Source organism: Sphingomonas sp. R86520, from assembly GCF_042466285.1.
GTDB lineage: Bacteria > Pseudomonadota > Alphaproteobacteria > Sphingomonadales > Sphingomonadaceae > Sphingomonas.
The window spans coordinates 1,874,388-1,987,197 of record NZ_JAXHBZ010000001.1; the positions used below are offsets into that span (position 1 = coordinate 1,874,388).

The 112,810-nt window shown below is 65.3% G+C and carries 112 protein-coding genes, 1 tRNA gene and 3 pseudogenes (2 of these 116 only partly in view); 65 read left to right on the forward strand and 51 right to left on the reverse strand.

All coding sequences use genetic code 11. The features are described 5' to 3' along the window. Positions 1-894, reverse strand: the 5' portion of a protein-coding gene (locus SJY41_RS08480; protein ID WP_380780790.1) for a short-chain fatty acyl-CoA regulator family protein. The gene continues 504 nt to the left of window position 1, outside the view; only the first 894 of its 1,398 coding nucleotides appear in the window; it begins with the start codon at positions 892-894; the stop codon falls past the left edge of the window. Between the two features lie 186 nt (positions 895-1,080). Here SJY41_RS08480 and SJY41_RS08485 point away from each other — a divergent pair, with 186 nt between their 5' ends. From SJY41_RS08485 to SJY41_RS08495, 3 genes are all read left to right on the forward strand, one after another. Further along, entirely contained in the window at positions 1,081-1,245 is a 165-nt protein-coding gene (locus SJY41_RS08485; protein WP_380780792.1) for a hypothetical protein, read from the forward strand. Between the two features lie 161 nt (positions 1,246-1,406). After that, positions 1,407-2,393, forward strand: coding sequence for a cation diffusion facilitator family transporter (locus SJY41_RS08490; RefSeq protein ID WP_380780793.1), 987 nt, complete (start codon positions 1,407-1,409; stop codon positions 2,391-2,393). Positions 2,394-2,449: 56 nt separating this feature from the next. Beyond that, the gene (locus SJY41_RS08495; protein ID WP_380780795.1) at positions 2,450-3,091 is read left to right on the forward strand and encodes a hypothetical protein; all 642 of its coding nucleotides are present in this window, start codon (positions 2,450-2,452) and stop codon (positions 3,089-3,091) included. Between the two features lie 22 nt (positions 3,092-3,113). On the opposite strand, the gene SJY41_RS08500 is transcribed toward SJY41_RS08495, so the two are convergent. Both SJY41_RS08500 and SJY41_RS08505 read right to left on the reverse strand, forming a co-directional pair. Continuing rightward, positions 3,114-3,851, reverse strand: coding sequence for a DUF4893 domain-containing protein (locus tag SJY41_RS08500; RefSeq protein WP_380780797.1), 738 nt, complete (start codon positions 3,849-3,851; stop codon positions 3,114-3,116). Continuing rightward, positions 3,848-4,633 carry a 3-hydroxybutyrate dehydrogenase gene (locus SJY41_RS08505; protein ID WP_380780799.1) on the reverse strand — a complete coding sequence of 262 codons (786 nt, stop codon included), beginning with the start codon at positions 4,631-4,633 and terminating at the stop codon, positions 3,848-3,850. The genes SJY41_RS08500 and SJY41_RS08505 overlap by 4 nt, the downstream gene beginning before the upstream one ends. A gap of 111 nt (positions 4,634-4,744) precedes the next feature. On the opposite strand from SJY41_RS08505, the gene SJY41_RS08510 reads away from it, so the two are divergent. Continuing rightward, positions 4,745-5,659, forward strand: a complete 915-nt coding sequence (locus SJY41_RS08510; protein WP_380780800.1) for a neutral zinc metallopeptidase — start codon at positions 4,745-4,747, stop codon at positions 5,657-5,659. A gap of 173 nt (positions 5,660-5,832) precedes the next feature. Here the strand turns inward: SJY41_RS08510 and SJY41_RS08515 are convergent, their stop codons facing one another. Together SJY41_RS08515 and SJY41_RS08520 are read right to left on the reverse strand one after the other, a co-directional pair. Next, positions 5,833-6,114 carry a DUF427 domain-containing protein gene (locus SJY41_RS08515; RefSeq protein WP_380780802.1) on the reverse strand — a complete coding sequence of 94 codons (282 nt, stop codon included), beginning with the start codon at positions 6,112-6,114 and terminating at the stop codon, positions 5,833-5,835. Positions 6,115-6,125: 11 nt separating this feature from the next. Next, positions 6,126-6,482 (reverse strand): ArsC family reductase, encoded by a 357-nt coding sequence (locus SJY41_RS08520; RefSeq protein ID WP_380780804.1) that lies wholly within the window; start codon positions 6,480-6,482, stop codon positions 6,126-6,128. Positions 6,483-6,562: 80 nt separating this feature from the next. Between SJY41_RS08520 and SJY41_RS08525 the strand changes: the two genes are divergently transcribed. The 4 genes from SJY41_RS08525 to SJY41_RS08540 are packed head-to-tail and all read left to right on the forward strand — an operon-like array spanning position 6,563 to position 11,363. Then, a complete protein-coding gene (locus SJY41_RS08525) occupies positions 6,563-8,614 on the forward strand; it encodes an NAD(+) synthase (RefSeq protein WP_380780806.1) in 2,052 nt (683 codons plus the stop codon). 48 nt (positions 8,615-8,662) lie between these two features. After that, positions 8,663-9,523 carry a CDP-alcohol phosphatidyltransferase family protein gene (locus tag SJY41_RS08530; RefSeq protein ID WP_380780808.1) on the forward strand — a complete coding sequence of 287 codons (861 nt, stop codon included), beginning with the start codon at positions 8,663-8,665 and terminating at the stop codon, positions 9,521-9,523. Positions 9,524-9,538: 15 nt separating this feature from the next. Beyond that, on the forward strand, positions 9,539-10,630 hold the full coding sequence (locus SJY41_RS08535; RefSeq protein ID WP_056050788.1) for an inositol-3-phosphate synthase: 1,092 nt from the start codon (positions 9,539-9,541) through the stop codon (positions 10,628-10,630). Position 10,631: 1 nt separating this feature from the next. Next, on the forward strand, positions 10,632-11,363 hold the full coding sequence (locus SJY41_RS08540; protein WP_380780810.1) for an NTP transferase domain-containing protein: 732 nt from the start codon (positions 10,632-10,634) through the stop codon (positions 11,361-11,363). 101 nt (positions 11,364-11,464) lie between these two features. Here SJY41_RS08540 and SJY41_RS08545 read toward each other — a convergent pair whose 3' ends face one another. Beyond that, complete coding sequence (locus SJY41_RS08545) at positions 11,465-12,652, reverse strand: sensor histidine kinase (protein WP_380780812.1); 1,188 nt, start codon at positions 12,650-12,652, stop codon at positions 11,465-11,467. A gap of 194 nt (positions 12,653-12,846) precedes the next feature. After that, positions 12,847-14,526 carry an energy-dependent translational throttle protein EttA gene (gene ettA / locus SJY41_RS08550; protein WP_093399227.1) on the reverse strand — a complete coding sequence of 560 codons (1,680 nt, stop codon included), beginning with the start codon at positions 14,524-14,526 and terminating at the stop codon, positions 12,847-12,849. Positions 14,527-14,630: 104 nt separating this feature from the next. Between ettA and SJY41_RS08555 the strand changes: the two genes are divergently transcribed. From SJY41_RS08555 to SJY41_RS08565, 3 genes are all read left to right on the forward strand, one after another. Next, positions 14,631-16,034 carry a M20/M25/M40 family metallo-hydrolase gene (locus SJY41_RS08555; RefSeq protein ID WP_380780814.1) on the forward strand — a complete coding sequence of 468 codons (1,404 nt, stop codon included), beginning with the start codon at positions 14,631-14,633 and terminating at the stop codon, positions 16,032-16,034. A 154-nt stretch (positions 16,035-16,188) separates the two neighbouring features. Further along, complete coding sequence (locus SJY41_RS08560; protein ID WP_380780816.1) at positions 16,189-16,455, forward strand: hypothetical protein; 267 nt, start codon at positions 16,189-16,191, stop codon at positions 16,453-16,455. Positions 16,456-16,575: 120 nt separating this feature from the next. Beyond that, positions 16,576-16,651: transfer RNA gene (locus tag SJY41_RS08565), tRNA-Ile, on the forward strand. An 83-nt stretch (positions 16,652-16,734) separates the two neighbouring features. Here the strand turns inward: SJY41_RS08565 and SJY41_RS08570 are convergent. After that, positions 16,735-16,884 (reverse strand): cupin domain-containing protein, encoded by a 150-nt coding sequence (locus tag SJY41_RS08570; RefSeq protein WP_380780818.1) that lies wholly within the window; start codon positions 16,882-16,884, stop codon positions 16,735-16,737. A gap of 156 nt (positions 16,885-17,040) precedes the next feature. On the opposite strand from SJY41_RS08570, the gene SJY41_RS08575 reads away from it, so the two are divergent. The 4 genes and pseudogenes from SJY41_RS08575 (at position 17,041) to SJY41_RS08590 (ending at position 19,643) form a co-directional block, all read left to right on the forward strand. Then, a complete protein-coding gene (locus SJY41_RS08575) occupies positions 17,041-17,418 on the forward strand; it encodes a hypothetical protein (protein WP_380780820.1) in 378 nt (125 codons plus the stop codon). An 18-nt stretch (positions 17,419-17,436) separates the two neighbouring features. Next, on the forward strand, positions 17,437-17,793 hold the full coding sequence (locus SJY41_RS08580; protein ID WP_380780822.1) for a hypothetical protein: 357 nt from the start codon (positions 17,437-17,439) through the stop codon (positions 17,791-17,793). Positions 17,794-17,797: 4 nt separating this feature from the next. Further along, positions 17,798-18,440: pseudogene (locus SJY41_RS08585) on the forward strand (NAD(P)-dependent oxidoreductase). A gap of 165 nt (positions 18,441-18,605) precedes the next feature. Beyond that, positions 18,606-19,643, forward strand: a complete 1,038-nt coding sequence (locus SJY41_RS08590) for an alpha/beta fold hydrolase (protein WP_380780824.1) — start codon at positions 18,606-18,608, stop codon at positions 19,641-19,643. A 232-nt stretch (positions 19,644-19,875) separates the two neighbouring features. Here the strand turns inward: SJY41_RS08590 and SJY41_RS08595 are convergent, their stop codons facing one another. Both SJY41_RS08595 and SJY41_RS08600 read right to left on the reverse strand, forming a co-directional pair. Beyond that, complete coding sequence (locus SJY41_RS08595) at positions 19,876-20,280, reverse strand: Crp/Fnr family transcriptional regulator (RefSeq protein ID WP_380780826.1); 405 nt, start codon at positions 20,278-20,280, stop codon at positions 19,876-19,878. A 79-nt stretch (positions 20,281-20,359) separates the two neighbouring features. Next, on the reverse strand, positions 20,360-20,641 hold the full coding sequence (locus tag SJY41_RS08600) for a hypothetical protein (protein WP_380780828.1): 282 nt from the start codon (positions 20,639-20,641) through the stop codon (positions 20,360-20,362). A gap of 155 nt (positions 20,642-20,796) precedes the next feature. Between SJY41_RS08600 and SJY41_RS08605 the strand changes: the two genes are divergently transcribed. The 3 genes from SJY41_RS08605 to SJY41_RS08615 all read left to right on the forward strand — a co-directional run bounded on the left by SJY41_RS08605 (position 20,797) and on the right by SJY41_RS08615 (position 25,311). Then, positions 20,797-22,176 carry an MFS transporter gene (locus SJY41_RS08605; protein WP_380780830.1) on the forward strand — a complete coding sequence of 460 codons (1,380 nt, stop codon included), beginning with the start codon at positions 20,797-20,799 and terminating at the stop codon, positions 22,174-22,176. Between the two features lie 14 nt (positions 22,177-22,190). Beyond that, a complete protein-coding gene (locus tag SJY41_RS08610) occupies positions 22,191-22,949 on the forward strand; it encodes an SDR family NAD(P)-dependent oxidoreductase (protein ID WP_380780831.1) in 759 nt (252 codons plus the stop codon). A gap of 175 nt (positions 22,950-23,124) precedes the next feature. Next, on the forward strand, positions 23,125-25,311 hold the full coding sequence (locus SJY41_RS08615) for a TonB-dependent receptor (RefSeq protein WP_380780833.1): 2,187 nt from the start codon (positions 23,125-23,127) through the stop codon (positions 25,309-25,311). An 868-nt stretch (positions 25,312-26,179) separates the two neighbouring features. On the opposite strand, the gene SJY41_RS08620 is transcribed toward SJY41_RS08615, so the two are convergent. Continuing rightward, positions 26,180-27,133, reverse strand: a complete 954-nt coding sequence (locus SJY41_RS08620) for a LysR family transcriptional regulator (RefSeq protein ID WP_380780835.1) — start codon at positions 27,131-27,133, stop codon at positions 26,180-26,182. A gap of 107 nt (positions 27,134-27,240) precedes the next feature. Here SJY41_RS08620 and SJY41_RS08625 point away from each other — a divergent pair, with 107 nt between their 5' ends. The 5 genes from SJY41_RS08625 (at position 27,241) to SJY41_RS08645 (ending at position 30,855) form a co-directional block, all read left to right on the forward strand. Then, positions 27,241-28,062, forward strand: a complete 822-nt coding sequence (locus SJY41_RS08625; RefSeq protein ID WP_380780837.1) for an SDR family NAD(P)-dependent oxidoreductase — start codon at positions 27,241-27,243, stop codon at positions 28,060-28,062. After that, positions 28,059-28,568: a nuclear transport factor 2 family protein gene (locus SJY41_RS08630; protein WP_380780838.1), complete on the forward strand. Its 510-nt coding sequence runs from the start codon at positions 28,059-28,061 to the stop codon at positions 28,566-28,568. Before SJY41_RS08625 ends, SJY41_RS08630 begins: the two co-directional genes overlap by 4 nt. Then, the gene (locus SJY41_RS08635) at positions 28,565-29,599 is read left to right on the forward strand and encodes a zinc-binding dehydrogenase (RefSeq protein WP_380780840.1); all 1,035 of its coding nucleotides are present in this window, start codon (positions 28,565-28,567) and stop codon (positions 29,597-29,599) included. The genes SJY41_RS08630 and SJY41_RS08635 overlap by 4 nt, the downstream gene beginning before the upstream one ends. A gap of 111 nt (positions 29,600-29,710) precedes the next feature. Next, entirely contained in the window at positions 29,711-30,202 is a 492-nt protein-coding gene (locus SJY41_RS08640) for a Gfo/Idh/MocA family protein (protein WP_380780842.1), read from the forward strand. 206 nt (positions 30,203-30,408) lie between these two features. Beyond that, positions 30,409-30,855: a hypothetical protein gene (locus SJY41_RS08645; RefSeq protein ID WP_380780844.1), complete on the forward strand. Its 447-nt coding sequence runs from the start codon at positions 30,409-30,411 to the stop codon at positions 30,853-30,855. A gap of 6 nt (positions 30,856-30,861) precedes the next feature. Here the strand turns inward: SJY41_RS08645 and SJY41_RS08650 are convergent. The 4 genes and pseudogenes from SJY41_RS08650 to SJY41_RS08665 form a co-directional block, all read right to left on the reverse strand. Beyond that, a pseudogene (locus SJY41_RS08650) lies at positions 30,862-31,208 on the reverse strand (IS5/IS1182 family transposase); the annotation flags it as partial. Positions 31,209-31,601: 393 nt separating this feature from the next. Continuing rightward, a complete protein-coding gene (locus SJY41_RS08655; RefSeq protein ID WP_380780846.1) occupies positions 31,602-31,844 on the reverse strand; it encodes a hypothetical protein in 243 nt (80 codons plus the stop codon). A 44-nt stretch (positions 31,845-31,888) separates the two neighbouring features. Then, positions 31,889-32,421, reverse strand: a pseudogene (locus SJY41_RS08660) (OB-fold nucleic acid binding domain-containing protein); the annotation flags it as partial. Between the two features lie 258 nt (positions 32,422-32,679). Beyond that, complete coding sequence (locus SJY41_RS08665; protein WP_380780847.1) at positions 32,680-32,865, reverse strand: hypothetical protein; 186 nt, start codon at positions 32,863-32,865, stop codon at positions 32,680-32,682. A 355-nt stretch (positions 32,866-33,220) separates the two neighbouring features. On the opposite strand from SJY41_RS08665, the gene SJY41_RS08670 reads away from it, so the two are divergent. The 7 genes from SJY41_RS08670 to SJY41_RS08700 all read left to right on the forward strand — a co-directional run bounded on the left by SJY41_RS08670 (position 33,221) and on the right by SJY41_RS08700 (position 38,956). Then, complete coding sequence (locus SJY41_RS08670) at positions 33,221-34,444, forward strand: NAD(P)/FAD-dependent oxidoreductase (RefSeq protein WP_380784088.1); 1,224 nt, start codon at positions 33,221-33,223, stop codon at positions 34,442-34,444. Between the two features lie 338 nt (positions 34,445-34,782). After that, entirely contained in the window at positions 34,783-34,992 is a 210-nt protein-coding gene (locus SJY41_RS08675) for a DUF3313 family protein (protein ID WP_380780850.1), read from the forward strand. A gap of 29 nt (positions 34,993-35,021) precedes the next feature. Continuing rightward, entirely contained in the window at positions 35,022-35,555 is a 534-nt protein-coding gene (locus SJY41_RS08680) for a DUF3313 family protein (RefSeq protein WP_380784089.1), read from the forward strand. Between the two features lie 201 nt (positions 35,556-35,756). Next, positions 35,757-36,104, forward strand: coding sequence for a hypothetical protein (locus tag SJY41_RS08685; RefSeq protein WP_380780852.1), 348 nt, complete (start codon positions 35,757-35,759; stop codon positions 36,102-36,104). An 18-nt stretch (positions 36,105-36,122) separates the two neighbouring features. Next, complete coding sequence (locus tag SJY41_RS08690) at positions 36,123-37,688, forward strand: TonB-dependent receptor plug domain-containing protein (protein WP_380780853.1); 1,566 nt, start codon at positions 36,123-36,125, stop codon at positions 37,686-37,688. A 175-nt stretch (positions 37,689-37,863) separates the two neighbouring features. Continuing rightward, positions 37,864-38,475, forward strand: a complete 612-nt coding sequence (locus SJY41_RS08695; RefSeq protein ID WP_380780855.1) for a hypothetical protein — start codon at positions 37,864-37,866, stop codon at positions 38,473-38,475. An 82-nt stretch (positions 38,476-38,557) separates the two neighbouring features. After that, a complete protein-coding gene (locus tag SJY41_RS08700) occupies positions 38,558-38,956 on the forward strand; it encodes a hypothetical protein (RefSeq protein ID WP_380780856.1) in 399 nt (132 codons plus the stop codon). Between the two features lie 60 nt (positions 38,957-39,016). Here SJY41_RS08700 and SJY41_RS08705 read toward each other — a convergent pair whose 3' ends face one another. Next, on the reverse strand, positions 39,017-39,658 hold the full coding sequence (locus SJY41_RS08705; RefSeq protein WP_380780858.1) for a TetR/AcrR family transcriptional regulator: 642 nt from the start codon (positions 39,656-39,658) through the stop codon (positions 39,017-39,019). A 76-nt stretch (positions 39,659-39,734) separates the two neighbouring features. On the opposite strand from SJY41_RS08705, the gene SJY41_RS08710 reads away from it, so the two are divergent. From SJY41_RS08710 to SJY41_RS08735, 6 genes are all read left to right on the forward strand, one after another. Continuing rightward, positions 39,735-40,859, forward strand: coding sequence for an acyl-CoA dehydrogenase family protein (locus tag SJY41_RS08710; protein ID WP_380784090.1), 1,125 nt, complete (start codon positions 39,735-39,737; stop codon positions 40,857-40,859). A gap of 19 nt (positions 40,860-40,878) precedes the next feature. After that, complete coding sequence (locus tag SJY41_RS08715) at positions 40,879-42,069, forward strand: acetyl-CoA C-acyltransferase (RefSeq protein ID WP_380780860.1); 1,191 nt, start codon at positions 40,879-40,881, stop codon at positions 42,067-42,069. A 115-nt stretch (positions 42,070-42,184) separates the two neighbouring features. Beyond that, the gene (locus SJY41_RS08720; protein ID WP_380780862.1) at positions 42,185-42,985 is read left to right on the forward strand and encodes an enoyl-CoA hydratase/isomerase family protein; all 801 of its coding nucleotides are present in this window, start codon (positions 42,185-42,187) and stop codon (positions 42,983-42,985) included. After that, a complete protein-coding gene (locus SJY41_RS08725) occupies positions 42,985-44,139 on the forward strand; it encodes an acetyl-CoA C-acetyltransferase (RefSeq protein WP_380780864.1) in 1,155 nt (384 codons plus the stop codon). Before SJY41_RS08720 ends, SJY41_RS08725 begins: the two co-directional genes overlap by 1 nt. Continuing rightward, on the forward strand, positions 44,136-45,197 hold the full coding sequence (locus SJY41_RS08730) for a CaiB/BaiF CoA transferase family protein (RefSeq protein ID WP_380780867.1): 1,062 nt from the start codon (positions 44,136-44,138) through the stop codon (positions 45,195-45,197). The genes SJY41_RS08725 and SJY41_RS08730 overlap by 4 nt, the downstream gene beginning before the upstream one ends. Before the next feature lie 106 nt (positions 45,198-45,303). Beyond that, positions 45,304-46,062 carry a 2-oxo acid dehydrogenase subunit E2 gene (locus tag SJY41_RS08735; protein WP_380780869.1) on the forward strand — a complete coding sequence of 253 codons (759 nt, stop codon included), beginning with the start codon at positions 45,304-45,306 and terminating at the stop codon, positions 46,060-46,062. On the opposite strand, the gene SJY41_RS08740 is transcribed toward SJY41_RS08735, so the two are convergent. Then, positions 46,059-47,684, reverse strand: a complete 1,626-nt coding sequence (locus SJY41_RS08740; RefSeq protein ID WP_380780871.1) for a GMC family oxidoreductase — start codon at positions 47,682-47,684, stop codon at positions 46,059-46,061. The two genes, SJY41_RS08735 and SJY41_RS08740, sit on opposite strands and share 4 nt — an antisense overlap. Before the next feature lie 30 nt (positions 47,685-47,714). Beyond that, positions 47,715-48,596, reverse strand: coding sequence for a LysR family transcriptional regulator (locus SJY41_RS08745; protein ID WP_380780873.1), 882 nt, complete (start codon positions 48,594-48,596; stop codon positions 47,715-47,717). A gap of 97 nt (positions 48,597-48,693) precedes the next feature. On the opposite strand from SJY41_RS08745, the gene SJY41_RS08750 reads away from it, so the two are divergent. The 5 genes from SJY41_RS08750 (at position 48,694) to SJY41_RS08770 (ending at position 54,848) form a co-directional block, all read left to right on the forward strand. Next, on the forward strand, positions 48,694-50,205 hold the full coding sequence (locus SJY41_RS08750) for a CoA-acylating methylmalonate-semialdehyde dehydrogenase (protein WP_380780875.1): 1,512 nt from the start codon (positions 48,694-48,696) through the stop codon (positions 50,203-50,205). Between the two features lie 275 nt (positions 50,206-50,480). Next, positions 50,481-50,774, forward strand: coding sequence for a hypothetical protein (locus SJY41_RS08755; protein ID WP_380780877.1), 294 nt, complete (start codon positions 50,481-50,483; stop codon positions 50,772-50,774). Positions 50,775-50,783: 9 nt separating this feature from the next. Next, complete coding sequence (locus SJY41_RS08760; RefSeq protein ID WP_380780879.1) at positions 50,784-52,277, forward strand: class I adenylate-forming enzyme family protein; 1,494 nt, start codon at positions 50,784-50,786, stop codon at positions 52,275-52,277. Position 52,278: 1 nt separating this feature from the next. Further along, positions 52,279-53,448: a CoA transferase gene (locus tag SJY41_RS08765; protein WP_380780880.1), complete on the forward strand. Its 1,170-nt coding sequence runs from the start codon at positions 52,279-52,281 to the stop codon at positions 53,446-53,448. Further along, positions 53,442-54,848 carry an amidohydrolase family protein gene (locus SJY41_RS08770; protein WP_380780882.1) on the forward strand — a complete coding sequence of 469 codons (1,407 nt, stop codon included), beginning with the start codon at positions 53,442-53,444 and terminating at the stop codon, positions 54,846-54,848. Before SJY41_RS08765 ends, SJY41_RS08770 begins: the two co-directional genes overlap by 7 nt. Here SJY41_RS08770 and SJY41_RS08775 read toward each other — a convergent pair. Beyond that, on the reverse strand, positions 54,777-55,760 hold the full coding sequence (locus SJY41_RS08775; RefSeq protein ID WP_380780884.1) for an enoyl-CoA hydratase/isomerase family protein: 984 nt from the start codon (positions 55,758-55,760) through the stop codon (positions 54,777-54,779). The genes SJY41_RS08770 and SJY41_RS08775 overlap by 72 nt on opposite strands. Positions 55,761-55,840: 80 nt before the next feature. Between SJY41_RS08775 and SJY41_RS08780 the strand changes: the two genes are divergently transcribed. Next, positions 55,841-57,319, forward strand: a complete 1,479-nt coding sequence (locus SJY41_RS08780; RefSeq protein WP_380780886.1) for a class I adenylate-forming enzyme family protein — start codon at positions 55,841-55,843, stop codon at positions 57,317-57,319. A gap of 79 nt (positions 57,320-57,398) precedes the next feature. Next, entirely contained in the window at positions 57,399-59,039 is a 1,641-nt protein-coding gene (locus SJY41_RS08785) for an AMP-binding protein (RefSeq protein ID WP_380780887.1), read from the forward strand. A 200-nt stretch (positions 59,040-59,239) separates the two neighbouring features. Here SJY41_RS08785 and SJY41_RS08790 read toward each other — a convergent pair whose 3' ends face one another. Next, the gene (locus SJY41_RS08790; RefSeq protein WP_380780889.1) at positions 59,240-60,172 is read right to left on the reverse strand and encodes an SDR family NAD(P)-dependent oxidoreductase; all 933 of its coding nucleotides are present in this window, start codon (positions 60,170-60,172) and stop codon (positions 59,240-59,242) included. A 227-nt stretch (positions 60,173-60,399) separates the two neighbouring features. Between SJY41_RS08790 and SJY41_RS08795 the strand changes: the two genes are divergently transcribed. The 5 genes from SJY41_RS08795 to SJY41_RS08815 all read left to right on the forward strand — a co-directional run bounded on the left by SJY41_RS08795 (position 60,400) and on the right by SJY41_RS08815 (position 63,951). Further along, positions 60,400-61,176, forward strand: a complete 777-nt coding sequence (locus tag SJY41_RS08795; protein ID WP_380780891.1) for an SDR family NAD(P)-dependent oxidoreductase — start codon at positions 60,400-60,402, stop codon at positions 61,174-61,176. A gap of 109 nt (positions 61,177-61,285) precedes the next feature. Continuing rightward, complete coding sequence (locus SJY41_RS08800; protein ID WP_380780893.1) at positions 61,286-62,038, forward strand: SDR family NAD(P)-dependent oxidoreductase; 753 nt, start codon at positions 61,286-61,288, stop codon at positions 62,036-62,038. A gap of 5 nt (positions 62,039-62,043) precedes the next feature. Further along, entirely contained in the window at positions 62,044-62,733 is a 690-nt protein-coding gene (locus SJY41_RS08805) for a TetR/AcrR family transcriptional regulator (RefSeq protein WP_380780895.1), read from the forward strand. Positions 62,734-62,776: 43 nt separating this feature from the next. After that, positions 62,777-63,634, forward strand: a complete 858-nt coding sequence (locus SJY41_RS08810) for a TauD/TfdA dioxygenase family protein (RefSeq protein ID WP_380780897.1) — start codon at positions 62,777-62,779, stop codon at positions 63,632-63,634. A 110-nt stretch (positions 63,635-63,744) separates the two neighbouring features. Then, positions 63,745-63,951: a hypothetical protein gene (locus SJY41_RS08815; protein ID WP_380780899.1), complete on the forward strand. Its 207-nt coding sequence runs from the start codon at positions 63,745-63,747 to the stop codon at positions 63,949-63,951. A 491-nt stretch (positions 63,952-64,442) separates the two neighbouring features. Here SJY41_RS08815 and SJY41_RS08820 read toward each other — a convergent pair whose 3' ends face one another. The 6 genes from SJY41_RS08820 to SJY41_RS08845 all read right to left on the reverse strand — a co-directional run bounded on the left by SJY41_RS08820 (position 64,443) and on the right by SJY41_RS08845 (position 71,269). Further along, positions 64,443-65,705 (reverse strand): MFS transporter, encoded by a 1,263-nt coding sequence (locus SJY41_RS08820; protein WP_380780901.1) that lies wholly within the window; start codon positions 65,703-65,705, stop codon positions 64,443-64,445. Next, a complete protein-coding gene (locus SJY41_RS08825; protein WP_380780903.1) occupies positions 65,702-67,060 on the reverse strand; it encodes an SRPBCC family protein in 1,359 nt (452 codons plus the stop codon). The genes SJY41_RS08820 and SJY41_RS08825 overlap by 4 nt, the downstream gene beginning before the upstream one ends. A gap of 59 nt (positions 67,061-67,119) precedes the next feature. After that, positions 67,120-67,887 carry an enoyl-CoA hydratase/isomerase family protein gene (locus SJY41_RS08830; protein ID WP_380780905.1) on the reverse strand — a complete coding sequence of 256 codons (768 nt, stop codon included), beginning with the start codon at positions 67,885-67,887 and terminating at the stop codon, positions 67,120-67,122. After that, positions 67,887-69,137, reverse strand: a complete 1,251-nt coding sequence (locus SJY41_RS08835) for an acetyl-CoA hydrolase/transferase family protein (protein ID WP_380780908.1) — start codon at positions 69,135-69,137, stop codon at positions 67,887-67,889. Before SJY41_RS08835 ends, SJY41_RS08830 begins: the two co-directional genes overlap by 1 nt. Further along, positions 69,134-70,018, reverse strand: a complete 885-nt coding sequence (locus tag SJY41_RS08840; protein ID WP_380780910.1) for an HpcH/HpaI aldolase/citrate lyase family protein — start codon at positions 70,016-70,018, stop codon at positions 69,134-69,136. Before SJY41_RS08840 ends, SJY41_RS08835 begins: the two co-directional genes overlap by 4 nt. Before the next feature lie 84 nt (positions 70,019-70,102). After that, positions 70,103-71,269 (reverse strand): acyl-CoA dehydrogenase family protein, encoded by a 1,167-nt coding sequence (locus SJY41_RS08845; protein ID WP_380780912.1) that lies wholly within the window; start codon positions 71,267-71,269, stop codon positions 70,103-70,105. A gap of 161 nt (positions 71,270-71,430) precedes the next feature. Here SJY41_RS08845 and SJY41_RS08850 point away from each other — a divergent pair, with 161 nt between their 5' ends. From SJY41_RS08850 to SJY41_RS08860, 3 genes are read left to right on the forward strand one after another with little or no spacing between them, the layout of a single operon-like run. Further along, positions 71,431-72,597 (forward strand): CaiB/BaiF CoA transferase family protein, encoded by a 1,167-nt coding sequence (locus SJY41_RS08850; protein WP_380780914.1) that lies wholly within the window; start codon positions 71,431-71,433, stop codon positions 72,595-72,597. After that, the gene (locus SJY41_RS08855; RefSeq protein ID WP_380780916.1) at positions 72,590-73,465 is read left to right on the forward strand and encodes an SDR family NAD(P)-dependent oxidoreductase; all 876 of its coding nucleotides are present in this window, start codon (positions 72,590-72,592) and stop codon (positions 73,463-73,465) included. The genes SJY41_RS08850 and SJY41_RS08855 overlap by 8 nt, the downstream gene beginning before the upstream one ends. After that, a complete protein-coding gene (locus tag SJY41_RS08860; protein WP_380780918.1) occupies positions 73,462-74,007 on the forward strand; it encodes a nuclear transport factor 2 family protein in 546 nt (181 codons plus the stop codon). The genes SJY41_RS08855 and SJY41_RS08860 overlap by 4 nt, the downstream gene beginning before the upstream one ends. A 132-nt stretch (positions 74,008-74,139) precedes the next feature. On the opposite strand, the gene SJY41_RS08865 is transcribed toward SJY41_RS08860, so the two are convergent. After that, the gene (locus tag SJY41_RS08865) at positions 74,140-74,664 is read right to left on the reverse strand and encodes a nuclear transport factor 2 family protein (RefSeq protein WP_380780920.1); all 525 of its coding nucleotides are present in this window, start codon (positions 74,662-74,664) and stop codon (positions 74,140-74,142) included. Positions 74,665-74,821: 157 nt separating this feature from the next. Here SJY41_RS08865 and SJY41_RS08870 point away from each other — a divergent pair, with 157 nt between their 5' ends. Beyond that, the gene (locus SJY41_RS08870) at positions 74,822-76,234 is read left to right on the forward strand and encodes an SRPBCC family protein (protein ID WP_380780922.1); all 1,413 of its coding nucleotides are present in this window, start codon (positions 74,822-74,824) and stop codon (positions 76,232-76,234) included. Between the two features lie 302 nt (positions 76,235-76,536). On the opposite strand, the gene SJY41_RS08875 is transcribed toward SJY41_RS08870, so the two are convergent. Further along, on the reverse strand, positions 76,537-77,055 hold the full coding sequence (locus SJY41_RS08875; RefSeq protein WP_380780924.1) for an FMN reductase: 519 nt from the start codon (positions 77,053-77,055) through the stop codon (positions 76,537-76,539). A gap of 278 nt (positions 77,056-77,333) precedes the next feature. Between SJY41_RS08875 and SJY41_RS08880 the strand changes: the two genes are divergently transcribed. Together SJY41_RS08880 and SJY41_RS08885 are read left to right on the forward strand one after the other, a co-directional pair. Continuing rightward, positions 77,334-78,329 (forward strand): thiamine pyrophosphate-dependent dehydrogenase E1 component subunit alpha, encoded by a 996-nt coding sequence (locus tag SJY41_RS08880; protein ID WP_380780926.1) that lies wholly within the window; start codon positions 77,334-77,336, stop codon positions 78,327-78,329. Continuing rightward, positions 78,326-79,321 carry an alpha-ketoacid dehydrogenase subunit beta gene (locus SJY41_RS08885; RefSeq protein ID WP_380780928.1) on the forward strand — a complete coding sequence of 332 codons (996 nt, stop codon included), beginning with the start codon at positions 78,326-78,328 and terminating at the stop codon, positions 79,319-79,321. The genes SJY41_RS08880 and SJY41_RS08885 overlap by 4 nt, the downstream gene beginning before the upstream one ends. A 351-nt stretch (positions 79,322-79,672) precedes the next feature. On the opposite strand, the gene SJY41_RS08890 is transcribed toward SJY41_RS08885, so the two are convergent. The 3 genes from SJY41_RS08890 to SJY41_RS08900 all read right to left on the reverse strand — a co-directional run bounded on the left by SJY41_RS08890 (position 79,673) and on the right by SJY41_RS08900 (position 82,280). Continuing rightward, complete coding sequence (locus SJY41_RS08890; RefSeq protein WP_380780930.1) at positions 79,673-80,635, reverse strand: acyl-CoA dehydrogenase family protein; 963 nt, start codon at positions 80,633-80,635, stop codon at positions 79,673-79,675. A 2-nt stretch (positions 80,636-80,637) separates the two neighbouring features. Beyond that, a complete protein-coding gene (locus SJY41_RS08895) occupies positions 80,638-81,840 on the reverse strand; it encodes an acyl-CoA dehydrogenase family protein (protein WP_380780932.1) in 1,203 nt (400 codons plus the stop codon). Positions 81,841-81,953: 113 nt separating this feature from the next. Continuing rightward, positions 81,954-82,280 (reverse strand): Rieske (2Fe-2S) protein, encoded by a 327-nt coding sequence (locus SJY41_RS08900; protein WP_380780934.1) that lies wholly within the window; start codon positions 82,278-82,280, stop codon positions 81,954-81,956. A gap of 139 nt (positions 82,281-82,419) precedes the next feature. Between SJY41_RS08900 and SJY41_RS08905 the strand changes: the two genes are divergently transcribed. After that, positions 82,420-83,565 carry an acyl-CoA dehydrogenase family protein gene (locus SJY41_RS08905; RefSeq protein ID WP_380780935.1) on the forward strand — a complete coding sequence of 382 codons (1,146 nt, stop codon included), beginning with the start codon at positions 82,420-82,422 and terminating at the stop codon, positions 83,563-83,565. Between the two features lie 28 nt (positions 83,566-83,593). Beyond that, complete coding sequence (locus SJY41_RS08910) at positions 83,594-84,511, forward strand: acyl-CoA dehydrogenase family protein (protein WP_380780937.1); 918 nt, start codon at positions 83,594-83,596, stop codon at positions 84,509-84,511. A 35-nt stretch (positions 84,512-84,546) separates the two neighbouring features. Here the strand turns inward: SJY41_RS08910 and SJY41_RS08915 are convergent, their stop codons facing one another. After that, positions 84,547-85,002, reverse strand: a complete 456-nt coding sequence (locus SJY41_RS08915) for a PaaI family thioesterase (RefSeq protein ID WP_380780938.1) — start codon at positions 85,000-85,002, stop codon at positions 84,547-84,549. 10 nt (positions 85,003-85,012) lie between these two features. Then, positions 85,013-86,686: an FAD-dependent oxidoreductase gene (locus tag SJY41_RS08920; protein WP_380780940.1), complete on the reverse strand. Its 1,674-nt coding sequence runs from the start codon at positions 86,684-86,686 to the stop codon at positions 85,013-85,015. A gap of 122 nt (positions 86,687-86,808) precedes the next feature. Here SJY41_RS08920 and SJY41_RS08925 point away from each other — a divergent pair, with 122 nt between their 5' ends. Continuing rightward, a complete protein-coding gene (locus SJY41_RS08925; RefSeq protein ID WP_380784091.1) occupies positions 86,809-87,609 on the forward strand; it encodes an enoyl-CoA hydratase/isomerase family protein in 801 nt (266 codons plus the stop codon). On the opposite strand, the gene SJY41_RS08930 is transcribed toward SJY41_RS08925, so the two are convergent. The 8 genes from SJY41_RS08930 to SJY41_RS08965 form a co-directional block, all read right to left on the reverse strand. Continuing rightward, the gene (locus SJY41_RS08930) at positions 87,596-88,537 is read right to left on the reverse strand and encodes an alpha/beta hydrolase (RefSeq protein WP_380780943.1); all 942 of its coding nucleotides are present in this window, start codon (positions 88,535-88,537) and stop codon (positions 87,596-87,598) included. The two genes, SJY41_RS08925 and SJY41_RS08930, sit on opposite strands and share 14 nt — an antisense overlap. Before the next feature lie 12 nt (positions 88,538-88,549). After that, a complete protein-coding gene (locus SJY41_RS08935; protein ID WP_380780945.1) occupies positions 88,550-89,653 on the reverse strand; it encodes a Gfo/Idh/MocA family protein in 1,104 nt (367 codons plus the stop codon). Further along, positions 89,650-89,880, reverse strand: a complete 231-nt coding sequence (locus tag SJY41_RS08940) for a biotin/lipoyl-containing protein (protein WP_380780947.1) — start codon at positions 89,878-89,880, stop codon at positions 89,650-89,652. The genes SJY41_RS08935 and SJY41_RS08940 overlap by 4 nt, the downstream gene beginning before the upstream one ends. A gap of 146 nt (positions 89,881-90,026) precedes the next feature. Beyond that, complete coding sequence (locus SJY41_RS08945) at positions 90,027-90,692, reverse strand: carboxymuconolactone decarboxylase family protein (RefSeq protein ID WP_380780949.1); 666 nt, start codon at positions 90,690-90,692, stop codon at positions 90,027-90,029. Positions 90,693-90,750: 58 nt separating this feature from the next. Beyond that, positions 90,751-91,062 carry a DUF1330 domain-containing protein gene (locus SJY41_RS08950; RefSeq protein ID WP_380780951.1) on the reverse strand — a complete coding sequence of 104 codons (312 nt, stop codon included), beginning with the start codon at positions 91,060-91,062 and terminating at the stop codon, positions 90,751-90,753. Between the two features lie 14 nt (positions 91,063-91,076). Then, positions 91,077-92,441, reverse strand: coding sequence for a spinster family MFS transporter (locus SJY41_RS08955; protein WP_380780953.1), 1,365 nt, complete (start codon positions 92,439-92,441; stop codon positions 91,077-91,079). A gap of 54 nt (positions 92,442-92,495) precedes the next feature. Next, the gene (locus tag SJY41_RS08960) at positions 92,496-93,251 is read right to left on the reverse strand and encodes an SDR family oxidoreductase (RefSeq protein WP_380780955.1); all 756 of its coding nucleotides are present in this window, start codon (positions 93,249-93,251) and stop codon (positions 92,496-92,498) included. Positions 93,252-93,275: 24 nt separating this feature from the next. Further along, on the reverse strand, positions 93,276-94,802 hold the full coding sequence (locus SJY41_RS08965; protein WP_380780957.1) for an MFS transporter: 1,527 nt from the start codon (positions 94,800-94,802) through the stop codon (positions 93,276-93,278). A 333-nt stretch (positions 94,803-95,135) separates the two neighbouring features. Between SJY41_RS08965 and SJY41_RS08970 the strand changes: the two genes are divergently transcribed. After that, positions 95,136-96,407 carry an acetyl-CoA C-acetyltransferase gene (locus SJY41_RS08970; RefSeq protein WP_380780959.1) on the forward strand — a complete coding sequence of 424 codons (1,272 nt, stop codon included), beginning with the start codon at positions 95,136-95,138 and terminating at the stop codon, positions 96,405-96,407. Between the two features lie 4 nt (positions 96,408-96,411). Further along, positions 96,412-96,882, forward strand: coding sequence for a MarR family winged helix-turn-helix transcriptional regulator (locus tag SJY41_RS08975; protein ID WP_380780961.1), 471 nt, complete (start codon positions 96,412-96,414; stop codon positions 96,880-96,882). A gap of 534 nt (positions 96,883-97,416) precedes the next feature. On the opposite strand, the gene SJY41_RS08980 is transcribed toward SJY41_RS08975, so the two are convergent. Next, the gene (locus SJY41_RS08980) at positions 97,417-97,713 is read right to left on the reverse strand and encodes a hypothetical protein (protein WP_380780963.1); all 297 of its coding nucleotides are present in this window, start codon (positions 97,711-97,713) and stop codon (positions 97,417-97,419) included. A 158-nt stretch (positions 97,714-97,871) separates the two neighbouring features. Beyond that, on the reverse strand, positions 97,872-98,660 hold the full coding sequence (locus tag SJY41_RS08985; protein ID WP_380780965.1) for an SDR family oxidoreductase: 789 nt from the start codon (positions 98,658-98,660) through the stop codon (positions 97,872-97,874). A 232-nt stretch (positions 98,661-98,892) separates the two neighbouring features. Between SJY41_RS08985 and SJY41_RS08990 the strand changes: the two genes are divergently transcribed. Further along, complete coding sequence (locus tag SJY41_RS08990; RefSeq protein ID WP_380780967.1) at positions 98,893-100,119, forward strand: CaiB/BaiF CoA transferase family protein; 1,227 nt, start codon at positions 98,893-98,895, stop codon at positions 100,117-100,119. 367 nt (positions 100,120-100,486) lie between these two features. Next, positions 100,487-101,386 (forward strand): helix-turn-helix domain-containing protein, encoded by a 900-nt coding sequence (locus SJY41_RS08995; protein ID WP_380780969.1) that lies wholly within the window; start codon positions 100,487-100,489, stop codon positions 101,384-101,386. A gap of 125 nt (positions 101,387-101,511) precedes the next feature. On the opposite strand, the gene SJY41_RS09000 is transcribed toward SJY41_RS08995, so the two are convergent. The 4 genes from SJY41_RS09000 to SJY41_RS09015 are packed head-to-tail and all read right to left on the reverse strand — an operon-like array spanning position 101,512 to position 105,019. Then, positions 101,512-102,198, reverse strand: a complete 687-nt coding sequence (locus tag SJY41_RS09000; RefSeq protein WP_380780971.1) for a DUF2889 domain-containing protein — start codon at positions 102,196-102,198, stop codon at positions 101,512-101,514. Between the two features lie 4 nt (positions 102,199-102,202). Continuing rightward, positions 102,203-103,330 carry a thiolase family protein gene (locus tag SJY41_RS09005; RefSeq protein ID WP_380784092.1) on the reverse strand — a complete coding sequence of 376 codons (1,128 nt, stop codon included), beginning with the start codon at positions 103,328-103,330 and terminating at the stop codon, positions 102,203-102,205. A 29-nt stretch (positions 103,331-103,359) separates the two neighbouring features. Beyond that, complete coding sequence (locus SJY41_RS09010; protein WP_380780973.1) at positions 103,360-103,764, reverse strand: Zn-ribbon domain-containing OB-fold protein; 405 nt, start codon at positions 103,762-103,764, stop codon at positions 103,360-103,362. A gap of 1 nt (position 103,765) precedes the next feature. Then, positions 103,766-105,019 (reverse strand): cytochrome P450, encoded by a 1,254-nt coding sequence (locus SJY41_RS09015; RefSeq protein WP_380780975.1) that lies wholly within the window; start codon positions 105,017-105,019, stop codon positions 103,766-103,768. Between the two features lie 242 nt (positions 105,020-105,261). Between SJY41_RS09015 and SJY41_RS09020 the strand changes: the two genes are divergently transcribed. The 4 genes from SJY41_RS09020 to SJY41_RS09035 are packed head-to-tail and all read left to right on the forward strand — an operon-like array spanning position 105,262 to position 109,402. Then, a complete protein-coding gene (locus SJY41_RS09020) occupies positions 105,262-105,492 on the forward strand; it encodes a ferredoxin (protein WP_380780977.1) in 231 nt (76 codons plus the stop codon). Positions 105,493-105,516: 24 nt separating this feature from the next. Next, on the forward strand, positions 105,517-106,350 hold the full coding sequence (locus SJY41_RS09025; RefSeq protein WP_380780979.1) for a coniferyl-alcohol dehydrogenase: 834 nt from the start codon (positions 105,517-105,519) through the stop codon (positions 106,348-106,350). Positions 106,351-106,365: 15 nt separating this feature from the next. Next, positions 106,366-108,582 (forward strand): acyl-CoA dehydrogenase family protein, encoded by a 2,217-nt coding sequence (locus tag SJY41_RS09030; protein WP_380780981.1) that lies wholly within the window; start codon positions 106,366-106,368, stop codon positions 108,580-108,582. A 10-nt stretch (positions 108,583-108,592) separates the two neighbouring features. Continuing rightward, entirely contained in the window at positions 108,593-109,402 is an 810-nt protein-coding gene (locus SJY41_RS09035) for an enoyl-CoA hydratase/isomerase family protein (protein WP_380780984.1), read from the forward strand. A gap of 312 nt (positions 109,403-109,714) precedes the next feature. Here the strand turns inward: SJY41_RS09035 and SJY41_RS09040 are convergent, their stop codons facing one another. From SJY41_RS09040 to SJY41_RS09055, 4 genes are all read right to left on the reverse strand, one after another. Beyond that, positions 109,715-110,431 carry a TetR/AcrR family transcriptional regulator gene (locus SJY41_RS09040; protein WP_380780985.1) on the reverse strand — a complete coding sequence of 239 codons (717 nt, stop codon included), beginning with the start codon at positions 110,429-110,431 and terminating at the stop codon, positions 109,715-109,717. A 29-nt stretch (positions 110,432-110,460) separates the two neighbouring features. Further along, a complete protein-coding gene (locus SJY41_RS09045) occupies positions 110,461-111,930 on the reverse strand; it encodes an aldehyde dehydrogenase family protein (protein WP_380780987.1) in 1,470 nt (489 codons plus the stop codon). A gap of 31 nt (positions 111,931-111,961) precedes the next feature. Then, entirely contained in the window at positions 111,962-112,699 is a 738-nt protein-coding gene (locus tag SJY41_RS09050; protein ID WP_380780989.1) for an SDR family oxidoreductase, read from the reverse strand. 92 nt (positions 112,700-112,791) lie between these two features. Continuing rightward, positions 112,792-112,810 carry the end of a hypothetical protein gene (locus tag SJY41_RS09055; protein ID WP_380780991.1) on the reverse strand. It continues 764 nt past the right edge of the window, so only the last 19 of its 783 coding nucleotides appear in the window; its start codon lies off the right edge, out of view — the gene reads right to left on this strand; it ends in the stop codon at positions 112,792-112,794.

Consider the following 112,810-nt stretch of genomic DNA (forward strand, 5'->3'; position numbering starts at 1 on the left):
GTGTTCGAAGCCGGCACCGAACCTGCGTTGCAACAGCTCGATGTCATACCCCGTGGTTTCGCAACCGCGTAGAAACCGTGCATAGGGCATCATCAAGGCCGCCGCGAAATAGCCAAGCAGGTGACGGCGATACAGCCGCTCGGCCGCCCGGTCGGCGAAGCCTGCGCCATTGGCCCCTGCCCCCTTCACCAACGCGTCGATCTCGGCTTTCGCTTCGATCTGACCGAGCTGGAACGCCACCGCGAACGTCCGCGATGCCGGGTCGAGCACTTCGCTCAACTGCAACTGCCGGGCATGGAGGTCGAGCCGGCGCAACGTATCGGGCAAGACATCGGCAGGCAGGACGCGGATCGTCAGACCGTGCTTGGCGCGCAGGCGTTCGGCGATCGCACCGTACAGGTCGCCGGCGCCCAGCCGAAGCTCGTCCGCCAGCGATTCGGCGGCGGCATCCAGGTCTGCGAAATGGTTGCGCCACCGCTCGATCTCGCGACGAACCAGCGTGACGGGATCGTCGCCCGCCTCGACCGCTCCGCCGTCCCCGATCCGGTCGAAGACGCGCGCGAAGGCCGCCGCACCACCCGGCGCGCTGGCCAACCACTCCTCTACTTCGGTCCGGTCGATCTCTAGGTCGGCGAACATCGGATCCGCCAGCCGACGCCGGATCGCGTCGGCGCCACCGCCCGGTTCTCCCGCCGCCAGCGCACGCGGATCGAAGTCGAAGCTTTCCGCGAGCTTGATGAGCAACGTCGCCGAAATGGGTCGCTGATTGCGCTCGACCAGGTTCAGATAGCTCGGGCTGATCGTGAGCATCTCGGCCATCGCCGCCTGTGTCAGGCCGGCACTGCGCCGCAATCGCCGTATCGCATGCCCGGCCAACAGTTTCCGTTCCGCCATCGGTGCGCCCTCCTGTCACGATCTTTACATAAGGACATCATCCATACAAGGATCGCCGACAGCGACACGTTGCTAGAACGGCTTTCCTAGTCAGCGCATAAGATAAGATCCGCTATCTCCTGGGCATCGCCTCTCCTCGCAATGTGAAAGTTGTAAAGGAGGGGCCGGCAACGAAGGAGGCAAGCCATGACGACGACGACCGAACCCACCCGCGCCCGCGCCGTCTTCTCGACCGACGACTTCGCGCTGATGAAGGAGGCGCTTGGCGAACTCATCAGCAAGGTGTCGGTCGACGACAGCCGCCTGACCCGTCTCAGCGCACTCTATCACAGGCTCGGCCGACTGGGCTGAAGCGCGACCAGTTTCCTGGGGAGGAAAGGTATCCGTCGGTGGTTCGTCCACCGGCGGATATTCGCAATCGGGCAAATCACGCCCGTTGATCCAGCACAGGCTTTCCCCAAGCACCTGCGATCCCGCCCTTTCCATGCGAGTGGCCTCGTGTAGGACGGGGCATGGCAGATGGACTAACAGCTCGGATCAAGGACGACATCGTCCTGTATGGCGCACTCGCCGCCAATTTGGGGATCGGCGTGGCGAAGTTCGTCGCCGCCGCACTCACCGGCTCTTCGTCGATGCTGACCGAAGGGTTTCACTCGGTCGTGGACAGTGGCAATCAGGTGCTGTTGCTGTACGGCCAGCGCCGGGCCAAGCAACCCGCCGATGAAGCGCACCCGTTCGGCTATGGCCGCGAACTGTACTTCTGGGCGTTCGTCGTCGCCATCCTGATCTTCGCGATCGGTGCCGGGGTGTCGATCTATGAGGGGTGGCGCCACATCCAGCATCCCGAACCGCTGACCAGTCCCACGATCAACTACGTCGTGCTCGCCATCTCGTTCGCGCTCGAAGGGTCGAGCTGGACGATCGCCGTGCGAGAATTCTCGAAGGCCAAGGGCGACGTGCCCTGGTGGCGCGCAATCCGGCGTTCGAAAGATCCGGCCGGGTTCATCGTGCTGTTCGAGGATTCCGCGGCGCTGGCGGGACTCGTCATTGCCGGGATCGGCATCTGGGGCAGCCACGCGTTCAACGATCCTCGTATCGACGGCGCCGCCTCGATCGTGATCGGGGCCATCCTGGCGCTTGTCGCGGTCCTGCTCGCGCGGGAATCGAAGGGCCTGCTGATCGGCGAGCGCGCCGACCCCGAGGTGATCGCCACGATCCGGCGTATCGTCGACAACTATCCCGCGATCGTGTCGGTCAACCATGTGCGTACGATCCACACCGCGCCAGACAGCATCTTTGCGGCGATCAGCGCGGACTTCGACGACGCGACGACGATGGGCGAAGGCGAGACGTTGATCGAAGCGATCGAGACCGAACTTCGCGCCGCCGTGCCGATGCTGTCGTCGATCTACATTCGCCCGGAAAAGCGCGAGAATGCGACGCTGGTCATCGAACCCGGCCACAAGGAACCAGCGCGGGACGCCAGCGCGCAAAGCTGATCTGCGTTGATGCCATACCGCTGGAAAGGCCCGTAATTCCGCGATATTAGCGTGGTATGAAATCGCTGGTTCGGCTCTTTGCCTTGCTCGTCTTTTGCGTCGGCTGCAGTGCTCCGGCACAGGCTTCCGTTACGATCACGTTCTGGAGCCACGAACTCGGGAACAGCTTCCCGCACGCGTTCTTCACGCTGCGCGGTATTCCCGACGCCGGCGGACCGCCGGTCGACGTGAATTACGGCTTCACCGCGAAGGCATTGAGCCCGGCGCTTTTGTTCGGTCCGGTTGCGGGCAAACTGGATATCGCAAGGCCCACCTACATGAACGGCAGCGATGCCCAGTTCTCGACCGTGATGACCGACGCGCAATATGGTGCCGTGCTGCGGCTGGTCGACGCGTGGAGCGAAGGCAGGCCGGATAGCGTCTACCGCCTGGCCGATCATAATTGCGTGACCTTCGTTCGGGAAGCGGCGCGCCTCGTGGGGCTGAAGGGGGTCGACCAACCAAGGCTGATGAAGAAACCGCGATCCTACCTCAAGGCCGTGCTGGCCGAGAACGGCGACCGGGTTACCGTCATCGACCTCAGCGGCAAGAAGTATCTGGCCAGCCTGCCGATCCTGCCGGCTACCGGCGCTCCAGTCGAGAACACCGTGCCGAGAGTGGCTTCGGTCGGGGATACCATGCCTGCTAGCGTACCGTAGCGACCTTGGCCGACTCGTATCGTCAGGGTGCGGGTACCAGTTCGACGACGTCGAGAATGGATTCGAACCGCGGATAGGGCAGCACCAACCGCCAGCGCTTCGGTCCGATCCGCTCCATTACGCCGGCCATGTCGCGGTTCGTATCGCGACCATAGGACATCGACCGGGTCTCGTCGCCGAGTTGCATCGTACCCAGAAAGACCCCGCGAGCGTCGGTATCCGGATAAACGGTGCCCACCGGGCGCTGCGACCCGTTGAGCTTGGACAAGGTGATCGTCTCGCCGCCCGCGTTCTGCACGATCCGACATGCGAACCAGGCATAGCCGACGAAGCTCAGTCCGGTGCCGCTACGCGCGCCGAGCTTGAAGGTGCGGCACCGATAGGCACCGGGCGGCGGCAATGGCTGATCGAGCGCATGGTCCGGATCGAACAAGGCTCGTTCGCGCGCGACCTCCCGGGCATCGGCCTGCGCCAGCGCGTTGACCCAGGCGCCACGCCAGCTCCGCAACCGTCCTCGATCCGCAGGCGTGGCGAGACGTCGCCAATCGGACGCCTTGGCGCTGTCTGCCGAGGCCGTGGCTTCGGGAGCGATGCTTCCCGCGGAGACGACCGCGTCGTCATGGCCACCGCATGCCGTCAGCAGCGCGCAGGCGGCTGTTCCAACCCAGGCCCGCAGCAGCGAGATCCTGTCCTTGTCCACCGCGGTACTGGGGGTTCGCTTGGGACGATGATCGCTTACCGCCTGCCTGACCCGGGTCATGCCGCGGTCCACCCACCGTCCATCGACAGGTTCGCGCCGGTGATCGCCTTCGCCTCGTCGCGACACAGGAACAGCGCAAACGCCGCGACCTGCTCGGGCGTGACGAACTCCTTGGTCGGTTGCGCGGCCAGCAGTACGTCGCTCATCACCTGATCGCGCGTTAGACCACGCGCGGCCATCGTGTCGGGGATCTGGTTCTCGACCAGCGGCGTCCAGACATAGCCGGGCGAGATGCAGTTTACGGTGATGCCGTCGGTCGCGGTCTCCAGTGCGATCGTCTTGGTCAGGCCGGCGATCGCGTGCTTGGCCATCACGTAGGCGGACTTGTTCGGGCTCGCGACCAGCGAGTGCGCCGAGGCTGTCGAGATGATCCGCCCCCAGCCCTTCGCGCGCATATGCGGTACCGCGGCGCGCATCATGTGCCACGCCGACGACAGGTTGATCGCGATGATCGCGTTGAACTTGTCGACCGGGAAGTCAACAATACCGGCCACGTGCTGGATGCCGGCATTGTTGACGACGATGTCGACGCTGCCGGTTTCCGCCGCCGCCCGCGCGACCATCGCGGCGATCTCGTCGGGCTTCGTCATGTCGGCGGGATCGTACAGCGCGACCGCGCCGCTGGCCTGCGCCAATGCCGCACGCTCGCGCTCGATCGCGTCCACGTCGCCGAAGCCGTTGAGGATAATCGCCGCACCTTCGGCTGCGAACGCCTTGGCGTAGGCGAGCCCGATTCCGGATGTCGATCCGGTGATTACCGCGGTCTTGCCCTTCAGGAACATGCGCACTCCATTTCATCCGTCGTCGCTATCGCACCATCAATCCGGCGCACTTGCAACTCTACCGCCACCTTGCGCATTTCGTTCCCAAGCAGAAACGAAAAGGGGCATTCCATGCGGCTCGACGATTACGATCCGAACATCAACGTCGAGGACCAGCGCGGCTCTGGCGGTGGCGGCGGCTTTGGCGGCGGCGGCGGTGGTCTGCTCATGGGATTGCTGCCGATGATCGGCAGTCGTTTCGGGTGCGGCGGGATCGTCGTCGTGCTGATCCTGATGGCTGTGTTCGGTGGCATGGGCGGGCTCGGCGGCCTGCTCGGCGGCGGTCAGTCCTCCGCACCGACCAGCCAGGTGGGCGCTCCCCGTTCCGGCACCAACACGACCTCCAGTTGCAACCTGACGCCCGAGAGCAAGGCCGCCTGCAACGCGTTCAGCTCGGCGGATAATACGTGGGAAGCGATTTTCCAGAAGAGCGGCGAGAAGTTCGTCGCGCCGAAGCTCGTCTTCTTCGACGGCAATGGCCGCTCGGGCTGTGGCGCGGCGCAGTCGGCGATGGGGCCGTTCTACTGCCCGACCGATCAGGGCATCTATCTCGACACGAGCTTTTTCAACGAGCTGTCGACACGGTTCAAGGCGGACGGTGACTTTGCACAGGACTACGTGATCGCGCATGAGTTTGGCCATCACATCCAGAAGCTGCTCGGCACCAACGAGCAGGTTCAGCGCGCGCAACGCCAGGGCAGCGAGACCGAAGGCAACGCCATGTCGGTGCGCTTGGAACTGCAGGCAGATTGCTATGCGGGCGTGTGGGCGGCGGCGAACCGCTCGCGGCTCGAGGCCGGCGATATCCAGGAGGGCATGACCGCCGCACAGGCGATCGGCGACGACACGCTGCAGAAGGAGTCGCAGGGCCGTGTCGTGCCCGACAGCTTCACCCACGGGACGTCGGCACAGCGGCAGGCTTGGCTGAAGCGCGGGCTCGACAGTGGCGATCCCGCACAGTGCGACACGTTCTCCGGCGCGATCTGAGGTAAATCTGAAGATCCTCCCCCGCTGACGGGAGGGCTTCAGTATGCCACGCGCTTTCCCCGGAACCGTCACCCCAGCGAAAGCTGGGGTATCTCTCGTGGGTCGCGACGCCTGCCATACGGGAAGATCTTAGCTTTCGCTGGGATGACGGCAGGTTGGAAGCGCCAACCCTGCTACCCGACCGTCACGCCCTTCCAGAACGCATACCGATCCTTGATCTCGGCGGCGGCAGATTTCGGATTCGGGTAATACCACACCGCATCGACGTTACGCTTCCCGTCGACAACCAGCGTCTTGTAGCTCGCCTCGCCCTTCCACGGGCAGTGGGAGTGCGTGGCGCTATCCTCCAGCAATGCCGGATCGACGCTGTCGGCGGGAAAGTAATGGTTGCCTTCGACGACGACGGTCTCGTCGGACCGCGCGATCTCCTGGCCGTTCCACATAGCGACAGGCATGCAATTCTCCTTCAAGCGGTCCCCAGCCCCGCCGCCTCATACCGCTCAGGCTTGAACCCGACCAGCAACGTCTCGCCGGTATCGAGCACCGGACGCTTGATCATCGACGGCTGTGCGACCATCAGCGCGAGCGCCTTGTCCATGTCGAGATCCAATCGGTCCGCCTCGGGCAGCTTGCGGAACGTGGTGCCCGCGCGATTGAGCAACACTTCCCAGCCGACACGGCCGATCCAGTCGCGGAGGTGCGCAGGCTCGATCCCGGCAGTTTTGTAGTCGTGGAACGCGTACGTCGTGCCGTGCGCGTCGAGCCACGTCCGCGCCTTCTTGATCGTGTCGCAGTTCTTGATACCGAACATCGTGATCATCAAAATGGCCTCCCGAGTGGCGTAGGACGCCCCCGTCACGCAAGGCGGTGGCGCCGCGAAGCAGGGACGTTTATCGATGCCCCATGACGCATCCATTCTACGCGATCCATAGTCATGGGCTGATCCGGGTTGCCGCCGCGACGCCGCGTGCTTCGGTAGGCGATACCACTGCCAACGCCGAGGCGACGATCGCCCTGGCCCGTGATGCCGATGCGAAGGGCGTCGACCTGGTCGTGTTTCCCGAACTGAACCTGACATCTTATGCGATCGACGACCTTCACCTTCAGACCGCGCAACAACGGGTAACGCTGGCAGCGATCGAGGCCGTCGTCGACGCAAGCGCGACGTTGCGGCCGGTGCTGCTGGTAGGCGCAGCGCTGGTACGAAACGGTCGGTTGTACAACTGCGCGCTGGCGATCGCGCGCGGGCGGGTACTCGGCGTGGTGCCCAAGACGTTCCTGCCCAATTACCGCGAGTTCTACGAGAAGCGCTGGTTCGCGAGTGGCGCGGGTCTGACCGGGCTGACGATCGAACTCTGCGGCGGAGAGATGCCGTTCGGGACGGACTTGATCTTCGCGGCGCACGACCTGCCGGGCTTCGTGTTCCACGCGGAGATTTGCGAGGATTACTGGGCCCCGACCCCGCCATCGACGATGGGCGCGCTTGCCGGGGCGCTGATCTGCTGCAATTTGTCCGCGTCGAACATCGTCATCGGCAAGGCGCGCGAGCGGGCCATGCTGGCGTCGTCGCAGTCCGCACGTGCGATGTGTGCCTATATCTATTCCGCCGCGGGACCGGGGGAAAGTACGACCGAGGTCGCCTGGGATGGCCAGGGGCTCATTCACGAACTCGGCGAGCAGATCGCAGAATCGCGCCGGTTTGCCACCGAACCCGAGATCGTGATCGCGGACATAGATATCGAACGCATCACCCAGGAACGCGTGCGCGACGGGACGTTCAACGACGCGGCGATATTTGCAGGTCATCCCGAAGGTCATTTCCGCCGGATCGCGTTCGATCATGCGCCCGTGCTCGAAGACACCGGCCTCGAGCGCTCCATTCGCCGCTTCCCGTTCGTACCGAACGATCCGGCGCGGCGCGACGACGATTGCTACGAGGCGTTCAACATTCAGGTGGAGGCGCTGTCGAAGCGGCTCGTTGCCGCGCATGCTGAGACGATCGTGATCGGCGTATCAGGCGGCCTCGACTCGACCCATGCGCTGATCGTCGCGGCGAAGGCGATGGACCGTCTGGGGCGGCCTCGCACGAACATCCTGGGGTTCACCATGCCCGGCTTCGCGACCGGCGAAGGGACCAAGGCGAACGCCTGGGCGTTGATGCGTGCGCTTGGGATCTCCGCCGAAGAGATCGACATCCGCCCAGCCGCGCGACGGATGCTGGAGGACATGGGTCACCCGTTCGGCGAGGGCGAACCGGTGTACGACATCACCTTCGAGAACGTACAGGCGGGACTGCGGACCGACTATCTGTTCCGTCTCGCCAACCAGCGGCGCGGCATCGTGCTCGGCACCGGCGACCTCAGCGAGATGGCGCTAGGATGGTGCACCTACGGCGTCGGCGACCAGATGAGCCACTACGCGGTCAACGCGGGCGTGCCCAAGACGCTGATCCAGTTCCTGATACGCTGGTGCATCCGCACCGACCAGTATGATGCCGATACCGACGCGATTTTGGCGACGATCCTCGCGCAGGAGATTTCGCCCGAACTGGTACCGGCGGGCGCGGATGGCGCCCTGCAGAGCACGGAGTCGATGATCGGGCCGTATGCGCTGAACGACTTCTTCGCGCACTACGTGATCCGCCATGGCCTTGCGCCTTCGAAGATCGCGTTTCTCGCATGGCATGCGTGGCGCGACGCGCGTTCCGGCGCATGGCCGCAAGACCTGCCGGAGGATGCGCGCGTCGCCTACGACCTGCCTACGATCCGGCACTGGCTGGAGAAATTCCTGTTTCGGTTCTTCACGACCAGCCAGTTCAAGCGGTCGGCGATGCCCAACGGGCCAAAGGTGTCAGCTGGCGGTTCGCTATCGCCGCGGGGCGATTGGCGTGCGCCTTCGGACGGAATTGCAACTGCTTGGATCGAAGAATTGCGGTCAAGCGTTCCACAGGGTTAGCCGGGCCATCTTGCATAAACCGCGGGTCGGGCGCATTATGAAAATCCTATGACAGTGGCTCCACCGGATGGATCGCGCGATCGCCGGATCGAGATCCCATCAAATCTTTGGCTGATTCACCCGGCGGGTCGCGCACTGCTTCCGCTCGCGTTGGCGCGTGGAATCTCCGCGAATTCGGTGTCGGTGGCTGGGCTTTGCCTCGGCGGAGCAGCGGCGCTTGCCTACGCGCAATGGGGTAATTGGGCGCTGTCGCTGGTCGGACTGCTGCTGTCGATGGGCTGGCTGATCGCGGATGGGCTCGATGGGATGGTCGCCCGCGCGACCAAGACCGCGAGTCCGCTCGGTCGGATGCTCGATGGTCTGTGCGACCACGGCGTCTTCGCGCTGATCTACGTCTCGCTCGCCTTGACGATCGACACGTCCGAGGCCTGGATCCTGGCGTTTGCCGCCGGTGCCGCTCACGCAGTGCAATCGAACATGTACGAGGGGGAGCGCGCCCGCTTCCATCGTCGGATCAAGGGCGTCGCGCTCGAAGCGCTGCCTGTGCCGACCGGCAACGCGCTTGTCCGCTTCTACGACGGCGTCGCGAGCAGTATCGACCGCATCGCGATGCCGTTCGAGCGCACGCTCGGTCAGTCGTCGGATCCGGTTGCGCTCGGTGCCCGTTACGGTGCACGTGCGGTCGCGCCGTTGCGCTTGCTGGCCTTGCTTGCCGCGAATGTCCGGGTATGGGCGATCTTCGTCGCCTGTTTTGCAGGCAACCCACGCATCTTCTGGTGGTTCGAGATCGTCCCTTTGACACTCGTCGCCATCGTCGGGCTCGTCTGGCACCGTCGTGTCGAACGGGCTTTCGTTCGTAATACTTCCGCAACGCGACCAAAGACCGCGTCGCGCATGCATCTTTCGTAGGGAACAGGGTCAATAATGAATAGCATTCGGATCGCCGTGGTCGGCATCGGCAACTGCGCGAGCTCGCTCGTCCAGGGTCTCGAGCATTACCGTGAGGGCGCCAACGACCAGGTCGGCCTGATGCATTTCGACATGGGCGGATACAAGCCGAGCGACATCAAGGTCGTCGCGGCCTGGGACGTCGATCGTCGCAAGGTCGGCAAGGACGTCGCCGAGGCGATCTTCGCCAAGCCGAACTGCACCGCGGTGTTCGCTCCCAATGTCGGCAACACCGGCACGATCGTGAAGATGGGCAAGAAGCTGGACGGCGTCGCCGACCACATGGCCGACTTCAAGGACGACCGCACGTTCCTGGTCTCCGACGCCGCCGAGCCGACCCGTGAAGAGGTCATCGCCGAGCTGAAGGCGTCGGGCGCCGACGTTCTCATGAATTACCTGCCGGTCGGTTCGCAGGAAGCGACAGAATTCTACGCCGAATGCGCGATCGAAGCCGGCGTGGCGTTCGTCAACAACATCCCCGTGTTCATCGCCTCGAACCCGGTCTGGGCGAAGAAGTTCGAGGACGCCGGCGTCGCGATCATCGGCGACGACATCAAGGCTCAGCTCGGCGCGACGATCGTCCACCGCGTGCTGACCGACCTGTTCGCCAAGCGCGGCGTGAAGCTGGATCGCACCTACCAGCTCAACACCGGCGGCAACACCGACTTCCTCAACATGTCGAACCATCGTCGGCTCGAGTCGAAGAAGATCTCGAAGACCGAAGCGGTCCAGTCGGTCGCGGCCGAGCGGATGGACGACGACAACGTCCATATCGGCCCGTCAGACTATGTCCCCTGGCAGAACGACAACAAGGTCTGCTTCCTGCGCATGGAAGGCCAGCTGTTCGGCGGCGTGCCGATGAACATCGAGCTGCGCCTCTCGGTCGAGGACAGCCCCAACTCGGCAGGCGTCGCGATCGACATGATCCGTTGCGCCAAGATCGCCAAGGATCGCGGCATCGCCGGCGTGATCGACCCTGCATCGGCCTATTTCTGCAAGCACCCGCGCACGCAGATGACCGACGATCTCGCGCAGATCGAAGTCGAGCGGTTCATCAAGGCCGCCTGACATGATCGAGACGCCCCGGATTCAAACGGCGATCATCCTCGCCGCCGGGGAAGGCAGCCGCCTTCGCAGCTCCGCCCCGTACAAGCCGCTGTGCGCGGTCGCGGGGCGGCCGTTGATCGCCCACGCGCTCGAAGGGCTGGCCGAGGCCGGTTTCGCGCGCGCGATCGTGACGGTCAGCTATGGGCGTGAAGCGATCGAAGCGTATCTCGCGAGCCGCCGTTGGCCGCTGAAGGTCGAGACGGTCCTGGCCGATCACCGCGAACCCAACGGCGTTTCGGTACTGGCGGCGCGCGATGCGCTTGCCGGTAGCGAGGCGATCCTCGCCATGTGCGACCACCTCGTCAGCCCCGAACTCTATGCCCGGATGGCGCGAGCCGGTGCCGGCGGCGGGCTACGGCTCGGCATCGACCGACGCCTCGGCCACGACTGGGTCGACCCTGAGGACGTGACCTGCGTCGCGACCGAAGGCGACCGCATCGTCGCGATCGGCAAGGGCCTCCAACCGCACGACTGCTACGACACCGGCGTCTTCGCGATTGGCCCGGCGCTGTCGAATGCGCTGGCCACCTTGGCGAGCCCTTCGCTCACCGAAGGCGTGCGCCTGCTAGCCGCGCAGGGTCTTGCCCGGGTCGTGGATTGCAGCGACATCGACTGGATCGACGTCGACGACGCCGCCGCGCTCGCCAAGGCCGAGGCCTGGATGGCGACCAAAGCGGACGCCGTAGCAGCGTAAACCACCGTTCTCCTGCGAACGCAGGAGCCCAGGACACCAACGCGCAGCGATCGTGACCGTGCGTTCCTGCGTTCACAGGTGAACACCGTGGGGTGCTCGGCCTAGACCGACGCCTCGACCCGCGGATCGGCCACTTCCAGCGTTGCACAGGTCCCGACGACGGCGTTCTCGATCGTCACCGTCCCGCGCAACTGACGTGCGAGGCTGCCGATCATCCGCATTCCGAGGCTCTTGCGCGACTCCGCCTTGAGGTCGAAGTCCGCCGGCAGCCCGCCACCTTCGTCGGACACCGTCAACACGATCCGCCCGTCCGCGCTGCGCACCGTGATCAAAATCACGCCGCCCGCATCGTCATAGGCGTATTTGATCGCGTTGGTGACAAGTTCGGTAACCAGCAGTCCGATCGGAATCGCGGTGTCGGCGCTGATCAGGATCGCCTCGATATCGCACGCGATCCGGTGATTGGGGGACTGGTCGCCGAGACCTGTCGCGATCCCGCAAACCAGATCGTCGAGCGCAACGATGCCGACCTTCTCGCCGCGCCAGAGCTGATCGTGCGTCTGCGCGATGGCGGTGATCCGCGCCTGCGCATCGCCGAGCAACCGCCGGATTCGCGGATCGTCGTCTTCTTGCATCTGCAGATTGAGCATCGCCGAGACGAGCGCGAGACTGTTCTTGACCCGGTGGCTTGCCTCCCGCGTGAGCAGTTCCTGATGCTCCATCGCCTCGCTCAACCGTTGTTCGGCCTGTTGCCGCTCGATCGCGACGCCGATGAGGTTGGCAAAGCCCTGCATGAACGCGAAGTCGGCCGGCTCGAACTTGCCTTCGTCCGGGCTGTCGACCTCGAGGACGCCGAAACGCTTGCCCGACGTCTCGACCAGGACGTTGATCGCACGGCGAATGTTGTGCCGTGCCATGAATTCGGGCGTTCGAAAGCGCTGCTCGTTCTCGAGGTGGTTCGAGATCACCGGCTCGCCGGTTTCGAGCGCAAACCCGGCGGGCGATCCGAGATCGGTCCGCATCTCCGTCGATCCGACCACCCCCGGTGCCCAGCCGGTGCCCGCGCGCACGAGCAAGGTGTCGCGCTCGGGACGATATTCGAGAAACTTGCAGTATTTCGATCGCATCCCCTCGCCGCAAAGCTCGGTCGCACGCTGCAGCATCGGATCGAGATCCCGTGCGCGCAACGCTTCGATCCCGAAATCGGCGAGGATCGACTGCTGGCGGAGGCGGTATTCGAGTTCGCCCGCGCCGGCGGGTGCATCACCGCCCGGGGATGTTTCGATCACTGACACGCGTGTTCTATTCCTTACTGCCGGACCGCCCTGCAGACGGGGCTATAGGATCAACATGGCTCTCGCATGGCAGCCCACGATACCTCGCGAACGTTAACGGAAGCGCGATGTGTACGTATCCCCGCTCGAATGAGATCCATCTGAGGACTGAGAGGCCGCCGCACGCTTAAGTTGGGCGGCCTCGTTCTTCAGCGCGTAAGCTTCTTGTACGCCAGACGCGTAGGCCGATCCGCCGCATCACCCATCCGGCGACGCTTGTCCTCTTCGTACGAAGCGTAGTTGCCCTCGAACCACTCGACGTGGCTGTCACCCTCGAACGCGAGGATGTGCGTCGCGAGGCGATCGAGGAAGAAGCGGTCATGGCTGATCACCACCGCGCAACCCGCGAACGTCTCCAGCGCTTCCTCGAGCGCACGCAGCGTCTCGACGTCGAGATCGTTGGTCGGCTCATCGAGCAGGAGGACGTTGCCACCTTCCTTGAGCATCTTGGCCATGTGAACGCGGTTGCGCTCACCGCCCGACAGCTGGCCGACCTTCTTCTGCTGGTCCGGCCCGCGGAAGTTGAAAGCGCCGACATACGCCCGCGTGCCCATCTCTTGCTTGCCGAAGCGGAAGATCTCGAGCTCGTCGGAGATTTCCTGCCAGACGTTCTTGTTCGGATCGAGATCGTCGCGGCTCTGGTCGACATAGCCGAGCTTGACGGTCGAACCGACTTCGATCGTGCCCTCGTCCGGCGTTTCCTGGCCGGTGATCAGCTTGAACAAGGTCGACTTGCCCGCGCCGTTCGGGCCGATCACGCCGACGATGCCGCCCGGCGGCAGCGTGAAGTCGAGACCGTCGAACAGCAGCTTGTCGCCGTACGACTTGGTCAGGCCCTTGGCCTCGATCACCTTGCCGCCGAGACGGGCTGGCAGCTGGATCAGGATCGCGGCCTTGCCGGCGACGCGGTTCTCCTGCTTCTCCATCAGCTCGTCGAACGCGCGGATACGCGCCTTCGACTTGGTCTGGCGCGCCTTGGGGGTCTGGCGCATCCACGCCAGCTCGTCGGCGATCGCCTTCTGCTTGCCGGCCTCTTCGCGCTCTTCCTGGCTGAGGCGCTGTGCCTTCTTTTCCAGATAGCCCGAATAGTTGCTCTCGTAGGTGTAATAGCGCCCGCGATCGAGCTCCAGCACCCAGTTGACGACGTTGTCGAGGAAGTAGCGGTCATGCGTCACGAGGATGACGTTGCCGGTGTATTCCTTCAGGTAGTTCTCCAGCCACGACACGCTTTCGGCGTCGAGATGGTTAGTAGGCTCATCGAGCAGCAGGATCTGCGGCTTCTCCAGGAGCAGCTTGCAGAGCGCGACGCGACGCTTCTCACCACCCGACAGGTTGGTGACGTCGGCATCGCCCGGCGGGCAGCGCAGTGCCTCCATCGCCTGTTCGAGCTGGCTGTCGAGCGCCCAGCCGTCGACCGCGTCGATCTTGGCCTGAAGCTCGCCCATCTCCTCCATCAGCGCGTCGAAGTCTGTGTCGTCCTGCGGATCGCCCATCTCGGCCGAAATCGCGTTGAACCGGTCGACTAGGTCCGCGACGGGCCGCACGCCGTCCTTGACGTTGCCCATCACGTCCTTGGTCGGATCGAGCTGCGGCTCCTGCGCGAGATAGCCGACGTTGACGCCCTCGGCCGCCCAGGCCTCGCCGGTGAAATCTGGGTCCATGCCGGCCATGATCTTCATCAGCGTCGACTTGCCCGAACCGTTCGGGCCGATGATCGCGATCTTCGCCGACGGAATGAACTGCAGGTGGATGTTGTTGAGGACGGGCTTGTTGGCACCCGGGAAGGTCTTCGACAGACCCTTCATGACGTAGGTATACTGAACGGCCATGTGGGTGCCGAGCTCCATGCTAGAAATATGGCGGGATTTGACGTGCGCAGATAGCGATGCGGCGGGCCGTTGGCAAACGGGGAGCGCCGACATACGCTGCCCCGATGATGAAACGCACCCTGCTCGCGGCGCTGGCCGCTTCCGCCCTGACCTCTCCTCTTGCGGCGCAGCGTACCGCCGCCCCGGCAACCACGGCCGACGCCAAGGTCGCAGCGCTGCGCGACAAGGCGCTGACCGACGACACCGCGTACAAGATCGTCGAGGGGATCACGACCGAGGTCGGCCCGCGGATGACCGGTACCGAGGCGGCACCGCGCGCGCGCGCCTGGTCGGTGGCGAAGCTCAAGACGCTCGGGTTCAAGAACGTGCGGATCGAGACCTACCAGCTTCCGGTCTGGTCGCGCGGCACGGAGAGCGGGGAGCTGGTCGCCCCCTATGCGCAGAAGCTCCATCTGGTCGGCCTCGGCAATTCGGGCGCGACGCCGCCCGGCGGTCTGACCCTGCCGATCGTTTACTTCCCGACATACAACGATCTGGCGCTTGCCGCCGACGGCAGCCTGAAGGGCAAGATCGCGTTCGTGTCGAATGCGATGCAGCCGACCCAGGACGGATCGAGCTATGGATCGCAGGGCACCGCCCGCTTCGTCGGACCGAACGTCGCCGCCGAGAAGGGCGCGGCGGCGATCGTGATCCGGTCGATCGGCACCGATCACGGCCGCGGGCCGCACGCGGGCAACACCAATTTCGACGCGGGCGTGACGCCGATCCCTGCCGCTGCGCTGTCGGTCGCGGACGCCGAGCATGTCGAGCGGCTCGTGAAGCTCGGCAAGCCGGTCACGTTGAAGCTGGTGCTCGACGACAAGCAGGTCGGAATGCGGGAATCGGGCAACGTCGTCGCCGAAGTCCCCGGCACCGATCCCAAGGCGGGGATCGTCCTTGTCGGCGGCCATCTCGACAGCTGGGATCTCGGGACCGGCGCGATCGACGACGGCGCGGGGATCGCGATCACCGCCGCCGCTGCCAAGATCGTGATGGACGGCGGCCAGCGTCCGCGTCGGACGATCCGCGTCGTCTGGTTCGGCGACGAGGAGAGCGGCGGGTTCGGCGGGCTCGCCTACGCCAAGGCGCATGCGGGCGAACGTCACGCAACCGCTGCCGAATCGGATTTCGGTGCCGATCGCGTCTGGCGGTTCGAAAGCAGCCTGCCGGACGCCGCCAAGCCAGTCGTCGACCGCTTGGCGGTAGCGCTCGCCCCGCTCGGGATCATCCGCGGTACGGATACGCCGCACGGCGGCACCGACGTCGGCCCGACGATCGCGACCGGTGTCGCTGGAATCGACCTCAACCAGTCGGGGCTGCGCTACTTCGACTATCACCACACGCCGGAGGATACGCTCGATCGGATCGACCCCGAACAGCTTCGTCAGAACGTCGCGGCATGGACCGCAATGATCGCCACGGTGGCCAATGCGCCCGAGGAAATCGGGCCAATTGTGCCCCAGAAGTGACGAGTTGCAGCAACCAATCCGTCATCGTTCTGCCGCAAACCTTGCGGACAGATGAATTTAGCGGATTGACCGCCCGCCGGGGGCCGCTATTTGACGGGACTTCGCGACGGCAATCGGGTCGGCCGCGAGTGAAACTATGCTTGGGAGCATTCGAATGAAGAAGATCGTTCTGATCGCTGCTGCCGCCGGCCTGATGTCCGTCGCAGCCTGCAGCAAGTCGCCAGAAGCCGCCGCCGTTGAGAACAACGCGGACATGCTGGCTGACAACATGGAAATGCAGGCTGACAACATGGACGCAATGGCGGACAACACCTCGAACGCAGTCGCTACCGACGTGCTTGAGAATGCTGCCGACAACATGAACGCAGCTGCCGACAACGTCCGTGACGCTGCCGACGCAAAGACCGACAACATGAACTAAAATCTGTTGAGCGTTCGCGCTCGATAGGATTTAGTGTCGGAAAGGGCGTTCCTTCGGGAGCGCCCTTTTTCTTTGTGGGGTTTTGCTTTGCAAAAGCTTGCGCTAACGCAGGCGCCGGTGGGGCCTGTAGCTCAACGGTTAGAGCTGGCCGCTCATAACGGCTAGGTTGCGGGTTCGATTCCTGCCGGGCCCACCAATCTTGCTGTCCGCTTGCAACATAGCTGCTCCTTTCGAGCGTTAGAATGCGCCGCCGCCGCCCGGCTATGGGCGCTACCTGACTCAACCGCACGACCCAGCCTGCACGGCATGGCGCATGACATCCTGGGCGGGGAGGTGCATCGACCAATCGCCGCCACCGTCGAGCCCCCGGAATCCATATGCCCTTGGCGTGACCCGGTGCAGGATGTCGGAAAGGGGATCGGCAGTCATGTTGGACGAGCGCTACAGCCTTCTGGATCGTGGAAGATAGTCCGTCCGGCGCTGACATCCTAATTCGCTGCCTGACAACATCGGGCAATTGCAATAAACTTTGATCACATACGGCAAATCGACCCAGCGGAGACGCTGCTGGCAATCGGGCTCGTCATGCTGGCGCTGGTGCCGACGGGAGTGCTTTGCGCGGTGCTCGATGCCCGCCGGGTCGGGCGCGAGCGGGCGAGCATCAAGCCGACGAAGTTCGCGCTCTCGATCGCAGTCTATCTGCTCACCGTGTCATGGATGCTGAGCTATGCTCGTCCCGAGCGGATGTCATCCTCGCTCGTGCAGGTGTCGACGTGGGGACTGCTGATCGGTGCCACGGTGGAGCTTGTCTGCATCACCGTGCAAGCGGCGCGCGGGCGACGCTCCCATGTCAACACGGCAACACGCAACGACGCGGCGATCGCCGGCACGATGGCCGTCCTGGCAGTCCTGTTCATCGGCATGTTGTTGCTCTTGGCGTGGGAAATTGGGCAGCGACCTTAGCCCGGTGCGCCAGCGTTGATGATCGCCGGGATCGTCGGTCGTCCCTGGCTGACGTTCGTGCTGGGCGGTCTGACGGGATCGGGCATGAGCCGAGTTGCCGTGTTAGCGTCCGCTTCCGGCACTCGGCCGCCGTCGCCGCCATCGCAGCGCCGGTCCCGCAGGCAGATGCAACTGGCACACTTCCTCGCCATCCATGCGATGCAGGCCCTGCCAATTATGGCATGGGCAGCGCCGGCGATGGGCCGGCAGGCGGTCGTGGCTCTGCTGATCGCCGGTGCGATTTTCTACGCGGCTGCCACCTTGCTCCTGCTGTATCGCCCTGCCCTCCTTCCGGTATGGCCCATGACTGTCTTACCCTTGACGAGCCGGAGCTAGTTTCATGCAGTTGACCACCGTGCTCGGGGCCACCGGCGGAACCGGCAGGCATTTCACCGCCAGGGCGTTGGCGGATGGGCACCGGGTACGCGGCTTGGTGCGCACGCCAAGGCACGCTCGGCTCCCACGACAGGCTCGACGTCCGGCAAGGCTCGATCACAGATCCGATCGACGTCGACACGCTCCTGACCGGCGTGGATCAGGTGGTGGCCATGCTGCGCGAGAAGCAGGCGCAGCAGCAGGCGACGATCAACGCGGCGTTCGTCCGGGGCCTGGTGCCCGCCATGCGCCGACATGGCGTCAAACGCTTCCTTTATCAGGCTGAAGGATTGAGCCGACCCTATGGCGGTCACCTCACCCTGCCCCTCTGGATCATCCGCAACACGCTTGCGCGTTCAGTTATTGCGCAGCACCGCGACAACGAGGCTGTAATGGAGTATTTGGCGACCGAAGCCAGCGACCTCGACTGGATCGTGCACCGAGCGGGCATCTTCTCTGATGGGCCCTCGAAGGGCGTTCTCCAGCGGTCGGCGACCAAGTTCAGCGTCGCGACCTTCTGCGACTGCGCGGACTACAACTACCGACTAATCGACGATGCCACAGCGGTTCATACGGCCGACCTCAGCGCGTATAATCAATCAAGCTAGGTGACCCATATGCGGCCGCCAAACTTATCTGCGCCGCGCCCACCTCCGACCGTTCGTCATGCCGGTTCGAACGCTTACGTCGGACGTTGGCGCTGGTGATCCTCTCGGCAGCTGGCGTTCGTTTGCGGCCATTTCCTTCGGGCTGAATCCCTCTATGCTCGCCCGATGCGTCTGGCCTTCTTGATCGCTCTCACTGCGATCCCTTTCTCGGGGGCGGAACCCGCTCCGCAACGTCGTCCGAGCTTCGTCGCGACCACATACGGTCGCCCTCGAACGCTTGTCGCCGTCCAAGGCGCGCGTCGGCTGAATCTAGCTTGCGTTGGAAGCGGCAGAACCACCGTCCTTTTCCTGTCCGGATTGGGCGGCGGAACGTTCGACTGGCGTAAGGTTCAGCCCGTCATCGGCCGCGTCACCAGAGCGTGCGCGTATGACCGCGCCGGGTATGGATTTAGCGACCCCGCTACTGCACCGTCCGATGTCACAAGCACCATCGATGACCTGCACGCGCTGCTTCATAGCAAGGCCATCACGGCGCCGGTCATTCTGGTCGGGCACTCGCTCGGTGGCCTGTATGCCACAACCTACGCGCTACGCTACCCGCGCGATGTCGCCGGCATGGTCCTGGTTGAGCCTGCCTTCAGCGGCCAGACGACTCAGATCGCCAAGGCGGTTGGACCGGCAGCAGCAGGGCGAATGGAGAGCGCCAACAAGCAGACGATCGTGGCATTGGATCGCTGCATAGCGCTCGCCACGACCGGACAGCTGTCCCAGCCCGCCGAGCAGGCGTCGGACTGCCTGGACAACCCGGCCGATTCCGATCCCGACGTTCACAAGGAAAGAAACCGCGAGGCGAAAAGCCTCGCATTCGAACGCGCGCTTCGCTCCGAGTATGAGATGGCCAACATCGCCGGTGCGGATGGACAGACGGTGGATGATCATCAAACCAAGCGCTCAGGCGAAACGTTGGGCTCAATACCGCTCGCCGTCCTCACCAGGGGAGAGAGCGAGACGTTGCCCGGATTGTCTGCTGATGAAGTTGCCAAAGCCGACGCGGCATGGCGAACGGGCCACGACAAACTCGCCGCCTTGTCTTCCGTTGGCACTAACACGATCGTGCCGCACTCACGGCACTTTGTTCAGCTAGACCAGCCCGACGCGGTCACCAGGCAGATTGTGCGAGTCCTGAGCCAAATGCAGCGTTGAAAAGTCGACATTGCCTGTGCTGACCCACAAAGCGACATTCGCACACCCCGCCGGACTTCCCATCTTCCGCCATTCGTTCAGCTTCACTATTTGCCTCGGAACGGCAGTAAGGTGACCGACCAGTTGTGGGCCAAGCGGTCTGATACAGCCTTTCCGCGTTCCGAGACGTGCGACAGCATCCCGATCGCGGTGTCGTCGCTTCGGGTTTGAAGCTGATGTCGTCGTGACGGCATCACCCTATTAGGCGATGATATTCTGCCTCGGCAAACCCATCGGTATCGCCGGCGAACGCCTCCAGCGCTGCTCGGTCCCGCACGATGATCCGCCCGCGATAGCCACTGATCGTGTTCTCGCCTTCAAGGACATGGAGCACGCTGGTGATGCTGGCCCGCCGGACCCCCAGCACGTTTCCCAACTCCTCATGCGTCATGGTGATCTCGTCGCGCTCGACGCGATCGTGATACAGCAGTATCCGGCGGGCCGTGCGTCGCCCGACCGAATGGATCAAGTTGGATATGATCGTCCGACCCATCTGCGCCGCGAAAATTCCTGCAAAGCGTAGCAGCAGCGTGTTCAGACGCGGGCTGACCGCTGTGGCGGCAATCAGGGCCGCGATCGGGATGCGCTGGCATCGCATGTCGCGCGCTCCTCAACGTCGTACGGCCAGCGGTCATTGCCCATCAGCGCCGTTCAGCTGACCACCCCTTCCCGACCGATCACGCCGATGACCAACCGCTGACCATCGCCGAGAACATCAACAAATCCGCGAGGCCGCCGTTGAGAAAGCAGATCGTGTCGATGGGCTCGCCCGCACGCGCTAGAGGGGTGCCGATCGCCAGTGACACGTGCTCGAACTGAGGACGCAACAGTTCGTAATCGTCGTCCGCCATATGATTGAGCAGCATATTCCGCGTCTCGCGCGCGGCGGCGCGAGTAAACGGTACGGTTGGGCGGTGAAGCGTATCTGCGCTTGGCGCAGCGGCAGCTAGGTCGATCATCCGGGCCAGCCGGCGCGATTGTCAGCGATATGTAGGCCTGGGGCTGGATCCCCGCACAGCGGTCAGCCCAGCGAAGGAGGGTCGGAAGTTTCGGATCATCGAACATCATGGCCACACGGTCGACCTTCGTTCGGCGCAGTGAGGGACTCACCAACATGAAAGAACCGCTGGCGCGAGTCCGAACGAGCACTCTGCTGGGATATGGCACGGGGCAACTCGGGGCGCAGATCTTTCGGGACACGCCGGCAGTGCTATTGCCGATTTTCATGACCACCATGCTCGGCGTTCCAGCGTGGCTATCCGGGATCGTGATTTTGATTCCCAAACTGTGGCTGATCGCCTGCGATCCCTTGGTCGGCGCCTATTCCGACCGTCAGAAGCGAGCCCGCGGCCGTACGCCGTTCCTTCTCGTGGGCGCGATCCTCACCAGCCTGAGCTTCCTCGCCCTGTTCGCGATCACGGATTATGGCGATCCGCGGATAGCGGCCGCGGCAATTTGCTTGTTGTTCTTTATCGGATCGACGGCGTTCAGCATCTTCTCCGTCCCCTATCTCGCGATCGCCTCGGAGCTTTCGCTCGACCCGCATGAGCGGACGCGTATCCTGGTCTATCGCATGCTCTTCACCACGGTCGGCGTATTGATCGGGGTCGGCGTCGCGCAACCGCTGGTCTTCGCGCTGGGCGGCGGGGCCTATGGCTGGCATGTCATGGCGATCAGCCTGGCGCTGATCTGCCTTGTCACAATGTTGGTGCCGGCGATCACGCTTCGCCGCGTTGCGATGCTGCCGGGCGGCGCCACGCCAGAGCGCTTTCTTGCGCAGTTGAAGCCTGTGCTGGCGAACACGCCGTACATGGTGCTGCTCGCCACCTGTTTCGTGCAGGGCATTGGCCAAGCCTCTGGCTATACGGTCCTCGGCTTCGTCTTCCTCTACGCGCTACAGGCGATCTGGCTGGTACCGGCGTTCATCGTCGTGATGGTGGTGTTCAGCGGAATCAGCCAGCCGATTTGGCTCGCGCTGTCGCGTCGCTGGGGCAAACCGCGCACTTACGTGGTCTCTTCGGTACTGTGGATGGCAGTGACCATCAGTTGGTTTTTCGCCAAGCCAGGCAGCGATGTGCTCGTCACGCTGCCGCTGTTCGGTCCGCTCGCGACTCAGCATATCCTAATCCTGCTGCGCGCGGCGATCATCGGGCTGACCAATTCGGGGTTCCTGTTGCTGTCGCTGTCGCTGTTGACCGACACCGTCGATTATCAGCGGTCGCGCTACGGCGTCGCGCATGAGGGTGTGTTCTCGGGGCTGTTCTCGGCCGCCGAAAAGCTCGCCTTTGCAATAGGGCCGCTGATCGCCGGGGTTGTGCTGAGCGTGTATGGCTTCACGTCCTCCACAGGCGGTGCCGCGACGCAGAGCCCGCGCGCCATCGGCGGCATCCTGCTGCTCTACTCGCTGGTGCCGGCAGGGACGCAGGCGCTGAGCCTGCTGATCTTCTCACGCTTCGCGATCGAGAAGCACGAGCCGGCGAGCGATGCCGCCTGAACAGGGATAAAGACATGCGCTTCCGGAACCAGACCGTCGTCGTCACGGGCGCGGGCGGTGGGATCGGTCAGGCGATCTGCCGGGCCTTTCATTCCGAGGGCGCGCGGGTCGGGATCGCCGATCTGCCGGGCTCGGCGGGGGAAGCGTTCGCGCGGTCGCTGGGCGACCGGGCACTATTCGTGGCGCTCGACGTAACGCAGGAAGCGGACTGGGTCGATGCGCTCGATGCGGTGGAGGCGGCGTTCGGTAGCATCGATGTGGTCGTCAACAATGCCGGCTACTTCCAGCCTAACATCGCGTTCGAGGAGATGCCGCTCGACGTGTGGCAGCGGCATTACGCCGTCAATGTCGACGGTACATTCCTAGGGTGTAAGCACGGGATACGCCGCATGATGGCACGGCGGCGCGGCGCGATCGTCAACATCGGATCGGGCATGTCGATCAAGGCGAACCCGATGGCCAGCGCCTATTGCGGCGCGAAGGCGGCGGTGCTTATGACGACCCGGACCGCCGCCGCCAGCGCCGGCGCGTACAACATCCGCGTCAACGCGGTGCTGCCGGGCGCGGTGGACACCGCGATGCTGATGGGCAATCTGGTGGAGGGCGAAGTGCCCGCCGCCTATCTCGACCGGATGGCAAAACATTCGGTGCTCGGGCGGCTCGCTACGCCGGAGGATATCGCGCACGGGGTGCTCATGCTCGCCGACCCGGCCAGCAGCGCAATCACCGGCGTTTTTCTGCCCGTCGACGGGGGCAATCTGCCGGGGGCGTGAGCCTTGCAGGCAGCTCGATAGCGGCCGATTTGATCGCCTGACGGCAACTGCATTCGCAATTGCAGCAATTCTGATCGCTGGACGGCGAAACCGTGCGAAACGTTCCCCAAAGTATCGGCGAACGGGAACCTTGATGCGTCGGCGGCGAACGGTCGCGACAGCACAAGGGGCCGTCATGATGCGCATCGAGATCGTTAAGCACACCGCTCTTGGAACCACGGCGCTGGCAGGATGCCTCTTCCTGACGCCCCCCGCCGCAGCGCAGGACACGTCCGTCCCCGCTACCGGCACCGCCGCCGCACCGCCGGACGGACTTGGTGACATCGTCGTGACCGCGACCCGAACGGAACAGTCATTGCAACGGGTGCCGGTGGCGGTAACCGCGTTTTCCGAAGAAGCGCTGACCCGTCTGCAAGTCCGGTCCGTCAAGGATCTGAGCCAGATCGCCCCGAACGTCTCGATCACCCAAGTAACCGGCGGCTCGGCCGGAGTCGCCCCCTATGTGCGCGGAGGCGGCGTGACAGATGGCGCAAACATCACGTCCGAGCCGGAAGTCGGCTTCTATATCGACGATGTCTATCAGCCGCGCTCGGCAGCGTCGTTCATCGAAGCGCTCGATATCGAACGGATCGAAGTGCTGCGCGGGCCGCAGGGCACGCTCTATGGGCGCAACAGTTCGTCCGGTGCGATAAAGATCATCACCCGGAAACCCGGCACTGTGCTTGCGGCCAAAGCCGAAGTCGGACTAGGCACCTGGGGCGATCGCTACGCTAAAGGCTCGATCAGCGGGCCGGTCAGTTCGGACGACAGATGGCGGCTCGGCTTCTCCGGCCTGGTCCGCGATCGCGACGGGGGGCGGCAGACCAATACGACGCTGGGCAAGAAGGTCGGGGCCGAGCAGTATCGCGGTTTCCAGAGCGAACTCTATTATGCCGGAGATCGCGTTCAAGCACGCCTCAAAGGCTTCTATTCCAATTACAAGAGCGACGGTCTCTATCCGGTCGCGCTTGATCCCAATACTGCGACGACCGACTATCGCGCGATCCAGCCCGCGAGCGGATCATACCGTATCGTGACCTCCCCGAACCCGTCATTCACGCGCGACAAGCAATATGGCACGAGCCTGAACGTAACCGCCGACCTGACCGACACGCTCGTGCTCTCGTCGGTGACCGGCTGGTCGCATCTGACCGACGATTGGGCGCTTGATTTCAGCGGCGGCGTGCCGCTCGCAGCGATCGGCATTCCTGCGCCGGGCTATGCCGCCCTGTTCGACCGCCGGTCCGAAAGCCACCAGACGTCATTCAGCCAGGAACTGCAGCTGCGGGGTTCGGCGTTCGGCTCGTTTGTCACCTATGTCGGCGGGCTATATTATTTCCGGGAATCAGGTGCACAAGCCGTAGACACCAGCATCTTCTTTACCCCGGCCTCGGTTCGGTTCGGCGTGACCACCGACAGCTACGCCGCATTCGGGCAAGTCGGTTTCCACCTGACCCCCAAGCTGACCCTCACGCTAGGCGGCCGTTACACCGAGGATCACAAGAAACTCGACGCGGTGGTCAATGGGACGCCGGTCGTGCGCGGCGACACGTTCAAGGATTTCCTGCCCAAGGCCGACGTCAATTACCAGCTACTGCCGTCGGTGCTCGCTTATGCGAGTTATAGCGAAGGCTTCAAGGCTGGCGGATATAACGGGCTCGCCGATACCGCGGTCGCGCTCAACTCGCCCTTCGCACCGCAAAAGGTGAAGGCGTACGAGATCGGCGTAAAAAGCGACTTCTTCGACCACCGCGCGCGCGTCAACCTGTCGGCGTTCATCAACGACTATACCGATCTGCAGCAGCAGCTGGTCACCGATACCGGCGCGTTCCTGACGCAGAACTACAATGCGCGGCACAAGGGCATCGAAGCCGAACTGAGCGTACGGCCGGTGCGGCCGCTGACACTGTGGACCAACGGGGTCTACAATGACGGCAAATATCGCGACTCCGGTTCAGGGGCCGGCGCGCTGACCGGAACGTACGTCGGCAACACCATGACCAACGTATTCAAATACCAGTTGACGACCGGCGCGGACCTTTCGCTAAAGGTCGGGCGTGGCGCCTTCGTCCTCGGCGGCAATTACGGATATCGGTCGAATTATTTCGCGACGCCGGACAATTCGTTCTTTGGTCATGTGCCGAGCACGCAATTGGTCGATGGCTATGTCGGCTATACGCTGGACCGGGTGACAGTGCGACTTGCAGGCAAGAATTTGACCGACGAACGCTACTGGACGACCGGCTTCGGCTTTAGCGTGATCCGCCCGCGCTTTCTCGCCGACCCTCGAACATTGCGACTGTCCTTCGCTTACAAGCTTTAGTTTTCGGGGGTGTGGGACCACACCCCCGTCACAGCTCAAACTGCCCCCCCCTGTCAGGTCGAGCTTGATGTCACCCGCAAGGACGGTGTTGGTCGCCATACTCGTCTAAGCCGCAGCAAGGCGTCCGTCGGCCATATCACTAGACCTGCCGAGTCTGGGGATTGTCATTCCTGACTGGGCGAGCGGCGGTGCCAATCGTTATCCCGAGGGCGGCGATCCGCTGCTCAAGGTTGCGATAGACAGCGGCACCCCGCTCCTTCGTAGACGCATGCGAGTCGAACGGATCATGGGGTTCGAACAAAGGGCAGGTAGCGAGAACGCTGCCCTTGTTCTCACAACCGGCCTGTTCGGCCCCTGATCGCCTGCCAATCACCTCGGTTTGCCTTGCTGCTTCTAAGCATCGCGGTTGGTCTCGCGGCAAAATGATAGTGTCCTAATGCCTACACTTGGCTGGCAGTGGCACGCGTGCCGCCGGTTCGGCCGCGCAAGACCCATAAGTCGCCGTTCAGAGCCCTCCCCGCTTTCCCAACTTCAAACGCTCATTAATCTCAGCCAGACGGTCGTTTGACCAGTCACCAAAGCCGGCCTCGGAGGGCAAGAACTGGAACGAAGCGGTCTTTCCAGAGGGTTACTGTGAACGTCTGGTTTCGGACGGACCGGCCATTCGCGGGGCCGCGGGAGTCGGCACAGCAGCGAGCAATCCTGGCCGGTAGTAAATTGTACGATTCTGAAGAGGTCGTGCCGAGATTGCGGTCGTTGTTCCCTGACGAAAAAACCATGCCTTCGGGGTTGTCGCACACTTTCCCAATCCGACAGGGTTTGTCGGACACTCGAGCCAATGTAGAGATCCCGCTATGCCGCTCTCACCTCAATCATCGTGAATTTGCGGGTGGTGCTGCATCGACAAACATGTGTTTGGCGTCACCCTCAAAGCGTCCGCAGCCATTCGCGCTATGAATTCGACAACGCTTGCGAACTGCCATCCCGCGCGTTCGCTGGCCTTGCGCGACGCGAAGAGGATATCGAGTGCCAACACGGGCCCGCTGATGGCCCAGCCCCGTAAATCACCGTTGTCGACCGCTTCCATCACATATCGTTCCGGCAAGAGCGCGTAGCCGACGCCCGACTGTACCAATTCCTGGATGAGCCTCGTCGAGTCAGCCTCCATCTGAATGTCCAGCCTCACGCCGCTCCGGTGTGCTGCGTCGTTGATCGCGGCCCTGACCCCCAGGTGATGGGATGGCACGATCAAGGGCAATGCCAACGCCTTTTCGATATCGACGGAGGAGCCGGACGGCGTCTTGGTGCCAGGTGGGCCGACAAGCATGAAAGGCAGGGACAGGAGTTTCTGTTCGTTAAGAAGATCGTTGCGGGAAACCTCCTCGAGAACCGCGAAGTCGATCATGCCCCGTGCTAGCCAGTCGCCCAACCCGCCGGTCGGCCCCTCGATCAGCCTGAAGCGGATATTGGGAAAGGCCGAGCGCAGTTGAAGCGCCAGCGAATGACCCGTCAGTTCGGCGACGCTGGATGGCAGGCCCAAGGCGAGATGCGCAACCCCGCGCGAAGCCCCCGAACGTATTCCCTGAATTGCCAATTCCAGTTCGCGCAACGGCGCGGCCACAGAAGAATGAAGTCTTTCGCCATCGCCGGTGAGGCGCATTCCCCGAGCCGTGCGCTCGAACAGAGTGACGCCTAATTCCTCCTCCAGCAAACGCATTTGTCGACTGAGCGCGGACTGGGCCACCCGTATCATGCCCGCCGCGCGCGTCAACGAACCATCCTCGGCAATCCGCACGAAGTAGCTGAGCCGTCTGATTTCCATGAGCTACCCTTCAAGCTATCTAATCTTGATATGCAAGCGCGCGTAAATTGAAATAGCGGCATAGCCGGTATTTGTGCATCCCGGCGTCAGCACACGAAGATGTGAAGATGCAGGAGCAGGATATGGGCTTTTCCGAAAAGTACGGGCCGTGGGCTTTGATCGCGGGAGCGTCTGAGGGAACCGGTGCGGCTTTTGCCCATCATCTGGCGTCCGAGGGACTCAAGCTGATCCTGATCGCCCGGCGCGAGCAACCGCTGGCAACGCTGGCGGCCCAGTTGCAGGCCGCTTACGGTACCGAGTCTATCACTGCCTCCATCGATCTCGCTGCTCCGGACGCCATCGACAAGATTGCGGCCGTCACCGAGGGCCGTGAAGTGGGCTTGTACATCAGCAACGCGGGCGGCGATCCCAATGGCACCGCCTTCTTCAAGACTGATATCAGGGCGTGGACCGATCTGGTTGCGCGCAATGTAGTCGCGGTGATGCAGGCGTCTCACCTGCTCGGCGCCAAGATGCGCGAACGCAAGCGTGGCGGGATCATCTTGGTCGGATCGCGCGCGTGCTATGGCGGCGCGTCGGGGCTCGGCGTCTATTCGGGCAGCAAGGCGTTCGACCTCTGCTTTGGCGAAGGACTTTGGGCCGAATTGCGCGGCCATGGCGTAGATGTTCTGAACCTGATCCTGGGCCGCACCGATACGCCGGAATTCCGCCGCTGGCTCGAAAGTCGTGGAGCGCCGATGCCCAGCGATGTCGCGACTGCAGAAGACGTGGCCCGTGTCGGCCTGGAGCGCCTGCCTTATGGACCCGTGCACAACTGGGGCCTTGAGGATGACGACGCAGGGCGCATGCCCCAGTCGGCTGTCGCTCGCCGAAATCGCATCCTCGCCATGGAGGCGGCAATGCAAGACTTGAACCGCGCGCAGGCATGACCCGCTCGCTTCAGGACGACAGGCAAGCCATCACGGACCTGATCCACGTCTACTGCCGTTCCGTGGACAGGCTGGACGTCCCGCTGGGCCACAGCATTTGGAACGAAAGCGCGACCGCCGATTACGGCGAAAGCTTCCATCAGGGGCCGGGCAAGGCCGTGATCGACAAGATCTGCGCCTCCCATCGCAGGCTGCTCGCCCATTCCCACCAGATCGGCAACATCCTGATTACGCTCGACGGCGACCGCGCCGGGAGCGAAGCCTATTGCACCGCGACGCTGCGTTTGCAGCGTGGCGACACGCTGATGCAGATGAGCGTGTGGACCCGCTATGTGGATCGCTGGTCGTATCGGGCCGGACGCTGGGGGCTCGACCACCGCATCGCCATCCGCGACTTCGATGAGATACGCGCGGTGACCGCCCTGAGCCAGCAATACTTGGGTAGTCGCGACCACGCCGATCCTTCCTATGCAGCGCTTCACTTACAACCACAGGACAGGCTATGAAAGCAGCGTACATCCAGAACGGCGCCGTCCATGTCGGCGAGATGCCGGATCCGATTCCCGGAATGGGTCAGGCGCTCGTGCGTACCCACAGCTGCGGCATGTGCGCGTCCGAAGCGCACTTCCTCCATTCCGGCGAGACGATCATCGGTTTGTCGAAGATCCATGGCGGACCCTATGCCGGTCTCGACTTCAGCCGTCCCTTCGTTCCCGGGCATGAATATGTCGGCGAGATCATCGACTATGGTCCGGGCAGCAAGCGAACGGTAAAGCCGGGCCGCAAGGTCACCTCCATCCCGATCATGCGCCAGTCGGGTGCCCACGCGATCGTTGGATTCAGCCATGACTGCCCCGGCGGTTTTGGCGAATACATGCTGCTCGACGAGGACATGATGCTCGAGGTGCCCGCCGATCTCGAGGACGATCTGGCCGCGATGACGGAGCCGCTTGCTGTCGGCCTAGAGCATGCGCGGCGGGGGCGGCCGGACAAGGATGACGTCGTCTTGGTCATGGGCTGCGGGGCCACCGGTCTCGGCGTTATTGCCGGTCTTAAGCTGATGGGCATCGCGCCGATCATTGCGGCTGATTTGCACGAAGGGCGGCGTGCGCTGGCCATTGCGATGGGCGCGGATATCGTCGTCGATCCGCGCGGGCTATCCCCCTATGGCCCACTTCCCGATCTTGGCGAGCGGCGGGCGAACCTCATCTATGAGTGCGTCGGCCTGCCGGGGCTTCTTCAACAGGTCATCGCCGGCGCCGGCTTCGGGGCTCGGATCGTGATGGGCGGCTATTGCATGGAGCCGGAGCAGCTGCTCGTCTTCGCGGCCCAGAACAAGCGCCTCAACATTCAGTTCGCGGGGGGCGAAGAACCGCAGGATATGGAGCTTGCCTTGCACGCGATCGCAGACGGACGGGTAGACGTCCGTCCTTGGCTGGGAACGCGCATCGGGTTGAACGGCGTTGCCGCCGCGATGGGCGACATGTCCAATCCGATTGCGCCGATCCGCACAGTGGTCGATCCGCGCGGGCTGTAGAGCACGCGAGTTATTAAACCTCCCCCGGTGGCATTGGCATGGCCGGCTCGCAAAAGCACGGCGTGCCAGGACACGGGGGGCGCCGAGAGAGATAACGGCCAATGATCAGGGTTGGAATCATCAGCGCGAACTGGGGCCTACGCCCACAGGCCCGCATGGGAATCGATCGATGGGGTCGAGGTCACCGCCATTTGCACCTCGCGCCGTGAAACTGCCGAAGCCGCCAGCGCGCGCCTGAATATCCCGCGCGCGTTCTGGAATGCCGAGGAGATGGCGGCGGACCCCGACCTCGACATCATCGACATCGGCACGCGGCCCGATCTACGCCACGCGATGGTGCTGGCGGCGCTGCGCAACGGCAAGCACGTCTACAATGGCATCCCGATGGCCAAGGACATCGACGATGCCCGCGACATGCATCGCGCGTGGCAGACTGCTGGCACCGTCTGCGTGGCAGACTGCTGGCACCGTCGCAGTGGTGGACGCGTTTTCGCAGTGGATTCCCGCGCTCGCCAAGAGCAGGGAAATGCTCGATGCCGGCTATATTGGCAAGCCGTTGGGCGGAAGCTGCCGGTTCAACATGGCGCTGTTCAATCGCCCTGACCCCGGATTTCCCTACAACTGGTTCTCGCAGGCCGGCCTCGGTGTGTCCTCGATACGCAACAACGCGAGCCACCTGATGCATTATCTGATCCATCTACTCGGCCCGGCCCGGTCGATGAACTTGTCGCCGACGACAGTTTGGTGCCGAAGGAATGGGTGCTTGCCAATGGCGACAAGCTGAGCCCGCAAACAATGATTGTGCCAACGTGCTGCTGCGGTTCGCGTCCGGCATGGTTATGCCCATTCAGGTGTGCTGGACAGCGGCTCAGGCGGAAGGCTGGGCTGTCGGTCTATGGGGAACCGTTGGCCGAATCCTATCGACCTCACCGATCTTTCCGAGCAGCAAGGACTGCAAGCTATTTGGTGGCAGGCTCGACGGAAATGGCGAGGCTGCACTTCACACTGGCCATTTGAAACCCATTGAACTTGGCAAAAACCTCATGCGCGATCCGGCGGTGAAGATCGACGCAGACCATCCCGTGCCACCCGCCTATCCTATGGCCCTGTCGATGAACGCGATGGTACAGGCGATCAGGGGGCACGGCTCAGCCAAGCCCGATTTTAAGCAGGCCTGGCAGGTCGAGCGGATGCAGGAAGCCATCCGGCGATCAAGCGCCGAACGCCGCTGGGTTGGCTTGGCTGAAATCACCTAGGGGCTGTTATGGATTTGTGGCGAGCGCAACGGCCTGTTTCTTCAGAAGACAGGCGAAGGCGACGACGTGAAGTTCTGCGAGTGTTTCAGCATAGCGCTCGTAGTCTTTGATGAGGCGCCGGAAGTGGGTCGCCCACGCGAATGAGCGCCCGACATCCAGCCTCGGGCAGAAGGACAAAGCCGCGTTTGGCTTCTGGCAGTTTAACGACCCCGAGTGCGACGCCGTGCTTGGCTGCGGCATTGGCGGCAGCCAGTATAACCGTAATCGACCCAGGCGAGTTCGACGGTGTCGTTGGTGACGGCCTGTACGGTACGCGCGAGCCGTTCCACTTCGCCGCGGTCCTGGGCGCTGGCTGTCTCCGAACCGCCAGAATAGAGTTTTCCGCGTGTGGGGACCTGCACGAACGAGTCTCCAGCACTCGCCGGTCGGCCGCTCGACGATCCGGCGAATGTACGCGGCATCGACATGATGGGTCTCGGCAGGAAGCCGGTGGACCAGTTCGTTGTGCCAACTGCCGCCTAGATCCAGGTGGAACACCTCTTCGACATAGCCGCCATCGAGGATCTCGGTGTCGAAACTCCAGGGGCGATCATGCGGGGTCGCATGCGGCTCTTCCATTCTGAACCGGTGTAGCGCGCGTCCGTCATCCAGATGATATTTGGTAAAGGCCCGCGACATGCGCTCGACGCTGACGATCCGCGTGCCGTCGGGAACGTGGGCAGTGGCTGCTCGCGGTAGTGGCATACTCACGGTTCGGTCACCTCTTCATAACAGCCGGCGCGCCGCAGCTGGCGGACGATCCCGTAGAACGCCGCGGTCACACCCTGTGCCCTGCCGATCTCGTTCTCCTGCCGGGCGGCATCCCAGTAGAGCTCGAGGGGCCAGCGTTCCGGGCAGTGCGGGAGCAGGCAGCGTAGCGCCAACCGGATCTCGACGACATCGACGCGAGCGTCCGAGCAGCGCGCAACGCCTCCCCGCACGATATGCATCGATAGCGCGATGACAACGCGCCGATGACGGACGAGTTTGGCCACTAGTGGAAGTCGTGAGATTTGAACTTCACGACGGCTTCCGGGTCCATGCCGTCCGCATGGGGCGGCCAGTAAGAGTTGCGCGGGTTCGGGCTCCAGCCCTGTCGCCACGGTCGGGGGAGCCAGCATGTTTCGCACCGTCACCACGGCCGGTGCAGTGCGGGAACGACATCTCGCCGACGCGGTGCAGAAGATCGCCATGGTCAATGATCCGGTCGCAAATGACGTGGATGACCTTGCCCTCCTTCTGCACCCTGCCCTTCATGCCGATCATCGAGGCGGACATGACGGTTCGGCGCTGGCGCTCGAACCGATCGGGCCACAGGATGCCGGCGGCGATTCCGGTTTCGTCTTCGACCGTAATGAACAGCACGCCCTTGGCAGATCCTGGCTTCTGGCGAACGAGGATGATACCGGCGACCTCGACATGGCGTCGGTCGCGGATAGTCGCCAGGTCCGCGCATTTGGTAACGCCCCGTCTGGCCAATTCGTCACGGACGAAGGTCAGCGGATGCGCGCGCAGCGAGAGTTGCAGTGCGGCGCCGACTGCGAACGGTCATCCCGGAGCGCGACCACCGGAACCGTTCCGATCGCGTTCGCTTTCGGGGAGGACGGAGCCGGTGCGGAAAGGGCCGCAGTGCTCACGATCAAGGCCGTGATCAACATGGGAATCCGTCCTGCTAGACTGCCTGTGTGAAGGTGCGCGTGTGCCCCTTGCCGACGACGCTTGGTCGCCATCGGCAAGGAACAAGAGTTCAGCGCTGCGCAGACGACGCCTCAAAGAAGACGGCGCTCAGAAGATGTGGCGGATACCGAGCATGCCCGAGATGGTGCGCAACTTTGGCTCGTAACTGGTCGCGACACCTGCATCCTGGCCTTCGAACGCCAGCTTGTTCGTCTGCGAATAGCGGCCGCCAATTTCGAGCGTTGTCTTGGGCGCGACGTTGATACCGAGGCCGGCATCGGCGTGCCACGTCATGCCCCAATCCTTGCCTGAATAGCTGCTGCTCGCGCCGCTGGTACCGACCGCGACAGGTTCGCGTCGACCCGCTTCGATGGAGCCGCTGGCGACCTCGCAAGATCGATTAGGGCAAAATCGACCCGGGCATCGCCGCCGCGGATTATCGGGTGCGATCGGGCGCGGGGACGCACTCGATGCCTCCGTGCGATTGAGATGCGTACGCTTTGGTCTTAGGTGGGACGGGAGACGGGATCGCTGGAGCATGACCGGACTGGTGATGCCGCGGACCGATAAACCAGGGCGAGGTATTGTATTGACCGACCTGTCGCAGCGCGAGACGCGGACGGCCGACGCCGGTCCAGCGGATGGCCGGATGCTGACCGCGGATGTTGTGATCGTGGGCGGAGGACACGGCGGCGCGGCCTGCGCTATCGCATTGCGCAAGAACAGGTTCTCAGGATCGATCCTGATCGTTGGCAAGGAGAGTGAGCTCCCTTACGAACGCCCTCCCCTCTCGAAGGAATATCTTTCGGGCGAGAAGGTCTTCACGCGGATCCTGATCCGGCCAGAGAGTTTCTGGGTCGATCAGCGGATCGATTTCCGTTGCGGATCACGCGTCGTCTCAGTCGATCCGGCCGAGCATCGCATCCAGACCGAGGACGGCACGACGATCGGTTACGGTCGGCTGATATGGGGAACCGGCGGAACGCCGCGCAGGCTGAGCTGTGCCGGACACCATCTGAAGGGCGTGCATACCGTCCGCGACCGGGCCGATGCCGACCGGATGATCGACGAGTTGCCGAACGTGCGAACGGCAGTCGTGATCGGCGGCGGCTATATCGGGCTCGAAGCGGCTGCCGCGCTGACCAAGTTCGGCAAGTCGGTGGTGCTGCTCGAAGCGCTCGACCGAGTGCTTGCGCGCGTGGCCGGCGAGGACCTGTCCCGGTTCTTCGAGGCTGAGCACCGCGCGCACAGTGTCGACATCCGGCTGGGACAGGTGGTCGACTGCATCCTCGGCGACGACCGCGTGACCGGCGTGCGATTGGCGGACGGCGCGGTGATCGATGCGGACATGGTCATTGTCGGCATCGGCATCATCCCCGAAGTCGCGCCATTGATCGAAGCCGGTGCAAATGGCGGCAACGGCGTCGCGATCGATACGGCATGCCGCACCAGCCTGCCCGACATCTATGCGATCGGCGACTGTGCGCTCCACGCCAACCGCTACGCCAACGGTGCCGCGATCCGTGTCGAATCGGTGCAGAACGCTAACGATCAGGCGACCGTGGTTGCAAAGGACATAGTCGGCCAGATCGCCGACTATGATGCGATCCCGTGGTTCTGGTCGAACCAGTATGACCTGAAGCTTCAGACCGTCGGCCTGTCGATCGGCTACGACGCGACGGTGTTGCGCGGCGATCCGGCGACACGCAAATTCTCCGTGGTGTACCTGCGTGCCGGCCATGTGATCGCGCTCGACTGTGTCGGTACGGTCAAGGATTACGTCCAGGGGCGCAAACTGGTTGAAAGCGCGGCGGTGATCGCGCCGGAGATGCTGGCGGATACCAACATGGCGCTCAAGGACATGGTTGGCTGACCAAGCCGGGGACAAGATCTCGCGCTTGCCCACCCCTTCACCATATCTCCATTGAACCTGCCCTATCCGTTCATCGCACTCGACCATCTCTCCGTCGGACGCCGAGCTGCTCGGCACCCTCGTCTGCGGAGAGCCCCCATGACGAACATATTCGCACCGATCGTGTCCCCGCTGGCAGGTGGCCTGGAGAAGCCGTTCGGCTTTTTCGCCGCGCGGCTGCGCCCGTCGCAAAGCGTCATGGCGCCGTGCCTGATGGGGTTCACCGTGACCTGCCTGTTGCTGTCCGGTTGTGCGGGCACCAAGCCGCTCGCCTATTCCGGGATCGCTTCCGCGCCGCAATGCGCGCCGACGCCGGATCCGATCGGCTTCCCTATACCTGCGCCACGCCGATCAACTGGCAAGACTATAGTCGCATCCTGATCGAGCCGGTGGTCGCGTATTACGGGCCGGATGCACAGTTCGGCAAAATTCCGGAGCAAGGCAAGCTCGCGCTTGCGCGCTGCATGGAAGAACAGTTCACCGAAAACTGTCGCCGCCGTTCGAACTGACCGAAACCGCCAAGGCGCGCACGCTGCGTCTGCGCCTGACGTTGACCGGGGCCAAGCCGACGATGCCAGTGGCGGGCAGCTTCTCGAGGATAGACATCGCGGGCGGTCCCTACAACATGGTCCAGGCGATCCGCAGCAAGGAAGGATCGCTGACCGGATCGGTGTTCTATGCCGTGGAGATCTACGACGCGTCGACCAACCGGCTGCTTGCCGCGCGCATCGTCAAGCAATACCCGGCTGCCCTCAACATGAAGGCGACGTTCGGGGCGCTGACGGCCGCCAAGACCGGCATCCGCAAGGGTGCCGAGGAACTGGCCAAGGAATTGAACGGACAAGCGCCGAGCCAAGCCTTTGTAGGCGGGAACGCGGATGCCGCCGAAAACGACGAGGCACCCGAGGCGATCTACGATCCGCAATCGCTGCCCCAGCCCGGGCGTCAGCCTCGGCGTGGCGCGCGTGATGCGGCGGCCGATCCTTCCGATGCCGATGGCGGGCGACCGACGGTCTATCCAATCTTCAAGAAAGGCGAATATGATCACTGCCGCCAGCGCGGCGGCAAATGATCCGCCGGGGCGGGTCAGTCCGCTCCGATGTTTCGCGTCGGCTCTCTCCAGACCCGAAATCGTACATTGATTCAATCCGCCGGCCGGCCTCCATCATATCTCCATCGAACCGGCGGTACACTTCGATTCGCCCCTTGCACCACGGGGAATCGCGACCGCATCTGCAAGATCGGCCAGGTCCGAAGGCTATAATGACCTACCATGATCCCCGTTCTGTCTACGTTCGTTACGGCAACCATCGCGCGCCGCGCCGATGGGCGTCGTGCAGCGCAGGCAGACCAGGATCTGCTGCGCTGCACCGCTATCATGAGCGTCAGCACGATGGACGATATTCAGACGCAGGCGCTGCTCGCCGCCGATCTCGCGCGTGCGCTGGGCGCCCGAATCACGGTCGAACCGGGCATTGCGACGCGACCGTTCTCGGGCGCGATCACGCTCGACGGCAGGGATCCCCGCCAGTTGCTTCGCCTGACGCCGGCGCTCGACGCCACGATCCGACGTACGCCTGACGGCTGGACGATGTCGGCCGGCGGTCGTGCGACTCCGTAATCGCGTCGCGGTCGCGTGATGGCGGGGTTCGGTCGGGGCTTCGGCGCGATCGCAACCGGCGCTACCGCGCAGGCCGCATCCGCGCAGCGGTTCGACGTCCCCGCCAGCAGCATCGGCCGGGTCGCATCGACGCTCGCAGTGCAGGGTCGGGTGACGATCACGGTGACCGATCCCGGGGTCGCGGCGCTGCGCTCGCCGGGCGTCAGCGGCAGTTTCGACATCAGGGCGGCGATCACGCGTGCCCTGCGCGGCACGAACGCGACCGCGGTGTTCTACGACGCACGGACGATCGCGATCGTCCGGCGGGCCGGTTCCGCCCGGCCGAAACCACGAAGGACGCCGAACGAGAAACCTTTGCCGACTGTGGAGCCCGACCACGACAACATCGTCGTGATGGCGAGCAAGCAGCGTTCTACGCTCGATCGGTTTCCGGGCTCGGTAAAGCTGATCGAACTCGACCGTAGCTGGGTCGCGCGGCATGCCGCGGACGGCTCCGCGGCACTGACCGACATGCTGCCCGCAGTGGGCTCGACCAATCTCGGGCCGGCGCGCAACAAGCTGTTCATCCGCGGTATCGCCGACAGCAGCTTCAACGGCCCCAGCCAGGCGACGGTCGGGCAGTATCTCGGCGACGTCCGCCTCAACTACAACGCGCCTGATCCCAATCTCAATCTCTACGACCTCGAACGGATCGGGGTGCTGATCGGGCCGCAGGGTACGCTCTACGGCGCGAGTTCGCTTGGCGGCGTAATCCGGCTGATGCCGAACGCGCCCGACGCGGACGCGGTGGCGGGATCGGTGTCGGTCGGCGGATCGGCAACGCAGGACGGCAGCCTCGGCGGCGACTTCGCGGCGATGGTCAACGTGCCGGTCATCCCGGGCAAGCTCGCGGTCCGCTTGGTCGGCTTCGTGACCCAGGGCGGCGGGTATATCGACTCGCCGGCGCGCGGTCGCCGGGATATCAACTCGACGTTCAGCGTCGGCCAGCGCCTCGTCGTGCGGTTCACGCCTGATTCCGGCTGGACCTTCGATGCCGGGCTAGTCATTCAGAATAGCAAGAATCGCGACGGCCGATACACGCTGCGCACCGATCCGCCGCTGACCCGCGACAACGGCTTCGCGCAGCCGTTCCACAATGACTACTACCTCACCCATTTTACCGCGGCCGGTCCGATCGACGACCTCGAACTGCTGACCACGACATCGGTTGCCAGCCATCAACTCACCTCGATATTCGATGCGACCGGCGCGGTTGGAACGGCGACGCGAACCCGCCCGCGGGAGGGCAATTATATCCTCCTGACGACGCATGAAACGAGGGTCACCGGCGGCACCGCGGCGGCACCCTGGGTTGCCGGAATTTCGAGTATCTACAGCCTGAGCGCATTGCTACGCACGTTCGGTCCGACCGACGTCAGGCCGGTGACGAACGGCGTGCTCAACGAACGGCTCGAAGCCGCAGTCTTCGGTCAGGTATCGCGGCCGTTATTCCAACCATCACCGGAACGATCGGCGGGCGCTTCACGCTCGCGCACAGTTCCGGATTGCCGGTCGACGAGACCGGACTCGGTACCGACCGCGTGAGCCGCAATGCGCAACGGCTTTCTACCACGCTGGCGCTATCGTGGCAGCCGACCCCGTCGTTCACCGGCTTCTTCCATTTCCAGCAGGGCTACCGCGCCAGCGGCCTTACCCTGTCGCCGACCGGCTCGACCCGGACCGCGCAGCGCTTCGCCTCCGACAATCTCGCGATGAACAATTGGGGTTCAGGCTCGGCAAGGAAGGCCGCGACCGCTTTTCGCTGCGCGCCGCGGTGTTCGCCGCCAACTGGAACGACATCCAGGCCGATCTCGTCGACAGCGCCGGGCTGCCCTATACCGCCAATATCGGTCGCGGGCAAATTTATGGCCTCAACACCGACCTGACCTGGCATCCGCACCCTGCGCTGACGATCACCGCCGCCGCCTTCATCAATGCCAGCGACGTCACGAAGCCGGCACCCGGCTTTGGCGGCCTCGGCACCAACCCGTTTCCCAACATCGCCTCGAACGGCGAGCGTGTCTCGGTCGCCTGGCACAAGACGGTGGGTAACGACATCGAGGCCAGCGCCACGGGTTCGGTCCGCTATGTCGGCAAGTCGCGGCTTGGCATCGCTCCGCTGCTAGACCTTTCGCAAGGTGGCTATGCGGTGGGTTCGGTGGGCGGACGACTGGATATCGACCGGTACGGCATCGCCCTCGACGTCGACAACGTCGCCAACGTCAGCGCCAACAGCTTCGCATTCGGCAACCCGTTCGGAGTCGCCGCCGGTAATCAGATCACCCCCGTCCGTCCGCGCACGATCCGGCTGGGCATCGACGCGGCGTTCTGATCCCCCTCCACGAAAGGTCCATCGAGCCGCGCTACGCCTCGACCCGAGGAAAGGTCTCCTCGCTGATTTCGAGGGAATATTTATGCGATCGATGCTCATGCTCGGCGTAATGGCCCCCGCCTTGCTCCTGTCGGCTCCGACCGCGGCACAGGCCAATGCACAGGCTGGCGGCAAGTGGCGTGTATCCGGCAACATCAGCGGCAAGGCCTTCGTCGTCGATTGCGCGTTCAACGAGCGTGGTCCCAGACTGGGCGGTGTCTGCATCGATGTCGCGACCGGCGAAAGCAAGGCGAAGCCCGGCAAGAGCCACGCCCTGACGGCGGGCGAGGTCCGCGGCCAGAACGTCCGCTGGACCTATCAGACAAAGGTGATGTTCATGTCGATCGACATCGTCTTCGCGGGCAAGCTCGACGGTATGCGGATGAACGGCACGGTCAGTGCGAAGGGCCGCGAAGGGACGTTCTCCGCGATCCGTTCCTGAGTTCGGCACGGTCGGGCGACGATCCGGGCACGGTCCTGACCCGGGCCGCCGTCCAGACACTCATCGGTTTGGGCTGAGGCCCGAACACAGGAGTTCGACGATGTCGTGCGCGACCTGTTGCGCCGACATCGGCCCCTCGGGGCGAAACCAGCGCGCCGGCCAGTTCAGCGCGCCGGCCAGCGTGAACGCGGTCAGGCGGACGTCCTTGACCGCCGCCGAACCATCGGCGACCGCCTCTTCGATCATCTCGCGCATCGTCGCATCGATTTCGGTCTTGAGCGCGCGGAACTGCGTGCGCGCACCCGGCGACAGGACTTCGTCGGGCGTGCGGATGACGCAGCGACCGAAATCGTCCATCGTCACCTCGGCGTATAAACGCAGGAACGCCTTCAACCGGTCGAGGCCGCTGCCACCGACCTGCTGCGAGCGTTCGGCCGCACCGCGAAGCTGGCTGAGCCCCATGCGGACGCACTCGAACAGCACCTGATCCTTGTTGCCGAGATAGTTATAGATAACCGGCTTGGTGACCCCGAGGCTTGCCGCCACGTCGTCGAGCGACGTGGCATGAAACCCGCGCTCGTTAAACATTCCGACCGCCGCACGAAGAAGTGCATCGCGCTTCTCGATGCGCAACGCCTCGCGCGATTCCGGCGACTGGAACGGCGACGATATCGCAGGCTGGATAGCAGGACGTGCTGGCATGCGCTCATCTTGACACAAGGGCAGCACCGGGCGCAACTACTCTCCAGTAGCTGCCATACCGGATCGTACGTCTATGATGCTCACCGACACCCAGACCGCGGTCAAGGACGCGATCCGCTCGTTCTCGCAGGAGCGTATCCGCCCGCACAGCGTCGCGTTCGAGGCGAACCAGGGCTTTCCGCCCGAGCTGTTCGTCGAGATGGCCGATCTCGGGCTGATGGGCATGACCGCACCCGAAGACGCTGGCGGTGGCGGCGCGGACTATGTGTCCTATGCGCTCGCGTTGATCGAGCTGGCGGCGGCGGACGGCGCGCTGTCGACAGTGGTCTCCATCCAGAACAGCCTGCTCGTGTCCGGTATCCTGAAATACGGCACCGATGCGCACCGTGCGCGATTCCTGCCCGACCTGATCGGCGGCCGGATGATCGGCGCGTTCGCGCTGACCGAGACCGATGCCGGCTCCGACGCTTCGGCGATGCGGACGCGCGCGACGCGAGTCGAGGGCGGCTGGCGGCTCAATGGTGCCAAGCAGTTCATTACTTCCGGTAAAATTGCCGGTGTGACGATGGTATTCGCGGTCACCGATCCGGCGGCGGGCAAGCGTGGCATTTCGGGCTTTCTCGTGCCGACCGACAGCCCCGGCTATTCGGTCGACAAGGTCGAGCACAAGCTCGGCCAGGCCGCGTCGGATACGGCGGCGATCCGGTTCGACGACCTGTTCCTCGACGAGTCGCTGCTGTTCGGCGAGGAGGGCGGCGGCTATCGCCTCGCGCTGTCGAACCTCGAGGCCGGTCGCATCGGTATCGCCGCGCAGTGCGTCGGCATGGCGCAGGCCGCGCTCGAGATCGCGATCGCCTATGCCAAGGATCGCAAGTCGATGGGTCAGGCGATCATCGAACACCAGGCGGTCGGCTTCCGCCTTGCCGATCTCGCGTCGAAGCTGGAGGCAAGTCGTCAGCTGGTGCTCCACGCCGCCGCGCTGAAGGATGCCGGCCAGCCCTGCCTGACCGAGGCGTCGATGGCCAAGCTGTTCGCGTCCGAAGCGGCCGAGACGATCTGTTCGGGCGCGATCCAGACGCTGGGCGGGTACGGCTATCTCGAGGAATACGGGCTTGCGAAGATCTACCGCGATGTCCGCGTCTGCCAGATTTACGAGGGTACGTCCGATATCCAGCGGATGGTCATCGCCCGCGCGCTCTAGACTTCACGAAGGAAGAACCATGTCCACCGATCCCGTCATCATCTCCAGCTATGCCCGCACGCCGATGGGTGGCTTCCAGGGGGCGTTGTCCGGCGTCACAGCGGTCGAGCTCGGCGCCACCGCGGTGCGCGCCGCGGTCGAGCGCGCTAAGGTCGATCCGGCGATCATCGATCGCATCTACATGGGCTGCGTATTGCCCGCCGGGCTCGGCCAGGCGCCTGCGCGTCAGGCGGCGCTCGGTGCCGGCCTGCCCGATTCGGTCGAGGCGACCACCGTCAACAAGATGTGCGGCTCGGGCATGCAGGCGACGATCATGGCGACCGAGGCGCTGATGGCTGGGACTGTCGACGTCGTGATCGCGGGCGGCATGGAGAGCATGACCAACGCACCGTTCCTGCTCGCCAAGCACCGTTCGGGCGCGCGGATCGGCCATGACGTCGTCTCCGATTCGATGATGATGGACGGGCTCGAGGATGCCTATGAAAAGGGCAAGCCGATGGGCGCCTTCGCCGAGGATACCGCGGGCGAATACCAGTTCACGCGCGAGGACCAGGACGCGTTCGCGATCGAGAGCCTGACGCGCGCCAGCGCCGCGGTCACCGGCGGCGGCTTCACGGACGAGGTCGTGCCGGTCACGGTCAAGACGCGCAGTGGCGACGTGATCGTCAGCGAGGACGAGCAGCCGGGCAAGGCCAAGCCCGAGAAGATCCCGGGCCTGCGTCCCGCTTTCGCCAAGGACGGCACGATCACGGCCGCCACCTCGGCGTCGATCTCCGATGGCGCGGCGGCGCTGGTGCTGACGCGGGCGAGCGTCGCGGAGAAGTTCGGGCTATCGCAGGAGGCGCGGATCGTCGCTACCGCGGCGCACGCACATGCCCCGGCGCTGTTCACGACCGCGCCCGTCTCGGCGATCCGCAAAGTACTCGATCGCGCGGGCTGGAGCGTCGAGGACGTCGACCTGTTCGAGGTGAACGAGGCGTTCGCGACGGTTGCGATGATCGCGATGCGCGAACTCGGCATCCCGCGCGACAAGCTGAACGTCAACGGTGGCGCGACCGCGCTCGGTCATCCGATCGGCGCGAGCGGTGCGCGGATCATCGCCACGCTGGTCGCCGCGCTGAAACTGCGTGGACTGAACAAGGGCGTGGCGGCGCTCTGCATCGGCGGCGGCGAGGCGACGGCGGTCGCGGTCGAACTGATCCAAGCATGACCAACGCCCCTTCCGTTTTCCTGCGCACGCAGGAATCCAGGGTTACGGTAGACGACCCTCATAATCTTGGGCTCCTGCGTCCGCAGGAGAACGGGGCGACCGGAATGGTAGCACGATGACCGGGCTCCGGGTCGACCGCGACGGCGCGGTCGTGACTCTGACGCTCGATCGCCCGGAATCCGCCAACGCGATCGACATCCCGATGGCGCGCGCGCTGATGGAGGCGGCGATCGCCTGCGACGAGGATCCGGGCGTGCGCTGCGTCCTGCTTACCGGCAACGGACGGTTCTTCTGTGCGGGCGGCGATATTGCGTCGTTCGGCGACGCGGGCGAACGCTTGCCGGCATTGCTGAAGGAGATTACCGCCTATCTCCATGCCGCCGTTGCGCGGCTTGCGCGGATGGACAAGCCGCTGGTCACCGCGATCAACGGACCGGCTGCGGGTGCAGGCATCGGCTTAGCGTTGCTCGGCGATATCGCGCTCGCCGACCCGTCAGCGCATTTCACGCTCGCCTATACCGCGATCGGCATGTCGCCTGACGGCGGTACGAGCTGGCTGTTGCCGCGGATGATCGGGTTGCGCCGCGCGCAGGAACTCTGCCTGCGCAATACGCGCGTCAAGGCCGACGAGGCTGCGGCGATCGGCATGGTCACGCGCGTGACTGGCGAGGGTGCACTGGCGACCGAGGCGTTGACGCTCGCGCACGAACTGGCCGCGTCGGCGACGTCGGCGATCGGCGCGACCCGCCGGCTACTGCTCGACGCACAGGTCACGCCGTTCGAAACGCATCTCGACGCCGAAGCACGCAGCATTGCCGGGCAGGCGCGCAAACCCGAAGGGCGCGAGGGGATCGCCGCCTATCTCGGCAAGCGCAAGCCCGATTTTCCCGGATCCGATTCCCCAGGAGCAGTCTGATGGCCCATGCCTATATCGTCGACGCGTTGCGTACCCCCGGCGGCCGTCGCAAGGGCGCGCTGGCAAGCGTCCACGCAGCCGATCTCGGCGCGATCGTGCTTGATGCGCTGGTAGCGCGGAGCGGGATCGATCCGGCGGTCATCGAGGACGTGATCGTAGGTTGCGTCAGCCAGGCGGGCGAGCAGGCGTTCGCGTTCGGGCGCAACATGGTGTTGGCCTCGTCGCTGCCCGACAGCATCCCCGCGGTGACGATCGATCGCCAATGCGGGTCGTCGCAGCAGGCGCTGCACTTTGCCGCGCAGGCGATCATGTCGGGCACGCAGGACGTCGTGATCGCCGCCGGTGCCGAGAGCATGACGCGCGTGCCGATGGGCTCGAACTTTCGCCTTCATGCAGATGCCGGGATCGGCGAAGGCCCGTGGAGCAAGGCGATCCTCGACCGCTACGCGGTCGCCGAGTTCAGCCAGTTCACCGGCGCGCAGATGGTCGCCGACAAATACGGCCTCACCCGCGAGGCGATGGATGCCTACGCCTTGCAGAGCCACCAGCGCGCTGCTGCTGCGACGGCACGTGGCGCATTCGCCGACGAGATCGTCCCCGTCGGCACGCATGCGCACGACGAAGGCATCCGCGCGGACGCGTCTCTGGAAGGCATCGGCAGCGTCAAGACGATCGCCGAGGGCGGCACGATCACCGCCGCCAACGCCAGCCAGATCACCGACGGCGCTTCCGCCACGCTGATCGTCAGCGAAGCCGCGCTCAAGACCTACGGCCTGACGCCGCTCGCGCGGATCCATTCACTGACCGTGTCCGCCGGCGATCCGGTCATTATGCTTGAGGAGCCGATCCCGGCCACCGCTAAGGCGCTCAAGCGCGCCGGGCTGTCGATCGACGACATCGACTTGTTCGAGGTCAACGAAGCCTTCGCCGCGATCCCGATGGCGTGGCTGAAGGCAACCGGAGTCGATCCGGCGCGGCTCAACGTCAACGGCGGCGCGATCGCGCTCGGCCATCCGCTGGGCGCCAGCGGTACGAAGCTGATGGCGACCCTGGTCCATGCGCTGAAGGCGCGCGGCGGGCGCTACGGCTTGCAGACGATGTGCGAGGGCGGCGGGATGGCGAACGTGACGATCGTCGAGATGCTGAACCGGTGACCGCGCTCGCCGGCCTGCGCGTCGTCGAGTTCGCCAGCATCGGGCCTGGCCCGCATGCGGCGATGCTGCTCTCCGATCTCGGCGCCGAGGTGCTGCGGATCGAGCGCGTCGGGGGCAATGGCTGGCCGAACCCGGTGATGGACCGCGGTCGTGCGCTGTTGCCGCTCGACATTCGTACGCCGGAAGGCCGCGACCGGGCGCTGGCGATCACCGACCGCGCGGATGTCGTGATCGAGGGGTTGCGGCCGGGCGTCATGGAGCGACTCGGGCTCGGGCCGACCACGATGCTCGAACGCAATCCGCGGCTCGTCTACGGACGGATGACCGGCTGGGGGCAGACCGGGCCGCTGGCGCAGGTTGCCGGCCACGATCTCAACTATATCGCCGTCAGCGGCGCCCTGGCGGCGATCGGTCCTCCCAGCGCCCCGCCCCCGCCTCCCCTCAACCTCATCGGCGATTTCGGCGGCGGATCGATGTTTCTGGTGACGGGGATTCTCGCCGCGCTGCTCGAACGCGCGCGGTCTGGACGCGGGCAGGTGGTCGACGCGGCGATCGTCGACGGTGTCAACTCGATGATGGCGATGTTCGCGGGGCTGGTTCCCGCCGGCCACGTATCGATGGACCGCGACCGCAACATGCTCGGCGGCGCGGCGCCTTTCTACCACTGCTACACCTGCGCCGACGGCCGCTACGTCTCGGTCGGCGCGATCGAGCCGAAATTCTATGCCGAACTGCTCGACCGGCTGGGGCTCCCTCCCGCACTGGCCGCCAGTCAGATGGATGCGGCGCGCTGGCCGGAAACCGCTCGCCTCTTCGCTTCGGTATTCGTGACCAGGTCCCGCGACGAATGGTGCGCGCTGCTGGAGGGGACCGACACCTGCTTCGCGCCGGTGCTCGACCTCGACGAGGTTCCCGCGCATGTGCACATGGGGGACCGTGGCGAGATGGTGGACGGCTTCTGGCACGCCGCCCCCGCCCCGCGGCTGTCTCGTACGCCCGGGCGGGTTGCGCCGACCACCGAAGGCGCATCGCGGCTCGCGGACTGGGGTATCGGCTAACCCGGCATCGCCCCGGCGCTAGCTTGGCGACGCCCGGTCACACCCGGTCACGATGCACGATTCCTTGGTAGGCTGGCGCAACGCCATTGCACAGGAACGCGCATCCATGACCGACATGCTCACGCATCTTTCCGGGCTCGCCCCCTTTCCCGACTATGATTTCAGCGAATTTGGCGAGACCGAGACGGTGGCACTGTCGCGCATCCAGAAACTGACCGGCGCGCATCTCGGCCGCAACTGGGTCGCGGTCCCGCATGTGACGCATCACGACGAGGTCGACGTGACGCAGCTTGAGGCGGATCGAAAGGCCTGGAACGACGCGCGTCCGGAGGCGAAGCTGACCCCGGTCATCCTGCTCGTTCGCGCGCTTGCCCAAACCCTCGCGCAGTTCCCGACGTTCAACGCGTCGCTCAGTTCGGACGGCAAGTCGCTGGTGCTCAAGAAATACGTCAACATCGGCGTGGCGGTCGATACGCCCAAGGGCCTCGTCGTGCCGGTATTGCGCGATGCGGCGACACGGCCGATCGCCGATCTTGCCGCCGAGCTCGTGCAACTGGCGGACAAGGCGAAGGCGAAGGGCCTGTCGATGGCCGACATGGCGGGTGGATCGATGACCGTTTCGTCGCTCGGGCATATCGGCGGGACCGCGTTCACGCCGCTGATCAACGTGCCCGAAATCGCAATCCTCGGCGCCACCGCGATCCAACTGCGGCCGTATCCGGACGGCGATGGTGCCATCAAATGGTGCAAGATGCTGCCGCTGTCGCTGAGCTATGATCACCGCGTGATCAACGGCGCGGACGCGGCGCGGTTCGTGCGCGCGATCGGCGCGGCGCTGCTGGCCGGCGACCTCGTCCCGGCCTAATCCCGGCGCGCTGAGAGGGCGTCGTCGAGGATCATCGCAGCGCCCTTTTCCGCAAGCATGATCGTCGGCGAATTGGTGTTGCCCGATACGATCCGCGGCATCGCCGAGGCGTCGACGACGCGCAATCCGGCGATCCCGCGCACCCGCAACCGCGCGTCGAGCACCGCCTGGGGATCGCTGTCGGGGCCCATCGCCGCGGTGCCGACCGGGTGGAAGATCGTCGTCCCGAGCGCCGCCGCGGCAGCCAGCAACGCGGCATCGGTCTGCACGTCGGCACCCGGCCGAAACTCGACCGGACGGAACCGTGCGAGCGGCGCCTGCCCGACGATCCGCCGCGTCAGCCTGAGCGAATCGACCGCGACCCGGCGGTCCTCGTCGGTCGACAGATAGCCGGGCGCGATCCGCGGCGGCGCGTGCGGATCGGGGCTTGCGAGCCGCACGCTGCCGCGACTGCTCGGCCGCAGGTTGCAGACGCTGGCGGTGAACGCGCCGAACCGGTGCATTCCGTCACCCCATTTGTCGAGCGACAGCGGCTGGAAATGAAATTGCAGATTGGCCGTCGCATAGTCGTCGGACGATTTCGCGAACATGCCGAGTTGCGACGGCGCCATCGTTAGCGGCCCGCGTTTGCGAACGACGTAATCGAGCCCCATGACCGCCCGCCTGAACAGGTTGGCATAATCGGTGTTGAGCGTGCGGACCCCGCTCACCTGATAGACCGGGCGGATCTGAAGATGATCCTGGAGATTGCCGCCGACGCCGGGCAGCGGATGCAACACCGGCACACCGGCCGCCGCCACTGCCGCAGGGTCGCCGATCCCCGAGAGTTGGAGGATTTTCGGCGTGCCGATCGCGCCGGCCGACAGGATGATCTCGCGGGCTGCCGGCACCGTCCACCGATCGTTGCCGCGTCGAAAGACGATACCGGTCGCCCGCCCACCGTCCAGCACGATCCGCTCTACCTCGACGCCGGTTTCGAGCCGCAGGTTCGGCCGTTTCAACGCGGGCTTCAGGAACGCGCCCGCCGCGCTGACCCGCCGTCCGGCGCGTTGGTTGATCTGGAAATAGGACGAGCCCGCATTGTCGCCGCGGTTGAAGTCGTCGATCGGCGCGATGCCGGCTTCGGCGCCCGCCGCGCGGATCGCGTCGAGGATGTCCCAGCGGACCCGCGGATGCTCGACCCGCCATTCGCCACCCGCGCGGTGGTGCACGCCGTCCGCTGCGATATGATCCTCATGCCGCAGGAAATACGGCAGCACGTCATCCCATCCCCAGCCGGCTAGGCCCCGGTCGCGCCATCCGTCGTAATCCGCCGCCTGGCCGCGCATGTAGATCATCGCGTTGATCGACGACGACCCGCCGATCACCTTGCCGCGCGGATAGGCGAGACTGCGCCCGCCAAGGCCCGCTTCGGCCACCGTCTCGAACATCCAGTCGGCACGGGGATTGCCGATCGCGAACAGATAGCCCGCGGGGACGTGAAACCAGATCCAGTCGTCCTTGCCGCCGGCTTCGAGCAGCAGCACGCGGTTCGCCGGGTCGGCGGACAAACGGTTGGCGAGCAGGCAGCCGGCCGACCCCGCGCCGACGATCACATAGTCGTACGTGCCGAACTCCGTCATCCCGCCCCTCTCCTCTTTTATCGGCCCGTATCAGAAACTTCCCGCTTCCGCGCGGACGCGCTCCGCGACGAAATCGGCGACCGCGCGAATGCGGGGCACGCGCGCGAGATCGGCGTGGAGCACCATCCAGTAGCTCCGGACGACTTCGACCGCGTCGGGCAGCACCCGCACCAGCCGCATGTGCGGGCCGACCGCGAAACAGTGGAGCAAGCCGAAACCGAGCCCCGACGCGACCGCCTCCATCTGCGCCGCCACCGAACTGGAGCGGAACACGCACCGCTTGGCCAGCGAGCGATCGAGGTTTCGCAGTTCGGGCAGGTCGATCATCTCCTCGATATACGAGATGAACGGCTGCGAGCGCAGCGCCGCCAGTGTCTCGAGCGGTCCGACGCGTGCGAGCAGGTCTTCGGACGCGTACAGGCCGATCCGGTAATCGACGAGGCGCGCCGCCTGCAACCGTCCCTGGTCGGGCCGGTGCAGGCTGATCGCGATGTCCGCCTCGCGCTTCGACAGGTTCACGGTACGCGATTCGGGCGCGAGTTCGAGTTCGACCTGCGGATGTGCCGCGTTGAGCAAATGCGCGCGCGGGGCGATGAAATATGTGCCGAACGCTTCCGGCGTCGACAGCCGCACGACGCCGGAGACCGCACCGTCCTGCCCCTCAATACGGCGACCCGCGGCCAGCACCTCGTCCTCGATCCGCTCGGCATGCTCGATCAGGTCGAGCCCCGCCTTGGTCGGCTGGACGCCGCGCGGGGAGCGATCGAACAGCCGCGTGCCGATCGAGCTTTCGAGCGCGGTCAGGCGACGCGCGAGCGTGGTGTGGTTCAGTCCGAGCGCGCGGCCGCTTGCGACGAAGCTGCCGCTACGCGCGACGGCGAGGAAGATGCGCAGATCATCCCAGTCCAGCACCTACAAAAACGCACAACGACTTCGCATCCTACCCGTATATCTGCGCAAAATCGCAGATGCTATCCCATCCTCATAAACAAAGGATGAGGAATCCCCGATGCGCACGATCCACCACTTCATCGACGGCACGGCTTCGACCGCGACGCCCACCCGGCTCGGCGACGTCTACGATCCCGCGCTCGGCGAAGTGCAGGCGAAGGTCGCGCTGGGCGATGCCGCGCTGCTCGACGAGGCGGTCGCGAATGCGAAGGCGGCACAACCGGCCTGGGCCGCGACCAACCCGCAGCGCCGCGCCCGCGTGATGTTCCGGTTCAAGGAACTGATCGAGACGCACATGGACGAACTCGCCGAACTTTTGTCGCGCGAACACGGCAAGGTGATCGCCGATTCGAAGGGCGACATCCAGCGCGGGCTCGAAGTGGTCGAGTTCGTCTGCGGCATCCCGCATCTGCTCAAGGGCGAATACACCGAAGGCGCCGGCCCCGGCATCGACGTCTATTCGATGCGCCAGCCGATCGGCATCGCCGCCGGCATCACGCCGTTCAACTTCCCGGCGATGATCCCGCTCTGGATGTGCGCGCCCGCGATCGCCTGCGGCAATGCGTTCATCATCAAGCCGTCCGAGCGCGATCCATCGGTGCCGGTGCGGCTCGCCGAACTGGCGATCGAGGCGGGCCTGCCCAAGGGTATCCTGAACGTCGTCCACGGCGACAAGGAGATGGTCGACGCGATCCTCGACCATGCCGACATCAAGGCGATCAGCTTCGTCGGATCGTCCGACATCGCGCAATATGTCTACGGCCGCGGTGCCGCGAACGGCAAGCGCGTGCAGTGCATGGGCGGCGCGAAGAACCACGGCATCATCCTGCCGGACGCCGACATGGACCAGGCGGTCGCCGACATCATCGGCGCTGCGTACGGCTCGGCAGGCGAGCGCTGCATGGCGCTGCCGGTGGTGGTGCCGGTCGGCGAGGAAACCGCAGAACGGCTGCGCGGGAAACTGATCGCGGCGATCGCCGATCTGCGCGTCGGCGTGCCAACCGATCCTGACGCGCATTACGGGCCGGTGATCGGTGCGGCGCACAAGGCGCGGGTCGAGGCCTATATCCAGATGGCGATCGACGAAGGCGCGGAGCTGGTTGTCGACGGGCGCGGGCTGACGTTGCAGGGCTACGAGAACGGCTATTTCATGGGGCCGACGTTGCTCGATCGCGTGACGCCCGAGATGCAGAGCTATCAGGAGGAGATTTTCGGGCCGGTGCTCCAGATCATGCGCGCCAGGACGTTCGAGGAGGCGGTGTCGTATCCGACCAACCATCAATACGGCAACGGCGTCGCGATTTTCACGCGCAACGGCGACTTCGCGCGCAAGTTCGCCAGCAGCGTCGAGATCGGCATGGTCGGCATCAACGTGCCGATCCCGGTGCCGGTCGCGTATCACAGCTTCGGCGGGTGGAAGCGTTCGGGCTTCGGCGACCTCGACCAGTACGGCATGGACGGGATCCGCTTCTACACGCGCACGAAGAAGGTGACGCAGCGCTGGCCGGCGGCGGACGTCACCGCGGGATCGGTGGTGGATCAGAGCTTCGTCATTCCGACGATGGGGTAAGGGGCGGCAGCGCATTCGTCCTGCACCACCCCCGCGGAGGCCGAGCTGGGCGATCGCAGCCTAAAACTGTTTCCCCGCAAAGGCGGGGACGCAGACCCGGCTCCCGCCTTTGCGGGAGAACAGGTAGGCGGGAGATAGCCGCCGAACTTCTCCCGCCGCCACGCGTCCCCCAATCTCATCGTCGGCACGATGCCGGGAGGGTTGACGCTCGGACCCCCGCCCCCTCTACAATCGGGAAAGCGAGCGAACAGGCACGCGGTACATTCGAGGACGCCATGAAGCCCGGAACGAAGCTCAAATCCGTCGTCTGCGACACCGAAGTCATGGTCATCCGCGGCGGTAGCGACGGCGTGGTGGCATGCGGCGGCGCGCCGATGGCGGACGAGCGCCCCGCCGAGCGCGGCGCAATCGATCCCGCGTTCGCCGACGGTACGCGGATAGGCAAGCGCTATGTCGATGCAGGCGGCACGGTCGAGCTGCTGTGCGTCAAGCAGGGGGCTGGATCGCTGTCGCTCGACGGTGTCGCGCTCGTCACGAAGGACGCCAAGCCCCTGCCCGCGTCCGACTGACGCCCGACCATGAACATCTCGCTCTTTCTCCAGATGGCGGCGGATACCGACGCCGACCGGATCGCGTTGGTCTGCGACGGCCGACGCTGGTCCTACGGTGCCCTCTACCGCGCCGCTCAGGGGGCCGCGCGAAGCATCCGAGACACCAATGCGACCCATGTCGCGCTGCTCGACGAAAGCAGCGAGGCTTCCGCAATCGCGCTGTTCGGCGCAGCGATCGCGGGGGTCCCGTACGTGCCGCTCAACTACCGGCTCGCGGATGCCGACCTCGGCGCGCTGCTCGCTAGGATCGCGCCCGCCTATGTCATCGGGAATGTCGAGCGGCTCGGCAAGCTGAGCACGGAGGTTGGCCATAGCGCGTGGTCGCGCGCCGATTTCGTCCGCGAGGCCGAAGCGCACGCGGACGGCCCCGAGCTCGACGAAACCGACGAGACGATCGCGATTCAGCTGTTCACCAGCGGAACCACCGCGGCGCCCAAGGCCGCGGTGCTGCGCCATTCGAACCTGCTGTCGTATATCCTCGGCACCGTCGAATTCGGGTCGGCACCCGAGGACGACGCCGCGCTGGTCTGCGTCCCGCCTTATCATATCGCGGGAATCGCGGCGGTGCTCAGCTCGGTCTATGCGATGCGGCGCATCCTGATGCTGCCCGCGTTCGATCCCGAGGCCTGGCTGGCGCTGGTCGCAGCCGAGCGCGCGACCAACGCCTTCGTCGTGCCGACGATGCTGTCGCGGATCGTGACCGCGATGGATACGAAGGCGCCCGGCGACATCGCGTCGTTGCGCGCGATCGCCTATGGCGGCGGTCGCATGCCGGCCGAACTGATCGACCGCGCGCTCGACCTGTTCCCGGATACCGGCTTCACCAACGCCTACGGCCTGACCGAGACGAGCTCGACGGTCGCGCTGCTTGGCCCTGAGGACCACCGCGCCGCGCACCGTGCGGATGACGCGGAAATCCGCGCGCGGCTGTCGTCGGTCGGCCGGCCGCTGCCAACGATCGAACTCGAGATCCGCGACGAAGGCGGCAAGGTGCTTCCCGCCGGTGAACGCGGTGAGATCTACGTCCGCGGCGACCAGGTATCGGGCGAATACAAGGAACGTAGCGCACTCGATGCGCAGGGCTGGTTCCCGACGCGCGACGCCGGCTGGATCGACGCGGACGGGTATCTCTTCCTCGCTGGCCGCGCGGACGATGTGATCGTGCGCGGCGGCGAGAACATCTCGCCGGGCGAGGTCGAGGACGTGCTGCTGACGCACGCCGCGATCGCCGACGCGGCCGCGGTCGCGGTCGCATCGGCGGAATGGGGCGAGGCGGTCGGCGTCGCGCTCGCCTGCCGCCCCGAACATGCCCGCCCCGACGAAGCGGAGTTGCGTACGCTGATCCGGGACCGGCTGCGCTCGTCGCGCGTGCCGGAGCGGATCGTGTTCGTCGACACGCTGCCCTATAACGAGATGGGCAAGTTGCTCAGGCGTGAGGTCCGCAAGCTGTTCGAGGGCTGACATGACAGTCGCCATGCCGCTTGCCGATGTTGCCGAAACCTGGGTGCGCGATTTCGAACACTTGACCGGGCAAAGGCTCGCGGCGGTCGATGGCGCGACCCTGCTGGGCGAGCGCGCGATGCTCGGCGGCTTCCGTATTCCAAGCCGGGTATCGGCGGGCGGCGGATGCCGGATTTTCGATACGCGGACCGGGGGCGTGGCGCTGAACCTCGCGCGACCGGACGACTGGACGCTGCTGCCGGCGCTGTTCGAGACTGACGCCGACTATCGCGACGTTGCAGCCGTTGCAGCCGGCATGGTCATGCAGGATGGCGACGATCTTGTCGCGCGCGGCCGCGTGCTGGGGCTGGCGATCGCCGCCGCGAACGGAACGCCTGATATTGTACGTGCCTGCACGGTGATCATGCGGGCAGCTGGAAGTTCGCCACCGGGCAGGCGGGCGCCGCGGGTGCTCGATCTGTCCGCCTTGTGGGCTGGGCCATTGGCGGCACACCTTCTGTGGCTGGCCGGGGCCGACGTCACGAAGATCGAGAGCCGGACGCGGCCCGATGCGATGCGGCGCGGTGACGCAGCTTTTTTCGCATTGCTCAACCAAGGCAAGGCAAGCGTCGCGCTTGATCTTACCGTCGCCGCCGAGCGCGAGGCACTCCTGGCGCTGATCGCACGATCGGACATCGTGATCGAAGCCGCGCGGCCGCGCGCACTCGAGCATCTCGGCATCCGCGCGAACGAACTGGTCCGCGGACAACCGGGACTGACCTGGATCACGATCACCGGGCACGGCGCGCAAGGCGATGCTGCGAACTGGGTCGGCTTCGGCGACGATTGCGCTATGTCGGCGGGGCTCGGTGCAGCGCTGCACGACGTCGCCGGACGAACCGGTTTCGTCGGCGACGCAGTCGCCGATCCACTTACCGGGATCCGTGCGGCCGGCGTCGCGTGGCAGGCCTGGAAGTCGGGTCAAGGCGGTCGGTACGGGCTCGCCATGAGCGGCGTCGTTGCGGAGGCGATGGCGATCGCCCGGCGGTCAGGCGATTTCGACGCCTTGCTCATCGCATGGGCTGCGGCCGAGGGAATGCCGTTTCCGACCGTGCAATCGCGCACCACAGGTCCGGTAGCGGCACTGGGCGCCGATACGCGAACGGCGCTGGCCGAGCTGCTTCTATGCTGATCCGCGGAGCCGAGTTGGAGGGGGGGCGCCTGGCCGATCTCCGCATCGAAAACGGCCGTGTCGTCGCGATCGGACAGCTATCCTCGGCCGCGGGAGAAGCGTCGATCGACGCGCGTGGCGGATTGCTGCTGCCCGGCCTGCACGACCACCATATCCACGTCGCCGCGCTCGCCGCCGCCGCGGCGTCGGTGCAATGCGGCCCGCCGCATGTCGCCAGCCTGGACGCGTTGATCGCAGCGCTGACCGCGGCGTTGCGCATTTCCGGCACGGGCTGGCTGCGCGGAATCGGGTATCACCAAAGCGTCGCGGGGATGCTCGACGCCGGGATGCTCGATACGATCGCGGCGGACCGGCCGATCCGGATCCAGCACCGGGGCGGGCGGATGTGGTTTCTGAACTCGATGGCGCTCGATCTGCTGCTCGCCGGTCGATCCGCACCGCAGGGGTTGGAGCGGGTCGATGGACGCTTCACCGGGCGACTGTTCGAGGGGGATGTATGGCTGAAGACCGCGCTCGCCGGTCGGCTGCCGTCCTTCGCAAAGATCGGCACTATGCTCGCCGCGCGCGGCGTGACCGGCCTTACGGAGATATCGCCCGCGAACGACTCCGTGATCGCCCGACATTTCGCTGCCGAACGCGCAAACGGAAACCTGCCCCAGACGGTCATGCTGGCCGGGCGCAGTGCGCTGTGCCGGGATGACATGGCGGACGGTATGACGCTTGGCCCGGTCAAGCTGCACCTGCACGAAGCCGCGCTGCCGGCGTTCGACGATATCGTGCATTCGATCCGGGAGGCGCACGACCGGGGCCGCACCGTCGCAGTTCACTGCGTGACCGAGGTCGAACTGGTGTTCACGCTGGCCGCGATCGACGAGGCGGGTGCGATGCGGGGCGACCGTATCGAACATGCCTCGATCGCGCCCGACACCGCCGTTACGGAGATCGCGCGGCTCGGTCTCGCGGTCGTCAGCCAGCCGCACTTCATCGCCGAGCGCGGCGACGCGTACCGCGACAGCGTAGCGCCTGAGGAGCAACTGCTGCTGTATCGCCTGCGGGCGTTCCTCGACGCGGGTGTGACGCTGGCGGGCGGCAGCGATGCACCGTTCGGCGGCGCGGACCCTTGGATGTCGATGGCCGCCGCGGTCTCGCGCCAGACTCACTCGGGGACAACGATCGGTGCGGGCGAAGCGCTTACCCCCGAACAAGCGCTGGACCTGTACCTCGCCGCCCCCGATGACTTGCGCCGGCGGCGGCATGTCGAGATCGGCGCACCCGCCGATCTCTGCCTGCTCGATCGGAGATGGGCGCGCGCGCGCGACGACCTGGCCTCAGTCGGAGTGCAGGGCACCTGGATCGACGGCCGGCGCGTCCACGATCGCATCGACCAGCCCCCAGCGTAGCGCCGTCGCGGCGTCGATCCGCTTGCCCGACAGGATCATCAGCGCCGTTCGCTGCCGGCCGATCCGACGCGGGATCGAGACGCAGCCGCCTGCCCCCGGCAGGATACCCATCGCCAGTTCGGGAAGCTGGAACCATGCAGAAGGCGCTGCCGTGATCCGTCCTGCAAACGCCGCCATCTCCAGCGCGGAGCCGATACAGGCGCCCTGCACGTGCACGTCGACGATGGGGCCACAGCGAGACAACGGATGCGCCGGCAGCGTCACGGCCCGGATCCCATGCGCGGTCGCGGGATCGCGCGTGGTTCCGAACTCGGCCAGATCGGCACCCACGCTGAACGCCGGCCCGACCGAGCGCAGTTCGACGCGCGCGATGTCCGGGTCGAGCGCGGCGATCGTGAACGCCTCGAACAGCGCATCGCGGAGTGCCCAATCGACCGCGTTGCGCGCGCCGGGCCGATCGATCACGATCCGCAAGCAGGTGTCGTCGCGGCTCAGCACAATCCGGCCAGGCGGCGCAGGGTCGGTCCGTGGCTGTGCAACGATCCAGTCCGTGTGCTCGACGCTCCCTTGCAGCATCGCGTAGGTTATCGATTCCAGCGTCAGCGCGGCGCGCGCGCGCATGCCTTCGGTACACCGCAACAGCTGCACCGATGCCGCCGCCGCGTAAGGATGACGGGTCACCTGCTCGACGATACGCTCGGCCGTCGCCGGCGCTTCGACGATCGTATCGAGGTGCCGTGATCGTGGATGCGACGGATCGCCAAGACCTATTATCGGAAACGGCGGCAGGTGCATTTCGCCGAAATCGTCGGCCAGTCGATCGACCTCGACGAACGCGAGAGGCATCCGGTCGCCGGCCCAGTTCGACGCCAGGAGCGCGGGATCGATCATGTAGGGATCGACGCTCGTCACTTTAGTCCTTCGCGAGTCCGGCCCGATTGACCGCCCCTACGATGTGCCCGCGCTTGCCGGTCCGGTAAAGCGACTTAGACATGGTGGCGATGAAACCGCTGACCGAACTCTGCGCCGAAACGCTGACGATCGACCCGTTCCGTCCAGCGATAGAGTTCGAGGGAGTCTGGCATGACTGGGGCGCGGTCCAGGGGCTGGCGGCCGAGTTGCGGGCGCTGCTCGCTGCGCTCGGCCCCGGCGTCGGGACGGTCAGCTTCGTCCCGCGCAATCGTCCATCCGCGCTCGCCGCTTTTCTTGCGATGCTGGTCGATGGCCGCAGTGTCCGCACGATTTACGCGTTCCAGTCTGCGCCCGCGGTCGCGGCCGCGATCGAACGCGCGGGGTCGGCGGTCGTCGTCATGGCGGAGGAGGATTTCACGCCCGAAATATGCGAGGTGCTGGCCTGCTCCAGCATGGCCGGAATCGCGCTGTCGGGCATGAGCGCGCAGTTCGTCACCGGCTTCGACCGGGCCGAACCGCGACCGGATGACGGTCCGCCCCGCGTCGAAATCCTGACCAGCGGTACGACCGGGCCACCCAAGCCGTTCGCGATCCCGCATGCGGTGATCGCGCAGTTCGTCCTCGCGCAGGGCATGTCGCTGATCGACGATCCGGCCGAGCCGCCGTTCCTGATGTCGTTCCCGATCGGCAACATCTCGGGCGTCTACAGCGTCGCCGCCTCGCTGCTGCGCGGCAAGCGGATCGTCCTGCTCGACCGCTTCTCGGTCGAGGCTTGGCGCGCGTTCGTCGTTCGCTATCGTCCCAGGACGGGAGGCGCGCCACCCGCCGCGGTCGCGATGATCCTCGATGCGGAGGTACCGGCCGCGGACCTGTCCTCGCTCCGCGTCTTCAGCACCGGTGCAGCGCCGCTCGACCGGGACGTGCACAGCCGTTTCGAAGCACGCTACGGCATCCCGGTCCTGCTCTCCTACGGCGCCACCGAGTTCGGCGGACCGGTGGCGGCGATGACCCCGCAGCTTCACGACGCATGGGGCGACGCCAAGTTCGGCAGCGTCGGTCGGGCGATGCCCGGCGTGGCGCTGCGCGTGCGCCATCCGGACACCGGCGAGATCCTCGGTCCGGGCTTGGAAGGGATATTGGAGGTCGTCTCGCCGCGAATGGGACCGGACTGGATCCGCACCTCGGACATCGCCGTCATCGATACGGACGGGTTCCTGTTCCACCGCGGCCGGGCCGACGGCGCGATCATGCGCGGCGGTTTCAAGATCCTGCCGGAGACGATCGAGGCGGTCCTGCTGCTGCATCCGGCGGTATCGGCTGCGGCGGTGGTCGGCGTGCCGGACGCGCGCGTGACCGAAGTGCCCGGCGCAGTGATCGTGGTGAAATCCGGCGCTCCTGCACCGGCGATCACCGCGCTCGAGACGCATATTCGCCAGCACCTGCCGGCGACGCATTGTCCGCTCCATTGGCGGTTCGTCGATGTGCTGCCGAAGAACCCGTCGTTCAAGATCGACCGCCCCGCGCTGACGCGGATGTTTACGAGCGACGATCCCGCGTGATCGCCCCGACGCTCGATTGCTCGCGACGCTTGCCCCGCTCGCCCGCCGCCGCATAAACCCGGCGGAGGGGATCGAAGGTTTGAACAACACATCGCAGCGGGCACCCGTACCAGGCGAAACACGCGTCACGCCGCTGGGGTGGCGCATTCGCTGGGATGCCGAGCGTGCCGACCGCGCCTATGCCGATGGCTGGTGGCGGAGCAACACGATCGGCGATGCCCTGCGCCAGGAGGCGGACACCGCGCCCGACCGCATCCTGATCGTCGATCGCGACACGCGGCTCAGCGCTCTCGACCTCCACGATCGCGCCACCCGTCTCGCACGCGCACTGCTGTCGCGATTTGCCCCCGGCAGCGTCGTCTCCTTCATGCTGCCCAACTGGCACGAAGCGGCGGTGATCTACATGGCGACGACGCTGGCGGGGATGGTCGCGCACCCGATCCTGCCGTCGCTGCGCGATCACGACCTGCGCTTCATGCTGGCCGATATCGGCAGCCGCATGATCTTCGTGCCCGCAACGTTCCGCGGGCATGATTATGCCGCGATGCTGGCACGCGTCGGCGCTGCGCTGGAGGCGCCGCTGGAGATCGTCGTGGTGCGCGGCGCGGCGGGACCGCACACCGCCTATGACAGCCTGTTCGACGCTATCCCCGATATAGCGTTGCCGTCGCTCGATGCCGATGAGGTCCGGATGGTGATGTATACCAGCGGAACGACCGGCCGTGCGAAAGGCGTGATGCACACGCACAACTCGATCAACGCGCTGATCCGGCAGATCGGCGCGCACTGGCTGATCGAACCCGGCGACCGGTTCCTCGTACCCTCTCCGATCAGCCATATCGGCGGCTCGATCTACGCGTTCGAGACGCCGTTGTTGTTCGGCACGACAGCGATTCTGATAGAGAGCTGGGACCCCGACGCCGCGATCGAGATCATGGTGCGCGAACGCTGCACGCACATGGCCGGCGCCACACCGTTTCTCCAGCATCTGCTGGCGTCGGCGCGCAAGGCCGGTACGCGCCTGCCCGATCTCAAGCTGTTCATCTGTGGTGGGGCCTCGGTACCGGCCGCGCTGATCCGCGACGCTGCCGGGTATTTCGCGAACGCCGTGGTAAGCCGCGTCTATGGCTCGACCGAAGTCCCGGTGACCACCGTTGGCATGATCGACCGCGACGATATCGACCACGCCGCCGAGACCGATGGCCGCGCCGGCATCGCCGTGCTCAAGATCGCAGATGACGGCGAAATCCGCGCGAAGGGACCGCAGATGCTGGTCGGCTACGTCCATGCCGAGGACGAGGCGAGCGCGTTCGACGACGAGGGCTATTACCGCACCGGCGACCAGGGCGTGCTGGTGGACGGCGACCATCTGGTCGTCACCGGCCGGATCAAGGACCTGATCATTCGGAACGGCGAGAACATCTCGCCCAAGGAGATCGAGGACCTGCTCGCTGAGCATCCCGCGATCGCCGAGATCGCGATCGTCGGCGTTCCCCATGCGCGGACCGGCGAACGTGCGGTGGCGGTCATCGTCGCACGCGGCGACGCTGCGGTCGACGTCGAGATGCTCGCGACGTTCCTGGCGGGCTTCGGCATGGCGCGGTTCAAATATCCCGAGGCGGTCGCGTCGTGGGATGCGCTACCGCGCAACGACGCCGGCAAGGTCCTGAAGCAACAGATCCGCGCGACGTTGGTCGAGCGGGCTGGGAGTGCCATCTGACGGGTACCGTTCGCAAAACACCCCGTCACCCCGGAACACCCTGTCACCCCGGACCGGTTCCGGGGTCCACTCCACGGCGAGGAGAGCGGTCTGAGCCTCCAGCCTTATCCTTGCGGAACCGTGGACCCCGGAACCAGTCCGGGGTGACGGTGTAGCTCTGGCAATTTCACCTTCTCAGGTTTCTGGGGAAACCACGAAACCTACCCGCGGTTGCGCGCCATCTCGAAGCTTGCGCCGAGATGCTTGAGGAAGCCGTGCGGCCCCCCGGGTTCGGTCGGGACTACAGGGAACACGAACGAGCCTGCGCGATCCGCGATGTCCACCTCCCGCGCGCCGACATCGGCCATCGTCCAGGCCGACTGCCACGCGCCCCTGGTCTCCGCGAGATAGGCGGTGGCGATGCGCCCCCCGAGCGCGACCAGCGTCTCGCCCGATATGCTGCAGCTTTCATGCGCGAGCCAACCCACCGCGGGCGCCACGAATTCGGGCCCGAGCGGCGGGAACTGGGTGACGTCGATGCCTTCGGACATCCGCGTCACCGCGCTGGGCGCGATGCAGTTCGATTTGACGTTGTGTGGCGCGCCTTCGATCGCGGCGGTGTGCGACAGCCCGATCAACCCCGCTTTCGCCGCCGAATAATTGGCGACCTCGTGATTGCCGTAGAGACCACCGATCGAGGTGGTCATCACGATCCGCCCATAGCCTGCCTTGCACATCGCCGCGAACGCGGGCTGGAGGACGTTGAAGCCGCCGACCAGATGGACATCGAGCACCGAGCGGAAGATTTCCTCGCTCATCTCCGCAAGTGGCGCGCGGCGCACGTTGCCCGCATTGTGGATCAGCACGTCGATCCGACCATAGGTGTCGAGCGCCTGTCCGATGATCGCGCTGCCGCCGGCCGAGGTCGCGACCGTATCGCGGTTGGCGACTGCCTGGCCGCCGGCTGCCTCGATCGCCGCGACTACATCGCCCGCCGGATCTTCGCGCGTGCCGTCGCCCGCCATGCTGACGCCGAGATCGTTGACCACCACCCTCGCGCCCTGCGCACCGAGCAGTTCTGCGTACGCGCGTCCGAGCCCGCGCCCGCCACCGGTAATGACGACGACGCGGTCATCGAATCTCAGTTCAGTCATGCGATAATCCCTTCGGCATCGGTCTGCGTATCGATCCCCAATCCATCGGCGTATCGATCCGCATGATGCCGGGTATCATGCGTCCGCGAGACCAGAAACCGCCGCCCGCGCGCACCGTCGACAATCCGGCCCGGCGATGAATCCCGCCGCCGGATTGACAAGCCATGGCCCGATGCTGCCCGGATCCTGGGCAGCATCGCCAGAAACATCACCGAAAGGGACCGTCAATGCAGGTAGCCATCGTCACCGGCGCAGGAAGCGGGATCGGGCTCGGCACCGCCAAGATGCTGTACGACGCCGGCATGGCGATCGTCGGCATCGGACGTGATCCCGCCAAGCTGACGACGCTGAAGGCAACCATCGGCGATCCCGACCGGCTCGCCACCTTGTCCGTGGACGTGACCGCCGAGGACGCGCCGCAGCGGATCGTCGGCCTCGCGATCGAACGCTTCGGCCGGCTCGACTTCCTGATCAACAACGCCGGTGCAGGCAGTCCGAAACCGCTCCACGAGACCGATGACGCGATGCTCGACGGGTTCCTCGACGTGATGCTGCGCGCGCCGTTCCGGCTGTGTCGCGAGGCGATCGGGCATATGGCCGACGGCTGCGGCATCGTGAACGTCACCTCGACCTACGCGGTGATCGGCGGGCGACGCGGCGGCGCATACTCCGCGGCGAAGGGAGGCCTGACCTCGCTGACCGAGCATATGGCCTGCGAATACGGACCGCGCGGCATCCGTTCCAATTGCGTCGCACCGGGCGTGACGATGACCGACATGGTCCGCCACCGGTTCGACGACGAGATGTTCAAGCGCGTCAACGTCGAGACGACGCCTTTCCCGCGCCTCGGCGAGGTGTCTGACATCGCCAGCACCATCGCATTCCTGTGTTCGCCGGGTGCGGGGTTCATCAACGGCCAGACGATCGTCGTCGACGGCGGCTGGACCACGACCAAGTACATGTCCGACCGCGCGCTCCGGACGAACTGGGTGGAGCCGTCATAGCATCGGCGGGAGTTCGCCGGGGCGATGAGGCGGGCCGATGCTTGCCTCGGTCGGTACCGGCGTGCTCTTTCGCCACCAAGGTCCAGAACGACCGCGGAGAGGAATTGCGATGACGAGGTCCCTTAACGGCAAGGTCGCGGTGGTGACGGGCGCCGGCTCCGGCATCGGTCGTGCCATCGCCATCCGTCTCGCCGAGGATACCGCCCAGGTCGCCATCTGGGACATCAACGCCGCCGGCGCCGCCGACACCGTGAAGATGGTCGAGGACGCAGGCGGTACGGCGATCGCCATAGAGGCGGATTGTTCGGACAAGGCGGCGATCAAGGTCGCCGCCGACCGCACCCGCGCCGAACTCGGGCCGATCTCGATCCTGGTCAACAACGCCGGGATCGCGCCGTTCACGCCGTTCCTGGATATCGACGACGACCTGTTCGACAAGGTCATCCGCATCAACCTGCGCGGCCCCTATCTGCTGATGAAGGAAGTCGTCCCCGACATGCTCGCCGGCGGCTGGGGGCGGATCATCAACATCACCTCCTCGTCGGTGCAGACCGGATCGCCCGCGCAGGGCCATTACGTCGCGTCGAAGGGCGGCCTGATGGGCATGACCAAGGCGCTCGCGCTGGAATTCGCGGCGAGTGGCATCACCGTCAACATGGTGCCGCCCGGCTTCATCGATACGCCGATGCTCCGCGCGGCGCCGATCGACGCCGATGCGTTCGCCAAGACGCTGCCGATGAAGCGGATCGGCCAGCCCGAGGATATCGCGGCGGCATGCGCCTACCTCGCATCGGAAGAGGCGAGCTACATCACCGGCCAGACGATCAGCACCAATGGCGGCCGCTACATGGGCTCGCACTGACCGCCATGCCGCAGACCGGTCTTGCGCGGGCGCCGCAGCTCGACTCGGTGCGCGCCGATCCGGTTTGCACGCCTTCGCTCGCCCCTTATGCTCGGGCGATGACCACGAAACGCCGGATCGGCCCCGATACCTCCGAAACCTACACCCTGATCCTCGACGCCGCCGAACAGGTGATCCGCGACGAAGGCTATGCCGCCGCCAGCAGCCGGCGGATCGCCACGCAGGCGGGACTGAAACCCTCGCTCGTCCATTATTACTTTCCGACGACGGACGATGTTTTCCTGGCAGTGTTCAAGCGCGGCGCTGCGCAGAGCGACGCGATGATCGAGCGTGCGCTGACCAGCGACGACCCGCTCCGCGCGCTTTGGCGATTTTTCGCGGATACCAGCCGCAATGCGCTCGCGCTCGAATTCGTCGCGCTCGCCAATCACCGCAAGGCGATCGGCGCGGAGATCGTGGTGCACAGCGACGCGATGCGTCGGCGCCAGGCCGCGATGATCGAACGGCTGCTCGGCGAACGACTCGGAACCGACGGCGCGACGCCGATGGGCTTCAGCTTCGTGCTTGCGGGCATCGGCCGTGCGCTGGCGATGGAAAGCGAACTGGGCATCACGTCCGGCCACGCCGACGCGCGCGCCTTCGTCGAAGCCTGGCTCGACCGACTCCTGCCCGCAAAGCTTGACGCGATCGATTAAAAGTGCTGAACACATGTTCAGCGACATTTGGAGAGGAACAGACATGGCCACTGCTGCACTGGACCGTCCGCTGAGCATCGTCAGCGAAGAGATCAAGCCGTCGATCGGCACGCGCATCCTGAACACCAAGGAAGAACTGCTTGATGGCCAACTCGGGCCGGAGCTTAAGGAGTTGCTGCAGGAGCGCGGCATCCTCATCTTCCCGCAGATCAATTTCACCGACCAGGAACAGATCGCCTTCACCAAGACGATGGGAACGTTCGCGTCCGAAGTGCGCGACGGCGAAGAGGAAGTGATCCACAAGATCACGCTCGACGAGAAGGAAAATCCGCAGAGCGCGGCGTTTCTGCGCGGCTCGCTTTACTGGCATATCGACGGCACGATGAACAAGGTGCCGATCCTCGCCTCGTTGCTGTCGTGCAAGAAGCCTTCGCCCAAGGGCACCGGTAACACCGGCTTCGCGAACACCTATGCGGCCTATGAGGCGCTGCCCGAGGCGCGCAAGGCGGAGATCGACGACCTTCGCGTGAACCACGGCGCTTGGGCGTCGCTGTTCTATTACAGCCCCGAGCCGAGCATGAAGATGCTCGATATCATGCAGGGCATCGGCGAGCAGGAACTGCCGCTGGTTTGGACTCACCAGTCGGGCCGCAAGTCGCTCGTCCTCGGCAATACCGCGATCAACGTCGTCGGCATGTCGCCCAAGGAGAGCCAGCGCACGCTGCACGGCCTGCGCGAATGGGCAACCGGCGAGGAGTTCACGCACAGCCACGAATGGACCGCCGGCGATCTCGTGATCTGGGACAATACCGGCACGATGCACCGCGCCGAGCCGTACGATGCGACCTGCGGCCGGATGATGCATCGCACCAAGCTGCAGGGCGAAGAGCCGTTCGAATAAGTATCGATCGAATAATATCGCCAGCGTGATGTACGCGGCCTCCGTCGTTTCCGTGGATACACGGACGGCGGGGGCCGTTTTCGTTCTACACGACAAGCGGGAGACGGATGATGGGGCGGTTTCGCATTGAACTGGTCGACGACGCGAAAAGCGGCATGGTCCTGGCCGAAGCGTTCGGCCCCGATGGCGCGATGATCGCCAATTCGCAGCCGATCTACCACAATCGCGCCGAAGCCGAAGACGCTATCGTCGCAACCATCAAGCAGGCGTGGCCGGATCGGTCCCCCGACGCGGTGGACCCCACGCTCGGGGTCTGAGGCAACGGATCACCCCCAATGCCGACGAGCGCGCGCGGAGGGATAGGACGGTGATGTTTGGGGCACACGCCGAGTGTGCGTGTGTCGGCGATCCGAGTAAAAGCTGGTGAGGCCGGGGTGCGGGTTCGGTTCGATGATTTTCTTCCGACCTGCCAATGCCATTCCATTGGGTCCTGCTTCGCCCGACCGCCGGTGGCGTCTCGGCCTTCGCCCGCCGGCAAGTGCTGTAGGTGACCGAGGCGACTAAACGAAACAGAGGTGGCCTGGATGTCGCCTCCTTGCTGGGGCGAAGCATTTTACTCGCGTTGTTGGGCAAAGCTTGGCGGACGAAGATCGTACGGCCTTAAAGAGAATCATCCGAGGCACCGTCCCCGGCGGACGCGGAGGTCCAGGCGAGGACGGATGCCACCGAAGCATTCCGGCGGTTGTTGAGGTCTTTCCCTTTGGAGCCCGACCTTCGCACAGGGGGTGTGACGCCCCGTTATGCCCGATTATGCAGCGCTCTTTGGTGCAGGCAGGCTCAACAACGCGATGCTGCTCCCGATCATGAATGCGATCGTCAGCCAGAGGAACGGCGCATAGCTGCCATATCGGTCGAAGATCGCCGCCGCCCCTAGTGGCCCGGTGGCAGTGCCGATCGATAGCGCAGTCAGCAACCCGCCATAGAGTCCGCCGAAGCTCTTCAACCCGAAATGCCTGGTCGTCAGATAGACGACGACGTCGACCTCTGCGCCGAGGGTCAGCCCGACGACCGCCGCCGCAACCATCTGGCCAAACACCGTGCTGCCGACCGTTAACAGCAACAGGCATCCGACCACCGGCAGCATGAACACGACCGCACCGACATAGGATGCGCGGAAGCGGTCGAGCAGCAGACCCGTCGCCAATCGCCCGCCGATCGAGAAGAGCCCGACCAGCGAGACGATGCCGGCCGCGCGAAGCGGGGTCGCGCCGCGGTCGGTGAGGATCGGCACGAAATGCACCACCAGCGCGATGATCGTGAAGGTGAACAACAGGCTGGCGATCAGCAACCGCAGATAGATGCTGGATCGCAGGCCCTCCGCCAGCGCGACTCCGTCAAGCACTGGTCGATCGGCTTTACTGGTAGCCGCTACGCCGCGCGACGCATCGTGCGCGCCGCGGAAGAACAGGAATATCACCGGGAACGCGATTGCCGCCCAGACCCCGCTTTGGATCACGACCGCGGTTTGCCAACCATATCGCGCGATCAGCCATGTCCCGAGCAACGGGAAGACTGCGACGGCAACCGATGCGCCGCACAGCGTGATCGCGAACGCCAGTCCGCGCGACGCCTCGAACCGCGTTGCCACCGCGCTGGTCCAGACCGTCGCCTGCACCGGCAACGTCGCGAGTGCGATGATGCCCCACAGGCCATACCAGTTCGATGCCGTGCCACTGGCCGTACCGAGCAACGCGAATGCACCGCATGTCAGCAGGATACCGACAAGCCCGAACCGCCGCGGGCCATAGCGATCGACCAGCAGTCCGATCGGCAGCGCGAACACAGCCTGCACCAGCGTCGACAACGTCAGCCCGAACGTCACCTGCGTGCGCGACCATCCGAACGTCTCGCTGATCGGTGCGATATACGGCCCGAGCCCGTAGATATGGATGACGCTGGTCGCATAGCCGAGCGCCGCGGCGATCGGCAGCATCGGATGCGCGCGCCATTCCGCCCGCGCGCTCGTTGCCGTCGCGGTCCTCGTCGAGAGGGTCTCCCGGTCTCCGTTCACGACGTCGATCGCGGCGCACCCACACCCATGAACTTCGCGAGATTATAGTGGAGGCTCGCCACCGATCGCTCCATGTATGGATTGGGCTGCGTGCCGCGGAAGCCGATACTCTTCATGCCCTGCTGGACCGCGGCCATGTTGGCGAAATCCTGCTGGAGCACGGGCGGCCAGTCCTCGGCCGCGGTATATTCCCAGTTCGTCTCGGGCGCTTCGCCCTCCGGGTACAGTTCGTACACCGCCGCTTCGAAGATGCATTTGTCGGGGTCGTCGCCGAACGGCTTGGCGCTGTAGCAGAGCATGTTGTTGACCGCCTGACCGATCTGGAAGTTCGGGAATACCTGCCACGCGGTACCAGCCTTCGCCGTATGCGACGGTTCCACGGTGGGCCAGATCACGCCACGCGCCGCATCCGTGGCGCGTGCCGACTGGATCCAGTGACGCGAGACGTCCATCGCCGGCGTATCCTCGGGCAATTCGTCGATCAGCCTGTTGGCCGCCTCGACCAGCGTCCGCGTGGTGTTCGTATTGGCGTTGGCCCAGGTGAAGTTCTGCAATTCCGCCGTCGTCACGCGCGCATCGCCGGTGCCGACGCGGAGCTTGCCCGAGTCCTCCTCCATGCCCTTGGGCGCTTCGTAGCCGATGTTGGTATGGAGTCCGTGGTTGTGCGCCCAGCCGCGGAACTGGCCGAAATCGTTGAATTCGGGGTGAGTACTGAACACGTGGTAGGTCTCGGCGAAAGCCTCCATCGCGACCTTCCAGTTGCAATCGAACACGATCCACTTGCGCCACCGCGGCCGCATGTTCTGCAACCCGTACGGATCGAGCATTGCTGGCACCGGATCGAGGAACTCGGCGAGCGGCGCCGCCGTCGGGTCCAGATTGATCCAGATCCAGCCTCCCCAGCGGTCCACCTGCACCTTGCCAAGGCTGGTCCGTTCCTCGGTCAGTGCACCCTGCCAGTCATCCTGATGCTGGATATACGTGCATCGCCCCTGAAGGTTGAATGTCCATGCATGATAGCCGCAGATGAAGTTTGCCGTCTTGCCGCGGGCGTTATGCTGGCCTGCGGGCACGTCGATGAGACGGCGACCACGATGCGGGCAGACGTTGTGATAGGCGCGGAGTTCGGTTTCGCTGGTGCGAACGATGATAACGCCGTCGCCGCGGATATCGTAGGTGATGAAGTTGCCGACCTCGGGGATATCCTCGAGGCGACCAGCCTGGAGCCAGGTACGGCGCCACAGGCGGTCCTGCTCGGCGACCGAATAGTCCTTCGACACATAGGCATCCACCGGCACGGTCACCGGCGCGAGAAGATCGTCCGCGGTCTCGACGATCCTGGTCATCTCGTTCATCGCGCGCCCTCGCTATCTTAAAGGCGCACTGTAACAAGGTCATCGTGCAACCCGTATCGCTACCGCGATTTCCAGTCGGGCGTGCGCTTTTCCGCAAACGCCCGCGGCCCCTCCTGCGCATCCTCGCTGCGGTAGGTGGATTCCGACGCCGCGCGCGCCGCCTGCAACGCCGCCGCGCGCCCCATTTCGGTCGCGAGCATGACCGTATCGCGCCCCGCCTTCACCGACAGCGGCGCGCCGTCGAGGATTTCTCCGGCCAGTTCGAGCGCCTTGGCCATCAGATCCTCGGGTTCGGCGAGGCGATTGACCAGCCCGATCTCGTACGCGCGCTGGGCGGTGATCGGTTTGCCGGTAAGGATGATCTCCATCATGATCCGCTGCGGAATCATATGGATCAGCGGTGCCGCCCAAGGCGAACTGCGGCCGACCTTGACCTCGGTGATCGCGAACCGTGCCGCGGTGCTGGCGACGCACAGGTCGCACGCCTGCGCGATCATCCACCCACCGGCGAACGCGACGCCGTTGACCGCGGCGATGGTCGGCTTCGACAGCTCGATATTGTCGCCGGGGACGGGGGACATGTCGCGCGGCGGCACCTGGAGCCCGCGCTCGACCATCTCCTTCAGGTCGCCGCCCGCGCAGAATGCTTTCTCCCCTGCCCCGGTCAGGATCGCGACGCGGAGTGCTGGATCATGCTCGAACCGATCCCACGCCGCGAACAGCCCCTCGCGGATGTCCTTGCCGAGCGCATTACGTTGGTCGGGCCGATTAAGCGTGATGATCGCGATGCCATCGGCGCGCGCTTCGAAAAGAACTGCGTCGGTCATTAGAAACCTCGCTGCTGGATGACATGCGCCGCTTGGCTAAGCGTCTCGCGAAAGTCCGGATGGGCGATCGCGATCAGGCGGCGGGTGCGTTCGGCGAGCGTCTGGCCCTTCAGTTCGGCGGCGCCATATTCGGTGACGATCACGTCGACGTCGCTGCGCGCTGTCGTCACCGGCCCCGACAGTGTCGCCACGATCTTGCTGAGCGCCCCACCCTTCGCGCTGGACGAGAGCGCGATGATCGAGCGGCCGCCGGGCGAACGGGCGCCGGCGCGGACGAAATCGACCTGCCCACCCGTGCCGCCCATATACGCCGAGCCCGATTGCTCGGCATTGACCTGCCCGGTCAAATCGACCTCCAATGCCGAATTGATTGTGACCAGACGCGACAGGCGACCGAGCACCGCCGCGTCATGCGTGTAGCCGGTCGGCGTCATGCGGATCGCCGCGTTGCGGTGCGCCCAGTCGTAGAGCCGCCGCGTGCCGATCAACGCGCCGTTGATCGACACGCCCGCGTCGATCTCCTTGCGCGCATTGGTGATGACCCCGGCCTCGACCAGTTCGACCAGCCCGTCGCCGAGCATCCCCGAATGCACCCCTAGATCCTTGCGATCGCCGAGCAGCCGCAGGATCGCATCGGGCACCGCGCCGACGCCCGTCTGGATGACCGCGCCGTCGCCGATATAGGCCGCGCAGGCGCGCGCGATCGCCTCGTCGGTTTTCGTGACCCTGCCGCCGGCGACCTCCACCGGTGCACGCGACACCTGCACGACAACGTCGATCGCCGACGCGGGAATCGTTTCGCCGGGACTGTACGGCACCCGGTCGTTGACCTCGGCGATCACCACCCGTGCCTTGTCGACCGCGGCACGGACATAGTCGCCGATCAGCCCGCAACTGTGATTGCCGTCGGCGTCCGCCGGGCTCACCTGGATCATCGCGATGTCGCAGCCGATCACCCCGCCTGCGATCAGCGGACCGACCTGGCTGACATGGACCGGGATCACCTGGAGCTTGCCCGCCTTGGTCATGCTCCTGAGTGCGCCGATCGCTCCCATGCTCGACAGCGTGAACGCGTCCGCCGTCTCGGGCGTGAACAGCCCGGAAAAACTCGTCGCGATGAACGCCGACAGATCGCCGATCTCGGCGCCCTGCGCGATCAGCGCCTCGACCAGCGTGGTCGGCTCCCCGCAGGCCTGCCCGAACACGATCCGGTCGCCTCGACGCAAATACCGGGAGAGATCGATTGTCACGCGCGACCGACCTGCCTGAGCAGATGCTCCGCACGCGACAGATACGGCCGGTCGAGCATCCCGCCCTTGTAGCCGATCGCGCCGATGCCGGGGTTGGCCGCGAAAACGTCGACGATCGCCTGCGCCTCGGCGATCTCGTCCTCGGTCGGCGTGAAGGCCGCGTTGATCACGTCGACCTGCGCCGGGTGTATCGCGAGCATCCCGCGATAGCCGTCGCGGCGGACCTTCTCGGCCCGCGCCTTCAGCGTTTCGAGATCGCGAAAATCGCCCTGGATCGTCTCGATCGCGGTCACCCCCGCGGTCGCCGCGCCGAGCAGGCACATCGAGCGCGCGAGTTCATAGGTGAAGCCGTAGCTGCCATCGGGATTGCAGTTCGAACTCGCGCCGATCGAGTCCGCCAGATCCTCCGCCCCCCAGGTCAGTGCGACCACGCGCGGCGCGCCCTTGTAATCGCCGGTGTGGAACATCGCCTCGGCAGTCTCGGTGACCAGCACGATCACCGGCGTCGATCCGACGTCGATGCCGTCCGCGGCCTCGAACGCGGAGAGATAATGGTCGAGCCGATCGACATCCTGCCGGCCATGGACCTTGGGCAGCATGATCCCGCCGGGATGCGCGGGCATGACCGCGGCGAGATCGGGTAGCGTGTACGGTCCGTCAAGCGGATTGACGCGCACCCAGATGCGGACGCGCTCAGGATTGTCTTTCACGAAATCATGCACGATCCGGCGCGCAAGCGGCTTGTTCTCCGCAGTTACAGCATCTTCCAGATCGAGCAGCACGATGTCAGCGCTGCCCTCGACCGCCTTGGTCATCTTGCGCTCGCTATCACCCGGCGCGAACAGCCAGGAACGCATCTTGAGCGGCGGTGCGTCGGACATCGACATTCTCTCCTGCCTCATCGATTTTCCGTCATCCCGGAGCCGGTCCGGGGTGACGGCAGGGCGTTCGTTCCATGCCCCTTGTCAGTAGCTCTTGGGCAACCCCAGCACCTTTTCGGCGATGAAGTTCAGGATCATGTGCGGGCTCACCGGCGCAGTCCGCGGGATCAGCACCTCGCGCAGCAGCCGTTCGACATGATATTCCTGCGCATAGCCCATCCCGCCCAGCGTCAGCATCGCGGTGTGGCACGCCTCGAACGCGAACTCCGCCGCCAGATACTTGCCGGCATTTGCCTCGACCCCGCAGTCCTCGCCCTTGTCGAACTTGGTCGCCGCCTGCAACACCATCAGGTTCGCCGCCTCCAATTGCGCCCAGCATTTGGCGAGGGGATGCTGAATCCCCTGGTTCATGCCGATCGGCCGATCGAACACGATCCGCTCGCGAGCATAACGCGCGGCGCGCTGGATCGCGTTGCGGCCGATCCCGATCGCCTCCGCGCCGAGCAGGATCCGCTCGGGGTTGAGCCCCTTCAGGATGATCCGGAACCCCTGCCCCTCCGCGCCGATCCGATCCTCCTCGGGAATGAAGAGGTCGTTGATGAACAGCATGTTCGATCCGACCGCGTGGCGCCCCATCTTGGGTATCAGCCGGTGCTCGATCTTGCTGCGATCGAGCGTGGTGTAGAACAGCGTGAGCCCGTGCGTCTTGTTCTCGACCTCGTCGATCGGCGTGGTGCGCGCGAGCAACATCATCTTGTCGGCGATGTGCGCGTTGGTGATCCAGATCTTCTCGCCGTTGACGCGGTAGCCGCCCTCGACCCGCTCGGCGCGCGTCGTGAGCTTGGTGGTATCGAGCCCGGTATTGGGCTCCGTCACGGCAAAGCACATCTTCTCCGCGCCCGACAGGATCGGCGGGATCATCCGCTGCTTCTGCTCCTCGGTGCCGAACAGGTCGATCGGTTCGAGGCTGAACACCGGGCCGTGGATGGTCGAGGCCGCGGTCATTCCGCCGCCCGCCTCGGCGACCGCCTGCATCATGATCGCCGCCTCGGTGATGCCGAGCCCGGCGCCGCCATACGCCTCGGGCATCGCCACGCCGAGCCAGCCCGCTTCCGCCATCGATGTGTGGAAGTCGTGCGGATAGACGCCCTCATGGTCGCGTTCGAGCCAGTAATCGTCCGAGAACAGCGCGCATTGCTTCAGTACCGCGTCGCGGATGTTCTGCTGGTCCTGGGTAAAGGCGAAATCCACGGGCGATCGACCTTGTCTGGCGAGATGAGGAAGCCCGGCGGCTAGCAGTCGCCCCGCGGTGCGACAACGCGAGCCCAGGCGCGGCCAGCGACATATCGCTCCGGCGAATGGATTCGGTCAGCGCCTTGGCCTAGCCGGTATGCCATCAACGGGAGCGTTTCATGGAGTGTAAGGCGGGTCACGGCCCCCTGTCCGGCATCAAGGTCGTCGACCTGACGAGCATCGTCTTCGGACCCTATGCCACGCAGATCATGGCCGACATGGGTGCCGACGTGATCAAGGTCGAACCGCCTGCCGGCGACGATGCGCGCTATATCTCGGTCGGGCCGGAGCACGGGCTTGCGGGCGTGTTCGTCAACGTCAACCGCGGCAAGCGCAGCATCGTGCTCGATCTGCGCAGCGACGAGGGCAAGGCGGCACTCCGCGGCCTGATCGCACGCGCAGACGTGTTCATCCATTCGATGCGCGCCAAGGCGATCGCCAAGCTCGGCTTCGACTATGCGGCGGTCGCGGCGGTCAACCCGAACATCGTCTACACCAATTGCTATGGCTATGGCCGCGACGGTCCCGAGCGCGACCAGCCCGCCTATGACGACACGATCCAAGGCGAATGCGGGCTTGCCGCCGTGCAGCAGATGCTGACCGGCGAAGCGAGCTATGTCGGGACGATCGTCGCCGACAAGGTCGCCGGGCTGACCGCGCTGTATGCGACGACGATGGCGCTGTTCCACCGCGAACGCACCGGCGAGGGGCAGGAGGTCGAGGTCGGGATGTTCGAGACGATGGCCTCGTTCATGCTGGTCGAGCATGCCAACGGCGCGATGTTCAGCCCGAAGCTGGGTCCGGCGGTATATCCGCGCGTCGTCGCGCCGGGGCGCCGGCCGTACAAGACGCGCGACGGCTATATCTCGGCTTTGGTCTATAACGATCGCCACTGGAACGCCTTCGTCGGTGCGGTGAAGCCGGCCTGGGCGGGCCCCGACATGGCGACGCTCGGCCAGCGTGCCAAACAGATCGACCGGATGTACGGCCTGCTCGGCGATACATTTCTCGAGCGGACGACGCAGGAATGGCTCGACCTGCTCCGCGCGATCGGCGTGCCGGCGACCCCGCTCGGGACACCAGACGACCTGTTCGACAACGCGCACCTGAAGGCGGTCGGCTTTTTCGAGACGGTCGACTCGCCGAACGGACCGATTACCTTTCCGGGCGTGCCGGCAAGCTTTTCGAAGACTCCGGGCAAGGTCACCGGGCCGGCGCCGACGCTGGGTGCGGACACCGATGCGATACTGGCCGAACTACAGACGGGAGAGCAGCGACATGGGTAAACTGACCGGCAAGGTTGCCGTCGTGACGGGTGCCAGCCGCGGCATCGGCAAGGGCATCGCGCTTGCCCTCGCCGAGGAGGGCGCGACGGTCTACGTTACCGGCCGGTCGGTCGCGGCGGGCGATCACGCGCTGCCCGGCACCGTCGGCCAGACCGCGGCGGAGTGCGACGCGCGCGGCGGCAGGGGAATCGCGGTTCACGTCGACCACGCCGACGACGATCAGGTCGCGGCGCTGTTCGAACAGGTCGCAGGCGAGCAGGGCCGTCTCGACATCCTAGTCAACAATGCGTTCGCGATCCCCGAGGATCTGACCGAGCCGGGGATGTTCTGGGAAAAGCCGCTGTCCAACTGGCAGATGGTCGATGTCGGCGTGAAGTCGAACTTCGTCGCGGCGTGGCATGCGGCCAAGATCATGGCGCCGCAGAAATCGGGGTTGATCGTCGCGATCTCGGGTTATGTCGGCGTCACCTACACCTACGGCGTCGTGTTCGGCACCTGCAAGTCCGCGGTCGACCGGATGGCGCGCGACATGGCAATCGATCTGCAACCACACGACGTGACGTCGATCTCGCTGTGGCAGGGACTGACCTTTACCGAGCGCGCCAATCGCAACATCGAGAACAACCCGGCGATGAAGGCGAGCATCGTCACCAACCCGCTGGTCGGCTGCTCCCCCGAATTCCCGGGGCGTGTGATCGTCGCGCTCGCGACCGACGACACGGTCACGCGGCATTCGGGCGGGACCTTCATCACCGCCGAACTGGCACAGGAATACGGCGTGACGGATATCGACGGGAAGATCATTCCGTCGCTGCGTGAACAGCGTGGATCGCCGATCTGGAAACCCATAGCGGAGCAACCACGATGACCGACCCTATGGCACGCCTCGGCGAACTTCTCGACCGACAGGATATCCTGGACGCCTTAACCCGGTTCGCGCGCGGCATGGACCGGTTCGACCGCGACACGTTCCTCTCCGCCTTCCACCCCGATGCCGAGATCGCGGCAGGCCCGTTCGTGGGCGAGCCGGCCGCACTCTACGACTGGGCGCGGGACCTGCACGATCACGGGCAATCCGCGACGCAGCATGTCCTGCTCAATCATAGCTGCGACCTCGACGGCGATACCGCGCATACCGAGACCTATTACCTGTTCGCAGCGCGCAACCGCGACGACAGCAACTGGATCGCCGGCGGCCGCTATATCGACCGGTTCGAGCGTCGCGACGGCCAGTGGCGGGTAGCCAGCAGAAACACGGTGATCGAATATTCGGGACTGTTGCCGACGCTGCCGATCCCGTTCGGAGATATAGCCGGCATCGACCTTAACGGTGTCGTCGCGCGCAATACCAGTGACCTGTCGTACCGCCGGCCGCTGACGAATTTGCGCGAACCGTTCGTCCCGGCATGATCAGCGCGAACAAGCCCCCCGTCATCCTGACGAAAGTCAGAACCCGGGGTTAACGTGGCGGCAGCCTCTCTGGCTCTGGGTCCTGACTTTCGTCAGGATGACGTGGTGGTTTGTACGGGAACGCCCCCCGCCTTAGCCGAAGAACACCTCGCTCGGATCCCCCTTCGCGCGCCCGACCGGATTGCCGCGCAGGAACGGCATCCCCATCAACCCTCGCGACCAGTCGACCGACACGCCGAGATCGCGCGTCCAATCGTAGAGCATCGTCCGCTTGGCGATCCGCCACCCGCCATCGCGCCGCGCCATCTGGTCGAGGTAGCGCCCCACCAGGATCACGTCGTGCTCGGCCTCGCCGAAATCGATCCGGTGATAGGCGGTGACGTGCGTCTCGACGACCGCCGTGTCACCCTGCACCTGGATCAGGCTCTGGCCCAGCGTATGCAGCGTCACCGGGATGCTGTCGGCACCGGGCACGACCCAAGCCAGATATTCGTCGAACGAGCCGGTGAAGATCCCGAAATTGACACTCGCATCAGGCCAGAAACATCCCGAGATGATCCCCGCATCGCGCCGGTCCTCGCCCCGCGCCAGCGCCACGATGCAGCGCTGGATACGGTGATGCGCGATGATTTCCGCCATCTCAGATGTGTCTGTCATGGGATACTCCTCGCGCATGGTCGACCCGAGGCTAGTATCCGGACCACGCGATCTCCAGCGCGGGCCCGCGTGTATCGGTGCGGCGATATCGCGTGGGCGGCGGGGGTTCGCGCTTGTACGGGTCGGCCGCAGGTTTACCATTTGACCGAATAACAAGATGGTGAGGTTAGCGATGGGCGTGATGGACATGGAACGGCCTGTTCCATTCTCGGTTGAAAATCCCGAACGGATCCCGACGCAGCGTTATTACGACGAGGAATTCTACCGCCTCGAGACAGAGCGCCTGTGGCCGCACGTCTGGCAGATGGCATGCCGCCTCGAGCAGATCGCCAATATCGGCGACTATGTCGAATACACCAATCTCGGCAAGTCGGTCATCGTCGTGCAGACCAAAGACGGCGTGAAGGCGTTCCACAACGCCTGCCGCCACCGCGGTGTGCCGTTCGTGGGGACAGGTGACCATGGCAACTGCAAGACGCCGGGATTCATTTGTCCCTTCCACGGCTGGCGCTGGAACATCGAGGGCAAGAACACCTTTGTCTACGGCCGGCACATGTTCAGCGAGGAACAGCTCGATTCCGCCGATCTGGCCCTGCGCGCCTGCCGGGTCGAGACCTGGGGCGGCTGCGCGTTCATCAATTTCGACGACGCCGCGCCCTCGTTCCGCGCGACGATCGGGCCCGTCACCGACAGGATCGAGGCACATGGCGGCGCCAAGCTGCGCGCGGAATGGTGGTACCAGACGGTCCTGCCGGCGAACTGGAAAGTCGCGATGGAGGCCTTCATGGAGGGCTACCACGTGATGAAGACGCATCCGCAACTGCAACAGGCCGCACCGATGCTCTACAACGCGATGTACGGCATGGATACCGGCGGCATCGGCATACCGATCAACCCGAACATGAGCGTGCGCGACAACATCAAGGCGCAGATCAAGCATCTCGGACTGCTGAGCGAAGGTATGTCCGGCATGGTCCACGAAAAGGAGGTCGCGATTGCGCGCCAGCTCGCTGACGTCGAGCTGCCCGAGGATCCGCAGCAGGCGGTGATGATGTGGTACGGCATCCTCAACCACCAGATCACCGAGCAGTTGCGCGCGGCGGGCGAAGACGTGCCCGATCTCAATGCGGTCGCGGTATCCGACCCGATCAATGCGGTCGAGTTCATCTTCCCGAACTATTTCCTGTTGCCGTTATTCTCCAGCATGTCGGCTTATCGCATTCGTCCGCTCGGACCCGAGAGCTGCACCTTCGAGCTCTGGTCACTCACGCACGTCGCCGAGGGTGCCGAGCACGAGACGGTCATGGAGCCGACCATCCTGCCCTATAACAGCCAGGATTTCCCGCCAATTCCGCGCCAGGATTACGCCAACATCCCAATCCAGCAAAAGGGCCTGCACGCCACCGGCTTCGATTTCATGCGGCTGTCGAAGGATATCGAGGGTCTCATCAGCAACTATAATCGCATCATCGACGGCCATCTGAAGGGTGTCCCGTCGGAGAAGCTGGCGACGGCGACGCATCTTCTCGGCGGCAATTTCGACGGCAAGATCCTCGAACTTGGGTTCTGAAAGCCGCGAATCTTGGTGCGAGGCGCGTCTCCGATCGGGCTGATCGACGTCCAGCGTGAGCCCGTCTTGGTACGGCATCGCCATGCGGGCCTGTTCAACATTTTTTCCAACCGGACATGTGAACCGTGTTTCCCCGCGAAGGCGGGGACTCAAACTGGGCTCCCGCCTTCGCGGGAGAACAGAACTGCCGTGGCAATATTGGAAGGCGCCTGGATGTCCGATGGAATACCACCGGACTGGACCGGGTGACGGAGTGATTCCTCATCTACCGATGCCCTATCCGAGGCGGATGTCGACCTGCGCTAGACGAACGCCCCTACGGCCGCCGCCGCAAACGGCAGCATCCCGGCCACGTTACCCATCCGCACCGTGTTCGCCCAATCCGGATCGGTGATCAACGCGCGACCGACCGCGATCAGGTCGAACTCGCCGCGCTCCATCCGCCGCACCAGCGCGTCGAGGTCGGTTGGTGCGGAAACCTGGTTCTGGAACACGCCGATGAAATCGCCCGACAGGCCGACCGAGCCGACGCTGATCGTCGCCGCGCCGGTCAACCTCTGCGCCCAACCCGCGAAGTTCAGCCCGTCGGCGCCATCGATCTCCGGAAACTCCGGTTCCCAGAACCGCCGCTGCGAACAATGCACGATATCGACCCCCGCCTCGACCAGGGGCACGAGCCAGTCGGCCATCGCCGCGGGTGTGTGGGCAAGGCGTGCCTTCAGGTCCTGCTGCTTCCACTGGCTCACGCGCAGGACGATCGGATAGTCCGGGCCGACCGCGGTGCGGATCACGGCGATCACCTCGCGGCATAGCGCGCTCACGCAGCGTCGCGCCGCCGTAGCGATCGGTCCGCGCGTTGGTGCCGTCCCAGAAGAACTGATCGACCAGGTAACCATGCGCGCCGTGGACCTCGATCGTCTCGAATCCGAGCCGTTTCGCATCCGCTGCGACGCGCCCGTTTCGGGTTGCGAGCTAGGCCGATTCCAGCGCTTCGGTGAAGCCGATCCGACCGCCGCCCGGCACATATCGCGGGGGCGTGTTGACCCCGTACCGCCCCCGCCCGAAGAGTTCGGCCATCCACTATCGACGCGGGAACCCCATGGCAGAGCACAGCAACAGTCCGGTCCCGAGCACCGAGACGCTCGTCGATATCTATCGGCGGATGATCCGGATCGAGCGCAACGACGACACCATCCGCACCGCGATCCGGCGCGGCAAGCTGGTCATGCCCTATTATTCGGCGCGCGGGCAGGAAGTGATCCCGTCGGCGATCTCGACGCTGCTGACCAATGACGACACGATCTGCACGATCTATCGCGGTATCCATGACATGGTCGCCAAGGGCATGCCGCTGCGGCCGCTCTGGGCGGAGATTGCGGGCCGCGTCGACGGCACGTGCAAGGGCAAGGGCGGGCCGATGCACCTGACGCATCCCGACACCGGCGTGATGGTCACGACCGGGATCGTCGGATCGTCGATGCCGATCGCCAACGGGCTCGCCTGGGCGGCGCAGCTCGATGGCAGCAAGCGCGTCAGCATCGCCTATTTCGGCGACGGTGCGTCGAACATCGGCGCCTTCCACGAATCGCTCAACCTCGCGTCGCTGTGGAAGCTACCGGTGGTGTTCGTCTGCCAGAACAACGGCTTTGCCGAACATTCGCGGTACGAACTGGGCACGTCGGTCGACTTCATCTCGAAGCGCGCGATCGGCTATGGCATGCCGGGCTACACCGTCGACGGCAACGATCCCTGGGCGATGTATGCCGCTGCCTACGAGGCGATCACGCGCGCGCGCGACGGAGAGGGGCCGACCCTGCTCGAATGCAAGACGTTCCGGTTCCACGGCCACGTGCTGGGCGACGACGACAAGTACATGACCAAGGAGGAGAAGGCCGCCGCGATCGCCGACGATCCGCTGCCGAAGTTCCGCGCGCGCCTGCTCGCCGAGGGGCATGCGACCGACGAACAGCTCACCAAGCTTGGCACGGACATCCAGGCCGAGGTCGACGACGCGATGGCGTTCGGATTGGCCAGTGAATATCCGAGCGTGGACGAACTGCGCCGCGATGTGTTCGAGAAGGAGATCGCGGCATGAGCGAGACCGTGAAGATGCACGCCTTTCAGGCGATCAACGCCGCGCTGCACGAGGCGATGGAGGCCGATCCCAAGGTGCTCGTGTTCGGCGAGGACATCGCCGACCCGGAGGGCGGCGGCGTCACCGGCGCGACCGTCGGCCTGTCGACCAAGTTCGGCGGCATGCGCGTCAAGTCGACGCCGATCTCCGAACAGGCGATCATGGGCGCGGCGATCGGCGCGGCGCTGGCGGGCTACAAGCCGGTAGCCGAGATCATGCTGATGAACTTCACCACCGTCTGCATGGACATGATCTTCAACCACGCGGCCAAGCTGCGCTTCATGTCGGGCGGGCAGAGCACGGTGCCGATCACCATTCGCACGCTGACCGGCGCAGGCTGGCAGACCGCGGGGCAGCATGCCGATCACCTCGAGGGATGGTTCGCGCATGCCGCCGGGATCAAGGTCGTCGCGCCGTCCAACCCGGCGGAATACAAGGGCCTGTTGCTCTCGTGCATCCAGGATCCGGATCCTTGCATCATCATCGAATCGGCGGGCACCCTGTTCATTCCGGCCGACGTGCCGGTCGACCAGGGACCGATTCCGCTCGGCGTCGCGCGTGTCGTGCAGGAGGGGACCGACGTCACGATCGTGTCGTGGTCGTCGATGGTGGTGCGCAGCCTCCAGGCGCTGCCGATCCTCGCCGAGGCTGGGATTTCGGTCGAGCTGATCGACCTGCGAACGGTATCGCCGTGGGACCGCGAGACGGTGCTGGCGTCGGTCGCCAAGACCGGACGCTGCGTTGTGGTGCATGAAGCGGTGCGCAGTTTCGGACCGGGCGCGGAGATCGCCGCGACGGTGAACGAAGAACTGTTCGGCCAGTTGAAGGCGCCGGTCCGGCGTCTTGGTGCGCCGTACTCGCCGGTACCGTTCGCCAAGGTTCTGGAGGATGCGTTTTTGGTGTCGGTCGACGAGATCGTCGCCGCGGTGACCGAGGTTGCCAGCCAGGGGTGAGCGATCTTTCCGTCAGGCCGGCATAGGTTGGCGATTATCGCGCTTCAACGTGCAGACCGTGTCTCCCTGCAAAAGCGGGGAGCCAGACTGGGCTCCCGCCTTCGCGGGAGAACAAGAGCAGCAATAGAGACTGAGCCTCAACGGACGCATTCGTGCTTTTTGGGATTATCGGACCATGCCTCCCAGTAACGGTTCCGGTAAAGTCGAAGGTCAATCCTCCCCCGCCTGGGGGAGGTGTCGCCGAAGGTGACGGACGGGCAGGAACGCGCAACGGCGGTTATCGCTTTCCTCCCCTTCCGACTGGCAAGTGCCAGCTACCTCCCCTGGCGGGCGAGGATTTCCTGGGTTCGGTCAGGCGGCGGCGTCCAGCGCGCACCGTCCGGCGCGTGCCGCCCAATGATCCGCATCGCCGCCCAGCACTGCATTTAACGTCGCGCGCTTGAGAAACAGGTGGCAGTGATATTCCATCGTGAGGCCGATCCCCCCGTGCAGCTGGATCGCGTCCTCCGCGATCGCGCAGTAGACGTCGCAGGCGTGCGCCTTCAGCGCGCCGATCTCGACCAATGTCGCGGCGGGATCGGTGGCGCGGGCCCAGAACAGCGCCTCGGCCGCAGACAACCATGTCCTCATATCCGCGACGCGGTGCTTGAGCGCCTGGAACAGCGCCAGCGGTCGTCCGAACTGATGTCGGATCTTGAGATACTCGATCGTCAGTTCAAGGATTGCCGCCGCACCGCCGAGCGAATCGCCTGCGATCGCGACCAGCAATTGCGCTTCGAGGCGGCGCGCGAGTGTTGTTGCAGCGTCGCCCGTCGCGAGCGGGAAGCGGGGGCCGTTGGGGGCAACATCGAACAACCGGCGTGTCTTGTCCCAGCTATTGCGTGCGGTGATCGACGCCCCCTCGAGCGCGACCAGCGCGACGCGGTCGGGTTCGATGACGAGAGCGTGGCTCGCCTCATCAGCATCGGGAACGCAGTCGAGCCGATCACCGGGCGACAGCGACGCGGTCATCACCTCGCCACCCATCGCCCGCGCCAGCAGATCGTCGCGCTCCGGAAAGTCGTCGGCGATACTCAGCGCCTCGATTACCAGCATCTGCGCGATCACCGGCCCGGGTATCAGCGCGCGGCCGAACTCGGTGTGGATCACGCCCGCCGCCTCGCGGCCGAGACCCAGGCCGCCCCGCGCCTCGGGCACGGTCATCGTCAGCCAGCCCATCTCGGCGACCAAGCCCCAGCTCTTGCCGGCATCGGGCGCAAGGCCGCTATTTCCGAATGCCTGGCGCGCGGCATCCTGCAGCTCAGTGCGGGTCATGCTCATTGTGCCGTCTCCAGCGTCCAACTTTTCGGTTCGCGCGGCATCCCGAGCAGGCGTTCGGCGATGATGTTGCGCTGGACCTCGTCGCTGCCGCCAGCGATCGTCCAGGCATAGCTGTTCATGAAATCGGCCATCCAGTTGCCCGTCTCCATGCCGCCCCCGAACACGATCGGCTCGTGATATTGCGCCTGAAGCCCGCCGATCCGCAGCCCGAGCGACGTGAACTCACGCAGCGTCCGCGAATAGGACAGCTTGACCAGCGAGGCGTCGCCGACGCGTTCCTCGCCGGCGATGCGGTTGGCGAGAAACTGGTCTGCGAGCGCGCAGGTCGCATCGATCTTGGTCGCCAGTCGCCCGAAATCGCGGACGATCCCGGCATCCTCCTCACGTCCGCCCGCGCGGATCAGGTCGGCGATCCGCCAAAGCGCGCCGCGCATCCTTGCGCTCAGTTCGAGCAGGGTCAGCCCGCGTTCCGACGCCAGCGTCGACTGCGCGACTGCCCAGCCCTGCCCCTCCTCGCCGAGCCGGTCGGCGACCGGCACCTCGACCTCGTCGAGGAACAGTTCGGCGAATTCCTCGTCGCCGTGGATCTGGTGGATCGGCCGTGCGGTCACGCCCTTCGCCTTCAGGTCGAGCAGCAGATAAGTGAGGCCCGCCTGCTTTGCGCCTTCCGTGCTGGTGCGGACGAGCAACAGGCACTGATCGGCGAACTGCCCCATCGTCGACCACAGCTTCTGGCCGTTGACGACGTAGACGTCGCGCCCGTCGCGCGTGACCCGTTCCGCGCGCGTCCTTACGCCGGCAAGGTCGGAGCCGGCACCGGGCTCGGAAAAGCCCTGGCACCAGATCTCGCCCTCCAGGATGCGCGGGATGTAGCGCGCCTGTTGCTCGGCGCTGCCCCATTCGAACAGCGTGCTGGCGGCGTGATAGGTCGACATGAACGACAGCAGCAGACGCGGCGTGTCGGCGCGCGCGAGCTCCTCGTAGATCACCTTCTGCTCGGCGAGACTGCGCCCGCCGCCCGGCCATTCCGCGGACCAGTGCGGCACCGCATAGCCGCCCGCCGCCAGCTTCGCGAACCAGCCGCGTTGCGTCGCGAGGAAGCCGTCATGCGTCGTGCAGGTCGCGCGCCAGTCCTTGGGCGCCTCGGCCGCGAGCCACGTGCGAAAATCGTGCCGCAATATCTCAAGCGCGTCGGTCAATTCCGCCTCCCAGACTGTCCCCGATGCTAAGGCAGTATTTTCGGCGATGCCCGCAAGCGACGGAGGACGTTTCCGGGCATATATCGGGAAGGCGATGCGCGTGCGGGCGCGTCTTAGACCGCGACCTCGATCCGTCCCTCGATGACGCGCAGGGGAAACGTCGCGATCGGATCGGTCGCGGGCAGGCTCAGCGCCTCGCCGGTTTCGAGATCGAATTTCGCGCCGTGCGCCGGGCATGCGATCCAGCCCCAGCGGACGCGTCCACATGTCAGCGCCTGCTCCGCGTGCGAACACTGGTTTGCGACCGCGAACAGCCGGCCGCCGTGATGGACGATCAGGATCGATCGCCCGGCCACCTCGACGGCCTTGACGGTATCGGGCGCGACGTGGGCTTCGAGCGCGACGGCAGTGTAGGCGGGAGTATCGGCGGGGTCTGTCATCACCGCTGAATGTGTGCAGGCTTTGCGCCGTTGCACAATATCGCGGCATATCACCCGGGCGGTCTTTTGCAGCCCGACCTGTTCGGGTGTGGCCGGGTGGATTAGCCCGGATGCTTCCAATGCCCGCGAGAACAGCCGCATGAACTTCGACTGGACCGAACAGGAAGCCGCCTTCCGCCAGCGCCTGCAGGATTTCCTGGGCGCGACGTTGCCGGGCGACTGGGAGCGCTTTTCGCAACACGGGCCCGCATCGCCCGCGCTGACCGAATATGCGCGCGAGTTCTGCGGGACGCTCGCCGAACAGGGCATGCTGACGCCGCACTGGGCGAAGGAGATCGGCGGCGCAGGGCTCGATCCGTGGCATCAGACGATCCTCGCCGAAGAGATGTGGATCGCCGGCGAACCGCGCGGTGGCCAGTATATGAACGTCAACTGGATCGGCCCAACGCTGATCCGCTATGGCTCGCCCGAACAGCGCGAACGCTATCTGCCGCCGATCGTCGAGGGACGGGCGCTGTGGTGCCAGGGCTTTTCGGAGCCGGGTGCCGGCTCGGATTTGGCCTCGCTGCGGACGCGTGCGGTCCTCGACGGCGAGAACTACCACGTCACCGGGCAGAAGATCTGGACGAGCTATGCGGGTCTCGCCGACACATGCTTCCTGGTCTGTCGCACCAGCGACGATCGCAAGAAGGGTATCTCGATCCTGCTGGTGCCGATGGACACGCCGGGCATCACCGTGCGGCAGATTCCGTCGCTGATCGGCGAGGGCGACATCCACGAGGTGTTCTTCGACGACATGGTCGTGCCGGCCACCGCGCGGCTCGGCGACGAGGGCGAGGCGTGGTCGATCATCGCCTATTCGCTGACCAACGAACGGCTCGGCATTCCGCGCTACTCGCTGGCGCGCGCCGCGCTCGATCGCGCGGTCGCGGTATTGAAGACGCAGGATGGCTGGACCGGCGAAGCGGTGAGAATCGAGGCCGCGCAATGCCTTGCGCTCTGTGAAGCGGCACGAATGGCAAGCTATGCGATCGTATCGGCGCGTGCGCGGGGCGAGGCGGTAGGTGCGGAATCATCCTCCGCGCGGTTCGCGACGATAATGGCGGAGCGCCGGGTGGCGGAGTTCGTCGTCGAGTACCTGCCCGAAGCACTGGCCGACGCGCATCCGTATCTCAAGATGCATCACCAGCGCGGGATCGTCGCAGGGATCGCGGCGGGTGCGGCGGAAATCCAGCTCAACATCATCGCCAGCGACGTGCTCAAACTCCCCAGAGAACCCCGTTGAGCCCCCCGTTTGAAAGCGAGCCGCGCTGATGGACCTGTCCCCTAGCCCCGATCAGATCGCGATCCTCGACGCGGTCGACTCTCTTGCCAAGCCTTATGCGACTGTGCCGTTGCATGACGTCAGCCTTGCGCTGGTCAGCGACACGCTCGACCGCGAACTGGCCGAGGGCGGTTTCCTCGATATCGCGTTCGATCCCGATCTTGGTCCCGTATCGGCGGCCTTGATCGTCGAGCGGCTGGCGCGGCTGCCGTTCGCGATCGAGACGGCGATCAGCGCTTTTGTCCGCCCGCTATTCGGTACGGAACTGCCGCGGCCCTTCTGTCTCGTCGAGGTGGACAGGACGACGCGACCGATCCGATTCCTACAAGCTGGGGCTACGGTGATCGTGGTCGGTGCCGACCGCGTTTCGAGTTTCGTCGCGAGCGCGGACCAGGTTCGATCCGAAGACAGCCTGTTCGCCTATCCGATGGCGACGTTGCTGGTCGATCCAATCGCCGTGGCGACGACGGTGCACGATGTATCGCCCGACGAGGTAAAGACACGCTGGCGCATCGCGATCGCGGCCGAGGCGGCGGGACTGCTGGCCGCGGCGCTCGACAGCGTGGCGGGCTACGTCACCGATCGCCAGCAATTCGGCCGCCCGCTCGCGACCTTCCAGGCGCTGCGTCACCGGTTGGCGGAGGCGCAGGTTCGTACCAACGGCGTGTGTTGGCTGGCGGTGAAGGCCGCCGGTACGCTCGATGCGGGCGATGCCGCACTCGCCGCGCTGCATGCACAGGAAAGCGCGCGTGCCTGCGTCTATGATTTCCACCAGTTTCTCGGCGCGATGGGCATGACGTTGGAACATCCGCTGCATCTGTGGACCTACCGGCTGAAGGCGCTGGCGAGCGAACTCGATGGCCGCGCCGGACAGGCGCTGGCAGCGGCAGATGCGGTCTGGGGATAGAAAACCGGTCTCTCGAAAAGGGGCGTGCGGCCACGCTAACCGCGGCGTAGCGCTGCCAGTTTATCGGGGTTGAGCAGCTTCCACATGCCGTCCGCCGATGCCACCGTGCGCTCCCCCGCCATGATGAGTCCGCGCATGAAGACGATCTGCGACGTGCGGCGGACCAGTTCCGGGCGGCAGGTCAGGAAGCAGCCGATCGGCGCGCTCGCGGTGAACTGCATCTGCAACTGGAGCGTCACGCAATCGCGCGTGTCGGCAGCATCGACCACGCCCATCCCAAGCGCGATGTCGGCAAAGGTCATCAGCACGCCGCCGTGGACCGTGCCGACATAGCCGTTACCGTGGCGCTCCTCGCCCAGCAGACCGACGACGCGCACGCCGTCCTCGCGCCGAACCCAATAGGGGCCGGCAGTCTCGTTGAAATGCGTGCCCGAGAGCTGTGTCCAACCTTCGCCGACGAGCCGTTCGGAATCGATGCGGTCGCTGCTCACACCTGCCCCTTCACACCTGGTTATCGAGGCCCGCGGCATGCTTGGCCGCGACATAGCCGAAGGTCAGCGACGGTCCGATGCTTGACCCCGCGCCAGGATAGACGCCGCCCATCACCGACGCGGTCGAGACGCCGGTCGCGTACAGCCCAGCGATCGGCGCACCATCCGCGCGGACGACGCGGCCGTGCACGTCGGTCACCACGCCACCGTAGGTGCTGACGTCCCCCGGCACGATCGGCACCGCATAGAACGGCGCCTTGGCGATGCTGCCGAGCGCGCGGACCGGGCCGTGATACGGATCGCCCAGCCATTCGTCATAGGCACGCTCACCGCGGTGGAAATCATCGTCGCGACCCTGTGCGACGAAGCCGTTCCAGCGATCGACGGTATGGCCCAGCGCCGCCGGATCGATGCCGATGCTGGTTGCCAGCGCATCGATCGTGTCGGCGGTGTGAAGATAGTTCGCCTCGGCCCAGCCCTTGGGGATCTTCTTGTCGATCCACTTGCCGGCGACCTGGTAGTTTTCGACATAGTCGCGGTCCAGAATGGCCCAGCTCGGCACCGCGGGCACGGTCTTGTTTCGCTCGACCATCGTCTCGCAATAGAGTTCGTACGAACCGCCCTCGTTCATGTAGCGCACGCCCGACTGGTCGACGAGGATCCCGTGCGGCTTGCCGGTCAGGCTCTGGCCCGGCGGGGTAATGTACGCCGATTCCCAGCCCGGCGAGAGCGTCGTCTGATAGCCGACCATCTGGTCCATCTGCGCGAGCACGCCGCCGATCCGCACCATTTCCTGGTGCAGTTCGCCGTTGTCGCCCTCGTTCGTCAGCGACCATGCCGCCTGCGTGCCGGGCATGTGCTCGTCGCGCATCGCCTGGTTCTGGGCGAAGCCGCCCGCGTTGACGAGCACGCCCAGTTTCGCGCCGATCCGCTTCGCCACGCCGTCGACGGTCACAACGACCCCGGTCACCGCACCATCCTCGACGAGCAGTTCGGACACCGGCGCCTCGGTGCGGCAATTGACGCCCGCCGCCAGCGCGGCCTTCAGCATACGGCCCTGCAACGCGGCACCCGCCGCGACGTAATGCTTGCCGGTGATCCGCGTCCAGATCGTCTTGAAGATCAGGTTGCGCGTCGATTTCTTGAGCGCCGGATCGCGGCGGACATACGCCAGTTTCATTCCGTCATCGAGCTTCACGGGTACTTCGAGGAAGCCTTTGCGAAGCTTCTTCGCCCATGGCCCGAGCTCCTTCTTGTCGAACGGCTTGGCGACCACGGTGCGGCTCGTCTTGCAGCCGCCGGGAAGCTCGTCGTAATAATCCGGCCAGAATTTCGAGCCGCGCTCGAGCTCGACGCCTTGGTCTACCAGGAAGTCGATCATCCGATACGCCTGGTTGACATAGGCGAGGCGCTTATCGTGACCCGAGCCGGGCAGGTCGGCGCAGGCCGCGTCGAGATAGGTGATGCCCGCCTCGACACTGTCCTGTTCGCCGTCGGCCTTGAGGAAGCGGTTGTTGGGGACCCAGATGACCCCGCCGGACTTTGCCGTGGTGCCACCGATAAACGCCGATTTTTCGAGGATCAGCACAGATTTGCCCGCGGTGCGCATGACCAGCGCGGATGCCATCGATCCTGCACCGCTGCCGACGACCACCCAGTCGAACGTCTCTTCGAACGCGCTCATCCGTCTCTCCTTGCCGCGAGATAGACCCGCGCGACCGGGGTGGCACAAGAGCTATCGCCCCGGCGGGAGACGCATATCGCCCCCGCGTGATATGCACCGATGGCATGAGGAGACACGCTGCGATGACGCCGGACCTGCCCGATTTCACGACGATCCTGCTCGAACGCCGCGGTCGCCTGCTGGTAGTGACGCTCGACCGGCCAGCGGCGATGAACGCGGTCAATCTGGCATTGCACGACGAACTGCCCGAGGCACTGGCATTCGCCGCACGCGATGCAAGGTCGGACGTCGTGATGCTGACCGGCAGCGGCAAGGCGTTTTCGGCCGGCGGCGACATCGCGCACATGGAGCATAATGCGGCGAACCCGCATCTGTTCGACCATGAAGCGCGACAGGCCAAGCGGATCGTGTTCGCAATGCTCGACATCGAAAAGCCAGTGGTGTGCCGGATGAACGGCCACGCGATCGGGCTCGGTGCGAGCATCGCCTTGTTGTGCGACGTGATCTTTGCCGCGGACGGCGCGAAGATCGGCGATCCGCATGTCGGGATCGGCCTGGCCGCGGGCGACGGGGGCGCGGTGATCTGGGCGCAGCGGATCGGCCTCACGCGCGCGAAGGAATATCTGCTCACTGGCGACCTGCTGACCACGCGACACGCGGCCGAGATCGGGCTGATCAACCATTGCCTGCCCGCCGATCAACTCGACGCTGCGGTCGATGCGTTCTGCGACAGGCTGCTCGCGGGCGCGACCAACGCGATCCGGTGGACGAAGGTGCTGACCAACATGGAGCTCAAGCGGATCGCCGGCGCGGTGATGGAAGCCGGGATCGCGTACGAATCGCTCAGCGTCCGCAGCGCGGATCATCGCGAAGGCATTGCCGCACTGAAGGACCGGCGAAAGCCCGAATTCAGCGCACGGTGAGTATCGCTTTCGCAAGCCCGAGCGCGTGGTCGAGATCGCCTTGCGCCGAGGGAATTGCACGCCGATAGCCGGCGAAACCGTGGATCGTGCCGACCGCCTCGTGAAACACCGTCGGCACACCGGCGAGCGCGGTCTTGGCAGCGTAGGCGCGACCTTCGTCACGCAACGGATCGAGCCCGGCCGTTATCACCAAGGTTGGCGGCATGCCCTGCTGGTCGGCGAGCAGCGGCGAGTTGCGATGATCGCGCGGGTCGGCCGCATAATGCTGGTCGAACATCTGCATATCCGAGGCATCGAGACCGTAGCCCTCGGCGAACTCTGCTGCGGATGGATATTCCCGGCTATGGTCGACTGCGGGGTAGAAGGTGAGTTGCAGGAGAACCGGCACCGCCGCGGGTGCATCGCGCAAAGCAAGCGCGGTAACGATCGCCAGATTGCCGCCCGCGCTGTCGCCGCACAGGACCAGCCCGGTGACCTCCAGATCGAACGCCGCGCCATTCTCCGCGATCCAACGTGCGGCGGCCTCGCCGTCGTCGGGTGCGGCGGGCCAAGGGTTTTCAGGCGCGAGGCGGTATTCGACCGAGACGACGGGCAGGTCGAGTTGCCGCGCGGTCTCCGCCGCGAGGCCTGCGTGTGAATCGATGCTGCCCGCCGCATAGCCGCCGCCGTGGTAGAAGACGACGACCGGCCCCGCTTTCCGGTCGGCGCGTGGATCGAACAGCCGTAAGGCGATGTCCCCGCCCGGCCCCGGCATGACGAGATCGCGGATCTCGCCGAGGTCTCCGACTGGTTTGTCGGCGGACATTTCGGGGGTCATGACCGTGCCGCGGATCGACGCGAGGAACTCCGCGGTAAACGCGGGTCGGGGGTTCGCCGCCATCATGTCGAGGAAGGCGCGGACGTCTGGACGGACGAAGGGTTCGGTCATGGCGGGCTCCTGTCAGGCGATGTCGGCGACCGCGATCCAGCGGCGTTCGGCGCTCGACAGGCGGATCGCCTCCTGAATCCGCTCGACCTCCAACGCACGCGCGAAATCGGGCGACGCGGGCGCACCGCCTCGTATCGCTGCGACCATGTGCTGCATCGACAGAGCCATCGGGAAACTCGGCTGCGGATCACTGTGCCAATCGAGCGCTATGTCGGATGCGGATTTGAACGCGTCGGGGATATCGATCGGCGCGATGGTGCCGCCGATCTGCCCACCGAGCAGCGTGCAGTCGCGCGACGTCGGGAAGGTCGGCGACGCCGCGACCAGCCGACCGCGGTCGCCGAACACGTCGACCGACCAGCCGTCGTGGAACGGCATGCTCCAGCTGATCTGCATCTGCATCGTCAGGCCGCTGGCGAACCGGACGATGACGTTGGCGAAGTCGGTCGTCTCGGGGACGATGTGGCCACCATCCTCGAACACCCATTCGCGCAGCGCCTGGCTGTCGTCGGCGACGAGTTCCGCGATCGGTCCGAACAGGTGGAGCAGCATGTAGAGCGCGTGGCTGCCGTTGTTGCGGACCGCGCTGACGCCCTGCCCGGCTTCGGCGAACCAGTTGTACGGGAACTGGCGCGAAGGGCGGTTGAACAGCGAGATATTGAAGTGGCAGGTGCCGCCGAGCGCGCGACCGAGATAGCCGGCATCGACCATCGCCTTCATCTGGCGGTGGGCCGGGATCCACTGCGCGAACGCATCGATCACGCCGACGCAGCCGCTTGCGCGCCACGCGGCGTCGATCGCCTTGGCGCCGGCCCAGTCGGGTGCGTGCGGGCTCGAATTATAGACGTGCTTGCCATTGGCCAGCGCCGCGAGAACCATGGCTTTGCGCAACGACGGCCGCGTGCCGCAATCGACGATGTCGATATCGGGATCGGCGCACAGGGCCACCGCGTCCCAGCACGGCCGGGCGATGCCGAGGCGCGAGGCAGCGGCCCTCGCGGTTTCCTCGCGCGAGGTACAGATCGCGGTCACCTCGACACCGGGGATCGCGCGCCATGCGGGGAGATGCGCGAACGCACCCCATGCCGCGCCGATGATCCCGACGCGAAGGGTCACTCGATCCGGCCTAGCACCGTACCGACCTCATAGGTCTCGCCGACCTCGGCGATGACGCGGAGCGTGCCGGTAGCCGGAGCCTCGACCTCGTTGGTCGATTTGTCCGCCTCGAGCGAATAGAGCGGATCGCCCTCCTTCACCTCGGCGCCATCCTCGACCAGCCATTCGGCGATCTGCGCCTCGGTCATCGAGAAGCCGAGCTTGGGAAGCAGGATGTCGGTGGCCATGATGTCGGTCCTCAAAGTCTGGCGTAGATGACGAAGTCGCTTGCGTAGCGCGCGAGCGGGGCCGGGTAAGCGGGGAAAGCGGCGAGCTCCGCGCGATATCGTCGGCACGATTGCCGGTGTTTTCCCGGCCACGCTATCGGCCGGCATCAATAGCCACGCGTGTCGGTCCAATCCTCGGTCTCACCGGGTTTATAGGTCCTGCGGGGGATCTTGCCCGATGCGGTCTTGAGGTCGAAGCCGATCCGGTCCGCGCCGCCTTCGATCGCTACGCCGAACGACGACAGCGCCCAGCTCGTCATGACGTAGTGGCCGATCGAGAAGACAAGATCCATTATCTGCCGCCGGTTGAGAAACCCGCCGAGCTTGGCCCAGGTCGCATCGCTCAGCGTGCCGTCGTCGATCAGTTCGCCGACCGATCGCAGCACCGCCGCATCCTCCGCGCTCCAGTTGCCGCCTTCGGGGAATCCGCGGATCGCGGCAATGTCCTCCAACGTCAGGCCGGCGTTGAGGCCGTAACCGACATGGTTGTGCCACTCGTACGCGGACTTCACGCGCCACGCGACACGCAGGATGATCAGCTCGAGGTACCGCGTCGACAGCGTGTTCGCCATCAGCAGGTGCTTGCCCCAGACGTTGTAGGCCTTGCCCAACTCCGGATGGTTGCCCATCACCATCATCACGTTGGTCTTCGAGCCCTCCTCCCACGCGTTCGGCTCGCCCCAGAAGGCGAACACGTCGCGCGCGGCGTCGGTCCATTCAGCGCGCGGAAGAGGCAGGATGCGGGGTATGATAGGCGCTTCGGTATCGCTCATGGTGTCTCCGATCGTTCATGTCTTTGCGCCGGTGTCGCCGCGACGTCTCTCCTGCAGATCATCGCGGTGTCAGCCCTTCGAAAAGGATCGCACGGTACTGTGCCGCACGGTGCCGATCGGGGATCGCAGCCTGATATTCGGGACTATCGTACCAGGCGCGGGCCGCATCGGCGGTCGGGAACTCCAGCAGGATGATCCCGTCCGGAGTATCGCCCTCGAACGCCTCCGCCGCGCCGTACACGGCAAGCGGCTTGATCCCGTATCGCTCGACGAACACCGCTGCATTGGCCCGGTTCGCCGCGCCGTAGGCCGCGAACGCAGTGGCATCGACCACCGGGTTTTTGCGGATGAAGATCATATAGGCGGGCATCGATGTCGCCTTCCTCAATGCATGGTCACGAGCGGCTTGCCGGACGCGCCGCCCCAGCCGCCCGCCGCTGCGAAATCATGCCGGCAGGTGCGGCTCGCCTGATAGGCCAGCAGCGTGCTCGGTATGCCCGCAAGCAGGACCCAGCGCATCGCCATGCCGAGCGACGCCTCGCCGTAATGAGGGTGCAGCATGTCGCTGAGCCAGCCAACGAACACCGGTCCGCCCCCGAGACCGACGACCTGGATCGTGACCATCAGCAGCGCGACCGCCGTCCCGCGCGATCGCGACGGCACCAGCCCGGTGACCATCGCCATCAGCGGCGATGCGGACAGCCCGCCACTCAGCAGGGTAAGCCCGAACAACGGGAATACCGAGCTGCTCGGCCCGGTCAGGATGAACCAGCCGATCGACGCGGACACCGCGCCGCCCAGTGCGATGATCCACGGATACCAACGCAAATCGCGCCGACCGAGGAAATCGGCCAGCGGACCGCCCAGCGTATGACCGATCGCGGACCCCGCCAGCAGCGCGAGCCCGAGCTGCATGCCGGCGACGTTGGCGGGAACGCCGTGCGAGCGCTCCATGAACGCCGGCGCCCAACTGACGAGGCCGAGCGTCAGCAGCGCGTTCAGCGCGGCGGCGAGGATCAGCGGCGGCAGCGTCCGGATCGCGAGCAGTTCGCGGATCGTCTGGCCGAACGGCAGTGCGACGCTCTTGGTCGCGGCGATGCCGTCGGCAAGCCCCGGACGTGGATCGCGCAACGTGAACCATACAAGCGGAGCAAGAATGAATCCGGGAATGCTCGCGAACATCAATGCCGCGCGCCAGCCATATTCATGCGTCAGCCACCCGCCCAGCGCCGGCCCCAGGAACGTGCCCAGCGACGTGCCCAGCAGGAAGATCGACAGCGCGGTGCCGCGTTGCTTGATCGGGAACAGGTCGGCGATCCACGACTGCGACGGCGGCGTGAACGCGCCCTCCCCCAAGCCTATCCCCGCGCGCCCGATAAGCAGCGTCCAAAATCCCTTCGCGGTCCCGCACAACAGTACGGCGGTGCTCCAGATCACCGCGGAGACCGCGACGATCTTGCGCTTCGATCCGCGATCGGACAGCCGGCCCACGGGGATGACGACAAGCAGGTACACGACGGTGATCGCGAGATCCTTGATCATCGATATCGCGAAGTCGCTCAGGCCGAACTCGTGGCGGATCGGTTCGACCATGACCACCAGCATGTAGCGTTCGCCGATTTCCGATGCCGACAGCAACAGCATGATGAGCAGAAAATAGGCGCGATAGCCCATACCCGGCAGCACGTCGGGCAGGGTCTCGGGTGGCAAGGCCGACGGCTTGGCCGGGATCGTTTCGTGGTCGGCCATGCGCAAATCCTCGCCTCGTCACGAGCGCGGTTTGGGCGCTCTGCGCACGCCGCGTTACATCGCCGCTGTGTCGCTGGTGGGTCGTATGAGTATTTGAGAGACGTTGGCGCGCGCTGGCAACGACACGATGAAAACGATCGCTTCGGCGATGTCGGACGGTTGCATCGCGCTGTCCTTCGAGACGTGTTGCGTCATGGCCGCGCGCATCGTCGGATCGGCGATCCCGCTCGCAACCTCGGTCTGCGTCGCGCCGGGCTCGACGATGCTGACGCGGATCCCCGCCCCGCCGACTTCCTGGCGCAGCCCTTCGGTAAAGCCGGTAAGCCCGAACTTGCTGGTCGAATACGGCCCGAAGATACCCGCGGCGCGGCGCCCGGCGGTCGACGATATGTTGACGATGTCGCCGGAGCCGTGCGGCTTCATGAACCCGATCGCCGCCTTGCAGGTGTAGAGCGTGCCGAACAGGTTGATGTCGATGACGCGGCGCCATTCCTCGGTCGACAGGCTCTCGACGCCACCCGACTGGATGACCCCGGCGGCGTTGACGAGGATGTCGATCCGTCCGAATTTCGCCACGGTATCGGCCACGGCACGCACCGCGTCCGCTTCGACAGCGACGTCGCCCGGCACCGCGAGCGCCATGCCTCCGGCAGCCTCGATCCGCGCGACCAGATCGCCAAGCCGACCGGCACGGCGCGCGGAGACGGCGACCGTCGCACCCGCAGTGGCCAAGGCCAGCGCGGCGGCTTTACCGATCCCCGACGATGCGCCGGTGACCAGCGCCACCCTGCCCGACAAGATTCCCGCCATGGTCCGTCCTTCGTGGTTTGCGTGTCAGGGGCCGAGATAGCCGATCGTGCCCTGCCGAGGATCGGGCGAATCCGCGCGCCAGCGGACCGAACCGAACGGCCGTTCCAAGCGGCGGCGAACGCGCTTGAGGACACCGTCGGCGATAAACGAGTCGGCGATCGCCTGCGCTTTCAGATCCGCCTGCGTGAACCGTTCACGGGTGCGCAGGTAATCGCTCCAGGTCGGGAACTGATAGCGTTCGGTCCAGAGCTCCGGATCGCCGATATCGCGCGACAGCGACCAGTTGAAGCCGCCGTTGCGCAACCGCGACCGCTGGACCTTTCGCATCGCATCGTAGAACGGCCGGGCGAGGTCGGCACCGACGCGGTAGTCGACCTCGATCACGACCGGACCGGACCGCATCGTCAATGCCATCGCGACCTCGGGCTCATGCGCGATCTCGACCGACTCCATGCCCGACAGCACCGTCAGCGGCAGCGGAAACACGAACGCGAGCAGCGGCGTCAGGCATAGCGCGACGCCCGACGCGATCACCGCGACGTCGACCGCCCAATGGTTCGCGACGATCCCCCAGAACACCGATCCGATTGCGATTCCCCCGGTCAGCGCGGACGAGAACAGCGACAGCGCGCGCGCGGTCACCCAACGCGGCGCGGCGAGCTGGACCGAGATGTTGAACATCGCGATCGTGATGATGCTCGCCGCGCCCGCGACGAACAGCCCGGCGCACGTCAGCGGCACCGATCGGCTCAGCCCGACCACGACGAGCGCGACGCCGCCGATCAGCGCCATCAGACGACTTGCCGCCTCGTTGCTCATCCGCTCGCTGATCCGCCCGACGGCGAGCGCACCGGTCACCGCGCCGACTCCACTAGACCCGAGCAGGATGCCGTAGATGCTGGCATTGCCGCCGAGCATGGTCTTGGCGATGAGCGGTGCGAGGGCGGACGACGACGCGCCGGCCAACCCGAACATGAATGCGCGGACCAGGACCGTGCGCACCGATCCTGAATGTAGCGCATAGCGCGCGCCAGTGACGATCGCCCGGTCAATCCGCTCGGGCGGCAGGCGCGAGGGAACGTGCCGCCGGTTCCACAGGTAGAAGGCGATCAGCAGCGGCAGATAGCATAAGGCGTTGATCGCGAACGCCGCCTTGGCGCCCGCCGCGAGCACGATCAGCCCGCCGACCGCCGGGCCGAAGCTGCGCGCGACGTTGTAGCTGATCGATCCGAGCGCAATCGCGGCGGGCAGTTGCGCGGGCGCCACCTGCTCGCTGATCGATGCCTGCCACGACGGGCTGTACAGCGCGACCCCCGCTCCGATCAGCGAGCAGAAGGCGAGCAGCACCCACGGACTGGTCAGCCCTGCCCAGGCCAGCGTCGTCAGCAGCGCGCCGCATACCGCGGAAAACGCCAGCCCGGTCATCGCGATGCGCCGCCGATCGAACATGTCGGCGACAGCACCCGCCGGCACCGCGACCAGCATCAGCGGCAGCATCAGGGCGGTCTGGACGAGCGCGACGAGGCTGGCGGACGAGGTCAGGCGCGTCATCTCCCACGCCGCGCCGACACCCAGGATCAACTGGCCGAAATTGGAAAGGACGCTGGCCGCCAGATGCGCCGGAACACCGGTTCGCGCAGCGGTTCGAACGCGCCGCCTCTCCCCGCCGTTTCCGTCCCGCCCTCAGCGCGCATCTGCGGCCCTCTCGATCGCCTTTGGTCGGTGGTATCGGTGGGGAGCGCGAGTGGGAAGCGAGGTGCCAAGATAGATCGCCGTCGCGATTGCCGCAGGGTGGCGCGAGGCGCTGCCCCATGCGATATCGGCTGGGAACGCTGGTGTCGCCGCTAGGTGCGATCTCGCGACCCGCGCATGAGGAAGACGATCATGGCCGATGCCTATATCATCGATGCCGTCCGCACGCCGCGCGGCGTCGGCAAGAGCAGTGCCAACGGGAAGAAGGGCGGCGCCTATGCGGGGATGCATCCGCAGCATCTCGCCGCCGCCGTGCTCGTCGCACTGAAGGAGCGTAACCATATCAAAACCGAGGATGTCGACGACATCATCTGGGGCACCAGTGCGCAGGTCGGGCTGCAGGGCGGCGACATCGGCCGGATGGCCGCGCTCGATGCGGGCTATGATCCGCGCGCCAGCGGCGTCACGCTCGATCGCTTCTGCGGCTCGGGGATCACCGCGACGACGCTGGCCGCCGCGCAGATCATGGCCGGCATGGAAGACCTGGTCATCGCCGGCGGCACCGAGATGATGAGCCATGTCGTCGAATATGGCGCCCGGTTGCGCGAGGCCAGGGTGAACGCGGCAAGCGGTCTGGGCACCGGCAACGCACGGTTGCAGGCAAAGCATCCGCAGACCAACCAGGGCGTGGCCGCCGATGCGATCGCGGCGATGGAAGGCATCAGCCGCGCCGATCTCGAGCTGTTCGGCGCCGAGAGCCAGCGCCGCGCGGCTCTCGCGATCGCCGAGGGGCGTTTCGATCGGTCCACCGTCACGGTCACCGACGACGACGGCAACGTGATGCTCGATCATGAGGAATACCCGCGGCCGGATACGACGGCGGAAAGCCTCGGCCAGCTCAAGCCCGCGTTCGGGGCGTTCTACGACATGCCCTCCAGCAAGGACGGCCCGACCTTCAAGCAACTCATCAACCAGCGCTATCCCGATCTCAAGTTCGAGCCCGTCCATCATGTCGGCACGTCGTCGGGCGTGGTCGACGGCGCGGCGGCGATCCTGCTCGCGTCGAAGGACTATGCCGACAAGCAGGGCTGGACGCCGCGCGCGCGGATCGTCGCGACCGCCAATGTCGGCGACGATCCGACGCTGATGCTCAACGGCCCCGTCCCGGCTGCGAGAAAGGTCCTGGCGAAGGCCGGGCTGACCGTTGCCGATATCGACGTGTTCGAGGTGAACGAGGCGTTCGCGGTGGTCGTCGAGAAGTTCATCCGCGATCTGGGGCTCGATCGTGCCAAGGTGAACCCCAATGGCGGATCGATCGCGCTCGGCCATCCGATCGGCGCGACCGGCGCGGTGCTGATCGGTACAGCGCTCGACGAGCTGGAACGGACCGGCGGACGCTACGGCCTGATCACGATGTGCGCGGCGGGCGGCATGGCGCCTGCGATCATCATCGAACGAGTCTGAACCGTTGGCGACACACCTCATACCGAAAGCCGCCAGCGGCGAGCCCATCAACGTCCGGCGCGCGCTCTCGCTGAAAATTACGGTCGCCGCACGCCAGATGCACAAGAGCTTCGACCAGAGCGTCGCGGCCATCGGCGTGACGCGGTCGCAATGGACGCTGATCGCGGTGATCTCGCGGCGTCCCGGCGTAACGCAGCGCGAGGTGGCCGAAATCCTCGAAATGTCCGAGGCTTCGGTCGGGCGGCTGATCGATCGGCTGTGCAGCGATGGGATGCTGGTCCGTCAGCCGAAGGAAGACGATCGCCGCGCCTATTGCGTCCATCTGACCGATGCGGCCGCCACGCTGCTCGACAAGATATCCGGCGTGGCGATGATCCACGAGCAAGCAATCTTCGCGGGGTTCGAAGCAGAGGATATCGCGCGGTTCGAGACGTATCTGGACAGGATCACGACGAATATCGCTGCGATGCGGTAGGGCTGCCGGCGTCGCCCTACCGGCGTTTCGACCCGGAGCGGTTCCCTGCCCGCTATCGGTGGCAAACACAGGCGATCGAAAGACGGCAGGCTGATAGGTCGGCCTAGCGTCCTCTCCGTTGAACGCCTCCAACTATCCCGACCAGCCATGCACGCGCCGTCCGACGCCGTCACCAACGCTGCTTTGTTCTCCCGCAAGGGCGGGAGCCCAGTCTGGGTCCCCGCCTTCGCAGGGAAACAAGGTTTACATTTCGCAGAGCGTCGATCGCCGACGCATGCCGGGATCGACGGTTGCGCGACCCGGCTCCCATGGTTTCATGGCCCGGTGACCGCGGAGCAAACGGTCCTGAACAGACCGTACATGCCGTAACGTATGGAACGACAAAACGTGCGGCGGATCAAGCGCGTCACACCGAATGTCGATCGGTCTGGCGCCGCCAATCACCCTTATTCTCGCGCCTACGCCCTCAAGCCCCAACGGAAAAGGGCACCGCGACGTTATGTCGCAGTGCCCTTTGGGTATCGTCGCGCAGGATCAGCGGCGCGTCATCAGGTCCTTCTTGGTCAGGCTCGTCTCGATGTGACCATCGACGTCGCTGAGCGTCTCGCTCGGCACCGTGATGAGCTTGCCGTCGAGCAGGATCTGCGGCGCGCTGCCGCCGTCTAGCTTGTAGATCGCGGCCAGCTTCTTGCCGCCGGTGCTGTAGAGCATCTTGCCGACGACCGGCGTGGCCGTGGCCGATGCCTTGACGGGCACTGCAACCTCGTCGGCGAACGCCGGAGCGGCAGGCGCCAGAGCGGCGAAGGCGAGAATCAGGGCGAACTTCTTCATGACTTTTGCTCCCAGGCGAAACGAGAAACGATCGATAACGGGGCGGATCAGATCCGCGATAATGCTAAGCTAGGTTAGCAAATATACGTTGTCAAGCTTTTCGATGCCGCAGTGCACAAAGTTTGCCGCCGATTGCTCGCGCGTCCGGGTTTGCCCCCCTATCGCGGCGGCATCCGGATCGCGCCGTCAAGACGGATCGTCTGCGCGTTGAAATAGGTGTTGCGCACCAGCTCCATCACCAGGCTGCCAAACTCCTCGGGCTTGCCGAGTCGCTTGGGGAACGGCACCGATGCGTTGAGACTGTCCCACATCGGCGGGTTCAGTTCCTTGAAGCGCAGCATCGGCGGCGTTGCGAAGATGCCGGGCATGATCGCGTTCACGCGGATGCCGAGGTCCATCAGGTCGCGCGCCATCGGCAGGACCAGGCCGTTCACCCCTGCCTTGAGCGATCCGTAGCAGATCTGCCCAACCTGTCCGTCCTGCGCCGCGGCACTCGAGGTCAGCACGATCGTGCCGCGCTCGCCGTCCTCGAGCGGGTCGAGCGCCGCCATCCCCAGCGCCGCGATCGACGCCATCCGGTAGCTTGCGACCAGGATCCCTTCCGCCGACAGCGCGTAATCCTCGGTCGAAAGCCGCTTGTATCCACCCGTCGCCTTGTCCCGGCTGACGGTCTTGCCGCCCTTGGCGACCATCGCGCAGTGGACGAGGATACGCTCCTGCCCGTTCGCGGCACGCGCCGCCTCGAATCCGGCAAGTGCGCTGTCTTCCGAGGTTATGTCGACCTTGAAGAATTTTGCGCCGATCTCGTCCGCGATCCGCTCGCCGTCGGCACTGATGTCGAAGATCGCGACGTTCACGCCGCCGGCGATCAACGCCTGCGCGGTGGCGAGCCCCAGTCCCGATGCGCCGCCCGTGACGATGGCGGACAGCGACGTGTCGATCTTCATGGCATCTCTCCCAATGGGCGCCGCGCATCGGCGGGCATTGCAACCGGCTATCGACAGCGTTTCGGGCTTCATCAACCGACCCCCGGGGATATCGCCGTGGCGTTGGCGACCACTGGCGTATCGTGCCAGCGATAGGAGCACCGCGCATCGCCCCCGCGCCTTGTCGCCGCCGCATCACCTTATAGGCTTCGAGGCAATAGAACGTCGGCACATTCCGACGCAGGGGAATGATATGACACACGTGATGAAGGGCGTCCGGGTTCTGGAAGTGGCGCAATTCACGTTCGTGCCGGCGGCGGGCGGCATCCTCGCGGACTGGGGCGCCGACGTTATCAAGATCGAGCATCCGGTGCGCGGCGACACGCAGCGCGGGTTCCTCAACATGGGCGGCGTAACGCTCGATCCGCAGCGCCACACGCTGTTCGAGCATCCCAACCGCGGCAAGCGCAGTGTCGGCATCGACGTCTCGACCCCCGAGGGCCAGCAGATCCTCTACGAACTCGCCAGGACCTGCGACGTGTTCCTGACCAATTACCTTCCGCAGCTCCGCCAGAAGAACAAGTTCGATGTCGAGCATATCCGCGCGGTCAACCCGAACATCATCTACGCGCGGGGCAGCGCTCTGGGGAACAAGGGTCCTGAGCGTGAGATCGGTGGGTTCGACGGGACGTGTTTCTGGTCGCGTAGCGGCGTCGCCTATTCGATGACCCCCGCCGAACTCGACGGGCCGCTGACACAGGGCATCGCCGCATTCGGCGACTCGATCGGCGGCATGTTCATCGCCGGCGGGATCGCGGCGGCCCTCTATAATCGCGAGAAGACCGGCGAGGGCGCGGAACTCGACGTGTCTCTGCTCAGTGCCGCCTGGTGGGCCTCGGGCGCGCTCGTTTCGCAGGTGATGGAGACGGGCATCGTCACGCGCAACGGCATGCCTGTTTCGGGCGGTTCGACGCGCAATCCGTTCATGGGCAATTTCCGCACGTCGGACGGCGGCACGATCAACCTCTGCGTGGTCAGCCCGACCGGCCTGATCACCGACACCTTCGCCCATGTAGGCGTTCCGGAAGCGGCGAACGATCCGCGCTTTGCCGATGTAAAACTGCTGATCGAGAATGCCGGCGCCGCGAGCGACATCCTGGTCAAGGCGTTCGCTGCGCAGCCCTTCGTCTATTGGCGGCAACATCTTAAGACCATGAAAGGGCAATGGGCGCCGGTGCAAAGCTTCGAGGATCTGCTCACTGACGAACAAGCGCTCGCCAATGACATGATCGTCGAAGTCGAGGGCGGCGATGGTGGAGCGCCGCTGCGGCTCGTTCGTGGTCCGGTGCAGTTCGACGGCAAGCCGCTGGAGACGACGCGCGCGCCGCAGGCATCGGAACATACCGAACTGGTGCTGATGGAACTGGGCGTCGACTGGGACCGGATCGAGGACCTGAAGGCCAAGGGCGCGATCGCCTGATGCGGTAATCCGAGTCGCGGGACCTGCCTTGTCGGCCTACGGCTTTTCGACTCGTTTACGGCGAGGATGTCCGGTTTGCCGACCGGATGGTCCGGTATGTCGGCGTTCCGCCAACACGTTTCGTCCTATGGTAAAAAATAATCCTGCCACCAAACCGCGATTTTACCGCACCGCACAATATCTCGCTGTTGGCGTTACCATCCACGATTTGTGCCGCCATTCCGGCCCGATGACCCCTGCGATACACCCATTCCGGTGCCAAGTTTTTGTGCTGCACAAATAAATGATGGCCTCTCGTTTTTATTGACAATATGCCCTGCGTATTGAACAACCCTGTCTATTATAAAAACACGTTAGGAGAGCGGACATGGTTGCGAACGCATCGAACAAGGCAAAGATCGCCAAGCGCGTGATTGAAGTCCTCGAGTTTTTCGACGAGACGCATCCGCAGGCGACGGTGATGGATATCGTCCGTCGCTTCGACCGCCCGCAGTCCAGCACGTCCGAACTCCTGTCGAGCCTCGTCGAGGTGGGTTTGCTCTACAAGGACCCGCAGTCTCGCTCCTATTCCCCCACCCCGCGCGCCGCGATGCTCGGCTGTGCGGCACAACCCTCCGTCGTTCGCGATGGCCGTCTTACCGGTTTGATCGATCGCCTCAGCGCGCAGACCGGGCTCGGTATCGGGGTGTTCGGCATGGTCAGCCTCAAGGTGCAGATCTACACGTGGCGCGAAGGGCAGAAGCCGCTTCGCACCGCCAATTCGTTCGCGATCAGCGGCGGCCAGAAGGAGCATCTGTGCGACTCCGCCGCCGGCCAGCTGCTGCTCTCGACGATCCCGCCCGCGCGCCGCGAAAGCATGCTGCGCCGCCTGAACGCCGAGGCCTGCGACGAACGCAAGTTCGCCTTCCCCGAAATGGCGGGCAAGCTCCAGAAATGTCATATCGACGGTGAGGTCGCCGGTCCGATCGGCTTTGACACGACCGCGCAGGTCGCTGCCGTGCTGTTCCCCGACCAGCCCGCCAACCAGCCGCTCGCGATCGGTTTCGTCTACGATGCCAGCGAGCAGGTCGACGTGGCGGCGTTGCTGGAGACGTTGCACGATGCGGTCACGCGGTGCTTCTACAACCAAGAGGCCGCATTCACGGTGTCCCAGCCGTTGTTCGAAACCGGCCTCCCCTGCGCCGCGACGAGCCGGTTGCCCGAGCGCCTGCCGGTATCGATGATGGCGCACCGGTCCACGATGCCCGGCGAGCGCGCGTATAGCTGAGCGGTTGCGGGGATAGACGATAAGCGGCCCGGCAGCGATGTCGGGCCCTTGCCGCTTATCTTGAGATCGCCAATTGGACTGTGCCCCCGCCGACGCGCGAACATCAAGGGTCGAACCGCGAAGGCCTATTTGGTCGAAGGCAGCGTATCGCCTGCAGAGAAATCCACGATCCGGCCGATGCGTACAGCCCGCTGCTTACGTCCTTCCTGAAACGTAAAGCAGGTCGCCGGCATCCGCGTCGCGTCCGATTGCCGATCCATCGGGATCGCGCGACCATGCGCTATGATCGCTGCCCAGCGCAGCAATCTGGCCGCCTCCCGTTCGGCTGGTTCCAGCAAAGCCATCCAGCCGCCGAGCTGGAACAGCGTCCCCTTCAATGCCGCGGCGGGTTCGACGATCAGTCCCGACTGCTCGACGAGGCGCAGCACGTGAATTCCGTCGCGCGCGATCTCGGCCACCCGGATGCCATCGACTGCATCGCTGACGACGATGGTATACCGGGTCGGCGTGGCGTCGTGCGCATGGAATGCGGCGATCACCGCCATGTCATGTAGATGGGTGCAGTTGATCGTCTTCTCACCCCGCGTCGCTACTGCTCCCAGCGCGACGCCGGCAAACGTCGCTTCGAGTTGCGCCACTGCCCCCGGACAGGTCGACCATGGCGCGCGCAGAATTTCCGCCTCGACGCCCCTAATTGTCGCGCCATCATGGTGCAGCGTGACGCCCATATGGTGATAATCGTCTTCGACCCATGTTCTCACCGCACTCTCGCCCGGTGTGATGAGCACATGCCGGTGGAACGCGGGCGTCATCGGTTCAGTCCTTCGCCAACAACAATGCCGCTGCCATCGGCCCGCCGCCCGACGTCGCGATCGCGACGCGCGGATCGCCGCCGATCTGTCGCGCATCGCCCTCGCCGCGTAACTGCACGACCGCCTCATACGCAAAACCGAAGCCGTGCAGCCGTCCCCAGCCGAGCTGTCCGCCGCCCGTATTCATCGGCAGCACGCCATCGCGCGCGATGCGCGTGCCGCCCTCGATGAAGCGCCCGCCCTCGCCAACCTCGCAAAAGCCGAGCCCTTCCAACCAAGTGATCGGCTGGAACGCGAACCCGTCGTAGAGCTGGACGGTATCGACGTCTTTTACAATGTAATCGGTGTTCTTCCACAAATCGCGCCCGGTCGGATAGGCGCTCGCCCATTCCGCCTGATCCCAGCTGTAGCGCTCGACCGACCCCGCGGACGCTGCGATGCGGATCGGCGTCGTCTTGACCTCGGCGAGCGCATCGCCCGCCGACACGATCACCACCGTCGAGCAATCGGTGAACCGGTCGCAATCGTAAAGGCAGAACGGCGTCGAGATCATGCGCGCCGCCATGTAGGTGTCCATCGTCAGCGGCGCCTTGACGAGCGCACGCGGATTGAGCGCCGCGTTGGCGTGATCGTTAAGCGCGACCTGCGCGAGCTGTTCGCGCGTCAGGCCATAGCGCTTCATGTGCCGCATCGCGAACTGCGCGGTCCAGTTGGCGGCGGAGAACGCGCCGAACGGCGACACCCATTGCGAATTGCCGGTGACGTCCTTGCGGCGCTCCATCGGCGGGAATTCGTCCGGCCGCGCCATCGCCGCCGCCTCATAGACGGTGCGGAAGCAGATGACGTGCCGCGCGAGCCCCGCCTTCACCGCGGCGGCCGCCTCGGCGATCGCGCCCAGTTGCGCGGTGGTCTCCGCCGCACCGACATGCCAGCGCGTCGTCAACCCGAACGCCTCGATCACGTCATCCGAGCCGATCGGCGAGAAACCGAGATACGCCGGCATCTTGCCCGGATAGGTCGCGACGCCGTCGATCTGGTCGAGCGTCAGCCCGGCATCGGCAATCGCCTCACGCACGGCATCCAGCGTCAGTCCGAGCGGCGAGCGGCTCAGCCGAACGCCGACCTCCGACATGCCGAGCCCGGTAATATAGGCCTCGCCCTTCACGCGATCTTCTCGAACAGCGGATACCAGATGCCGTCTTGTTCCTCGAACGTCACGCGCACCCGGTCGTCGATGTCCACCGCATCGACCGGACAGCCGACTACGTTGGTCGTCAAATACACCCCCGGCGCATCGTCGAGCTTCACGCGGGCGATGACGAACGGGACGTCCATGTCCTTCGCCCACGCCTGGTGATTGATGGTAAACGTATCGACCACGCCGGTCCCCGAAACCGCAAACGGCGCGACGTTTTCCGACAGGCAATGCCGGCAGATTTCGCGCGGCGGGTGGATGAAGCCGCTGCAATCGCCGCACCGCGCAATGTTCAGCGCGCCGTCCGCGCCGCCCGTCCAAAACGCGCGATTATCCTTGTCGAGCCGGACGCGGGAGCGCTGCCAGGCCAAGTCAGGCGTCCCACACCAGATGCATCTCCTCGATCCCCATCACATGCCCGCCGTGGAAGACAGGCGGACGCGCGGGATCGAGCCGGAACTCGGGTAGCCGCGCGAGCATCTCCTCGTACAGCACCTGCAATTCGACGCGCGCGAGGTGCGAGCCCAGGCACCTGTGCGGGCCCACGCCGAACGCGATATGCACGTTGTTCTCGCGCTTCAGGTCGTAGGTGTCGGGATGAGGAAATTCGGCAGCATCCAAATCGGCGGCCGGCAGCAGCAACTTGACGATCTCGCCCGGCATCATCGTCGCGCCGGCGAGTTCGACCTGCTTCTTGATGATCCGCATCGGCACGGTGAAGGTAAACCGCCGCAGCATTTCCTCCGAGGCCTCCGCAATCAGCTTGGGTTCCGCGCGCAACTGGTTCTGGAGCGCGGGATCGAGCGCGAGGCCACGCATCGCCAGCCCCATGCCGTTCATCACCGTGTCGAGCCCGGCGATGAACAGCAGGACGCCGTAATTCTCCATGTCGGCGAGCGTGGTCGGCTTGCCGTCGATCTCGATCTTCCACAGCATCGACAGGATGTCGTCGCGTGGATTGTCCTTTCGGTCGAGCACGGTGTCGCGCATGGCTGCCGCGATCCGTTGCAGGCGTCGCATCGAGCCGGCGCGATCGGTGTCGATCGCCGCCATGTGTTCCTTCACGATCGCGCGATATTCCTCCTGCCGTTCTAGCGGCAGCCCGAGCATCTTTAGGAACACCTGCACCGGCAGCGGCTCCGCGATCGCGGACATGAACTCGCAGGCACCGTCAGCCTTGACCGCGTCGATCAGCTCCGCCGCCAGGTCTTTGATGCTAGCTCGCAACGAGTTGATGGTCTTGGGTGAGAAGACCTTCTGGAGCGGCTGGCGGTATTTGGTGTGCTCCGGCGGATCGAGCGTGATCGGCACCGGCAATGGGATATGAGGCGCACCCGGCGGCAGCGACGCGAGCATCGCGTCCATTTGCGCCCTCGGCACGAACTCGCTGGAGAACGCCTCGGTATCGCGCGAGGCGGCGTAGTTCGCGGCGTGGCTCAGGATCACCCAGCCGCCGCCGTTGCGCGGTGTCCAAAACACCGGCGGGGCATTGCGGGCCATATCGAGCAGCCGACCATGCGGATTGACCAGCAATTCCGGATCGCCATGAATATCGAAATCATAGACCAGCGCGTCGGGCACGTGATCCGGTTTGGGGACGGTCGAACTGAGCTGAGACTGTGCCATCTTGGGCCTCCGGTAACGTCGCGTCTGCGTGCCGCGCGGCTCCGGCGAGCGCGCGTGCCATATCCGGACCTGTGTCGCGCGCACCCCAAGCAAAGGCAATGCTCCAGCACCCGGCATCGCCGCAGCGATCCACCCGTTGCTGGGGTTTTCGGCACTGCATCGCGGCGGCGATGAGGCTTGGCCACGGTTGATCGCCAAGCCCTTGTTCGTGCTAGATCGGCTCGGAATTAGGGAGAGAAGGGATGAAAGTCCGGATCGATAAATCGGGCTGTGTCGGCAATGCGCGGTGTGCGGCGGTCGCCGACGCACTCTTCCCGCTCGACGACGACGGCTACATCGCGATCGAGGCGTTCGACGTGCCCGCAGGCCAGGAAAAAGCGGCGAAGAACGGTGCCCGCTCCTGCCCCGAACGCATCATCTTCGTCGAGGAAGACGACGGCACGATCTCCTGGCCGCCTACCAAGCGCGCCTGAAATCCCAATATTGTGGAGCACATAATGAGCGACATTCTCGGCTATAACGGCAAACGCGTGATCGTTACCGGTTGCTTCTCCGGCATGGGCGAGGCGACTGCCAAGCTGTTGCTGTCGCTAGGCGCCGAGGTCCACGGCCTCGACTACAAGCCTTCCACGCTGCCGCTCGCGAGCTTCACCAACGTCGACTTGCGCGATCCCGGTTCGATCGAGGCGGGCGTGGCCGCAATTGGCGGCAAGGTCGATGCGCTGTTCAACTGTGCCGGTCTGCCGCAGTCCTTCCCCGCGATGGACGTGATGAAGGTCAATTTCATCGGCTTGCGCCACCTGACTGAACAGGTCCTGCCGTTGATGGGCCCAGGCGGTGCGATCGCCAGCATCGCCTCGACCGGCGGGCTCGGCTGGAGCCGTCGCATCCCGACCAATATGGAGTTCGTCACCACCAAGGGGTTCGCAGCCGCGGTCGAATGGGCCGAAGCGCACCAGGAGGACACGATCAAGGAAGGCTACAGCTTCTCCAAGGAGAACGTGATCGTCTGGACGCAATATATGGGCGCGCACCTGATCAAGCAGGGCATCCGGATCAACTGCACCCTGCCCAGCCCGACGCAGACGCCGATGATGGCGGCGTTCCACGAGACGTCGGGCAAGGACGTGGTCGATGCCGCCGCCGAACCGATGGGCCGCTATTCGACGCCCGAGGAACAGGCGAGCGGGCTCGTCCTGCTCAACAGTGCGCTCGCCGGGATCGTCAACGGCGTGGTCTTCCCCGTCGATGGCGGGTTCATGGGCGGCGTCGCGACGGGCCAAGTCGATCTCAGCAAGATGATGCGTCGTGCGGCTCCCGCTGCGGCATAAGAACAGGACGGCGCGATGAATTTCGACCTGACCGACGACCAGGAAATGATGCGCGACATGTTCGCGCGCTTCCTCGACGAGAACAGTTCCACCGCGCGGGTCCGCGCTGCCGCTCCGTCGGGTTTTGATGCCGCGCTGTGGAAGGGACTGGCCGAGCAAGGCGCGCTGTCGATCCGCGTTCCCGAAGCCTCGGGCGGGCTCGGGTTGGGATTGATCGACGCCGCCGTCTTGATGGAGGAGGCCGGTCGCACGCTCGCCTCCGGGCCGGTCGCCGAGGCGCTCGTCGCCGCACGCCTGCTGGCCTTGCTGGGCGGCCACGCTGGCTTGCTCGACCGCGCGATGACCGGTGAGAGCGTCGTAACGATCGCCTTCCACGATATCGCCGAGCAGCCGCGCCAGTGGATTGCCGGCGGCCTGATCGCGGAAGGCGTGATCGCACGAAACGGCAGCGACGTGGTGCTCGTCACCGTGGCGGATGTCGCGCGGGTGGCGGAGGAGAACCTCGCCGACACGCCCCTCGCCGAGCTCGATCTGGCGGCGCAGCCACAGGTTGTCCTCGCCTCGGGCGACGCTGCGCTGGCGACGTTCGCCGCCGCGATCGAGGAGTGGAAGCTGCTGGTTTCCGCGGCACTTGCCGGGCTCGGGCGCGAGGCGCTCAAGCTAGCCGCGGCGTATGCCAGCGAGCGGAAACAGTTCGGCCAGTTCATCGGCCAGTTTCAGGCGATCTCGCACCCGCTCGCCGATCTGATCTGCGAAGTGGACGGCGGCAAGTTCCTCGTCTGGAAGGCGATCCGCGACATCGCCAACGGCACGCCGACCGCCGGGGCCGCGATCTCCGTGGCGGCGTGGTGGAACGCCGAAGCCGCCGCGCGCGCCACTGCTCAGGCGCTCCACACCTTCGGCGGCTACGGACTGACCACCGAATACGACATCTTCCTGTTCAACCTGCGCGCCAAGGCGTGGCCGCTCGTGCTCGGCGATCCGCAGCGGCTGCTCGACGAAGCCGGTCGCCGCCTTTATGCGGGCGAGACGACCGCGCTGCCCGACGCCGGCGAAAGCCCGATCGACTTCGATCTCGGCGACGACGCCAACGCGATCGCGCAGGAGATCCACACCTTCTTCGCCGCCAATGTCACGCCGGAAATGCGCGACAGGTTTCACTACAGCTGGGAAGGCTACAATCCGGAACTCAACCGCAAGCTCGCCGCCGAGAACCTGCTGTATCTCGGGCTGCCGAAGGACGTCGGCGGGCGCGGCCTGTCGCCTTATGCAAAGATCGCGGCGATGGATGCGTTCGAGTTCGAGGGGTATAACAATCCCGCGGCGGGCGTATCGCAGATGGTCGCTCTAATTATCCACCGGTTCGGCTCGGACGACCTCAAGCAAGACGTGCTACCGCAAATCATGTCGGGCGAAGTGATCTGCAGCCTGGGCTATTCGGAGCCCGGCGCAGGGTCCGACGTGTTCGCCGCGCAGTGTCGCGCGACGCCGGACGGGAATGGCTGGCGGATCGACGGGACCAAGATGTTCACCAGCGGCGCCAACCTCGCCAGCTACGTCCTGATGCTCGCGCGTACGAATACTGAGGTCGCCAAGCACAAGGGGCTGACGATGTTCATCGTGCCGCTGAAGACCAATGGCGAACAGACCGAGGGCGTGACGGTGCAGCCGGTCCATACGTTCCAGGACGAGCGGACCAACATCACCTTCTACGACAACGTGAAGATCCCCGACAGCTGGCGGCTTGGCGACGTCGACGGCGGCGTGAAGACGATGAGCGCCAGCCTCGAACTCGAGCACGGCGGCGGGTTCGCCAAGTATCAGCGCGCGATGCTGCATGCGGGCGAGCAGCTGTGTCGCGATATCACGAAGCAGGGCAAGCCGCTGATCGACGATCCGGCGGCGCAGGCCCGGCTCGCGCGAACCGTCGCCAATCTGTGGGTCTCCGAACTGCTGACGTTCCGTGCGACCTGGGTGATCGCCGAGAAGAAGACCAACCTCGCATACGGCCCGATGGCGAAGATGTTCTCGTCGGAGAAATTCCTCACCGACGCGCGCGACCTGCTCGACCTGACCGCGCCGCTGTCGCTGTCGAAGCGCAAGGGAGCGGCGGCCGAGATCAACATGTTCTATCGCCATGCGCAGGGCTCGACGATCTATGGCGGCACCAGCGAAGTGCACCGCTCGATGATCGCCGAGCGCGGCCTCGGCCTGCCGCGCACCCGCGCTTGAGGATCGTCACATGACCGATACCCCCGTTTCAGCGCCGCACCTGCTAACCGAAGACCAGGACGGGATCCTGATCGCGACGCTCAATCGCCCCGACAAGTTGAACGCGCTGTCGGGCGAAACGATGGCGCTGTTCGAGACGGCGCTGCACCGGTTTCGCGATACGCCCGCGCTGAAGGTCATGCTGGTCCGCGCGAACGGCCGGTTCTTCAGCGCGGGCGCGGATCTGCGTGGCGGATCCTCGCGACCGCGGCCGACGACCGCGTCGGAGATCCGCGAGAACCACCGGCTCGGGCTCCACGGCATGCACCGGATCTACGATGAGATGGAGCATGTCGAGAAGCCGATCGTCTGCGCCATCCACGCCGATTGCGTCGGTGGCGGGCTGGAACTCGCGCTGTCCTGCGATTTCCGGCTGGCCGCGAAATCCGCGTCGTTCGCGTTCCCCGAAGGGCTGTTCGGAGTACTCCCGGCGTCCAACGGCGTGAGCAGGCTGACGCGGATCTGCGGCGCGCACTGGGCGCGGTGGCTGATCATGGGCAGCCAGAAGGCCGACGCAGATCGCGCGCTGATCATGGGACTGGTCCACGACGTAGTGCCCGACGACGGCTTCGAGGACGCGGCGCTGGCGTTCTGCCGCCACCTTACCAAGTCGAGCGGCGAACAGATGGGCGCGGCGAAGATCGCGATCGAGATGGCGAGCGAACTCGGGCCTGAAATGGGGCGGCACGTCGAGCGGATGGCGAACAGCGCTCTGATGCTCAATCCGGCGTATCTGGAGGGGATCGAGCGGTATATTTCGAAGCTGGGGGCGAAGGAGTAACGGCTTGGGGCCGACCGCCGCCCCACGCTGGTAACTATCGTCTGCGCTGCATAACGATGTTTCCCGCGAAGGCGGGGACCCAGACTGAGCTCCCACCTTCGCGGGAGAACAAGATGCGGTGGGCCGGCGTCTCGTTTTCCCCGCTCTCCCCCACGCCCACGTCATCCCAGCGAAAGCTGGGATATCCACGTTGAAAAGCGCGGCGCCAGCCAATCGGAAGACCCCAGCTTTCGCTGGGGTGACGGACTTGGCCTAGTTGACCGTCGTCATAATCGATTAGGGCGTTGAAGTGCTGACCGTCATCATGGTCGATCAGCCCGTCGGCCCCGCTCGAAACTCGCGTATCCCCAATTCCAGCAACCGCGATTCCGCGCGCAGGAAATTCCGCACGTTCGGCGAGAACGCACCCGGCAACACCGTCGGCAGGATCCGATCGGTGGCGATCGTTACGACGCGTTCGATGCCGGTGTACAGCACCGTCGCCATGCCCGACGCCGGCGTGCCGGGAACGCCCGGTTCCTGGTCCATCTGCGAGATCAGCAACCCGATCACCGGTTGGGCCGCATGGACGCGGTGGACCATCATCCGCTCGTCCCGCTGGTCCGCCATGCTGTTGCGCAGATGCAGGATCATCGAATTGCGATGCCAGAAGCCGTGGAGCGCGGTGACGAATTCCAGGCAATGCGCGTTCAGGGTCTCGTCCGGCCAGCGCTCGCGCAGGTGGCGCAGATAGGTGTCCTCGGCATCGGCGGTCAGCGGCTCTAGCACGGCCAGCAGCAACTCGGTCAGGTCGGTGAAATACACGTACAATGACGTCATCCCGAGCGACGCCTGCCGCGCGACCGCGCTCAGCGAGATCGGCGTCTCGACCGATCCGGCCAGCAGTTCGTTGGTCGCCGCCAGGATGCGCGCGCGCGTGTCGCGTCCCTTGGGGCCCAGCCGCTGGCCGTTGAGATTATGGCTCAGCGCTTTGGGTGCGGCGGATGCGCGTCGGGTCTTGGTCGTTTCGACTGGGTGAACACCGTCCACGCTCGCATCCCTCTAGCCCTGTAGCGACCTCAAGCGGCCCGCCACGCGATCAACTTGGTTTCGAGAAATTCCTCGATTCCCTCAAGTCCCCATTCGCGGCCCATACCACTCGCCTTGTAACCGCCAAACGGTATATCGCCGGCGATGCTCATTCCGCCGTTGACGCTCATCGTGCCGGTACGGACGCGCTTGGCGATCTTCATGGCGCGATCGAGATCGCCCGACGACACCCCGCCGCCGAGGCCGTAATCGCTGTCGTTGGCGATCCGGATCGCATCCTCGTCGTCCTCGAACGGGATCACCACGAGAACAGGTCCGAAGATCTCCTCCTGCGCGATCCGCATGTCGTTGGTGACGTCGACGAAGCAGGTCGGTTCGATGAAATAGCCCCCCCCCTTGTCGGGGCGCATCTTGCCGCCTGCGATCATCGTGGCGCCTTCCTGTTGGCCGAGCTCGATGTACGACATCACCCGCTCCATCTGCCGCTTAGATACGACAGGCCCCATGATGTGCTTGGGCTCGTCGAACACGCCCCAATTGTCGCCGAACCCGGCATAGGCCTTGGTCAGGATCGCCTTGACCTCTTCGTAGCGGCTCTTCGGCACGAGCAGCCGCGACTGGACCGCGCAGCCCTGCCCCGCATGAAACACCAGTATCGTCTGGGCGACGTCCATCGCGAAGTTCGGCGCGTCGTCGAGCACGATCTTGGCCGACTTGCCGCCGAGTTCGAGGAACACGCGCTTCAGCGTGTCCGCGCCCTGCTGCATGATCCGCTTGCCGACGCCGGTGGAGCCGGTGAACGAGATCAGGTCGACGCGCTTGTCCTTGACCAGCATTTCACCCGCCAGTGCCGGATCGCTGCCGAACACGACGTTCAGCACGCCCTTGGGGAAGCCCGCCTCGATCGCAAGTTCGCCGAAGATCGCGCCCATGCCCGGCGTATCGGGCGCGGGCTTCAGGATCACCGTGCAGCCGGCGAGCAATGCCGCAACGACCTTGCCGACATTGACGTACAACGGGACGTTCCACGGGGTGATCGCGGCGACCACGCCGATCGGCTCATACACCGCCTTGCGCAGCGTCTCGAACCCGTAGGACGTGCGGCCACCGTAATCACGCTCCCACGTCACCTTCGGGAAGGCCGCGAGGTAATCGTCCCAACCCTCCATCGCCATGTCGACATGCGCGCGACCGACCGCGCCCCAGGCCGCACCCGCTTCGTGGCGCGCCAGGTCCGACAGGCGTTCCTTATTCACCGCGAACAGGTCGCGCAGCCTGGTGACGAGCTTCACGCGAAGATCGATGTTGGTGGCCCAGTCGGTATCGTCGAAGGCGCGTCGCGCCGCGGCGATCGCCGCCTCGACATCAGCCGCCGATGCATCCGCCGCCTTGCCGACGGGCTCGCCTGTCCACGGGCTGATGACGGCGAAGGTCTTGCCGCCCCCGGCATTGCGGAGTTCGCCGTCGATGAAGAGCTTGGCGTCGGGAAGAGTCGTCATGACCAGGGTCTTTCTATCGAAAACAGTGAGATCAGCGTCGGCTGCCGCTCAACGTGACGAGCCCGACGTGAAGGTCGACGGGCATGTCGAGCACCGCGCGAAACGCGTCGGTCACCGAATTGTAGTGTGAGATCGGCCGCTCGCGCAGGTTGATGCCGATCTTGGCGTTCTCCTGCGCGAACTTGACCGCGACCTCCATCGGCCAGCCGCTGCCGGTCTTGGTCTCGTCCATCATCATCCCGGCGCGAACGACGGTGACGCGAACGCCCTCCGCCTCGAGCTCGCGACCCCACATGTGCGAGACGAGTTCGAGCCCGGTCTTGGCGCCCGCGTACATCCACAGCATGGGCATCTGCAGCGCGACCGATTCGCTCGTGACGTTGATGATATGCCCGCCACCGCGCAGCAACGGCAGCGCGGCGCGCGCGCAGAACACGGGGCCTGCGAGATTGATCGCGATCTGGTTGAGGATCTGGTCGTCGCGCGCATCGGCCAGCGTGAACGGCTCATAGACGCCGGCGTTGTTGATCAGCACGTCGATCTTAGGATGGCTTTCAGCGATCGTAGCAAAGACGCTGCGCACCGCGTCCGGGTCCGCCACGTCGCACTGGATCGCGACGTGCGGCGCACCGATCTCGTCTGCCACCGCCTGCACCTTCGACAGCGTGCGGCCGAGCAGGATGACGGTCTCGCCATCGGCAGCGAAACGCCGGGCCAGAGCGCGGCCGAGACCAGCGCCCGCCCCCGTGATCACGATCGTCTTTGGCACGTATCCGCTCCCTCATGCTTTGACGTTAAGTGCCCCGCGCGCGCCGCATGCGGCAAGGGCCGACCGTATCGTGCGCGCGATGGTTGGCACGCTCAGCCCGCAGGCCGCACG

Coding starts and splice junctions, on each gene's coding strand:
- SJY41_RS08485 (WP_380780792.1), top strand. CDS start 1,081: ATGACGACGACGACCGAACCCACCCGCGCCCGCGCCGTCTTCTCGACC.
- SJY41_RS08490 (WP_380780793.1), top strand. CDS start 1,407: ATGGCAGATGGACTAACAGCTCGGATCAAGGACGACATCGTCCTGTAT.
- SJY41_RS08495 (WP_380780795.1), top strand. CDS start 2,450: ATGAAATCGCTGGTTCGGCTCTTTGCCTTGCTCGTCTTTTGCGTCGGC.
- SJY41_RS08500 (WP_380780797.1), bottom strand. CDS start 3,851: ATGACCCGGGTCAGGCAGGCGGTAAGCGATCATCGTCCCAAGCGAACC.
- SJY41_RS08505 (WP_380780799.1), bottom strand. CDS start 4,633: ATGTTCCTGAAGGGCAAGACCGCGGTAATCACCGGATCGACATCCGGA.
- SJY41_RS08510 (WP_380780800.1), top strand. CDS start 4,745: ATGCGGCTCGACGATTACGATCCGAACATCAACGTCGAGGACCAGCGC.
- SJY41_RS08515 (WP_380780802.1), bottom strand. CDS start 6,114: ATGCCTGTCGCTATGTGGAACGGCCAGGAGATCGCGCGGTCCGACGAG.
- SJY41_RS08525 (WP_380780806.1), top strand. CDS start 6,563: ATGACGCATCCATTCTACGCGATCCATAGTCATGGGCTGATCCGGGTT.
- SJY41_RS08530 (WP_380780808.1), top strand. CDS start 8,663: ATGACAGTGGCTCCACCGGATGGATCGCGCGATCGCCGGATCGAGATC.
- SJY41_RS08535 (WP_056050788.1), top strand. CDS start 9,539: ATGAATAGCATTCGGATCGCCGTGGTCGGCATCGGCAACTGCGCGAGC.
- SJY41_RS08540 (WP_380780810.1), top strand. CDS start 10,632: ATGATCGAGACGCCCCGGATTCAAACGGCGATCATCCTCGCCGCCGGG.
- ettA (WP_093399227.1), bottom strand. CDS start 14,526: ATGGCCGTTCAGTATACCTACGTCATGAAGGGTCTGTCGAAGACCTTC.
- SJY41_RS08555 (WP_380780814.1), top strand. CDS start 14,631: ATGATGAAACGCACCCTGCTCGCGGCGCTGGCCGCTTCCGCCCTGACC.
- SJY41_RS08560 (WP_380780816.1), top strand. CDS start 16,189: ATGAAGAAGATCGTTCTGATCGCTGCTGCCGCCGGCCTGATGTCCGTC.
- SJY41_RS08570 (WP_380780818.1), bottom strand. CDS start 16,884: ATGACTGCCGATCCCCTTTCCGACATCCTGCACCGGGTCACGCCAAGG.
- SJY41_RS08575 (WP_380780820.1), top strand. CDS start 17,041: ATGCTGGCGCTGGTGCCGACGGGAGTGCTTTGCGCGGTGCTCGATGCC.
- SJY41_RS08580 (WP_380780822.1), top strand. CDS start 17,437: ATGATCGCCGGGATCGTCGGTCGTCCCTGGCTGACGTTCGTGCTGGGC.
- SJY41_RS08590 (WP_380780824.1), top strand. CDS start 18,606: ATGCGTCTGGCCTTCTTGATCGCTCTCACTGCGATCCCTTTCTCGGGG.
- SJY41_RS08595 (WP_380780826.1), bottom strand. CDS start 20,280: ATGCGATGCCAGCGCATCCCGATCGCGGCCCTGATTGCCGCCACAGCG.
- SJY41_RS08600 (WP_380780828.1), bottom strand. CDS start 20,641: ATGATCGACCTAGCTGCCGCTGCGCCAAGCGCAGATACGCTTCACCGC.
- SJY41_RS08605 (WP_380780830.1), top strand. CDS start 20,797: ATGAAAGAACCGCTGGCGCGAGTCCGAACGAGCACTCTGCTGGGATAT.
- SJY41_RS08610 (WP_380780831.1), top strand. CDS start 22,191: ATGCGCTTCCGGAACCAGACCGTCGTCGTCACGGGCGCGGGCGGTGGG.
- SJY41_RS08615 (WP_380780833.1), top strand. CDS start 23,125: ATGATGCGCATCGAGATCGTTAAGCACACCGCTCTTGGAACCACGGCG.
- SJY41_RS08620 (WP_380780835.1), bottom strand. CDS start 27,133: ATGGAAATCAGACGGCTCAGCTACTTCGTGCGGATTGCCGAGGATGGT.
- SJY41_RS08625 (WP_380780837.1), top strand. CDS start 27,241: ATGCAGGAGCAGGATATGGGCTTTTCCGAAAAGTACGGGCCGTGGGCT.
- SJY41_RS08630 (WP_380780838.1), top strand. CDS start 28,059: ATGACCCGCTCGCTTCAGGACGACAGGCAAGCCATCACGGACCTGATC.
- SJY41_RS08635 (WP_380780840.1), top strand. CDS start 28,565: ATGAAAGCAGCGTACATCCAGAACGGCGCCGTCCATGTCGGCGAGATG.
- SJY41_RS08655 (WP_380780846.1), bottom strand. CDS start 31,844: ATGCATATCGTGCGGGGAGGCGTTGCGCGCTGCTCGGACGCTCGCGTC.
- SJY41_RS08665 (WP_380780847.1), bottom strand. CDS start 32,865: ATGACGTGGCACGCCGATGCCGGCCTCGGTATCAACGTCGCGCCCAAG.
- SJY41_RS08670 (WP_380784088.1), top strand. CDS start 33,221: ATGCTGACCGCGGATGTTGTGATCGTGGGCGGAGGACACGGCGGCGCG.
- SJY41_RS08675 (WP_380780850.1), top strand. CDS start 34,783: ATGCGCGCCGACGCCGGATCCGATCGGCTTCCCTATACCTGCGCCACG.
- SJY41_RS08685 (WP_380780852.1), top strand. CDS start 35,757: ATGATCCCCGTTCTGTCTACGTTCGTTACGGCAACCATCGCGCGCCGC.
- SJY41_RS08690 (WP_380780853.1), top strand. CDS start 36,123: ATGGCGGGGTTCGGTCGGGGCTTCGGCGCGATCGCAACCGGCGCTACC.
- SJY41_RS08700 (WP_380780856.1), top strand. CDS start 38,558: ATGCGATCGATGCTCATGCTCGGCGTAATGGCCCCCGCCTTGCTCCTG.
- SJY41_RS08705 (WP_380780858.1), bottom strand. CDS start 39,658: ATGCCAGCACGTCCTGCTATCCAGCCTGCGATATCGTCGCCGTTCCAG.
- SJY41_RS08710 (WP_380784090.1), top strand. CDS start 39,735: ATGCTCACCGACACCCAGACCGCGGTCAAGGACGCGATCCGCTCGTTC.
- SJY41_RS08715 (WP_380780860.1), top strand. CDS start 40,879: ATGTCCACCGATCCCGTCATCATCTCCAGCTATGCCCGCACGCCGATG.
- SJY41_RS08720 (WP_380780862.1), top strand. CDS start 42,185: ATGACCGGGCTCCGGGTCGACCGCGACGGCGCGGTCGTGACTCTGACG.
- SJY41_RS08725 (WP_380780864.1), top strand. CDS start 42,985: ATGGCCCATGCCTATATCGTCGACGCGTTGCGTACCCCCGGCGGCCGT.
- SJY41_RS08735 (WP_380780869.1), top strand. CDS start 45,304: ATGACCGACATGCTCACGCATCTTTCCGGGCTCGCCCCCTTTCCCGAC.
- SJY41_RS08740 (WP_380780871.1), bottom strand. CDS start 47,684: ATGACGGAGTTCGGCACGTACGACTATGTGATCGTCGGCGCGGGGTCG.
- SJY41_RS08750 (WP_380780875.1), top strand. CDS start 48,694: ATGCGCACGATCCACCACTTCATCGACGGCACGGCTTCGACCGCGACG.
- SJY41_RS08755 (WP_380780877.1), top strand. CDS start 50,481: ATGAAGCCCGGAACGAAGCTCAAATCCGTCGTCTGCGACACCGAAGTC.
- SJY41_RS08760 (WP_380780879.1), top strand. CDS start 50,784: ATGAACATCTCGCTCTTTCTCCAGATGGCGGCGGATACCGACGCCGAC.
- SJY41_RS08765 (WP_380780880.1), top strand. CDS start 52,279: ATGACAGTCGCCATGCCGCTTGCCGATGTTGCCGAAACCTGGGTGCGC.
- SJY41_RS08770 (WP_380780882.1), top strand. CDS start 53,442: ATGCTGATCCGCGGAGCCGAGTTGGAGGGGGGGCGCCTGGCCGATCTC.
- SJY41_RS08780 (WP_380780886.1), top strand. CDS start 55,841: ATGGTGGCGATGAAACCGCTGACCGAACTCTGCGCCGAAACGCTGACG.
- SJY41_RS08790 (WP_380780889.1), bottom strand. CDS start 60,172: ATGACTGAACTGAGATTCGATGACCGCGTCGTCGTCATTACCGGTGGC.
- SJY41_RS08795 (WP_380780891.1), top strand. CDS start 60,400: ATGCAGGTAGCCATCGTCACCGGCGCAGGAAGCGGGATCGGGCTCGGC.
- SJY41_RS08800 (WP_380780893.1), top strand. CDS start 61,286: ATGACGAGGTCCCTTAACGGCAAGGTCGCGGTGGTGACGGGCGCCGGC.
- SJY41_RS08805 (WP_380780895.1), top strand. CDS start 62,044: ATGCCGCAGACCGGTCTTGCGCGGGCGCCGCAGCTCGACTCGGTGCGC.
- SJY41_RS08810 (WP_380780897.1), top strand. CDS start 62,777: ATGGCCACTGCTGCACTGGACCGTCCGCTGAGCATCGTCAGCGAAGAG.
- SJY41_RS08815 (WP_380780899.1), top strand. CDS start 63,745: ATGGGGCGGTTTCGCATTGAACTGGTCGACGACGCGAAAAGCGGCATG.
- SJY41_RS08825 (WP_380780903.1), bottom strand. CDS start 67,060: ATGAACGAGATGACCAGGATCGTCGAGACCGCGGACGATCTTCTCGCG.
- SJY41_RS08830 (WP_380780905.1), bottom strand. CDS start 67,887: ATGACCGACGCAGTTCTTTTCGAAGCGCGCGCCGATGGCATCGCGATC.
- SJY41_RS08840 (WP_380780910.1), bottom strand. CDS start 70,018: ATGTCCGACGCACCGCCGCTCAAGATGCGTTCCTGGCTGTTCGCGCCG.
- SJY41_RS08850 (WP_380780914.1), top strand. CDS start 71,431: ATGGAGTGTAAGGCGGGTCACGGCCCCCTGTCCGGCATCAAGGTCGTC.
- SJY41_RS08855 (WP_380780916.1), top strand. CDS start 72,590: ATGGGTAAACTGACCGGCAAGGTTGCCGTCGTGACGGGTGCCAGCCGC.
- SJY41_RS08860 (WP_380780918.1), top strand. CDS start 73,462: ATGACCGACCCTATGGCACGCCTCGGCGAACTTCTCGACCGACAGGAT.
- SJY41_RS08865 (WP_380780920.1), bottom strand. CDS start 74,664: ATGACAGACACATCTGAGATGGCGGAAATCATCGCGCATCACCGTATC.
- SJY41_RS08870 (WP_380780922.1), top strand. CDS start 74,822: ATGGTGAGGTTAGCGATGGGCGTGATGGACATGGAACGGCCTGTTCCA.
- SJY41_RS08880 (WP_380780926.1), top strand. CDS start 77,334: ATGGCAGAGCACAGCAACAGTCCGGTCCCGAGCACCGAGACGCTCGTC.
- SJY41_RS08885 (WP_380780928.1), top strand. CDS start 78,326: ATGAGCGAGACCGTGAAGATGCACGCCTTTCAGGCGATCAACGCCGCG.
- SJY41_RS08890 (WP_380780930.1), bottom strand. CDS start 80,635: ATGACCCGCACTGAGCTGCAGGATGCCGCGCGCCAGGCATTCGGAAAT.
- SJY41_RS08900 (WP_380780934.1), bottom strand. CDS start 82,280: ATGACAGACCCCGCCGATACTCCCGCCTACACTGCCGTCGCGCTCGAA.
- SJY41_RS08905 (WP_380780935.1), top strand. CDS start 82,420: ATGAACTTCGACTGGACCGAACAGGAAGCCGCCTTCCGCCAGCGCCTG.
- SJY41_RS08910 (WP_380780937.1), top strand. CDS start 83,594: ATGGACCTGTCCCCTAGCCCCGATCAGATCGCGATCCTCGACGCGGTC.
- SJY41_RS08920 (WP_380780940.1), bottom strand. CDS start 86,686: ATGAGCGCGTTCGAAGAGACGTTCGACTGGGTGGTCGTCGGCAGCGGT.
- SJY41_RS08925 (WP_380784091.1), top strand. CDS start 86,809: ATGACGCCGGACCTGCCCGATTTCACGACGATCCTGCTCGAACGCCGC.
- SJY41_RS08930 (WP_380780943.1), bottom strand. CDS start 88,537: ATGACCGAACCCTTCGTCCGTCCAGACGTCCGCGCCTTCCTCGACATG.
- SJY41_RS08940 (WP_380780947.1), bottom strand. CDS start 89,880: ATGGCCACCGACATCCTGCTTCCCAAGCTCGGCTTCTCGATGACCGAG.
- SJY41_RS08945 (WP_380780949.1), bottom strand. CDS start 90,692: ATGAGCGATACCGAAGCGCCTATCATACCCCGCATCCTGCCTCTTCCG.
- SJY41_RS08950 (WP_380780951.1), bottom strand. CDS start 91,062: ATGCCCGCCTATATGATCTTCATCCGCAAAAACCCGGTGGTCGATGCC.
- SJY41_RS08955 (WP_380780953.1), bottom strand. CDS start 92,441: ATGGCCGACCACGAAACGATCCCGGCCAAGCCGTCGGCCTTGCCACCC.
- SJY41_RS08960 (WP_380780955.1), bottom strand. CDS start 93,251: ATGGCGGGAATCTTGTCGGGCAGGGTGGCGCTGGTCACCGGCGCATCG.
- SJY41_RS08965 (WP_380780957.1), bottom strand. CDS start 94,802: ATGACGCGCCTGACCTCGTCCGCCAGCCTCGTCGCGCTCGTCCAGACC.
- SJY41_RS08970 (WP_380780959.1), top strand. CDS start 95,136: ATGGCCGATGCCTATATCATCGATGCCGTCCGCACGCCGCGCGGCGTC.
- SJY41_RS08980 (WP_380780963.1), bottom strand. CDS start 97,713: ATGAAGAAGTTCGCCCTGATTCTCGCCTTCGCCGCTCTGGCGCCTGCC.
- SJY41_RS08985 (WP_380780965.1), bottom strand. CDS start 98,660: ATGAAGATCGACACGTCGCTGTCCGCCATCGTCACGGGCGGCGCATCG.
- SJY41_RS08990 (WP_380780967.1), top strand. CDS start 98,893: ATGACACACGTGATGAAGGGCGTCCGGGTTCTGGAAGTGGCGCAATTC.
- SJY41_RS08995 (WP_380780969.1), top strand. CDS start 100,487: ATGGTTGCGAACGCATCGAACAAGGCAAAGATCGCCAAGCGCGTGATT.
- SJY41_RS09000 (WP_380780971.1), bottom strand. CDS start 102,198: ATGACGCCCGCGTTCCACCGGCATGTGCTCATCACACCGGGCGAGAGT.
- SJY41_RS09005 (WP_380784092.1), bottom strand. CDS start 103,330: ATGTCGGAGGTCGGCGTTCGGCTGAGCCGCTCGCCGCTCGGACTGACG.
- SJY41_RS09015 (WP_380780975.1), bottom strand. CDS start 105,019: ATGGCACAGTCTCAGCTCAGTTCGACCGTCCCCAAACCGGATCACGTG.
- SJY41_RS09020 (WP_380780977.1), top strand. CDS start 105,262: ATGAAAGTCCGGATCGATAAATCGGGCTGTGTCGGCAATGCGCGGTGT.
- SJY41_RS09025 (WP_380780979.1), top strand. CDS start 105,517: ATGAGCGACATTCTCGGCTATAACGGCAAACGCGTGATCGTTACCGGT.
- SJY41_RS09030 (WP_380780981.1), top strand. CDS start 106,366: ATGAATTTCGACCTGACCGACGACCAGGAAATGATGCGCGACATGTTC.
- SJY41_RS09035 (WP_380780984.1), top strand. CDS start 108,593: ATGACCGATACCCCCGTTTCAGCGCCGCACCTGCTAACCGAAGACCAG.
- SJY41_RS09045 (WP_380780987.1), bottom strand. CDS start 111,930: ATGACGACTCTTCCCGACGCCAAGCTCTTCATCGACGGCGAACTCCGC.